This window comes from Sphaerisporangium sp. B11E5 (assembly GCF_039871875.1).
Lineage (GTDB): Bacteria > Actinomycetota > Actinomycetes > Streptosporangiales > Streptosporangiaceae > Sphaerisporangium.
The window spans coordinates 56,231-169,660 of the sequence record NZ_JBDPMD010000003.1 but is presented as its reverse complement, the minus strand read 5'-3'; the positions used below and the strand labels follow the sequence as shown (position 1 = coordinate 169,660).

Annotated in this window: 106 protein-coding genes (2 of these 106 only partly in view); 55 read left to right on the top strand and 51 right to left on the bottom strand. The window is 72.3% G+C overall.

Annotated features, from left to right (window positions below; genetic code table 11):
* Nucleotides 1-648: the 3' end of a cellulase family glycosylhydrolase gene (locus ABGB17_RS04750; protein WP_347626508.1), read on the top strand. 723 nt of this gene lie to the left of the window's left edge; 648 of the gene's 1,371 nt are visible here — the last part of the coding sequence; the start codon falls outside the window, past its left edge; it ends in the stop codon at nt 646-648.
* A gap of 60 nt (nt 649-708) precedes the next feature.
* On the opposite strand, the gene ABGB17_RS04745 is transcribed toward ABGB17_RS04750, so the two are convergent.
* The 3 genes from ABGB17_RS04745 to manD form a co-directional block, all read right to left on the bottom strand.
* Entirely contained in the window at nt 709-2,268 is a 1,560-nt protein-coding gene (locus ABGB17_RS04745; protein ID WP_347626507.1) for a hypothetical protein, read from the bottom strand.
* Between the two features lie 248 nt (nt 2,269-2,516).
* Complete coding sequence (locus ABGB17_RS04740; RefSeq protein ID WP_347626505.1) at nt 2,517-4,328, bottom strand: serine/threonine-protein kinase; 1,812 nt, start codon at nt 4,326-4,328, stop codon at nt 2,517-2,519.
* Between the two features lie 200 nt (nt 4,329-4,528).
* Nucleotides 4,529-5,767 carry a D-mannonate dehydratase ManD gene (gene manD, locus ABGB17_RS04735; protein ID WP_347626504.1) on the bottom strand — a complete coding sequence of 413 codons (1,239 nt, stop codon included), beginning with the start codon at nt 5,765-5,767 and terminating at the stop codon, nt 4,529-4,531.
* Between the two features lie 212 nt (nt 5,768-5,979).
* On the opposite strand from manD, the gene ABGB17_RS04730 reads away from it, so the two are divergent.
* From ABGB17_RS04730 to ABGB17_RS04710, 5 genes are all read left to right on the top strand, one after another.
* Nucleotides 5,980-6,840 (top strand): aldo/keto reductase, encoded by an 861-nt coding sequence (locus ABGB17_RS04730; protein ID WP_347626503.1) that lies wholly within the window; start codon nt 5,980-5,982, stop codon nt 6,838-6,840.
* Between the two features lie 131 nt (nt 6,841-6,971).
* Nucleotides 6,972-8,786 carry a fatty acyl-AMP ligase gene (locus tag ABGB17_RS04725; protein WP_347626502.1) on the top strand — a complete coding sequence of 605 codons (1,815 nt, stop codon included), beginning with the start codon at nt 6,972-6,974 and terminating at the stop codon, nt 8,784-8,786.
* Complete coding sequence (locus ABGB17_RS04720) at nt 8,786-11,794, top strand: FAD-dependent oxidoreductase (RefSeq protein ID WP_347626701.1); 3,009 nt, start codon at nt 8,786-8,788, stop codon at nt 11,792-11,794. The genes ABGB17_RS04725 and ABGB17_RS04720 overlap by 1 nt, the downstream gene beginning before the upstream one ends.
* Nucleotides 11,795-11,883: 89 nt before the next feature.
* Complete coding sequence (locus tag ABGB17_RS04715; RefSeq protein ID WP_347626501.1) at nt 11,884-12,243, top strand: YciI family protein; 360 nt, start codon at nt 11,884-11,886, stop codon at nt 12,241-12,243.
* Entirely contained in the window at nt 12,244-13,467 is a 1,224-nt protein-coding gene (locus ABGB17_RS04710) for a sigma-70 family RNA polymerase sigma factor (RefSeq protein ID WP_347626499.1), read from the top strand.
* Here the strand turns inward: ABGB17_RS04710 and ABGB17_RS04705 are convergent.
* From ABGB17_RS04705 to ABGB17_RS04680, 6 genes are all read right to left on the bottom strand, one after another.
* Nucleotides 13,454-14,428 carry a zinc-binding dehydrogenase gene (locus tag ABGB17_RS04705; protein ID WP_347626498.1) on the bottom strand — a complete coding sequence of 325 codons (975 nt, stop codon included), beginning with the start codon at nt 14,426-14,428 and terminating at the stop codon, nt 13,454-13,456. The genes ABGB17_RS04710 and ABGB17_RS04705 overlap by 14 nt on opposite strands.
* A gap of 10 nt (nt 14,429-14,438) precedes the next feature.
* Complete coding sequence (locus ABGB17_RS04700) at nt 14,439-14,801, bottom strand: hypothetical protein (RefSeq protein WP_347626497.1); 363 nt, start codon at nt 14,799-14,801, stop codon at nt 14,439-14,441.
* Nucleotides 14,798-15,661, bottom strand: coding sequence for an extradiol ring-cleavage dioxygenase (locus tag ABGB17_RS04695; RefSeq protein ID WP_347626496.1), 864 nt, complete (start codon nt 15,659-15,661; stop codon nt 14,798-14,800). The genes ABGB17_RS04700 and ABGB17_RS04695 overlap by 4 nt, the downstream gene beginning before the upstream one ends.
* A 38-nt stretch (nt 15,662-15,699) precedes the next feature.
* Nucleotides 15,700-16,554: a citryl-CoA lyase gene (locus ABGB17_RS04690; protein WP_347626495.1), complete on the bottom strand. Its 855-nt coding sequence runs from the start codon at nt 16,552-16,554 to the stop codon at nt 15,700-15,702.
* Complete coding sequence (locus ABGB17_RS04685) at nt 16,551-17,738, bottom strand: CoA transferase (RefSeq protein WP_347626494.1); 1,188 nt, start codon at nt 17,736-17,738, stop codon at nt 16,551-16,553. Before ABGB17_RS04685 ends, ABGB17_RS04690 begins: the two co-directional genes overlap by 4 nt.
* 89 nt (nt 17,739-17,827) lie before the next feature.
* Nucleotides 17,828-18,655, bottom strand: coding sequence for an IclR family transcriptional regulator C-terminal domain-containing protein (locus ABGB17_RS04680; protein WP_347626493.1), 828 nt, complete (start codon nt 18,653-18,655; stop codon nt 17,828-17,830).
* A 170-nt stretch (nt 18,656-18,825) separates the two neighbouring features.
* On the opposite strand from ABGB17_RS04680, the gene ABGB17_RS04675 reads away from it, so the two are divergent.
* Entirely contained in the window at nt 18,826-20,283 is a 1,458-nt protein-coding gene (locus ABGB17_RS04675; protein WP_347626492.1) for an amidohydrolase family protein, read from the top strand.
* A gap of 324 nt (nt 20,284-20,607) precedes the next feature.
* On the opposite strand, the gene ABGB17_RS04670 is transcribed toward ABGB17_RS04675, so the two are convergent.
* Entirely contained in the window at nt 20,608-21,123 is a 516-nt protein-coding gene (locus ABGB17_RS04670) for a GNAT family N-acetyltransferase (RefSeq protein ID WP_347626490.1), read from the bottom strand.
* Nucleotides 21,124-21,210: 87 nt separating this feature from the next.
* Between ABGB17_RS04670 and tsaA the strand changes: the two genes are divergently transcribed.
* Nucleotides 21,211-21,621 (top strand): tRNA (N6-threonylcarbamoyladenosine(37)-N6)-methyltransferase TrmO, encoded by a 411-nt coding sequence (gene tsaA / locus ABGB17_RS04665; RefSeq protein WP_347626489.1) that lies wholly within the window; start codon nt 21,211-21,213, stop codon nt 21,619-21,621.
* On the opposite strand, the gene ABGB17_RS04660 is transcribed toward tsaA, so the two are convergent.
* A complete protein-coding gene (locus ABGB17_RS04660) occupies nt 21,593-22,345 on the bottom strand; it encodes a CDP-alcohol phosphatidyltransferase family protein (RefSeq protein WP_347626487.1) in 753 nt (250 codons plus the stop codon). The two genes, tsaA and ABGB17_RS04660, sit on opposite strands and share 29 nt — an antisense overlap.
* 112 nt (nt 22,346-22,457) lie before the next feature.
* Here ABGB17_RS04660 and ABGB17_RS04655 point away from each other — a divergent pair, with 112 nt between their 5' ends.
* The 5 genes from ABGB17_RS04655 (at nt 22,458) to ABGB17_RS04635 (ending at nt 26,965) form a co-directional block, all read left to right on the top strand.
* A complete protein-coding gene (locus tag ABGB17_RS04655; RefSeq protein ID WP_347626486.1) occupies nt 22,458-23,438 on the top strand; it encodes a zinc-binding alcohol dehydrogenase in 981 nt (326 codons plus the stop codon).
* A 6-nt stretch (nt 23,439-23,444) separates the two neighbouring features.
* A complete protein-coding gene (locus ABGB17_RS04650; protein ID WP_347626485.1) occupies nt 23,445-23,843 on the top strand; it encodes a 6-carboxytetrahydropterin synthase in 399 nt (132 codons plus the stop codon).
* On the top strand, nt 23,840-24,913 hold the full coding sequence (locus ABGB17_RS04645) for a glycosyltransferase family 4 protein (RefSeq protein ID WP_347626484.1): 1,074 nt from the start codon (nt 23,840-23,842) through the stop codon (nt 24,911-24,913). The genes ABGB17_RS04650 and ABGB17_RS04645 overlap by 4 nt, the downstream gene beginning before the upstream one ends.
* A 166-nt stretch (nt 24,914-25,079) precedes the next feature.
* Nucleotides 25,080-25,895, top strand: a complete 816-nt coding sequence (locus tag ABGB17_RS04640) for a class I SAM-dependent methyltransferase (protein ID WP_347626483.1) — start codon at nt 25,080-25,082, stop codon at nt 25,893-25,895.
* Entirely contained in the window at nt 25,892-26,965 is a 1,074-nt protein-coding gene (locus tag ABGB17_RS04635) for a lysylphosphatidylglycerol synthase transmembrane domain-containing protein (RefSeq protein ID WP_347626482.1), read from the top strand. Before ABGB17_RS04640 ends, ABGB17_RS04635 begins: the two co-directional genes overlap by 4 nt.
* Here the strand turns inward: ABGB17_RS04635 and ABGB17_RS04630 are convergent.
* Complete coding sequence (locus ABGB17_RS04630; protein ID WP_347626481.1) at nt 26,941-27,669, bottom strand: creatininase family protein; 729 nt, start codon at nt 27,667-27,669, stop codon at nt 26,941-26,943. The genes ABGB17_RS04635 and ABGB17_RS04630 overlap by 25 nt on opposite strands.
* Nucleotides 27,670-27,770: 101 nt before the next feature.
* Between ABGB17_RS04630 and ribA the strand changes: the two genes are divergently transcribed.
* Both ribA and ABGB17_RS04620 read left to right on the top strand, forming a co-directional pair.
* Nucleotides 27,771-28,436 (top strand): GTP cyclohydrolase II, encoded by a 666-nt coding sequence (gene ribA / locus ABGB17_RS04625; RefSeq protein WP_347626700.1) that lies wholly within the window; start codon nt 27,771-27,773, stop codon nt 28,434-28,436.
* Nucleotides 28,429-29,226, top strand: coding sequence for an inositol monophosphatase family protein (locus ABGB17_RS04620; protein WP_347626480.1), 798 nt, complete (start codon nt 28,429-28,431; stop codon nt 29,224-29,226). Before ribA ends, ABGB17_RS04620 begins: the two co-directional genes overlap by 8 nt.
* On the opposite strand, the gene ABGB17_RS04615 is transcribed toward ABGB17_RS04620, so the two are convergent.
* The 3 genes from ABGB17_RS04615 to ABGB17_RS04605 form a co-directional block, all read right to left on the bottom strand.
* Nucleotides 29,223-31,910, bottom strand: coding sequence for an AAA family ATPase (locus ABGB17_RS04615; protein ID WP_347626479.1), 2,688 nt, complete (start codon nt 31,908-31,910; stop codon nt 29,223-29,225). The two genes, ABGB17_RS04620 and ABGB17_RS04615, sit on opposite strands and share 4 nt — an antisense overlap.
* 226 nt (nt 31,911-32,136) lie before the next feature.
* Nucleotides 32,137-32,577, bottom strand: a complete 441-nt coding sequence (locus tag ABGB17_RS04610; protein ID WP_347626477.1) for a hypothetical protein — start codon at nt 32,575-32,577, stop codon at nt 32,137-32,139.
* Between the two features lie 123 nt (nt 32,578-32,700).
* Nucleotides 32,701-34,110 (bottom strand): S8/S53 family peptidase, encoded by a 1,410-nt coding sequence (locus ABGB17_RS04605; RefSeq protein ID WP_347626475.1) that lies wholly within the window; start codon nt 34,108-34,110, stop codon nt 32,701-32,703.
* Nucleotides 34,111-34,235: 125 nt separating this feature from the next.
* Between ABGB17_RS04605 and ABGB17_RS04600 the strand changes: the two genes are divergently transcribed.
* Genes ABGB17_RS04600 through ABGB17_RS04590 form a run of 3 tightly spaced genes read left to right on the top strand, consistent with a single transcriptional unit; the run spans nt 34,236 to nt 38,080 of the window.
* On the top strand, nt 34,236-36,818 hold the full coding sequence (locus ABGB17_RS04600; protein WP_347626474.1) for a CHAT domain-containing protein: 2,583 nt from the start codon (nt 34,236-34,238) through the stop codon (nt 36,816-36,818).
* Between the two features lie 51 nt (nt 36,819-36,869).
* The gene (locus tag ABGB17_RS04595; protein ID WP_347626473.1) at nt 36,870-37,538 is read left to right on the top strand and encodes a sigma-70 family RNA polymerase sigma factor; all 669 of its coding nucleotides are present in this window, start codon (nt 36,870-36,872) and stop codon (nt 37,536-37,538) included.
* Nucleotides 37,535-38,080, top strand: a complete 546-nt coding sequence (locus ABGB17_RS04590; protein ID WP_347626472.1) for a hypothetical protein — start codon at nt 37,535-37,537, stop codon at nt 38,078-38,080. The genes ABGB17_RS04595 and ABGB17_RS04590 overlap by 4 nt, the downstream gene beginning before the upstream one ends.
* Before the next feature lie 11 nt (nt 38,081-38,091).
* On the opposite strand, the gene ABGB17_RS04585 is transcribed toward ABGB17_RS04590, so the two are convergent.
* A complete protein-coding gene (locus ABGB17_RS04585) occupies nt 38,092-38,829 on the bottom strand; it encodes a hypothetical protein (RefSeq protein ID WP_347626471.1) in 738 nt (245 codons plus the stop codon).
* A 144-nt stretch (nt 38,830-38,973) separates the two neighbouring features.
* On the opposite strand from ABGB17_RS04585, the gene ABGB17_RS04580 reads away from it, so the two are divergent.
* The 5 genes from ABGB17_RS04580 (at nt 38,974) to ABGB17_RS04560 (ending at nt 41,648) form a co-directional block, all read left to right on the top strand.
* Nucleotides 38,974-39,336, top strand: a complete 363-nt coding sequence (locus tag ABGB17_RS04580; protein WP_347626469.1) for a VOC family protein — start codon at nt 38,974-38,976, stop codon at nt 39,334-39,336.
* Nucleotides 39,337-39,403: 67 nt separating this feature from the next.
* Entirely contained in the window at nt 39,404-39,820 is a 417-nt protein-coding gene (locus ABGB17_RS04575; RefSeq protein WP_347626468.1) for a CBS domain-containing protein, read from the top strand.
* A gap of 92 nt (nt 39,821-39,912) precedes the next feature.
* Nucleotides 39,913-40,455, top strand: a complete 543-nt coding sequence (locus tag ABGB17_RS04570; protein ID WP_347626467.1) for an isochorismatase family cysteine hydrolase — start codon at nt 39,913-39,915, stop codon at nt 40,453-40,455.
* Between the two features lie 83 nt (nt 40,456-40,538).
* Nucleotides 40,539-40,976 carry a DUF4383 domain-containing protein gene (locus tag ABGB17_RS04565; protein WP_347626466.1) on the top strand — a complete coding sequence of 146 codons (438 nt, stop codon included), beginning with the start codon at nt 40,539-40,541 and terminating at the stop codon, nt 40,974-40,976.
* 87 nt (nt 40,977-41,063) lie between these two features.
* Nucleotides 41,064-41,648: a GNAT family N-acetyltransferase gene (locus ABGB17_RS04560; protein ID WP_347626465.1), complete on the top strand. Its 585-nt coding sequence runs from the start codon at nt 41,064-41,066 to the stop codon at nt 41,646-41,648.
* A 4-nt stretch (nt 41,649-41,652) separates the two neighbouring features.
* On the opposite strand, the gene ABGB17_RS04555 is transcribed toward ABGB17_RS04560, so the two are convergent.
* Nucleotides 41,653-44,214 carry a serine/threonine-protein kinase gene (locus ABGB17_RS04555; protein WP_347626464.1) on the bottom strand — a complete coding sequence of 854 codons (2,562 nt, stop codon included), beginning with the start codon at nt 44,212-44,214 and terminating at the stop codon, nt 41,653-41,655.
* Nucleotides 44,215-44,331: 117 nt separating this feature from the next.
* Between ABGB17_RS04555 and ABGB17_RS04550 the strand changes: the two genes are divergently transcribed.
* Both ABGB17_RS04550 and ABGB17_RS04545 read left to right on the top strand, forming a co-directional pair.
* Entirely contained in the window at nt 44,332-44,805 is a 474-nt protein-coding gene (locus tag ABGB17_RS04550; protein ID WP_347626463.1) for a low molecular weight protein-tyrosine-phosphatase, read from the top strand.
* Nucleotides 44,802-45,614, top strand: a complete 813-nt coding sequence (locus tag ABGB17_RS04545; RefSeq protein WP_347626462.1) for a fructosamine kinase family protein — start codon at nt 44,802-44,804, stop codon at nt 45,612-45,614. The genes ABGB17_RS04550 and ABGB17_RS04545 overlap by 4 nt, the downstream gene beginning before the upstream one ends.
* A gap of 9 nt (nt 45,615-45,623) precedes the next feature.
* Here ABGB17_RS04545 and ABGB17_RS04540 read toward each other — a convergent pair whose 3' ends face one another.
* From ABGB17_RS04540 to lanKC, 5 genes are all read right to left on the bottom strand, one after another.
* Nucleotides 45,624-47,690: a prolyl oligopeptidase family serine peptidase gene (locus tag ABGB17_RS04540; protein WP_347626461.1), complete on the bottom strand. Its 2,067-nt coding sequence runs from the start codon at nt 47,688-47,690 to the stop codon at nt 45,624-45,626.
* Nucleotides 47,687-48,994: an MFS transporter gene (locus tag ABGB17_RS04535; RefSeq protein ID WP_347626460.1), complete on the bottom strand. Its 1,308-nt coding sequence runs from the start codon at nt 48,992-48,994 to the stop codon at nt 47,687-47,689. The genes ABGB17_RS04540 and ABGB17_RS04535 overlap by 4 nt, the downstream gene beginning before the upstream one ends.
* 155 nt (nt 48,995-49,149) lie before the next feature.
* Entirely contained in the window at nt 49,150-49,245 is a 96-nt protein-coding gene (locus ABGB17_RS04530) for a class III lanthipeptide (RefSeq protein ID WP_347626458.1), read from the bottom strand.
* A gap of 38 nt (nt 49,246-49,283) precedes the next feature.
* Entirely contained in the window at nt 49,284-49,379 is a 96-nt protein-coding gene (locus ABGB17_RS04525) for a class III lanthipeptide (RefSeq protein WP_347626457.1), read from the bottom strand.
* A 63-nt stretch (nt 49,380-49,442) separates the two neighbouring features.
* The gene (gene lanKC, locus ABGB17_RS04520; RefSeq protein ID WP_347626455.1) at nt 49,443-51,977 is read right to left on the bottom strand and encodes a class III lanthionine synthetase LanKC; all 2,535 of its coding nucleotides are present in this window, start codon (nt 51,975-51,977) and stop codon (nt 49,443-49,445) included.
* Between the two features lie 314 nt (nt 51,978-52,291).
* On the opposite strand from lanKC, the gene ABGB17_RS04515 reads away from it, so the two are divergent.
* From ABGB17_RS04515 to ABGB17_RS04505, 3 genes are all read left to right on the top strand, one after another.
* Entirely contained in the window at nt 52,292-52,876 is a 585-nt protein-coding gene (locus tag ABGB17_RS04515) for a sigma-70 family RNA polymerase sigma factor (protein WP_347626454.1), read from the top strand.
* A 73-nt stretch (nt 52,877-52,949) separates the two neighbouring features.
* Nucleotides 52,950-53,159 (top strand): heavy metal-associated domain-containing protein, encoded by a 210-nt coding sequence (locus tag ABGB17_RS04510; RefSeq protein WP_347626453.1) that lies wholly within the window; start codon nt 52,950-52,952, stop codon nt 53,157-53,159.
* Between the two features lie 26 nt (nt 53,160-53,185).
* Nucleotides 53,186-55,417, top strand: coding sequence for a heavy metal translocating P-type ATPase (locus ABGB17_RS04505; protein ID WP_347626699.1), 2,232 nt, complete (start codon nt 53,186-53,188; stop codon nt 55,415-55,417).
* A gap of 315 nt (nt 55,418-55,732) precedes the next feature.
* Here ABGB17_RS04505 and metE read toward each other — a convergent pair whose 3' ends face one another.
* Nucleotides 55,733-58,003: a 5-methyltetrahydropteroyltriglutamate--homocysteine S-methyltransferase gene (gene metE, locus ABGB17_RS04500; RefSeq protein ID WP_347626452.1), complete on the bottom strand. Its 2,271-nt coding sequence runs from the start codon at nt 58,001-58,003 to the stop codon at nt 55,733-55,735.
* Between the two features lie 111 nt (nt 58,004-58,114).
* Between metE and ABGB17_RS04495 the strand changes: the two genes are divergently transcribed.
* From ABGB17_RS04495 to ABGB17_RS04485, 3 genes are all read left to right on the top strand, one after another.
* The gene (locus tag ABGB17_RS04495) at nt 58,115-59,008 is read left to right on the top strand and encodes a LysR family transcriptional regulator (RefSeq protein ID WP_347626451.1); all 894 of its coding nucleotides are present in this window, start codon (nt 58,115-58,117) and stop codon (nt 59,006-59,008) included.
* A gap of 136 nt (nt 59,009-59,144) precedes the next feature.
* On the top strand, nt 59,145-59,741 hold the full coding sequence (locus ABGB17_RS04490) for a hypothetical protein (protein ID WP_347626449.1): 597 nt from the start codon (nt 59,145-59,147) through the stop codon (nt 59,739-59,741).
* Between the two features lie 87 nt (nt 59,742-59,828).
* Nucleotides 59,829-60,374 carry a hypothetical protein gene (locus ABGB17_RS04485; RefSeq protein WP_347626448.1) on the top strand — a complete coding sequence of 182 codons (546 nt, stop codon included), beginning with the start codon at nt 59,829-59,831 and terminating at the stop codon, nt 60,372-60,374.
* Between the two features lie 10 nt (nt 60,375-60,384).
* Here ABGB17_RS04485 and ABGB17_RS04480 read toward each other — a convergent pair whose 3' ends face one another.
* Both ABGB17_RS04480 and ABGB17_RS04475 read right to left on the bottom strand, forming a co-directional pair.
* Nucleotides 60,385-61,581: an ATP-binding protein gene (locus ABGB17_RS04480; protein WP_347626447.1), complete on the bottom strand. Its 1,197-nt coding sequence runs from the start codon at nt 61,579-61,581 to the stop codon at nt 60,385-60,387.
* Nucleotides 61,578-62,243, bottom strand: coding sequence for a response regulator transcription factor (locus tag ABGB17_RS04475; protein ID WP_347626446.1), 666 nt, complete (start codon nt 62,241-62,243; stop codon nt 61,578-61,580). Before ABGB17_RS04475 ends, ABGB17_RS04480 begins: the two co-directional genes overlap by 4 nt.
* Nucleotides 62,244-62,412: 169 nt before the next feature.
* Here ABGB17_RS04475 and ABGB17_RS04470 point away from each other — a divergent pair, with 169 nt between their 5' ends.
* From ABGB17_RS04470 to ABGB17_RS04460, 3 genes are all read left to right on the top strand, one after another.
* Nucleotides 62,413-63,501 carry a peptidoglycan-binding protein gene (locus ABGB17_RS04470; RefSeq protein ID WP_347626444.1) on the top strand — a complete coding sequence of 363 codons (1,089 nt, stop codon included), beginning with the start codon at nt 62,413-62,415 and terminating at the stop codon, nt 63,499-63,501.
* Nucleotides 63,498-64,277, top strand: coding sequence for an ABC transporter ATP-binding protein (locus ABGB17_RS04465; protein WP_347626443.1), 780 nt, complete (start codon nt 63,498-63,500; stop codon nt 64,275-64,277). Before ABGB17_RS04470 ends, ABGB17_RS04465 begins: the two co-directional genes overlap by 4 nt.
* 95 nt (nt 64,278-64,372) lie before the next feature.
* Nucleotides 64,373-65,539 carry an ABC transporter permease gene (locus tag ABGB17_RS04460; RefSeq protein WP_347626698.1) on the top strand — a complete coding sequence of 389 codons (1,167 nt, stop codon included), beginning with the start codon at nt 64,373-64,375 and terminating at the stop codon, nt 65,537-65,539.
* Nucleotides 65,540-65,566: 27 nt separating this feature from the next.
* Here the strand turns inward: ABGB17_RS04460 and ABGB17_RS04455 are convergent, their stop codons facing one another.
* The 3 genes from ABGB17_RS04455 to ABGB17_RS04445 are packed head-to-tail and all read right to left on the bottom strand — an operon-like array spanning nt 65,567 to nt 67,810.
* On the bottom strand, nt 65,567-65,932 hold the full coding sequence (locus tag ABGB17_RS04455) for a cupin domain-containing protein (RefSeq protein ID WP_347626442.1): 366 nt from the start codon (nt 65,930-65,932) through the stop codon (nt 65,567-65,569).
* Between the two features lie 28 nt (nt 65,933-65,960).
* Nucleotides 65,961-67,067, bottom strand: a complete 1,107-nt coding sequence (locus tag ABGB17_RS04450) for a Gfo/Idh/MocA family oxidoreductase (protein WP_347626441.1) — start codon at nt 67,065-67,067, stop codon at nt 65,961-65,963.
* On the bottom strand, nt 67,064-67,810 hold the full coding sequence (locus ABGB17_RS04445) for a sugar phosphate isomerase/epimerase (RefSeq protein ID WP_347626440.1): 747 nt from the start codon (nt 67,808-67,810) through the stop codon (nt 67,064-67,066). Before ABGB17_RS04445 ends, ABGB17_RS04450 begins: the two co-directional genes overlap by 4 nt.
* 208 nt (nt 67,811-68,018) lie before the next feature.
* Here ABGB17_RS04445 and glpK point away from each other — a divergent pair, with 208 nt between their 5' ends.
* The 3 genes from glpK (at nt 68,019) to ABGB17_RS04430 (ending at nt 70,533) form a co-directional block, all read left to right on the top strand.
* The gene (glpK, locus tag ABGB17_RS04440) at nt 68,019-69,536 is read left to right on the top strand and encodes a glycerol kinase GlpK (protein WP_347626439.1); all 1,518 of its coding nucleotides are present in this window, start codon (nt 68,019-68,021) and stop codon (nt 69,534-69,536) included.
* Between the two features lie 116 nt (nt 69,537-69,652).
* Nucleotides 69,653-70,081 carry a nuclear transport factor 2 family protein gene (locus tag ABGB17_RS04435; RefSeq protein ID WP_347626438.1) on the top strand — a complete coding sequence of 143 codons (429 nt, stop codon included), beginning with the start codon at nt 69,653-69,655 and terminating at the stop codon, nt 70,079-70,081.
* 41 nt (nt 70,082-70,122) lie between these two features.
* Entirely contained in the window at nt 70,123-70,533 is a 411-nt protein-coding gene (locus tag ABGB17_RS04430) for an HIT family protein (RefSeq protein ID WP_347626437.1), read from the top strand.
* 58 nt (nt 70,534-70,591) lie between these two features.
* Here the strand turns inward: ABGB17_RS04430 and ABGB17_RS04425 are convergent, their stop codons facing one another.
* Nucleotides 70,592-71,167, bottom strand: coding sequence for a hemerythrin domain-containing protein (locus ABGB17_RS04425; protein ID WP_347626436.1), 576 nt, complete (start codon nt 71,165-71,167; stop codon nt 70,592-70,594).
* A 195-nt stretch (nt 71,168-71,362) separates the two neighbouring features.
* Between ABGB17_RS04425 and ABGB17_RS04420 the strand changes: the two genes are divergently transcribed.
* The 3 genes from ABGB17_RS04420 (at nt 71,363) to ABGB17_RS04410 (ending at nt 76,028) form a co-directional block, all read left to right on the top strand.
* Nucleotides 71,363-72,214: a DUF4253 domain-containing protein gene (locus ABGB17_RS04420; RefSeq protein ID WP_347626434.1), complete on the top strand. Its 852-nt coding sequence runs from the start codon at nt 71,363-71,365 to the stop codon at nt 72,212-72,214.
* Nucleotides 72,215-72,678: 464 nt separating this feature from the next.
* Nucleotides 72,679-75,567 (top strand): RICIN domain-containing protein, encoded by a 2,889-nt coding sequence (locus ABGB17_RS04415; RefSeq protein WP_347626433.1) that lies wholly within the window; start codon nt 72,679-72,681, stop codon nt 75,565-75,567.
* Between the two features lie 263 nt (nt 75,568-75,830).
* Nucleotides 75,831-76,028: a DUF5302 domain-containing protein gene (locus ABGB17_RS04410; protein WP_347626431.1), complete on the top strand. Its 198-nt coding sequence runs from the start codon at nt 75,831-75,833 to the stop codon at nt 76,026-76,028.
* A gap of 89 nt (nt 76,029-76,117) precedes the next feature.
* Here ABGB17_RS04410 and ABGB17_RS04405 read toward each other — a convergent pair whose 3' ends face one another.
* Entirely contained in the window at nt 76,118-77,155 is a 1,038-nt protein-coding gene (locus ABGB17_RS04405; protein WP_347626430.1) for a hypothetical protein, read from the bottom strand.
* A 1-nt stretch (nt 77,156) separates the two neighbouring features.
* Nucleotides 77,157-78,422: a hypothetical protein gene (locus ABGB17_RS04400; RefSeq protein ID WP_347626429.1), complete on the bottom strand. Its 1,266-nt coding sequence runs from the start codon at nt 78,420-78,422 to the stop codon at nt 77,157-77,159.
* A 358-nt stretch (nt 78,423-78,780) separates the two neighbouring features.
* Here ABGB17_RS04400 and ABGB17_RS04395 point away from each other — a divergent pair, with 358 nt between their 5' ends.
* Nucleotides 78,781-79,227 (top strand): ATP-binding protein, encoded by a 447-nt coding sequence (locus ABGB17_RS04395; protein ID WP_347626428.1) that lies wholly within the window; start codon nt 78,781-78,783, stop codon nt 79,225-79,227.
* A gap of 241 nt (nt 79,228-79,468) precedes the next feature.
* Here ABGB17_RS04395 and ABGB17_RS04390 read toward each other — a convergent pair whose 3' ends face one another.
* The 3 genes from ABGB17_RS04390 to ABGB17_RS04380 form a co-directional block, all read right to left on the bottom strand.
* Entirely contained in the window at nt 79,469-80,632 is a 1,164-nt protein-coding gene (locus tag ABGB17_RS04390) for an acyl-CoA dehydrogenase family protein (RefSeq protein ID WP_347626427.1), read from the bottom strand.
* Nucleotides 80,633-80,823: 191 nt separating this feature from the next.
* Nucleotides 80,824-83,067 (bottom strand): accessory Sec system translocase SecA2, encoded by a 2,244-nt coding sequence (secA2, locus tag ABGB17_RS04385; RefSeq protein ID WP_347626697.1) that lies wholly within the window; start codon nt 83,065-83,067, stop codon nt 80,824-80,826.
* 80 nt (nt 83,068-83,147) lie between these two features.
* Entirely contained in the window at nt 83,148-84,677 is a 1,530-nt protein-coding gene (locus ABGB17_RS04380; protein WP_347626426.1) for an MDR family MFS transporter, read from the bottom strand.
* A gap of 199 nt (nt 84,678-84,876) precedes the next feature.
* Here ABGB17_RS04380 and ABGB17_RS04375 point away from each other — a divergent pair, with 199 nt between their 5' ends.
* Both ABGB17_RS04375 and ABGB17_RS04370 read left to right on the top strand, forming a co-directional pair.
* Nucleotides 84,877-86,469, top strand: coding sequence for an NAD(P)/FAD-dependent oxidoreductase (locus ABGB17_RS04375; protein WP_347626425.1), 1,593 nt, complete (start codon nt 84,877-84,879; stop codon nt 86,467-86,469).
* 89 nt (nt 86,470-86,558) lie between these two features.
* Complete coding sequence (locus ABGB17_RS04370; protein ID WP_347626424.1) at nt 86,559-87,440, top strand: DMT family transporter; 882 nt, start codon at nt 86,559-86,561, stop codon at nt 87,438-87,440.
* Here the strand turns inward: ABGB17_RS04370 and ABGB17_RS04365 are convergent.
* A complete protein-coding gene (locus ABGB17_RS04365; RefSeq protein ID WP_347626422.1) occupies nt 87,437-88,576 on the bottom strand; it encodes an FAD-dependent oxidoreductase in 1,140 nt (379 codons plus the stop codon). The genes ABGB17_RS04370 and ABGB17_RS04365 overlap by 4 nt on opposite strands.
* Nucleotides 88,577-88,764: 188 nt before the next feature.
* Here ABGB17_RS04365 and ABGB17_RS04360 point away from each other — a divergent pair, with 188 nt between their 5' ends.
* The 4 genes from ABGB17_RS04360 to ABGB17_RS04345 are packed head-to-tail and all read left to right on the top strand — an operon-like array spanning nt 88,765 to nt 93,226.
* Nucleotides 88,765-89,742, top strand: coding sequence for a phosphotransferase family protein (locus ABGB17_RS04360; protein WP_347626421.1), 978 nt, complete (start codon nt 88,765-88,767; stop codon nt 89,740-89,742).
* Nucleotides 89,743-90,963 carry an acyl-CoA dehydrogenase family protein gene (locus tag ABGB17_RS04355; protein ID WP_347626420.1) on the top strand — a complete coding sequence of 407 codons (1,221 nt, stop codon included), beginning with the start codon at nt 89,743-89,745 and terminating at the stop codon, nt 90,961-90,963.
* Nucleotides 90,960-92,147 (top strand): acyl-CoA dehydrogenase family protein, encoded by a 1,188-nt coding sequence (locus ABGB17_RS04350; protein ID WP_347626419.1) that lies wholly within the window; start codon nt 90,960-90,962, stop codon nt 92,145-92,147. The genes ABGB17_RS04355 and ABGB17_RS04350 overlap by 4 nt, the downstream gene beginning before the upstream one ends.
* Complete coding sequence (locus ABGB17_RS04345; protein WP_347626418.1) at nt 92,144-93,226, top strand: acyl-CoA dehydrogenase family protein; 1,083 nt, start codon at nt 92,144-92,146, stop codon at nt 93,224-93,226. The genes ABGB17_RS04350 and ABGB17_RS04345 overlap by 4 nt, the downstream gene beginning before the upstream one ends.
* A 3-nt stretch (nt 93,227-93,229) precedes the next feature.
* Here ABGB17_RS04345 and ABGB17_RS04340 read toward each other — a convergent pair whose 3' ends face one another.
* On the bottom strand, nt 93,230-93,790 hold the full coding sequence (locus ABGB17_RS04340; RefSeq protein ID WP_347626696.1) for a TetR/AcrR family transcriptional regulator: 561 nt from the start codon (nt 93,788-93,790) through the stop codon (nt 93,230-93,232).
* Between the two features lie 325 nt (nt 93,791-94,115).
* On the opposite strand from ABGB17_RS04340, the gene ABGB17_RS04335 reads away from it, so the two are divergent.
* Nucleotides 94,116-94,883, top strand: a complete 768-nt coding sequence (locus ABGB17_RS04335; protein WP_347626417.1) for a nuclease-related domain-containing protein — start codon at nt 94,116-94,118, stop codon at nt 94,881-94,883.
* Between the two features lie 106 nt (nt 94,884-94,989).
* Here ABGB17_RS04335 and ABGB17_RS04330 read toward each other — a convergent pair whose 3' ends face one another.
* A complete protein-coding gene (locus ABGB17_RS04330; RefSeq protein WP_347626416.1) occupies nt 94,990-96,375 on the bottom strand; it encodes a VWA domain-containing protein in 1,386 nt (461 codons plus the stop codon).
* The gene (locus tag ABGB17_RS04325) at nt 96,372-97,241 is read right to left on the bottom strand and encodes a MoxR family ATPase (protein WP_347626415.1); all 870 of its coding nucleotides are present in this window, start codon (nt 97,239-97,241) and stop codon (nt 96,372-96,374) included. Before ABGB17_RS04325 ends, ABGB17_RS04330 begins: the two co-directional genes overlap by 4 nt.
* Before the next feature lie 322 nt (nt 97,242-97,563).
* Here ABGB17_RS04325 and ABGB17_RS04320 point away from each other — a divergent pair, with 322 nt between their 5' ends.
* From ABGB17_RS04320 to ABGB17_RS04310, 3 genes are all read left to right on the top strand, one after another.
* Entirely contained in the window at nt 97,564-98,211 is a 648-nt protein-coding gene (locus tag ABGB17_RS04320) for a Crp/Fnr family transcriptional regulator (protein ID WP_347626414.1), read from the top strand.
* Between the two features lie 26 nt (nt 98,212-98,237).
* The gene (locus ABGB17_RS04315; RefSeq protein WP_347626413.1) at nt 98,238-98,810 is read left to right on the top strand and encodes a hypothetical protein; all 573 of its coding nucleotides are present in this window, start codon (nt 98,238-98,240) and stop codon (nt 98,808-98,810) included.
* A gap of 120 nt (nt 98,811-98,930) precedes the next feature.
* The gene (locus ABGB17_RS04310; protein WP_347626412.1) at nt 98,931-99,965 is read left to right on the top strand and encodes a hypothetical protein; all 1,035 of its coding nucleotides are present in this window, start codon (nt 98,931-98,933) and stop codon (nt 99,963-99,965) included.
* 195 nt (nt 99,966-100,160) lie between these two features.
* Here ABGB17_RS04310 and ABGB17_RS04305 read toward each other — a convergent pair whose 3' ends face one another.
* The 13 genes from ABGB17_RS04305 to rpmG all read right to left on the bottom strand — a co-directional run bounded on the left by ABGB17_RS04305 (nt 100,161) and on the right by rpmG (nt 108,137).
* Nucleotides 100,161-100,739: a hypothetical protein gene (locus ABGB17_RS04305; RefSeq protein ID WP_347626411.1), complete on the bottom strand. Its 579-nt coding sequence runs from the start codon at nt 100,737-100,739 to the stop codon at nt 100,161-100,163.
* A 15-nt stretch (nt 100,740-100,754) separates the two neighbouring features.
* Nucleotides 100,755-101,918, bottom strand: a complete 1,164-nt coding sequence (locus ABGB17_RS04300; protein ID WP_347626409.1) for a DUF475 domain-containing protein — start codon at nt 101,916-101,918, stop codon at nt 100,755-100,757.
* Nucleotides 101,915-102,496, bottom strand: a complete 582-nt coding sequence (locus ABGB17_RS04295) for a TerD family protein (protein WP_347626408.1) — start codon at nt 102,494-102,496, stop codon at nt 101,915-101,917. Before ABGB17_RS04295 ends, ABGB17_RS04300 begins: the two co-directional genes overlap by 4 nt.
* A 10-nt stretch (nt 102,497-102,506) precedes the next feature.
* The gene (locus ABGB17_RS04290; protein ID WP_347626407.1) at nt 102,507-103,835 is read right to left on the bottom strand and encodes a hypothetical protein; all 1,329 of its coding nucleotides are present in this window, start codon (nt 103,833-103,835) and stop codon (nt 102,507-102,509) included.
* Nucleotides 103,832-104,587: a hypothetical protein gene (locus ABGB17_RS04285; protein ID WP_347626406.1), complete on the bottom strand. Its 756-nt coding sequence runs from the start codon at nt 104,585-104,587 to the stop codon at nt 103,832-103,834. Before ABGB17_RS04285 ends, ABGB17_RS04290 begins: the two co-directional genes overlap by 4 nt.
* 5 nt (nt 104,588-104,592) lie before the next feature.
* Nucleotides 104,593-105,345: a hypothetical protein gene (locus tag ABGB17_RS04280; RefSeq protein WP_347626405.1), complete on the bottom strand. Its 753-nt coding sequence runs from the start codon at nt 105,343-105,345 to the stop codon at nt 104,593-104,595.
* A 443-nt stretch (nt 105,346-105,788) separates the two neighbouring features.
* Nucleotides 105,789-106,589, bottom strand: coding sequence for a class I SAM-dependent methyltransferase (locus ABGB17_RS04275; RefSeq protein ID WP_347626404.1), 801 nt, complete (start codon nt 106,587-106,589; stop codon nt 105,789-105,791).
* A 30-nt stretch (nt 106,590-106,619) separates the two neighbouring features.
* Nucleotides 106,620-106,979, bottom strand: a complete 360-nt coding sequence (locus ABGB17_RS04270; protein ID WP_347626402.1) for a hypothetical protein — start codon at nt 106,977-106,979, stop codon at nt 106,620-106,622.
* A 49-nt stretch (nt 106,980-107,028) separates the two neighbouring features.
* Nucleotides 107,029-107,193, bottom strand: coding sequence for a 50S ribosomal protein L32 (rpmF, locus tag ABGB17_RS04265; RefSeq protein WP_347626695.1), 165 nt, complete (start codon nt 107,191-107,193; stop codon nt 107,029-107,031).
* A gap of 2 nt (nt 107,194-107,195) precedes the next feature.
* Nucleotides 107,196-107,495, bottom strand: a complete 300-nt coding sequence (gene rpsN, locus ABGB17_RS04260) for a 30S ribosomal protein S14 (RefSeq protein WP_347626400.1) — start codon at nt 107,493-107,495, stop codon at nt 107,196-107,198.
* Complete coding sequence (rpmB, locus tag ABGB17_RS04255) at nt 107,495-107,731, bottom strand: 50S ribosomal protein L28 (RefSeq protein ID WP_347626399.1); 237 nt, start codon at nt 107,729-107,731, stop codon at nt 107,495-107,497. The genes rpsN and rpmB overlap by 1 nt, the downstream gene beginning before the upstream one ends.
* On the bottom strand, nt 107,731-107,976 hold the full coding sequence (locus ABGB17_RS04250; protein WP_347626398.1) for a type B 50S ribosomal protein L31: 246 nt from the start codon (nt 107,974-107,976) through the stop codon (nt 107,731-107,733). Before ABGB17_RS04250 ends, rpmB begins: the two co-directional genes overlap by 1 nt.
* Nucleotides 107,973-108,137, bottom strand: a complete 165-nt coding sequence (rpmG, locus tag ABGB17_RS04245; RefSeq protein WP_347626397.1) for a 50S ribosomal protein L33 — start codon at nt 108,135-108,137, stop codon at nt 107,973-107,975. Before rpmG ends, ABGB17_RS04250 begins: the two co-directional genes overlap by 4 nt.
* Nucleotides 108,138-108,203: 66 nt before the next feature.
* Here rpmG and ABGB17_RS04240 point away from each other — a divergent pair, with 66 nt between their 5' ends.
* The 4 genes from ABGB17_RS04240 to ABGB17_RS04225 form a co-directional block, all read left to right on the top strand.
* Nucleotides 108,204-109,325: a GTP-binding protein gene (locus ABGB17_RS04240; protein WP_347626396.1), complete on the top strand. Its 1,122-nt coding sequence runs from the start codon at nt 108,204-108,206 to the stop codon at nt 109,323-109,325.
* 205 nt (nt 109,326-109,530) lie between these two features.
* Nucleotides 109,531-111,246 carry an ABC transporter ATP-binding protein gene (locus ABGB17_RS04235; protein WP_347626395.1) on the top strand — a complete coding sequence of 572 codons (1,716 nt, stop codon included), beginning with the start codon at nt 109,531-109,533 and terminating at the stop codon, nt 111,244-111,246.
* The gene (locus ABGB17_RS04230; RefSeq protein WP_347626394.1) at nt 111,243-112,982 is read left to right on the top strand and encodes an ABC transporter ATP-binding protein; all 1,740 of its coding nucleotides are present in this window, start codon (nt 111,243-111,245) and stop codon (nt 112,980-112,982) included. The genes ABGB17_RS04235 and ABGB17_RS04230 overlap by 4 nt, the downstream gene beginning before the upstream one ends.
* Nucleotides 112,979-113,430, top strand: partial view of an MptD family putative ECF transporter S component gene (locus ABGB17_RS04225; protein WP_347626393.1) — the 5' portion only. It continues 136 nt past the right edge of the window; 452 of the gene's 588 nt are visible here — the first part of the coding sequence; its start codon is at nt 112,979-112,981; its stop codon lies off the right edge, out of view. The genes ABGB17_RS04230 and ABGB17_RS04225 overlap by 4 nt, the downstream gene beginning before the upstream one ends.

Genomic DNA, 113,430 nt, shown 5'->3' with positions numbered 1-113,430 from the left:
TGCCACGACTACGCGGCCCCGGGCCTCGGCGGCGGCGGCGACTACCCCGGCGAGACCGCCGGCAGGTACTTCGACAAGGCCGCTCTGGAAGCCAAGTACGCCGAGCGCACCGAGTACTGCCGCCGCACCGGCACCCCCGTCTGGGTCGGCGAGTTCGGCCCCATCTACACCGGCGACGAGCGCGCCGACGCCATGCGCAGGCGGCTCCTTTCCGACCAGCTCGACATCTACCGCCGCGACGAGGCCGGCTGGTCCATCTGGATGTACAAGGACCTCGGCCGCCAGGGCCTCGTGTACGTCCGCCCCGACTCCCCGTACATGAAGCGCTTCGGCGCGTTCGTCGCCAAGAAGAACCGCCTCGGCGCCGACCAGTGGGGCAGCGACGGCTCCGGCGTCGCCGAGGTCACCAAGCCCTTCTACGAGATGATCGACAAGGAGTTCCCCACCTTCGACCCCTACCCGTGGGGCCGCTTCGACTGGGTCCGCACCCTCCTGCTCAACCTCACCGTCGCCCAGCCCCTCGCCTACGAGTACGCCGAACTCTTCCGCGGCCTCACCGACGACGACCTCATCGCCCTCGCGGACTCCTTCGCCCTGGAGAACTGCGACGTCCGCACCACCCTGCGCGACCAACTACGCGCCGGCTGACCCGGACAGTGCCGGCGCCCGCCCGGCCGCCGCGTTCCCGCGGCGGCCGGGCCGGGTCGCTCAGCCGATGAGCAGGTTGGCGTTGTCGCCCCACCAGTCGCGGATGGTCTTGCGGTCCGCGGCCTCGGCGATGACGGCGATGGCCTGGGCGTCGAAGGTCCAGATGGCGAGGTAGTTGTCGTCGTTGCCGGGCTTGCAGACGAGGGTGCCCTTGGCGGTGCCCTCGTGGTTCCACGACCGGGCCGAGTCGCCGCGGCTGCAGCCGATGCCCGGGAGGTCCTTGGACTGGTTGTCGAGCCAGGTCTTCAGGGAGGCCACGGAGGAGAACTGCATCACCAGGGGGCGTTTGGCGGGGCCGGTGCGGGTGGCGGTGCAGTTGACGGCGGCGATCACGCCGTCGTCCTCCTCGTCGGGCCGCGGGTCGCAGCTCTTGAGCACGCTGGTCTTCAGTTTGGCGACCAGGGACTGCTGGGCGGCGGTGAAGGCGGTGGGGGACGGGGTGGGTTCTGTGACGAGGTAGGCGTTCTTGGTCCACCAGTTCCAGATGGTCTTGCGGTTGGCGGCCTCGGCGATGACGCCGATGTTGTGGTCGGTGAAGGTCCACATGGCCAGGTAGTTGTCGTCGTTGCCCGGCTTGCAGGTGAGGATGCCGATGTCGACCTTGTCGTGCTGCCAGTCGCCGGTGGAGTCGCCGGTGCCGCAGCCGCGGTCGGGCAGGCCACGGGAGCGGGAGGAGAGCCACTCCTGCATGGCCTCCTTGGTGGCGAACTTCATCACCAGGGGGCGCTTGGACGGGCCGGTGCGGGCGGCGGTGCAGTTGACCGCAGCGACGATGTCCCCGGTCTCCTCGTCACGCGCCGGGTCGCAGTCGATCATCACGTTGGTGCTCAGCATCGCGACCAGGGCTCGCTCCTGGTCGGTGAAGCCGGTCCCCGAGGGAGACGGGGCCGGGGTCAGGGACGGTGACGGCGAGGGGGCCGGTGTCGCGGACGAGCCGAGCACGCCCGTGCCGATGATGTCGAGGCACGGCGCGAGCCCGAGCCGCCGCGCGCTGGCCTGCCACGACGGCAACGTGGTGGTGGTCAGCTTCTGCATCGCCGTCGTCGTCTTCTGCAGCTCCGGCGCGTTCACCTGCTGCCCGATCTGGTAGTTGACGAGCGTCGTGGCGATCAAGCTGAATGTGGACGCCACGTCCTGGTTCGCCGCCAGCAACGCGTCGACGTCGGCCTTCTTGTGGTCCTCCGGCAGCGGGATCTCCCGGATGTCGGCGCTCATGGACCGGAACGACGCCGCGATCTGGTCGATCGAGTTCAGCACCGCGGTGAGCGCCGGGCTCTGCTCCCCCACCGGGGGAGGCTTCTGCACCAGCGGCGCGACCTGCAGGAGCGCGGTGTGCAGGGAGGTCTGCGTCTTCCCGAAGTTCCTCTCGCACGCCGCCCCCGCCTTGGCTCTCCACTCGTCCGCGGTGGGCTTGGCCGGCCGGTCGATCATCGTGATGTAGAACGCCACCACCGTGATCGAGAACGTGACCGCTCCCGCCACGAACTTGCCCGCGAGGATGAGCTGCTCCCGCCGCCCCCGCCTGCCGGATAACCCGCCTGGCCCGTGTTCCGGATTCATACACCCCTCACCCGATCGAGATCACCCGACCTCCGTCGCCACCGCCCCCGTTGATGAACGAACGACACCGTGACCACGCGCCCAGCAGACGGCGAAGTAACTGTATCGTCACCATCGGTGAAATTTTACGCATTGAATGGACGTGATCGCGCACACCCATCTCCCTGCGTCACCTATTTTTCATAACTTCGCTTGCACATCGCTTGCATTGCTTTCGCGCGTCGCCGGTGAAGGAAAAACCGGCGCGGCTACTCGGCCGTGCCGCGCCCCTCGGCGCCGGCGATGCTCATGGTGCCGCGGGTGCCGCGCAGGCCGAAGCCGTAGCGGTACTGGCGGCGGTCCTCCGGCGTGGAGAGAAAGGGCGCGACGGAGGTGGTGCGGAGGCGGCGCCACGTGCCGCCGGTCTCGGCGTAGGAACTGAGGGTGTCGCCGGACAGGACCAGCGCCAGCCGGTCGCCCGGCTTGAGGGTCAGGGGGATGGCGCTCGGGGTGCCGAGGAAGCCGCCGTCCTGGCGGATGTCCATGCCCGTGTCCTTGCGGGTGTTGTTGTACCAGGCCGTGACGTAGCTGCCGCCGTTCTTCACCCAGCCCACGAAGACGCTGTCCTCGGGCCCGCCGGTGCCCGCGAACCGGCCCGCGGTGACGATGCTGACCACCTGGCCGGAGGACGGCATGCCGGGACCGGTGACCATGCTGAAGAACGGGACGGGTGCCGTCACGGCGTACTTCCCGCCGCCGACCTTGCGCTCGGGGAGGGTCTCGGCACGGTTCGGCTGGTGGCTGGTGTACTGCGTGGAGGTGTCCGCGGTGAAGCGGTCGGCGACGTCGAGCCTGGGGAAGTACCCGAGGTCCAGGGACGCCCCGGGGGGCGCGGCGCCGAACCACGAGGGGACGAGCAGCGCTCCCGTCACCACCAGGGCGGCGGCCACGGCCGCGGCGGCGTACAGCGGCCCCCGTCCGCGTCCGCCACGGCGGCGGCCCGGCCTGGCCAGTGAGGTCGTGCGGCCGTCAGGGACGGGGTCCCGCGTGGTGTGCGCCTGGCCGGGCGCCGGGGGGTTCGCGGAGGTGGGGTGCGCGGGGGCCGGGTGCGCGGGGGCCGGGTGCGCGGAGGTGGGGTGCGCGGAGGTGGGGTGCGGGTCCGGTGCCGGGGTCGCGGACGGGTCGACGAGCGTGCGGGCGGGACGCGGCGGGGCCGCCAGGTGGGAGGTCCGCCGGCGTTCGGCGGAGTGGCGGCCGGCCGGACGCAGGTTCACCGTGTCGCCGGAGGTGAGGTCGTGCAACAGGCGGTCGGCCCGCGGGCGCTCGGCGGGGTCCTTCACGAGGCAGGCGGCCACGAGCCGGCGCAGGGGCTCGGGCACGCCGGTCAGGTCGGGTTCGCCGTACAGGACCGCGGCCAGGATCGCCGGGATGAACGTGGCGGGGAAGGGGGCGCGCCCGGTCGCCGCGAAGACCATCGTGCCGGCCCACGAGAACATGTCGGAGGCCGGGGTCAGCGGGTGGTCGGTGAGCTGCTCGGGCGACATGTACGCGGGGGTGCCGACCAGATGGGTGTTGTGGCTCATGTGGTCGAGCGCGCGGGCGATGCCGAAGTCGATCACGACAGGGCCCTCGGGACCCAGGATGACGTTGGCCGGCTTGAAATCGCGGTGCACGATCCCGCCGCGGTGGATGGAGGACAGCGCGGTCAGCGTGGAGACGGCCAGCCGCTCGAGGCCGCTGCCGGTCCGCGGCCCGTCGGTCCGCACCAGTTGGTCGAGGGACGGCCCGGGGACGTACTCGCTGACGATGTACGGCTGGTCGCCCGCGATGCCGGTGCCGAGGACCCTGGCCGTGCAGAAGGCGGCGACGCTCGCCGCGACCTCCGCCTCGCGCAGGAACCGCCGCCGGGGCTCGGGGTCGTCGGCGAACCGCGGGTGCAGCACCTTGATGGCCACCCGCGCGCCGTCCGGCGACCGGCCGAGGTAGACGGCGCCCTGCCCGCCCTCGCCGAGCAGCGCCGAGATCTGGTAGTCGCCGATTCTTTCCGGCCCTCTGAACCCCAGGACCCGAGGAACCGTCAAGCTCCACCCCACAGAATCGGATGATCACTCAAGGTGCGCCAAGGGTAGCCCCTTGTCGCGACACTTCGCCGACGAACAGTACCATTCCGCCCAGTTCTATACCGGTTAAGGAGTGGTGCTCCATGGCGGGCGAATTCCCTGAGTAAACGTTAATTTCCGTCGTATCACCGCAGATCGCGACACTGACGGACAAATACCCGTTACCACTCGTGGAGCGTCCCGTCCCGCAGGCGATTGAAAGGAAGATACGCCGCCTGATACGGGAACCGGGCCGCCGCCTCAAGGTCCAGTGTCACCCCGAGCCCGGGGCGGTCGCCGGGGTGCAGGAGACCGTCGGTGAAGGTGAAGGACTGCTGGAAGACGGTGTCGGTGAGCGCTCCGTGTCTCATGTACTCCTGAATGCCGAAGTTGTGGATGGCGAGCCCCAGGTGGAGGGCCGCGGCCATGCCGACAGGGGAGATGTCGGTGGGGCCGTGGATGCCGGACTTGATCTGGTACTGGGCGGCGAACTCCAGCACGCGCTTCAGGTGGGTGACGCCGCCGGTGTGGGTGACGGCGGAGCGCACGTAGTCGATGAGCTGCTCGCGTATGACCTGCTGATAGTCCCAGACGGTGTTGAAGACCTCGCCGATGGCGAGGGGGGTCGTGGTGTGGTGGCGGACCAGACGCAGCGCCTCCTGGTTCTCTGCGGGGGTGCAGTCCTCCAGCCAGAACAGGTCGTAGGGCTCCAGCGACTTGCCCAGGCGGGCGGCCTCGATGGGGGTGAGGCGGTGGTGGGCGTCGTGCAGCAGCGGGAGGGCGGGGCCGAACTCGTTCCGCACGGCCTCGAAGACGGCGGGGATGTGGCGCAGGTAGGCGCGGGTGTCCCAGTCCTCCTCGGCGGGGAGGGCGGCACGCTGGGCGGGCTCGTGGTCGTAGCGTTTGCCGGTGTTGCCGGGGGCGGTGGTGTTGGCCGCGATGCCGTAGATCGCGTTCAGGCCGGGGACGCCGGCCTGCACGCGGATGGCGCGGTAGCCCTCGTCCAGGTGGCGGTGGATGGAGTCGAAGATCTCCGGGAGGTCCCGGCCGCTGGCGTGGCCGTAGGCGAGCAGCCCGGTGCGGCTGGCGCCGCCGAGGAGCTGGTACAGCGGCATGCCCGCGGCCTGGGCCTTCAGGTCCCACAGCGCCACGTCGACGGCGGCGATGGCGGCCATGGTGACCGGGCCCCTGCGCCAGTACGCCCCGCGGTAGAGGAACTGCCAGGTGTCCTCGATGGCGTGCGCGTCCCGGCCGATGAGCAGCGGGACCACGTGGTCGCGCAGGTAGGAGGCCACGGCGAGCTCGCGGCCGTTCAGGGTGGCGTCGCCGAGGCCGGCGAGTCCCTCGTCCGTGACGACGCGCAGGGTGACGAAGTTGCGGTCCGGGCTCGTCACCACGACGTCGGCGGACTTGATGATCACTGCCTGCCCCCTCCGGGCCGGGTCCCCGCTCGTGGGAGACGCGCTGGTGTCTTTCCTACACCTTTCCTGACCTTCGCCCTGGGCGGAGGGGGTCGTCGGGCCATGCCTGCCTCGGCCTAAGGTGAGAAAGCGAACAAACCCGGCGCTAGTGGCGTAATGGGCTGTCCGCTGGTTATGGGTGGCTTCTGATGATGGCTTTGAGGAGGTTCGTCATGCAGACACGCCGTATCGGTGACGTGCAGGTGGGGGCGATCGGGCTCGGCGGCATGCCGATGTCCATCGAGGGGCGGCCGGACGAAGGGCGCTCGATCCGGACGATCCACGCGGCGCTGGACGCCGGGATCACCCTGATCGACACCGCGGACGCCTACCACCTCTACGCCGACGACATCGGTCACAACGAGGTGCTGATCGCCCAGGCGCTGGCCAGCTACGGGGGCGACGCCTCGGGCGTGCTGGTGGCGACCAAGGGCGGCCACCTGCGCCCCGGCGACGGCTCCTGGTACGTCAACGGCTCGCCGGACTACATCAAGCAGGCCTGCGACGCCTCTCTCAAGCGCCTCGGCGGCGAGGCGATCGGCCTGTACCAGTTCCACCGCCCGGACCCCAAGGTGCCCTACGCCGACTCGGTGGGCGCGATCCGTGACCTGCTGGACGCCGGGAAGATCCGCTTCGCCGGCATCTCCAATGCGAATCCGGAGCAGATCCGCCTGGCGAACGAGATCCTCGGCGGCCGACTGGTGAGCGTGCAGAACCAGTTCTCGCCGGCCTTCCGCTCCAGCGAGCCCGAGCTGGAGCTGTGCGCCGAGATGGACATCGCCTTCCTGCCGTGGAGCCCGCTCGGCGGCATCGCCCGGGCCGGTGACCTCGGCGACCGCTTCACCGCGTTCACCGACGTCGCCCGCGACCACGGTGTCAGCCCGCAGCAGGTCTGCCTGGCCTGGATGCTGGCCAAGGCCCCCGTGGTGATCCCGATCCCCGGCTCCTCCCGCCCGGAGACCATCGAGGACTCGGCCAGGGCCGCGGACCTCCAGCTCTCCCCGGAGGAACTGGCCCGCCTCGACGCCGCGTGACCGTCCGCTCCGCGCCGGCCCCGATTTCCGGGTCCGGCGCGGAGCCGGTTTCTCAGAATGCACAATGCGAGGTATATGTAAGTATGTAGCTGCTTGTCCGGTTCATCAGGGGGCTGAGGGGGACGTAGCCGGTGACCGCTTCCGGGGGAGTGTCCGTACGGCAGGGGGCCGGGGTGGTACCGGGGTTGCCCGAAGGCGAGTGGACGCTGCTGGCCGCGGTGCGGGCGTTGTACGAGCGGGTGCCGCGGCGGGTGTTGCTGGTGTACGTGAACGAGGCGGGGCGGGACGTCGCGTCCCTCGACGTCACGGGGCTGGTGGCGGAGACCGAGCGGATCCGTGCGCTGCTGGTGGAGCACGGGCTGCGGCCGGGGGAGCGGGCCGTGCTGGTCTACCTGCCGTCGCTGGACTTCGTGAGCGCGTTCCTCGGGTGCCTGGCGGCCGGGGTGGTGCCCGTGCCGGTGGCGCCGCCCAACCCGTTCCGGCCCGGGTACGACGTGGAGGTGCTGTCCGCCGTGGTGGCGGGCGCCGGGGCGGCGGCCCTGCTCACCCACGACGACTACCGGCTGCTGGTGACCGAGGACGACGGGTGGCCCGCGGTGCCGTGGGTGTCCACGCATCCGGGGACCGCCCCAGGGGACGTCGCGGACGACGTGTTCGACGGGTGGTACGAGCCGGGCGATCTCGACGAGCCGGTGTTCCTGCAGTACACCTCCGGGTCCACCGGCACACCCAAAGGGGTGGTGGTGAGCCACCGCAACATCCACCACGAGCTGATCGCCATCGCGCGGGACCTCGGGCTGGGCGACGAGACCGTGGCGGTCACCTGGGTGCCGCACTTCCACGATCTCGGGCTGATCAGCTTCCTGCTCAACACCGTCGTCGGCCACTCGGCGCGCACGTACGTGCTGTCGCCGCTCAGCTTCCTGCGCAAGCCCTCGTTGTGGTTCGAGGTGATCTCGCGGGTGCGTGCCACCCACACCGCGGCACCCAACTTCGCGTTCGACCTGATCACCCGCAAGACCACCCCGGAGCAGCGCGCGGAGTGGGACCTCGGCTCGCTGCGCGTCGTCGGCTCCTCGGGCGAACTGATCCGCCCCGCCACCGTGCAGCGCTTCCTCGAAGCGTTCACCCCGGCCGGTTTCCCGCCGCACGCCTTCTACCCGACGTACGGCATGGCCGAGCACACCCTCAGCATCAGCATGGGCGGCAGCGGCCCGCTGCGCGTGGACGCCGCCGCCATCGAGCGGGGCAGGGCCGTGCCGCTGACCGGCGAGGCCGACGGGCGGCCGGCGGCGTCGTACTACGCCTGCGGATGGGTGACCAAGCCCGGCGCGCGGATGCGGATCGTGAACCCGTACACCGCGGCGCCCTGCGGCCCGGGGGAGGTCGGCGAGATCTGGGTGGACTCGGTGACCAAGGCCAGAGGGTACTGGGGCCTGCCCGAGGAGACCGAGGCGACGTTCGGCGCGGCGGTGGCGGACGGCGACCCGCGCCGTTACCTGCGCACCGGGGACCTCGGGTTCGTCCACGAGGGCGAGCTGTTCGTGACCGGCCGCTTCAAGGACCTCATCATCATCCGCGGCCACAACCACTACCCCCAGGACATCGAGGACGGCCTGCGCGGCGCCCACCCCGCGATCCGCCCCGGCGGTGTGGCCGCCTTCTCCGTGCCCGCCCCGCGTGACGAGGCCGCCGGGGAACGGCTGGTCGTCTTCGTCGAGACCAACGGCGACGCGCCCGGCCCCGGCGAGGCCGCCGAGATCGTCCGCGCGGTCCGCGGCACCGTGCGCCGGGACCACGGCATCGCCACCGAGGTCGTGCTCGGCCCCCGCGGCCTGGTGCTCAAGACCACCAGTGGGAAGGTCCGCCGCGCCGCCTGCCGCGAGGCGTACCTGAGGGGCGAGGCCACCGCCTGGCCGGTGAGCCCGCAGGAACGGGGTGTGTGATGGTGCACCGGATCGTCGTCCCCGGGGTGCGTGGATCGGCCGGCGCGGGCGATCCGGAGTTGCAGGCGGTCGACGAGGAGTTCCGGCAGCTGCTGAATCGATACCGTCCGGTGGTCAAGGGCACCCGGGCGACGGGACGGCGATTCATGTTCGCTGACTCGGTGGGCGTGCGGGGGGAGATCGAGGTCACCGAGGGCGCGTCCCCGCACCCGTTCTTCGCGGCGGGACTGCGGTACCCGGTCCTCGCGCGGTTCAGCAACTCGGTGTCCTCCGACGACGTCGCGCCCGACCTGCGCGGCTTGTCGCTGATGTTCCTCGACCCGGAGGACCCCGGCGACCCGGGCCTGTCGCCGTTCAACCTGACGATGACCACCGGGCGGCGCCTGTTCGTGCCGCACGCGGCGGCGTTCACGAAGTTCGTGTTCGGCGGCGACGAAGCGCACGAGGAACTGGCCCGCGAGTTCCCCGGCATGCGGGAGGCGCTGTGGGACGGCGTCCGCGAGGCCGTCTCGTTCGTCGCTTACCACTACTACTCCAAAGCGCCCCGCCTCCACGTGACGGACGAAGGTCCTGAGCTGATCAGATACCGGGTGCTCGCCACCGAGCACGCCCCGGACGCCGGGTTCCACGACCCCGGGGGCCGCCGCTTCCCGCCGGCCCCGCCGAAGTCCCTGGAACGCGACCCGGCGGACGACCGCCTGCCGTCGCTGCTGTGGAACGACGTGCGGTCCCGGATCGCCGAGGGCGGCTTCACGATGCTGCTCCAGGTGCAGCGCCACCCCCTCGGCGACGACCCGGACGCCAACCGGGCCCTGCTTGACGCGTCGAGGGAGTGGCCCGAGAACCGGTACCCGTACCGGACCCTGGCCACCGTGCGGTTCGACGGCCTGCTGGACGGCATCACCGGCGAGGAACTGGTGTTCCACCCGGTGGTGGCCCCCGACGGGCTCGGCATCGCCCTCGCCCGCACCCCGTACGAGACCGCCTCCATCAACCACCTGCGTGCCCTCGCCTACGGCCCGGCTCACGCGGCCCGCTCCCGCCTCGCCTCCGCCCCCAAGCGTCCCCGGCCGCGGAAGATCACCCTCACGGTGCGCGAGTCCCCGGCGGAGGCCGGCCCGGAACGGCGGACCGTCTGCGTGGTCGGCGCCGGGGCGAGCGGCCTCACCGTGGCCCGCGAACTGGAGCGCCTCGGCCACCGCGCCGTGGTCCTGGAGAGCGCCGGGGAGGTCGCGGGCAAGGCCGCCTCGGTGCGGGTGGACGGCCGGGCGTACGACCTCGGCGCGCACATCTGCACGACCCGGTACACCGAGCTGATGAGCCTGGCCTGTGAGCTCGGCGTCGAGACCGAGCCCGCGACCCCGGCCCTGGTGTACGACACCGCGCGGCGGCGCGCCGACCCGGTGCCGTTCCCGGCGCCCGAGGTGATCGGGCGCTACCGCCACCTGCGCGATGAGTACTTCCCGCACGCCGGCCGCACCGGCCTCGTCCACAGCGGCGCCGCGCTGGCCCGCCCGGCGACGCACCTGCTGCGCGAGCTCGGCCTCAACGGGCTGATCACAGCCCTCGGCACCGGCTACACCAGCGCGGGGTACGGCCCGCTCACCGGGGACATCCCGGCGCTGTATTTCGTCACGTACGCCGAGCACACCGGCCTGATCCCCGCGAACCACTCCCTGGACCGGCGCTCGGGCACCTTCACCATCAAGGGTGGCTTCGCGCGGCTGTGGCGGCAGGTGGCCGAGGAACTGACCGACGTGCGGGTCGGCGCGCGGATCGAGTCGATCGAACGCCGGCCGGACGGCGTCACCGTGCGCACCGGATCGGGCGTGGTCGAGGCGGACGACCTGGTGCTCACCGTGCCTCTCGACCGTGTGCTGCCCCTGCTGGCGACCCCCACCGACCTGGAGCGTCACGTCGCCTCCCGGATCCGCACCATCGACTACCGCACGGTGGTGTGCCGGGTCTCCGGGGTGCCCCGGCACGGCTTCTTCCTGTTCCCCGGCCCGGCCGAGGGGCTGGTCGCCTACCACAGCCGGTACGCCGACCAGGACGTGTGCACCTGCTACTGCTACGGCGCGGAGGGCCTGGACGAGGACGCCCTGGTGGCCCGGACGGCGGAGAGTCTGGAACGGATCGGCGGGCGCCTGGAGGAGGTGGACCGGGTGGTCCGCTGGCCGTTCATGCCGCACTTCGGCACCGCCGACGTGGCGTCCGGGATCCTGGACAGGATCGAGCGGTCCCAGGGGGTGGAGCGCACCTACCACGCGGGCAGCCTGCTCGCGTTCGAGCTGATCGAGGCGAACATCGCGTACGCCCGTGAGCTGGTGCGCCGCTTCTTCACCACACCTGCCGAGCGCCCCGTGATCCACCTGGTCACGGGCGGCGCCACCCAGCCGGGGGCCGTCCAGAGACAGACCGTCCCCCCACCGGCCGTCCCGCGCCCGCGCGAGCACGTCGCACCCCCGCGTGAGAAGGCCGTCCCGCGTGAGCACGTCGCACCCCGGCTTGAGAAGGTCGCACCCCCGCGTGAGCATGTCGCACCCCCGCCTGAGGAGGTCGCACCCCCGCCTGAGGAAGTCGTGCCCTCGCGTGAGGACGTCGCTCGCGAGCCCGTCCCCGCCGAAGCCGTCGTCACGGGCGACGGGGAAGCCGACGCCCCGGTGCAGGACATCGCGGACGAACTGGGTGTTGCCGAGGTGGTCCTGGCCCCGGAGACGCCCGCGCCGGGCCGTCCCCGCACCGTGGTGCCCGCGATGCCGTGCCACCGGGCCGCCGACGAGATCCGCACGTGGCTGGTGTGCCGCGTCGCCGGGCACCTCGGCCGTCCCGAGGGGGAGGTGGACCCGTGCCGCCCGATCGACGAACACGGGCTGGACTCCCTGGCCATGGCCGAGCTGCACACCGAACTGGCCGACTGGCTCGGCCGCCCCGTGCCGATGACCCTGCTCTACCGCCTCCCCACCCTCGACGCGCTGGCCCGCTACCTGGAAGGCGCGGCGAGGTAGCGGAAGAATCCACCGCGCGGACCGTCGATGTCGTGGCACGCCGTTCGTGTAGGAGGTGAGAACACACCTCGCACCCCTGTGGAGGGAACGTGGACACGCAGTACTACATGCTCACCATCTACCAGCCCGACGGCCCGGCCCCCGGTCCCGACGTGATGGACCCCATTCTGCGCCGGCTGGCCGCGCTGAACCGCGAGATGAAGGAGGCCGGCGCCTGGGTCTTCAACGGCGCCCTGCACGAGCCGAGCACCGCCACCGTGCTGCGGCCGAAGGACGGCGAGGTGCTGATGACCGACGGGCCCTACACCGAGGGCAAGGAGCACATCGGCGGCTTCACGATCATCCAGGCGCCTGACCTGGACGCGGCGCTCGCCTGGGGCCGCAAGCTGGCCGAGGCGATCGGTCTGCTCCCCATCGAGGTGCGGCCCTTCCACGGCGTCGGCGGCTGAGTGGAGGTCCCGTCCGCCGCGGAGATCGACCGCGTCTTCCGCGCCGAGTACGGGCGCGCGGTGGCCGTCCTGGTCCGCGTCTTCGGTGACATCCACCTCGCCGAGGAAGCGGTCCAGGACGCCTTCGCGACGGCCGTGCGCACCTGGCCGGCCACCGGCACGCCGCCGAGCCCGGCGGGCTGGATCATCACCACGGCCCGCAACCGGGCGATCGACCGGCTGCGCCGCGAGGCGTCCCGCGAGGACCGGCACGCCGAGGCCGCCCTGCTGCACGCCCGCGACGAACCGGCCGAGGAGGGCCCCGTGCGCGACGACCGGCTCCGGCTGATCTTCACCTGCTGCCACCCCGCGCTCGCCCCCGCCGCCCAGGTGGCGCTGACGCTCCGGCTGCTCGGCGGGCTCACCACCGCGCGCATCGCGCGGGCGTTCCTGGTGCCGGAGGCGACGATGGCGCAGCGCCTGGTCCGGGCCAAGGGCAAGATCCGCGACGCGCGCATCCCGTACCGCGTGCCCGCCGAGGCCGACCTGCCGGACCGGCTGCGTCCCGTGCTCGCGGTGATCTATCTGATCTTCAACGAGGGGTACGTGGCCGGCGGCGGCGAGGACCTCACCCGTGCCGAGCTGTGCGCGGAGGCCGTGCGCCTCGGCCGGGTGCTCGCGGAGCTGATGCCGGACGAGCCGGAGGTGCTCGGGCTGCTGGCGCTGATGCTGCTCATCGAGTCCCGCCGGGCCGCCCGCACCACGCCGGGCGGCGCCCTCGTGCCGATGGCCGAGCAGGACCGCGGCCTGTGGGACCGCGAGCTCGTCGCCGAGGGGCAGGACCTGGTGCGCCGCTGCCTGCGGCGCGACCGGCCGGGGCCGTACCAGGTGCAGGCGGCGATCAACGCGGTGCACGCCGACGCCCCGGTGGCCGCGGCCACGGACTGGGGGCAGATCCTGCGGCTGTACGACCTGCTGCTGTCCCTGACCCCCACCCCGGTCGTGGCGCTCAACCGCGCGGTCGCGGTGGCCGAGGTGGACGGGCCCGGCGCGGGTCTCGCCATCGTCGAGGGCCTCGGCCTTTCCGGCTACCACCTGTACCACGCCGTCCGCGCCGACCTGCTGCGCCGCCTCGGTCACGCGGACGAGGCGGCGCGGGCCTACGACGCCGCGATGGCCCGCACCGCCAACGCCGCGGAACGCGACTTCCTGCGCCGCAGGCGCGACGGGCTCACGGGACGATGACCAGCCGGTGCTCCGCCGTGCCGCCCGCCTGCCGGGACCACGCGCCGCCGATGTCGTCCAGCGGTACGGCCTCGTACGCCACACGGATGTGCCCGGCGGCGGCGTGGGTGAGCACCTCGCGCAGCACCTCGCCCTTGCGTCCGGCCGGCAGGTCGTTGTTGGTGTAGCCGAGGACGGCGGCGGACCGGCCGCGCAGCACCGCCGAGTCGAACGTGGCGCTCTCCCCGGCGGTGCCGCCGAGGTTGACCAGCCGGCCGTGCGGGGCGAGCAGCCGGGTGGCGGCCGTGGCGGGCACCCCGAACACCGGGTCGATCACCACGTCCACACCGCCGTCCACCGCGTGCGACAGCCGCCCGGCCAGCGCGGAGGCGTCCTCGCCGGGGACCAGGGTCACGACGGCGTCCGCCCCCGCCGCCCTGGCCCGCTCCTCGGCGGCCCCCGGACGGCACACGGCGACCACCCGCCGCGCCCCGAGCAGCCGCGCCGCCTGCGCCGCGACCTGCCCGACCACACCGCCCGCGCCGAGCACCACCACCTGCTCACCCGCCCGGAACCCGGCCCGCCAGGTCAGCGCCGCCCACGCCGCCACCGCGGACAGGCCGAGCGCGGCGGTCTGCAGGTCGTCCACCTCGTCCGGCAGCACCACGAGGTCGCTCTCCGGCACCACGCACCGGCGGGCCATGCTGCCGTCCCCGGGACGCATCCCGGCGTCCGTCGGGAACCACACCCGGGTGCCGGGCGCCAGGGCCGCCGCCTCCTCGACGACGCCCACCCCCTGCACACCCGGCACGTACGGCAGCACGGGGCGGCCGAAGTACGAGGTGCCGGTCGCGCACAGCACGTCCAGCGGGGTGATCGGCGCGGCCGTCACCGCGACGACGGCGTCACCGTCGCGGCGCACGGCCCGGTGCGCGGCGACCTCGGGCGGCCGACCGCATTCCCGGATGAACGCGGCGCGCATGTTCAGCCCCTCAGGTGGCGATGTCGGGGTAGGGCAGGTCGAAGTGGGCGAGCCGCGCGGCGTACGCGAGCTGGAATCCCAGCGGCTCGTCGTAGTCCCGCTCGAACATCGCGATGAACAGCGTGAGCGTGAGGAACGGATGCGCGCCGAGCTCGAACAGCTTGACGTGGTCGTGCGCGGCGAGGGCCTCCCGCTCGTCGTCCTCGAACTTCAGCCACGTGCCGGCCTCGCCGCTGTGGCAGTTGAGTATCGAGCCGGCCCGCTCGGCCTCCCACCAGGTGACGGTGCCGCGCGGGTCCTCGCGGTACCGCTCGACCAGCTCGGGGTCGCGGTCCACGGTGAACAGGAACTTGTCGATGAGGTACTTGCTCATTCGGGTGCACCGCCCGGGTACCAGGTGAAGTAAGCCTCCATGGTGTGGAACAGGTCGAGCGTGTCCACGTGGTCGGCCTTCGCCCCCGCGCCCGCGACGCCCATCATGAGCATGAAGTCCATGAAGCCGTGGGTGGCGTTGCCCGGCGTCCACAGGCTGTCCAGCGTCACCTCGGCGAGGCTGCCCTCGATGTCGCCGCTCGCGATCCACTCCACGGCCTTGCGGTCGAACTCCGGGTCCGGGCCGTGCGGGCCGAACTGGCGCGGCCCGCCGAGCTCCAGCGACAGGTGCCCGGTGCCGATCACGGCCACCCGCAGGTCGCTCGGCCAGGACTCCACCAGCTCGCGGATCATCTGGCCGAGCTGCACGAAACGCTTGGGCTGCGGCAGCGGCGGCGCGAAGATGTTGGTGTAGACCGGCACGATCGGCAGGTCCGCCTCCGGCCGCAGCGTGATGATCGGGCACGTGATGCTGTGGTCGATGCGCAGCTCGTTGCTGAACGCCAGGTCGAAGCCGGCGTCGATGCCGCCGCGCAGCATGTGGGACGACAGGTCCTCGTCCCCGCGCAGCAGCATGCGGGGCAGGCCGAACTCCCGCTCCTCGTTGTAGTAGCCGGCGTCGTAGAACGGCGCCTTGCCGATGAGGAACTGCGGCATGTTGTCCAGCCAGAGCTGGTGGAAGTGGTCGGAGCCGACCATCACCAGCACGTCGGGACGTGCCCGGGTGAGCGTCTCACGGAACGCCGTGATCTTGGCCACCCACTCGTCGGCGAAGGGCGGCCGTTCCTCGGGCGGCGCCGTGCTCGCCCGGTAGTAGAAGGGGTGATGCGTCGAAGCGATCACCGCGGCGAGTGTTGCCATGGGACCTCCGGGAAAGTGGCCGGGGACGGGCCGCGGGTCTAGGACGCGGCGGGCGGCGCGGGGTGGCCGTCGCCGGACTCCCCGCTCGGGTCGGGGGGTGCGCCGGCGCCGGTGTACACGGCGTTGCGGTCCACCGCGAGGTAGACGTCCATGCCGATCGGCCGGCGCCGCTCCTCGGCGATGTGGCCGAGCAGACCGGCCGCGCGGGCCAGCAGGGCGAAGCCGCGCAGCAGGTCGACCGGCAGTCCGAGGTCGGCGAGCGCCGCGCCGCACACCCCGGCGCCGTTCAGCGGGAGCGTGCGGCCGAGCACCGGCGGGTGCACCCGGCCGATCGCCTCGAACAGCCGCAGGTGGGGGCCGCGCAGGCCCTCCTGTTCCGCGATGTCCAGCAGCACGGGGGTGCGCGGGTCCTGCTCCTTGTGCACGGGGTGGCCGAGGCCGGGCACCAGCCTGCGCGCGGCGCGGGCCTCGGTGAGGGCCTTCAGCGCCAGCGCGTCGTAGCCGTCGTCGTCCGCCGGCGGGGGGCCGTCGTGGGCGGCGAGCACGTCGGCGAGGAACCGGCCGCAGTCCTCGGTGACGCCGAGGAACCGGGATCCGCCGCCGAGCAGGCCCGCGGCCAGGGCGCCCTGCACCGAGTCCGGCGCGCTGAGGTACGTCAGGCGGGCCGCGATGGCGGTCGGCGTGAAGCCGTGGTCGGCCAGCGCCACCAGAACGGTCTCGAACACCCGGGTCTCCTGCGGCGACGGCCGCCGCCCCGCCACCAGCCAGAACGCCAGCTCGCCGAACCCGACCCTGCCCATGAGGTCCGCGGCGAGGTCCTGGCCGAGCAGCCGGATGGTCGCCGGGTCGGACGTCCCGATGGACGTGGGGAAGCTCAGGCCGTTCTCGCTCATGGCGTCTCCTCGACCGGCTCGGCCAGCCATTCCCTGATCTCCGCGCCGTGCTCGCCGAGCCGCGGCGGCGGCAGGTCGTACCGCGCCGGGGTGGCGGAGAAGCGGATGGGGTTGCGGATCGACGGCACCATGCGGTCGCCCTCGCCGACCTCGACCACCGGGTCCAGGCCGATCTCCTCGCCGAACGCGACACCGGCGTCCACGGTGTTGATCGGCCCGCACGGCACGCCGGCCGCGATGAGCTCGCGGAACCACTCCATCTTGGGGCGGGTGCGCAGCCGCTCGACCAGCAGCGGACGCAGCTCCTCGCGGTTGGCGGTGCGGTCCTGGTTGCGCAGGAAACGGGGGTCGTCCACCAGCTCAGGCACGCCGAGTACCCCGCACAGCTTGCGGAACTGGCCGTCGTTGCCCGCGGTGATGATCAGGTCGCCGTCGGCGGTGGGCAGCGGCTCGTACGGGAACAGGCTGGGATGCGCGTTGCCCATGCGGAACGGCACCACGCCGCCCGCCGCCACCGCGCTGGTCTGGTTGACCAGGCCCGACAGCGCCGAGGAGTACAGGTTGACCTCGACGTGCTGGCCCTCGCCGGTCTCGGTGCGGTGGCGCAGCGCGGCGAGCACGCCGATGACCGCGTGCAGGCCGGTCATCACGTCGAACACCGAGATGCCCGCCCGGTACGGCGGCCCGCCGGGGTCGCCGGTGAGGCTCATCAGGCCGGACATCGCCTGCACGATGAGGTCGTACCCGGGGATGGACGCCCCGGCGCCGGAGCCGAAGCCGCTGATCGAGGCGTACACCACCGTGGGGTTGCCCTCGCGCACCGTGGCGTGGTCGAGGCCGTACTTGCGCAGGCCGCCGGGCTTGAAGTTCTCCAGCACGATGTCCGCGCGGCGGGCCAGTTCCCGCGCCACCTCGAGGTCGGCGGGGTCGGTCAGGTCGAGGGCGATGGAGCGCTTGTTGCGGTTGACGCCGAGGTAGTACGTCGAGACGCCGTCGCGGACCGGGGGCATCCAGGTGCGGGTGTCGTCGCCGCCGGGACTCTCCACCTTGACGACCTCGGCCCCGAGGTCGGCCAGCAGCATCGTGGCGTACGGCCCGGCGAGCACCCGGGAGAAGTCCGCCACGAGCAGTCCCGACAGAGGCCCGCGCGGGGGCGCGGCGTCGCTGTCGCCGAGGGAAGTCATCGTGGGTGCCGCATCCTCTCGTCCACCAGACGGACGATGGTCCGTTTCGGGCAGTCTCTTGCCGCCCTCACGCCGATGTCAAGCCGGGCTCAGGAGGCCGTGCCCATGGTGACCTGCGGCACCGACTGGTGGCGCGCCCAGTCGGCGCTGATCGCCCCCGCGGTCTGCAGCAGCAGCGGCAGGTGCTCATCGGCCAGCTTCTCGACGGCGGTCTCGGCCGCGTGCGCGTTGACGTTCAGCGCCGCGACGACCCGGCCGTCACCGTCACGCAGCGGCGCCGCCACCGACCTGATGCCGAGCGCGAGCTCCTGGTCGGTGATCGCCCACCCCCGGGCCCGCACCTCGCGCAGCACCGCGTCCCGCTCCTCGGGACCCGGACGCCACCGGGGGGTCACGCCCGAACGGCTCGGCTCGGCCAGCACACGCTCCACCTCGGCCGGCGGCAACCCGGCGAGCAGCACCTTGCCGAGCGAGGTCTGCAGGGCGGGGAAACGCGTGCCGATGCCCACCGCCAGCGTCACGATCTTCGGGACGGCGACCCTGGCCACGTACACGATGTCCGAGCCGTCGAGCTGGGCGATCGAGGACGACTCGCCGGTGCGCTCCACCAGGCGCTCCATGTGCGGCCGGGCCACCTCCCAGAGGCTCATCGAGCGCACGTACGCCACGCCGAGCTCCAGCACCCGGGGGGTCAGCGCGTAACCGCCGTGCTCGGGCCTGGCGTAGCCGAGCTCGTGGAGGGTCAGCAGGATGCGCCGGGCGGTGGGGCGGGCCAGGCCCGTGGCGGTCGCCACGTCGGTGAGCGACATGACCGGCCGCCCGGCCTCGAAGGCCTTGATCACGTCGAGCCCGCGGGCGAGCGCCTCGATGAAGTCGGGGCCGGTCTGCTGGCGCGCCATGGCGGTTCTCTCGTTCACTCGGGGACGGGACGCGTACGACTTTAATTCGGCGGCGGCGTGGTGTCCGCACAGCGGCCACAGCGGGTGAATGGCTCTTGACAGAGGAATTCCCTCACTTCATTGTTACATCACTATTTCTAGACCGCTGTACGGACATATGTCCGTTGAAGCAGGGAGTGTGGGGCGGCATGAGCGCTGCGACCCCAGGCACCGGTGACCTCGGCCCAGGCAGGCCGGTGCTGTTCCGCGACGGCACCGTGCTCACCATGGACGACCGGCATACCGTCCTGCGCGACGCCGACGTCCTCGTCGCCGGCGAACACGTCGAAGCCGTCGGGCACGGCCTGTCCGCCCCGGACGACGCCCTGGTGGTCGACGCGACCGGCGGCATCCTCATGCCCGGCATGATCGACACCCACCGCCACCTGTGGCAGACCGCGATGCGCGGCTACGGCGCCGACTGGACCCTCACCCAGTACTTCGTCTGGTACTACCTGGAATGGGGCAAGATCTTCCGCCCCGAGGACATCTACGCCGGCAACCTGCTCTCCGCCATCGAGGCCATCGACGCCGGAGTGACCACGCTCGTCGACTGGTCCCACGGCCTGCGGACCATCGACCACGCCGACGCCGCCGTGGACGCCCTGGAGAGCGTGCCCGGCCGGTACGTGCTCGCGTACGGCAACATCCAGGCCGCCCCCTGGGAATGGTCCGCCGCCCCCGAGTTCCGCGACTTCGTGAACCGCCGCCTGCACGGCCGCGGCGACATGCTGGGCTTCCAGATGGCCTTCGACGTCACCGGCGACCCCGCCTTCCCCGAACGCGCCGCCTTCGAGGTCGCCCGCGAACTCGGCGCCCCCGTCACCACCCACGCCGGCGTCTGGGGCGCCACCAACGACGACGGCATCCGCCTCATGCACGAGAACGGCTTCATGACGCCGTCCACCGTCTACGTGCACGCCGCCACCCTCACCCCCGACTCCTACAACCGCATCGCCGCCACCGGCGGCTCCGTCTCCATCTCCACCGAGAGCGAGCAGAGCGCCGGCCAGGGCTACCCCCCGAGCTGGCGGTTGCGCCGCCACGGCATCCCCGCGTCCCTCTCCATGGACACCAGCGTGTGGTGGAGCGGCGACCTGTTCTCCGCCATGCGCTCCACCCTGAGCGCCGACCGCTCCCGCGAACACCTGGAAGCCCACGCCCGCACCGAAACCGTCACCCACTGCGTCCTCAGAGCCGAGGACGTCGTCGACTGGGCCACCCGCGGCGGCGCCAAGGCCCTGGGCCTCGACTCGGTGGTAGGCAGCCTGGAACCAGGCAAGAAAGCCGACATCGTCTTGATCAAGAACGACACGAGCCCCGCCATGTTCCCCCTGCTCAACCCCTACGGCCACGTGGTCTTCCAAGCCCAGCGCGCCGACGTCCACACCGTCCTGATCAACGGCCGTATCGTCAAACACAACCACCACTTGGCAGGCATCGACCTCACCCCCGCCCGCCAAGCCGTGGCCAACACCGTCACCCACCTGACGACCACCCTCGGCGAAGAAGCCTGGAAAGCAGGCATGAACCCCGAAGTCCCCAAGGTAACGGTGCACGACAACCCCTACACCTACACCGACTGGTCCGCCGCCAACGCGAAGTAACCCCCCAAGCCACCCACCTCTCCCCGCCCCCGTCGGAGAGGTGGGCCCCCGCAGGGCCCCTCCTCTCCATCCCCGGGAAAGGAGGGGCCCTGCCACATCCCGCGGCAACCCGCGGTGCCGCCCGTCGACAAGTGCCGCCCGTCCTCGGAAATGGTGCCTTCGGCGCTGTTTCTTCTTGGTGCGACCCTGGCCGAACGGCTACACGGCCCGTCCCGCGACGCGATGCAGAACACCTCGACGTCGGCGGTGCCGCCATCGTCTCGTCAATGGTGCATTTTCTGACCACGACCATCACCGGCGCAGGGGGAAGCGCCATGCGTGGTGTCAGATGTCGCTGTCGAGTGCTGCGTGTGCGGTCGGCTCCAGGTGTCGTTCGTACTGGAGCCCCGGGCGGCCGTCCAACACGGTCTCGCCTACGGGGACGAAGCCCGTGCGGGTGAGGACGGCTTGCGAAGCGGCGTTGTCCAGTGTCGTGGCGGCCCTCAAGGTGGTGAGGCCGTACTCGGTTGAGGCCAGGGTGCAGACCTGATGAACCGCTTGGGTGGCCAGGCCTTGTCCGGCGGCTGAGTTCGCGATCCGGTATCCCAGATCGGCCGAGCGGTCCACCACGTCGATCAGGTTCACGCGTCCCACAACCCTGCCCCCGTTGTCCACGAGCACGTGGAAGTGGCACACCCCGGCGGCTTGTTCTGCGAGCAGGGCGGTGTGCCGTTCATCGAATCGGGCGAAATAGTCGTCACCGCGGTCGGGGATCGACGCGGCGAAATAAGCGCGGTTCTCTTTCTCGAACGCGAGCAGAGCAGGACCATGGTCGAGACGGAGACGCTGGAGCTCGGGCATTCGGCCAGGCTATCCCGCTCGGTGGCTCACCCCTTTCTCTGGTGCGGGAGCATGTTCCTGTTGGTGATGATCGATGGAGGAGGGGTCGTGGACGGTGCGGTGTACGAGGTGCGGCCGGTGGGGTGGGTCGAGTCGGAGCTGACGGATCGGGACAGTGCGCCCAGGCAGGGAGATGAGGGGGCACCGGACGCGTGGGTGGTGTTCGTGCCTGAGGTGGCTGAGGCGGCGGGGGATCTTCGGGTGGGGGACGAGGTGCTGGTGTTGACGTGGCTGGATCGGGGGCGGCGGGATGTGCTGGTGGTGCGGCCTCGGGGGGATGTGTCGCGGGCGCTTACGGGGGTGTTCAGTACGCGGTCGCCGGATCGGCCGAATCCGATCGGGTTGCATCGGGTGACCGTGTTGGCGGTGGAGGGGACGCGGGTGCGGGTGCGGGACCTGGAGGCGCTGGACGGGACGCCGGTGCTGGATGTCAAGCCGGTGCTTGGGGACGAGCGTTGAGCGGTCTGGTCGGGCGGTTGCGGTGCAGCCACAGGATGTCGCGGGTGAAGGACCACGTCAGGGTGGTCAGGGCGGTGGCCACCAGGAGGGTGGTGGGGTTCGGCGGGAGGGCTTGGGTGCTCGCCGTCACCAGGAGGATGCCTTGGACGGCGGCTACGGTCTTCCGCGCGAAGCTCGGTGGCAGGGGGGCCTTGAGCCAGGGGGCGAGCCAGGCGGCGGTGGCGAAGGCGTAGCGCATGAGGCCGATGGCGAGGACCCAGGGGCCTGTTGTGGCGGAGACGTGGACGCTGAGGACGAGGATGAGGAACGCGTCCACCTCCATGTCGAAGCGGGCGCCCAGCGGGGACTCGGTGTGGGTGCGGCGGGCTACCTGGCCGTCCACGGCGTCGAGGATCAGGGCTACGGTGGCCAGGGTCACCAGGAGGGCTGTGGGGGTGGGTTTGCCCAGGGTGGACATGGTGACCAGGGCCGTCACGGCGCCTACCAGCTCGGCGCGGGCCAGGGTGACGAGGCCGGCGGGGCCCAGGGAGCGGGCGCGGGAGCGGAGGAGGGCGTAGGTGAGGATGGCGGAGAGGATCACGGCGTAGGTGGTGCCGGCGACCCAGGCGGCGGGGCCGAGGCCCACCACGATCCACATCGCGGCGAGCAAGACGATCTGTGCGGCGATGCCCAGAACCGGTTCTCTGACGGTGATGCCGGTGCCTCGCCAATCGAGTGTCGCCACTCACGTACCTCCTGTCACACACGCCCCGGACCAGGCGTGGCCCATATCATTGCCGGAGACCTGCCCGAAATTGGGCGAATTCCGAGAAACTCACGATTGCCGAGGATTGCCGATGGAGCGCGAGGCGCGCGCTTTCTGGTTGCGCTCACCCGGCGCGGGGGAGATACGGACCGTCGCCGTGCCACCGCCATGCGACGGTGACGTCCAGGTCCGTGCGCTTTATTCCGGGGTGAGCCGGGGCACCGAGACGCTGGTGTTCCGCGGCGGCGTGCCGGGCAGCCAGCACGAGGTGATGCGGGCCCCGTTCCAGGAGGGCGGTTTCCCCGCCCCGGTCAAGTACGGCTACCTCAGTGTGGGTGTCGTCGAGGAGGGGCCGCCGGGCTGGCCGGGCCGCACCGTCTTCTGCCTCTACCCCCACCAGACCCGGTACGTGGTGCCGGTCGGCGCGGTGACCCCGGTGCCGCCGGAGGTGCCCGCCGCGCGGGCGATCCTGGCCGGCACGGTGGAGACGGCGGTGAACGCGTTGTGGGACGCGGCGCCGCTGGTGGGCGACCGGATCGCGGTGGTCGGCGCGGGCATGGTGGGCTGCTGCGTGGCGCGGCTGCTCGGCCGGATCCCGGGGGCGCGGGTGCAGATCGTGGACGTGGACCCGGCGCGGGCGGACGTCGCGCGGGCGCTCGGGGTCGGGTTCGCGACGCCGGACGTCGCCGACGGGGAGTGCGATCTGGTGGTGCACGCCAGCGCCACCGAGGCGGGCCTCGCGCGATCCCTGGAGCTGCTCGCCCCCGAGGGCACGGTGATCGAGCTGAGCTGGTACGGCGACCGCCGCCCGGCCGTCCCGCTCGGTGAGGCCTTCCACTCCCGCCGCCTGAGCATCCGCGCCAGCCAGGTGGGCACCGTCTCCCCGGCTCGCCGCCGCACGTACGCCGAGCGCATGGCCCTGGCGCTGCGCCTGCTCGCCGACCCCGCGTACGACGCGTTGATCACGAGCGAGTCTCCCTTCGATGAACTGCCCGAGGTTCTCGCGCGTATGACGAGTGGGGGCATACCTGGCCTGTGCCACCGCGTCGTGTACCACCCTGCTGGAGGTTGACCAGATTTGTTCGGCATCACCGTCCGCGATCACCTGATGGTGGCGCACAGCTTCCGCGGCGAAGTGTTCGGCCCCGCGCAGCGCCTGCACGGCGCGACGTTCGTCGTGGACGCCACGTTCCGCCGCCCCGAGCTGGACTCCGACGGCATCGTGGTCGACATCGGGCTGGCCACCCGGGAGTTGTCGACCGTCCTCGCCGCCCTGAACTACCGCAACCTGGACGACGAGCCGGACTTCGCGGGTGTCAACACCACCACCGAGTTCCTCGCCAAGGTCATCGCCGACCGTCTCGCCGCCCGTGTCGAGGCCGGCGACCTCGGTGAGCAGGCCCGCGGCCTGACCGGCCTCACGGTCACCCTGCACGAGTCGCACGTCGCCTGGGCGAGCTACGAGCGCGACCTGTGACGGCCGCCGCGGCGGTGCACGTCGTGCTGCCCGGCGACGTGGACGACACGCGGGTGCCGAGCGGAGGCAACCACTACGACAGGCGCGTCTGCCAGGGGCTCGGCGCTCTCGGCTGGACGGTACGGGAGATCCCGCTGCCCGGCGCCTGGCCGCTGCCCGGTGACCGGGAGGGGCTGGCGCGGGCGCTCGGCACGATCCCGGACGGCGGGGTGGTGCTGCTGGACGGGCTGATCGCGTGCGCGATGCCGCAGGTGGTGGCGCCTGAGGCGAAGCGGCTGCGGGTGGCCGTGCTGGTGCACCTGCCGCTGGCCGACGAGACCGGCCTGCCGCCCGAGGTGGCCGCCGCGCTGGACGCCGCGGAACGTGAGACCCTGCGCGCCGCCGCCGTGGTGATCGCCACCAGCGCGCACGCGGCCCGTGACCTGGCCGGACGGCACGGCCTTCCCGAGGTGCGCGCCGTCCCGCCGGGTGTCGATCCGGCGCCGGCCGCCCCCGGCACCGACGGCGTGTCCCGGCTGCTGTGCGTCGCCGCGGTGACCCCGCGCAAGGGCCACGACGTGCTGGTCCGGGCGCTCGGCACTCTCACGGACCTGCCCTGGACGTGTGAGTGTGTGGGGCCCCTCGACCGCGACCCCGGTCACGTCGCGAGCCTGCGCGGCCTGATCGCCGGGTTCGGGCTGACCGGCCGGGTCGTGCTCATCGGCCCGCGCACCGGCGCCGGTCTGGACGCCCGGTACGCCGCCGCCGACCTGCTGGTCCTGCCGTCCCGCCAGGAGACCTACGGCATGGTCGTCACCGAGGCCCTCGCCCGCGGCGTACCCGTGCTGACCACCACCGCGGGCGCACTGCCCGGCACCCTCGGCCGCGCACCCGGCGGCGGGACGCCCGGCCTGCTGGTCCCCCCGGAGGACCCGGTCGCGCTGGCCGGCGCGCTGCGCGACTGGCTGGGGGACCCCGACCTGCGCCGACGACTCCGGACATCGGCCGAAGAAAGGCGTGTCATGTTGAGCACGTGGGAGAGCACCTCCCGACTCCTCGCGGACGTTCTGCACGGGCTGGTACGGCGATGACCGGGGTCCGCGCACCGCGATCGCGACGGTCAGGTAGGGCCGTGGCCGGGGTCCGCGCACCGCGATCGCGACGGTCAGGTAGGGCCGTGGCCGGGGTCCGCGCACCGCGATCGCGACGGTCAGGTAGGGCCGTGGCCGGGGTCCGCGCACGCAGGCCGGTGCGGCGATGACCGCCGCCGCGGCCGAGACCCGCTACCCGCCCGAATGGCTGGCCCTGCGTGAGCCCGCCGACGCCGCCGCGCGTGCCGAGGACCTGCTGCCCCCGCTGCTCGCCGCCCTGCCCGAGGGCCCGCTGGTCGTCCGCGACCTCGGCTGCGGCACCGGCGCCATGGGCCGCTGGTTGTCCCCCCGCCTTCCCGCCCATCAGCACTGGGTGCTGCACGACCGTGACCCGCACCTGCTCACCCTTGCCACAGTGAGCCTGAGAGGGACCGGCGTCACCGTGACCCCCGAGCACGGCGACCTCACCGACCTGCGGGCGCACGACCTGGCCGGCACGTCCCTGGTCACCGGGTCCGCGCTGCTCGACCTGCTCACCGCCGAAGAGGTGGACGGCCTCGCCGCCGCCTGCGCCGGCGCGGGGTGCGCCGCGCTGCTGACCATCTCGGTGGCGGGACGTGTGGAGCTGGAGCCGCACGATCCCCTCGACCGGCACGTCATGGCCGCGTTCAACGCCCACCAGCGCCGCCGCGCCGGGGGCCGCCGCCTGCTCGGCCCGGACGCGGCCGCCGCGGCGGGACGAGCCTTCACCGTGCGCGGCGCCACCGTGCTCACCCGCCCGAGCCCGTGGCGGCTCGGCCCGGACCAGCGGGGACTGACCGCCGAGTGGCTGCGCGGCTGGGTCGCCGCCGCCGTCGAGCAGGACCCGGACCTCGCCCCGCACGCCGGCGACTACCTGCGCCGCAGACTCGCCACACCGGACGGCCCGCGCGTCACCGTCCACCACGTCGACCTGCTCGCACTCCCGGAGGCGCGCCCATGACCCGGCTCGCGGTCCTGCACAGGTGGGAGACCCCGACGGTTCCGGCGGTTCCGCCGGCCCCGGCGGCTTCGGTGGCCCCGGTGCTCCCGGCGGCCCCGGCGGTACGGACCACGGGGGCATGGCGGCGGGCCTGGCCCCTGCTGCGCCCGTGGGTGCGGGTCGCCGCGGGCGCCGCGATCCTCGGGGTGCTCGTGGCGCGCCTCGGCACCGGGGCGTTCGTGAACGCGTTCGCCGTGGTCGGCGCCCCGCAGGTGCTCGCCGCCCTCGGCATCGGCCTGCTGACCACCGTGCTCAGCGTCTGGCGCTGGTCCCTGGTGGCCCGGAGGCTCGGCCTCGCGCTGCCCCTGCCGACGGCCTTCGCGGACTACTACCGTGCCCTGTTCCTCAACGCGGTGCTGCCCGCGGGCGTGCTCGGCGACGCGCACCGCGCGGTCAAGCACGGCAGGACGGCGGGTGACGTCGGCCGCGCCGTGCGCGCGGTGGTGCTGGAACGTACCGGCGGCCAGGTGGTGCTCATCGCGGCGGGGTTCGTCATGCTGGCGGCCGAGCCGTCGCTGGCCGCCGCCGTGCTGAGCGGTCTGGCGCCCGGCGCCGCGCTCGTCGCCGCCGCCCTGGCGGTGGCCGTCGCCGCGGTCGCGCTCGCCGCCCACGCCGGTGGCCGTGCCGCCCGCGCGCTCGCCGCGTCCCTGGCCGACGTGCGCCGCGGCCTGCTCGCCCGCGACGCCTGGCCGGGCGTGCTCGCCCTGTCGGCGGCGGCGCTGGCCGGCCACCTCACGCTGTTCCTCGTCGCCGTGCGGGCCGCGGGCTCGGCCGCGCCGGTCGGTGAGTTGCTGCCGTTGATGCTGCTCGCGCTGCTCGTGATGGCCCTGCCGGTGAACGTCGGCGGCTGGGGCCCGCGCGAGGCGTTCTCCGCGGTGGCGTTCGGCGCGGTGGGCCTCGGCGCGCAGCAGGGCCTCACCGCCGCCGTGGTGTACGGCCTGCTCACCCTGATCGCGAGCCTGCCCGGCGCCGCGGTGCTGGTCCTGCGCCGTGGCACCGGTGGTGGTCAGGCGTCGAGGACGGCGAGGTGATTCTTGAAGGACTCCACCAGCGACGCGAGCACGTCCTTGCCCTTGTGCGCCGTGGCCAGTGACGGCCGCCCGATGACGCCGGACCCGGTGTACGCGGCCATGCCGAGGGTGAGCAGGTGACGCCGGTCGTCGGCTACGTGGTCGGCCGTCTCCTGGCCCGGCCGCACCAGCCCGGGGTGCGCGTGCAGCAGCAGGGACGTCTCCAGCTCGCCCGCGTGCATGTCGGTCCACGACGAGGTCTCCAGCCCGGCCGCGGCCCGCGCGGTGTCCCAGTCGGCGGGCCCGGGGAACAGCCCCATGCGCCGTCCCCGCCCGGCGGCCTCCTGGACGGCGTTGCCGAGCACATAGTTCCCACCGTGCCCATTGATGAGGAACAGGCGGTTAATTCCGGATCTGGCGAGAGAGTCCGCAATGTCATGAATAACGGCGTAAAGTGTCGTGGCAGAAATGCTGACCGTCCCCGGCCAGGCGTCGTGCTCGTGCTCGTGCGAACACGAGATGGTCACGGGCGGCAGCGGACGCAGCACCGGATACGCGGCGGCGAGCGCACCGGCGATCGTGCACGCGATCACGGTGTCGGTCGCCAAGGGGAGGAAGGGCCCGTGCTGCTCGAAGCTGCCGATCGGCAGCAGCGCCACGCGGGCGCCCCTCTCCCGCTCGTCGGCGGTCGTGGTCGGTGGCAGCGGATAGGCGGAGTCGTTCATAGTGCGCCAGCCTGCGGCGTCGCGCCCGAACGCGCAAATTCGGAAGCCGCAGGGAAGTGGGCGTGGACGTGAGAAGACGCGGTGGCGAGCACCTGGCGGACATGACGGGCGACAGCGGGAACGGGGCGGCGGGGGAGGGGCACGGTCTCGCCCCGGAGGACGTCGCGGAGGCCGACCTGGTGACCCGCCGCGGCACGTTCCGCACCGTCGCCTTCCGCGCGGACGGCAACGAACACCTCGCCCTCGTCCACGGCGACATCTCCCGGCGGCGCGACGTGCTGGTGCGTGTGCACTCCGAGTGCGTGACCGGCGACATCTTCGCCGCGATGCGCTGCGAGTGCGGCGACCAGCTCGACGCCGCGCTCACCGCCATCGTCCGCGAGGGCGCCGGGGTGCTCGTGTACCTGCGCGGGCACGAGGGCCGGGGCATCGGCCTGGTCGCCAAGGTGCGCACCCACGTGCTGCAGGACGACCACGGGCTCGACACCGTGGACTCGGCCACCGTGCTCGGCTTCCCGGTGGACGACCGCGACTTCGGCCCGGCGGCCCTGGTGCTGAAGTACCTCGGCGTCGCGTCGGTCCGCCTGATGTCCAACAACGCGGACAAGATCCGTTCCCTGGAGGCGCACGGCGTCGAGGTGAGCTCCCGGGTGCCGCTCCTGGTGCAGGCCACCGACCACAACATCCGCTACCTGACCGCCAAGCGCGACCGCCTCGGCCACGACCTGCCGCACCTTCCCGCCTCCCTGGGCACCGCCGGTGGCTGAGACGTACGCGGACCTGCTCCCGGTCGCGCGGGAGGCCGTGGCGATCGCCCGCCGCATCATCAGGAGCCGCGTGCCGGACACGGTCGTGGCCAAGGGCGACCGCGACATGGTGACCGACGTGGACCTGCGGGTCGAGGAGGCCGTGCGGGACTTCCTGGCCAGGGAGACCCCGGACGTCGGCATCCTCGGGGAGGAGCAGGGCCGCACCGGCGCCGGCGCGTTGTGGTGGGCACTCGACCCGGTGGACGGCACCGCCAACCTCGCCCACGGCAGCCCGCTGTGCGGGGTGTCCCTCGCCCTGGTGGACGGCGACCAGGGGGTGCTCGCCGCCCTCGACCTGCCGTTCCTCGGCACGTCGTACAGCGCGGCGGCCGGCTGCGGCGCCTACGCGGGGGAGGAGCGCATCGGCGTCTCCGGCGTCACGGAGCTGGCGGACGCCATGATCTCCGTCGGCGACTTCGCCGTCGGCCCCGGCGCCGAGCCCAACAACCGCCTGCGCCTCGCCCTGCTGGCCCGGCTCGGCGCCCGCGCCCAGCGGGTCCGCATGTTCGGCAGCGCCGCCATCGACCTGTCCTGGGTCGCGCACGGCAGACTGGAGGCGACCGTCATCCTCTCCAACCTGCCGTGGGACACCATGGCCGGCGCCCTGCTGGTCCGCGAGGCCGGCGGTGTCGTCCTCGACCTCGACGGCACCACGCACACCACCGCCTCCGCCGCCACCGTCGCCGTATGCCCCGGCCTGCGCGAGACACTCATGGACGTGCTGCGCGAGGCCGGGACGGCGGTCTAACGCTCCTCCCGCAGGCGGGCGGCGAGGGCCGTCCGTGAGGAGACGCCGAGCTTGGCGTAGATGTGGCCGAGGTGGTACTCGATGGTCTTCACGCTGAGCACCATCGTGCGGGCGATCTGCTTGTTCGCCATGCCGGCGAGCACGTACTGCGTGACGGTGCGCTCCTGGGGGGTGAGCGCGGCGCCGGGCCCCGGGGCGGGCGCGGGCGAGGGACGGCCGCACGCGGCGAGTTCCCGGTCGCAGCGTTCCAGGAACGGTGTGGCGCCGAGACGTTCCAGCGTGCCCCGCGCGGACGTCAGGTGGGCCGCCGCCTCGTTCCTGCCGTGTGTGCGACGCAGGAACTCCCCGTAGGACAGCTCGATCAAGGCCCGCTCGAACGGCATCGCGGTGCGGCCGGCGTGTTCCATCGCCTGCTCGAACGACGCGGCGGCGTCACCGGTGCGGCCCTGTGCGGCGAACCACCCGCCGCGTGCCCGGGCGGCACCCGCCAGCGCCGACGGCAGATCGCGTCCCCTGCCCACCTTCTCGTACGCGATCAGCACCGCGTCCGCCTCGTCGTACCGCCCGAGCGTGGTGAGGGCGTCGGCGAGCAGGCCGTGCCACGGGATCACGCCGGAGTCCATGAGTCCCGAGGCCGCGCCCGTCTCGGCGAGCGGGGCCAGCGCGGCGACCACCGCCTCGGGGTCGCCCGCCACCGTGGCGATCCAGCCCTCCGCGTGCGCGACGTACCCGGCACCCGCCGCCGTCAGGGGATGCCGCCGCGCCGGCTCCACCTCGGCCCGCGCCCGGCCGAGGTCTCCCCGCGCGGCGTACGGCAGCGCCTGCGTCGCGTGGACGTACGGCGTGAGCCAGACCTGCTCGCAGTCCTCCTCCACCGACAACACGGTGGCGCCGAGGGCGAGCGCCTCGTCCCAGCGGCCGAGACGCTGCTCGGTCATCGACAGCAGCGCCGTGGCGAGCAGCCGGTGCGGCACCGAGAGCCTGCGCGGCGCGGCGACCGTGCCGGCGAGGTCGCGCCGGGCGCCTGCGAGGTCGTCGCTCCACAGCCGCAGCGCGCCCCGGCCCGTCAGGGTGTCCAGCTCGCCGATGCCCGCCACGGCCGGGTCCGGCAGGTCCCCGGTCATCTCCCGCGCGCGTTCCGTGCGGCCCGCCAGGAACAGGCCCACCAGGTGGTGATAGCGCAGCAGGTCGGCGCCCGGCTGGTGCCCGGCGAGCCGCAGGGCGCGCTCGGACCAGCGCAGGCTCTCCTCGCCCTGGTCCTCGATGAGGTGCAGCAGCGCGAGGTGCTGCGCGGTGCGCCCGGCCAGCGTGCCGTCCCGCTCGGGGTCGCGGTGCCGCCACGCCTCCTCGAGCAGCCGCAGTGCGCCTTCGGTGTCCCCGGTGGCGTGGGCGAGCGCCCCCATGGCGAACGCCCGGGTGGCGGGGTCGCCGTACGCGCGGGGCGCGACGGCGGCGGCCCGCACGGTGCGCCCGGCCTGGAGCAGCGCGTGCACGGCCTCGGCGGCGAGACGCGACCGGTCCCGTTCGCCGGCCGCGAAGTCCGCGGCGTGGCCGAAGTACTCGGCGGCGTCCTCCCACGCGCCGTCGGCAGCCTGGTCGCGGGCGAAGCGCGCGAGGTCGGCGCCGAGCTCGGCGGCCGGGCCGGTGGCGGCCCGCAAGCGGTGCTGCAGCCGCCGCGCCGGGTCCGCGGTCAGCGTCGCCGCCAGCCCGTGCGCCCGCGCCCGGTCCCGGGGGCCGAGTGACTGGTACACCGAGGCCCGCACCAGCGGGTGCGGGAAGGCGACCCGTGCCTCGCCCCCCGCGTACCGGCAGGTCAGCAGGTGGCGGGTGACGGCGTCCTCCACGGCGTCCAGCGGGTCGGGCAGCCCGGCGAGCCGCGCGGCGTGCCGCAGTGGGCACGACTCACCGAGCACGCTCGCCGCGCGCACCAGCCGCCCGGCGTCCGGCGTGGCGGCGGCGAGCGCGGCCAGCACCTCACGGGCGTACCCGCCGGGCGGCGGCAGGTCCGCAACCGGGTCGGCGAGCACGTCGGCGGGGGTCTGCCGCAGCGTGGCGGTGGCGTACAGCGGGTTGCCCCCCGTCTGCAGGCGCAACCGGGCCAGTGCCGCGGCGTCCAGGTGGCCGTGCCCGAGCAGACCGGCAAGCACGCCGAGCTCCCGCGCCGTCAGCCCCGCCGGTCTGAGCTGCAGCGATGCCTCACGCGAGCACAGCCGCCGCAGCCCCTCGGGCAGGTCGGCCGCCTCGGGCACGATGACGACCGCGAGGATGCGGTCGGCGCGCAGGCGCCGCAGCGCGAAGGTCAAGGTCTGCGTGGACGAGGCGTCGGCCCACTGCGCGTCGTCCACGAGCACGGCCACCGGCCCGCGTTCCTGCGCCTCCCCGAGCGCGCCGAGCAGCGCCGCGCCCACCGCGAGCGGCCCCGCGCCGGTGGGGAGTGGCGTGTCCACGAGCTGCGACACGATGCCGTAGGGAAGTTCCTTCTCCATCTCCTCGCCGCCGGCACGCAGCGCGAGGAAGTCGGCGGCGCCTTCGAGCGCCTTCCGTACCAGAGCAGTCTTGCCGATGCCGGGCCGGCCCTCCACCAGCACCAGCCGGGGACGGCCTGCGCGCACCAGGTCCATCTCCCCCGTGAGGGCGGCGAGTTCAGGGCCGCGCCCCACGAATACCTGGGTCGTGATGTTCACACTCGATTACGAGGGGGCCAGGGCGCGTCCTGATACATCCCCGCGGGATTCATTCGGAGAAAGGACGGCCGCGGAGCCCGCGATCCGCGGTGAGCCTGTCCGCCGGACAGGACGCCGACCGGCTCCTGTGTCCGCGATCCGCGGGACGGGGGTCCGCCGCGGCGCCGGGAAGGAGAAGAGACGGGAGGCTGTGCGGGCCTCCCGTCTTCCTGGACGCGTGGTCACGTCACGGCTGGATGCCGAGCAGGCCACAGTTGACGCTCCCGCCCATGCCTCCCGGTGTGCCCGCGGCGTTCAGGTAGCTCAGCGACGCGATGATCTGGTACGAGCTGCCGCCCGGGCCGGCGGTCAGGCCGGCGGGGAAGTCGATGGTGGCGTCGTAGGCGCCGGTGGCCGGCGTGAGGGCCACCTGGAGCGGCTGCGCCGGCACGAAACCGTCGTTCAGCGTGCCGATCTCGTCGAACAACACCCGTAGCAGCCACTGCCCGGCGATCATGGGCACCGCGCTGCCGAGGAGCTCCCAGCGGTATTTCACGCCGAAGGCCTGGCCCGCCTTGATGATGTCCTGCGGCGGGTTGCCGTTGACGTCCACCACCTCGGCCTGGATGAGCCCGGACAGCGTGGTGGCGGCGAAGCCCGGTGGGATCTGGAAACTTCCGACTGCCATGACGTTCTCCTCTGTGTCGCGATCCAATGCCTCGAAGCTAGCCAGGCAGGTCGCCACCCCGGACCGGGGACGACCCCGGGGAAACCCCGGGGCCGCCACGTGAGACGCCCGGGCGTGGGCGGGTCAGGGAGAGCCCGCGGCAGGCCACCCGGGCGGGAGCAGCACGGGATCGCCTGTGGCGGTACGCCAGCCGGGGGCAGCGGCCTTGGCGAGGAGTTCGCCGGCGGCTTTGAGGGAGGACATGCCGGGGGTGCGGGACATCACCCCCGCGATGAGGCCTGCCACGATCGGGGTGGCGAAGCAGGTGCCGCTCCAGCGGGCCATGCCGTCGAAAGTGATGGAGGAGTACTGGGGCGGGGCGTCGACGCAGGTGCAGCCGGCGTAGGAGGGGACCGGGGGGCGCAGGTAGAGGCACTGGTCGCTGTGCGGCTCGTTGTACTGGTACTCGCCCCAGGCGAAGGCGTTCACGAGCCATTCCCCCGGGGCGAAAACCGTCACCCAGTCCCCGTAATTCGAGAAACATGCGCGTTCCTGCCGTCCGACCGCGTATCTTCGCAGCGCGCCCACCGATATCACTTGCGGATAATCAGCGGCATACGCGGCAGGCCAGAAGAGGTTGGTGCTGCCGTTGTTCCCCGCCGCGGCCACAACCACGGTATTGGGGTGTTTTTCTACTTCAATGATGAATCGTCCTAGTCCTTTGGGAGGCAGCGAGTATCGTGTCGTGGCGCCCGCGGAGACGTTGATGATGTCAGGCCACCCGCCGTTGTGCGCGGATGCCCACCCGCGGGCTCCCTTGAGCAACCGTGGCCCGAGCCGGTGCTCCTTGATCGCCCCCGCGCGGTTCAGTGCGTTGGACATCCCGAACGCGACCTGCGGCGCCACGCAACGCAGCACCCCCGCGATGAAGGTGCCGTGCCCCTCGTAATCCTGGATGCCCGGCTGGGGGGCGTCGATCGCCAGCCACGGATCCGGGCCGCCCTTCAGCCAGGGGTGCTCGCGGGCGTAGTGGTCCACCAGTCCGGTGTCGATGATCAGCACGCTCACGCCGTCGCCCGCGCGCCGGTCGCAGTTCCACTCCGGCAGCGGGTCCGGGCACCCGCAAACGACCTGGGGCTCGCCGGAGGGACACGCGGCGACCGGGGCGATCGAGAAGATGTGGTTCGGGGTCGCGACCCCGACGCCCAGCATGGCGTCCAGCCGCTTCAGCAGGTACAGCACATCGCCCTGGACGCGCACCCGCACGACGTCGCTGCGCTCCTCGGCCTCGTCGTCCTCCTCCGGCGGGACGACCTCGATCACGCGCTCCCGCCGGGACACGCCGTCGGATTCGTAGATCTCTCCCAGCGCCTCCTGGACCCGCCGCAGGTCGTCGCGCCGGGTGAGCAGATGCCCCGGCTCGTAGAGGAAGGACGGCCCGCCGGACCGGTCCACCGCGACGCCGACGCCGTCCTCCCCGAACGCCTCCCGGATCGAATTGAGCTGCGCCCAGAATCGTGCGTCAGAAAGATCCTCCGCCGCCGGGTGTGTCATGTGCGCCTCGCTCCGTGGGAAGGGGGCCGGGAAATTGTATGGACGCCCGGAATTTACAGTCATACCATGGCGTGGTGTCGGGGACAAATATAAATATTAGTGGGAGCGGTGGGACTGCGGGAGAATTGCTGGCACTCGCTTATTCTCGTCCGCAGGAGGCGCTGTCGGCCGCCCGATCGCTCCTCGCCACCCTTCCCGGCGCTTATGACGCGTCCATCGCGCACCAGTCCATCGGCATCGTGCTTCGCGAGTTCGGCGATTTGCGCGCGGCGATCAAAGAAATCCGACGCGCTTTAAGGCTGGCCCGCGCGTCGGGCTGCCGGGACCGGGAGGCCGACGTGCTCGCCACGCTCGGCGTCGCGCTCACCGCGCTCGGCGACACCTCCGGGGGCCTGGCCGCGCTCGACGCGGCCGTCGTCACCGGCGGCGGCGTCACGGCCGCGCGCGCCCTTTACCGCCGGGGCTACGTGTTGCGTGTGCTCGGACGGCACCATGAGGCGCTGGCCGACCTCAGCCGTGCCGCGGTCGCCCTGGAGGCGGCGGGGGACGGGCTGTGGACGGCCAGGGCGCTCACGGCCCGCGCGCTGATCCACCTCGCGCTCGGCGCCACCGGCCGCGCCGACGCCGACCTGCTGGCCGCCGACAGCCTGTTCGCCGCCACCGGGCAGGAACTGGAGGCGGCATTCGGCGTGCACAACCGGGGGCTGGTGGCGTTCCGCGCGGGGGACCTGCCCTCGGCGCTTGACCACCTGGACGCGGCCGGGCGCCGCTACCAGGCACTGGACGCCCCGATGCCGGACCTCGCCATCGACCGGTGCGCCGTCCTGCTGGCCGCGGGACTGGCCAGGGAGGCGGCCGAGTCCGCCGCCGAGGCCGTACGCCTGCTTGACCGCGGGAAGGGCCAGGCCACCAAACGCGCCGAGCTGCATCTCGCCGCCGCCCGCGCCGCGCTCGCCGCCGGGGACCCCGCCGCGGCGCTCCACCACACCACCGTCGCCGGCCGCCTGTTCACCCGCCAGCAACGCGAATGGTGGGCGCTGCACGCACGCCTGCTCGCCCGCCAGGCCGGCTTCGCGGCGGCGGACGGCGTCAGTGGCCGGACGGTGCGGGAGACGGCCGCGCTCGGTGAGCGGCTGGCCGCCGCCGGGTCGCCGGACGCGGTGCAGGCGTACCTGCTGGCAGGGCGCATGGCGCTCGCGCTCGGACGGCAGGACGAGGCGGACCGGTACCTGGCGACGGCCGCCAGGAGCCGGGCCGCCGGGCCGCCGCTGGCGCGAGCGGGCGGCTGGCTGGCCGAGGCGCTGCGGGCCGGGGGCGGCACCCGCCGGACACTGGCCGCGTGCCGCCGCGGGCTGGACCTGCTCGACGCGCACCGCCTCACCTTCGGCTCGGTCGAGCTGCGCGCGGGCGCCACCCTGCACGGCACCGAGCTGGCCGCCATCGCGCTGCGGGCGGCGGCGCGCTCCGGCCGTCCCCGCGCTTTGCTCGCCTGGAGCGAACGCTGGCGTGCCACCGCGCTCAGCACCCCCGCCGCGCGTCCCCCCGACGACCCCGAGCTGCGCGCCGACCTCGCGGCCTTCCGTGAGGTCGCGTGCCTGGTGGACGCCGCGCGGGCCGGTGGCGCGGCGGCGGCCGTGCTGGAACGGGAGCGGCGGCGCCTGCAGGAACGCATCCGCGCCCGCCTGCTGCGCCTGCGCGGCGACGCGCGCGACGGCCCGCGCCGCCTCGACCCCGGCGCTCTGCTGCGCGCCCTCGGCCCGGCGAGCCTCGTCGAGCTGGCCGAGATCGACGGCGTCCTGCACGTGCTGGTGTGCGGCGGCGGGCGGGTGCGCCACACCGTGGCGGGCGCCCTCGCCGAGGCGTGCCAGGAGCTCAGGTTCGCCCGCCTCGGCCTCACCCGCCTGGCGTACGACCGCGCCTCCCGCACCCGGCCCCACGAACTGCGCCTGCTCGACGGCGCCGCGAGCCGGTTGCAGGGTCTGCTGCTCGGCGGGGCCGTACGCCACCTCGGCGACGGGCCCGTGGTACTCGTGCCGCCGAGCAGCCTCGACGGCGTGCCGTGGGCCATGCTCCCCGCCCTGCGGGACCGCGTGGTCAGCGTCGCCCCCTCGGCGCCGGCGTGGATGCGGGCCCGGGGCACGCCGCCGCCCGCCAACCGGGACGTGGTGCTGGTGCGCGGCCCCGGCCTGTCCACCGGCGGGGCCGAGGTGGACCGCCTCGCCGCGGCGTACGGCCACGCGACCGTGCTCGGCGACGGCAAGGCCACCTCGGCGCTGGTGCTGCGGGCCATCGAAGGCACCTGGCTCACCCACATCGCCGCGCACGGGGACTTCCGCGCCGACAGCCCGCTGTTCTCGTCCCTGCGGCTGGACGACGGCCCGCTCATCGCGCACGACCTGGAACGCCTCGGCCAGGCCCCCTACCGGCTGGTGCTGCCCTGCTGCGACTCCGGCCGCCTCGCCCGCGCCGGCGCCGACGAGCTGCTCGGCCTGACCGCCGCGCTGCTGCCCCTCGGCACCGCCGGCATCATCTCCCCGGTGGTGCCGGTGAACGACGCGGCCACCGTGCCGCTGATGATCGCCCTGCACGACGCCCTGCGCGAGGGCCTGTCCATGCCCGAGGCCCTGCACGACGCCCGGCGGCGGACGTCCGGCGGGCCGCTGGAGAACGTCACCGCCTGGTCGTTCGCCGCGCTCGGCGCCGGGTGAGGTATCCCAGGGCCGTGGGCGGCCTCTTTCTCCATGACGAAGGAGCCGGCCGTGACGATCGTGGACACCGGGGCGGGCGTGACCCGTCCGTTATGCGGCAGGCGTATCGGTAGGGTGATGGACGGGACGCCCACCATGCCGGCCGACCGTGGCGCCGAGCGCCGCGTCCGCCTCGCGGACCTGCTCACCCAGGCGCGCGACGGGCACCGTGACGCCCTCGACCACATCGTCAGCGAGCTGACCCCGGTGTTGTGGCACACCGTCCGCGCGCAGGGCCTCGGGTACCAGGCGGCGCAGGACGCCGTGCAGCTCACCTGGCTCGCCCTGGTCCGCCACCTGCACACCATCAGGACCCCGGCCGCGCTCCTCGAATGGCTCGTCACCACCGCCCGCCGCGAGGCCTGGCACCTGCGCACCGCGGCCCGCGAAGCCGAACTGATGGGCGACACCGTCCTCGACGACATCCCCGACCCCGCCGACCCCCCCGACCACCGCCTCCTGCAGGATGAACGCGCACGCCTCCTGTGGTCCGCCGTCGCCCGCCTCCCCGCCCACTGCCGCGACCTCCTGCGCATCGTCGCCTTCGTCCACCGCCCCGACTACGACGCCGTCTCCGCCGCCCTGGGCATGCCGAGAGGCAGCATCGGCCCCACCCGAGGCCGCTGCCTGGCCAAACTCCGCACCCTCCTGGCCGAGGACCCCGGCTGGAGCCCGTCATGACCGACCCCCCCGGCGACACCGAGGACCCCCGCGACCTCCCCGGCACCGCCTCACCCGAGGACACCCCCGTCTTCCTCGAAAACGCCCCCCTCGACCTGGACGACGTCCTCCTGCTGGACGAGCTCCGCCGCCTCTACACCGCCGCCGACCCCGTGCCGCCCGGCCTCGCCGGCCTCAGCCGCTTCGCCGTCGACCCGCGCCCCGCCCACGCCGAACTCCTGCGCCCCCGTGAGGAACCCGCGCTCCCCGCCGCCGTGCGAGGAAGCGCCGACCTGCGCACCGTCACCTTCGAGACCGGGACCTTCACCGTCGTCCTCACCATCGCCGCCCTCGACGTCACCACCGCACGCCTGGACGGCTGGCTCGCCCCCGCGACCCCCCTCCGCCTGACCCTCCGCACCCCGCGGGACACCTTGACCACCGCTACCGACCCCCACGGCAGGTTCCTCTTCGAACACGCCCCCCGCGGCCCGGCCCAGCTCACCGTCCACGCCCCCGGCGAGGAGACCCCTGTGGCGGTGAGCCCGGCCCTCGTGCTGTGAGCCCCCGGCCCTCAGAGCAGCAACTTGGGAAGTTCGTCGCTCATGAAGCTGAGCCGCACGGCGGGGACGTTCTCCGGCTCGTCGATGAAGGCGGAGAAGTCGAAGTCCCAGAAGGGGTTGGCCGACGTGTCAACGGGGGTGATGTCCTTGACGGCGTTGGTGCCGGGGACGGTCCGCTGCTGGCGGGCGTACCAGATGTCGACGAAGAAGCAGTCCGGGCCGTGGCTCTTGGCGACCTTGACGTCGCCCGGGGCGCGGTTGACCATCACGTACGCGTGCCCCTCGCCACCTTTCCTGTCGACGAGGTTGACCAGCTCCACCTTGACGCCGGGGCCGAGGAGGTCGGGCTGGTCGGCGAGCATCCCGATGACACAGCAGGCGAAAAGGGTGCAGTTGCCGCTCGGCAGGTTCTTGTACTGCCGGCAACCTGCTCTGACGTACTTCTTCCTGAGAGCCGCCTTGGCCTCGGCGAAGTTCGCCTCGGTCAGCGGGCCGTCCAGACCGGCTTCCGCGCCGTAGTGGGACCGGAGCACGGGCTTGATCGACGCGAACGTGTCGCTGTCGTGGATGATGTCAGGGACGAGCCCGCGCACCGCGTTGGCCTGGAGCTCCGCCGTCGTGACCCCTGTCTCCATCACGTGGTCCCAGGGGTTCCACACCTTGGCCGTCACCATGCTCGTTTTCCCGACCGCCGCCGTCACGGCCGCCATCCGCTGCTGCTTCGCGGTGCCTATCGTCTGTTCGCTCATGAACGTCTCCCACTCTTTCCGCATGGAATCTCGATGGTTTCCGTGGACCGCTCCATCGGGCAACGAAGTGGCCTTTTGTGGCCATATCCATCTCGTGGGTAAACCTGACGGTGGCTGACAGGTACACCGGCCAGGATGGCTTCCATGACGACGAAAGCAACCCTCGTGGGGGTCACCCTCGACTGCGCCGACCCCAAGGCGCTGGCCGGCTTCTACGCCGCGATCACCGGTTTAGAGACCCAGTACGCCGACGAGAACTACGCCTACATCGGCGACGGCACGCAGGCCATCGGCTTCCAGCGGGTGGACGACCGCAAGCCCGCCACCTGGCCGGGCCCGGACAAGCAGTTCCATCTGGACTTTCGCGTCCCGGACGTCGAGCAGGCCGTCCGCGACTGCATCGATCTCGGCGCCACCCAACCGGAGTTCCAGCCGGGCGACGGCGCCTGGGTCGTCCTCGCCGACCCCGAGGGCCACCTCTTCTGTGTCTGTCCTCCACGGACGTGACCGGGGTGTTTCGGCCATGGGGGTAGGGGAAGCCGGGTGGTGTCCGCATCCCAGAGAAAGGAACGGCATGCCGACCGCACGTGAGATCATGACCCCCAACGCCGAGTGTGTGAACGCCGACGAGAGCATCCTGGACGCCGCGGAGAAGATGCGGCGGCTGGACGTCGGCTCGCTGCCCATCTGCGGCACCGACGACCGCCTGAAGGGCATGCTCACCGACCGCGACATCGTGGTGAAGGTCCTGGCGGCAGGCAAGGAGCCGAAGGCCACCCGCGCGGGCGACTTCGCCCAGGGCGAGGCGGTGACCATCGGGGCCGACGACGACGCCGCCGAGATCCTCCGCACCATGGCCTCCCACCAGGTTCGCAGGCTGCCCGTCATCGACGGCCACAGGCTCGTCGGCATCGTCGCCCTGGCCGACGTCGCCCGCGCCCTGCCCGACCGTCCGGTCGGAGACCTGGTGGACGCCCTCACCGGCGACTGACCCGGTGCCCGCGTTTCCGGCCGGGGCAGGCGGCCGGAGACCGGGCGGGGACGGGGGGTGGGATGCCGAGGTCATGGGGGAAGGGGAACGGCATGGGGGCGACCGCGCTGATCGTGGTGGACATGCTCAACCCGTACGATCACGAGGACGTGGACCTGCTCGTGAAGAGCGCCGAGCGGGTGGTGCCGCCGCTGGCGCGGCTGGTGGGGCGGGCGCACGCACGCGAGGACATCGAGCTGATCTACGTGAACGACAACCACGGGGACTTCACGGCGTCCCGCGAGGAGATCACGCAGCGGGCCCGCGCGGGGAAACGGCCCGACCTGGTGGAACCGCTGCTCCCGCCGCGCGACCGCCCGTTCCTGCCGAAGGTGCGGCACAGCGCCTTCTTCGGGACCTCGCTGGAGTACCTGCTGCACCACCGCGAGGTCGAGACCGTCATCCTGGCCGGGCAGGTCACCGAGCAGTGCGTCCTGTACACCGCCCTCGACGCCTACGTGCGGCACTACTCGATCAAGATTCCCCGCGACTGTGTGGCGCACATCCAGCCCGACCTCGCCGACGCGGCGCTGCGGATGATGGAGCGCAACATGCGTGCCGTCATCACCGTTTCCGGAGAGTGCCTGGACGGGTGACCTCACAAGGCGCTTAATCGGAGGGTGAGACCGTTCGCGCCGTGGGTAGCGGCGGGTCCTCAACACTCCGGCTAGGAGGCGTCATGGTCACCAGGCAACCCAGCGCTTTCACCCGCACGACGATGCAGCGGGCCTCGCTCATCGTGGGGGTGGTGTTCGTCGTGGTCGGCATCCTGGGCTTCGTCCCGGGGGTCACCACCAACTTCGGGGAACTCCAGGCCGCCGGCCACCAGTCGGACGCCATGCTTCTCGGCGTGTTCGAGGTCTCGGTCCTCCACAACATCGTCCACCTGCTGTTCGGCGCCGCCGGCGTCCTCCTCGCCCGCACCTGGTCCGGCGCCCGCAACTTCCTCATCGGCGGCGGCGCCATCTACCTCCTGCTGTGGCTGTACGGCATGCTCATCACCCACGACAGCCCGGCCAACTTCGTCCCGCTGAACGCCGCCGACAACTGGGCCCACCTCGTCCTCGGCCTCGGCATGGCGGCCCTCGGCCTCCTCCTCGGCCGCCGTCGCGCCTGACCCGCTTCCCGGCCCGGTGCGGCGGAACGCCGCACCGGGCCGGAAATCGTTTGCCGTCCTCCCGCGCTCGGTGATCCGATACGCGACGTGACCGTCCACCTGGAAACCCCGCGCCTGGCCCTGCGCCGTCTCACCGAGTCCGACGCCGACGCCCTCGCCGCCCTGCACGGCGACCCTCGCGTGATGCGGTACATCGACGACGGCCGCCCGGTGCCCCGAGAGGTGGTGCTGTCCGAGACCCTGCCCGCCCTGCTGCGCGAATACCGCGAGCACCCTGCCGGACTCGGTTGCCTGGCCGTCGTGGAGAAGACGACCGGCGATTTCCTCGGCTGGGTCTCCCTGCGTCCCGCCACAAGCCGCGGCCTGCGCGGCGGCACCGAATTGGGCTTCCGTTTCCGCCTCGCCACATGGGGCCGGGGTTTCGCCACCGAGGCCGCGCGCACTTTGGTCGGTGAGGCTTTCACCCGCCTGGGCGCCGACCGTGTCGTGGCCACCACCATGACGGTCAACCACGCCTCCCGCCGCGTGCTGGAGAAGAGCGGCCTGTCACTGGTGCGCACCTTCTTCGAGGAATGGCCGGAGTACATCGAGGGCGCCGAACACGGCGACGTGGAATACGCGGTCACGCGCGATGAGTGGCGGCAACGGGAAGCGCTGCCGTCGTCCCCGTAGGCGGTTATCCGGGTGGGGCCTGTCCGGGTGCCTTCGGAACCCGGACCTCCCTGGTCACCGAAAGGTCCTCTTCCTCGATGGCCGGATTCTCAGGAAGGGGTGGCGCGGCGGGTGTGGGAAGGCGAACGGTCAGCTGGGTGAGGGTGTCGTCGGCGTAGGCGTCCGGAATGCCGTACGGGTGCGAGGGCGGCGGCGGGACCGTGCCGGAGGGCCGGCCCCGCGGGGTGGGCCAGGCGAGGGGGAGGTGAGTGGCCTCTGGGGTCGCCAGGAGGTCGGCACGGAGTTCGGCGGGGGTGGAGCGAAGGGCCGGGTCGCGTCGCATGGCGCGAAGGATGGCCACGTGGAGGGAGCCGGAGATGTCGGCGTCGAGGTCGATCTTTCCTGCGGTGATGTTGTAGAAGACCATCTCCAGGGTGCCCTTGCCGAACGGCGGGCGGCCGGTGAGGGCGAAGCACAGGACAGCCCCGAGGGCATGCACGTCGGACTTGTAGTCGTCCACCAGGCCCTCGATGGTCTCTGGGGCCAGGTAGCCGGGGGTGCCGATGAACATACCGGTGTCGGTGAGGTGCTCGGAGCCCTCCTCGCGGGCCACTCCGAGGTCGATGATGACCGGGCCGCGGTCCGGGGACACGATGACATTGGACGGCTTCAGGTCCAGCCGCATGATCGACTGACTGGAGAGGTACTCCACCGCCTCGGCCAGCGCGACGCCCATCTGCACGACTGCTGACGGGGGGAGCGGGCCGATCTCCCGCACGAGATCGTCCAGAGCCGTCCCCTCCACCAGCTCCAGGACCAGCGCGGGCCCGATCCGGGGGTCGTCCACCGACTGGTAGCCGGCCACAAGCTGGGGGTGGCGGGTGCGGATGGTGATCTCGGCCTCCCGCCGGAAGCGGCTGCGGGCGGTGGGGCTGCTCGCCGCAGTGCTGTAGAGCACCTTGATGGCGACGTCCCGGCGCAGGTGCAGGTCGTAGCCACGGAACACCTCACCCATGCCGCCCGCCCCGATGCGCTCGCCGATGATGTACCGGTCGGCCACCAGGTTGTCCGCCGAGGTGCCGCCGGCCGGGGGCGGCGCCGCGAACGACCGTGCGCCGCGTTCACTCTCGTGGTGGCGGGCCAGGCCGAGCAGCATCTCCTTGACGTTGTCGACGAGCTTGTACGCCGTGACCTGCGCGGCGGCGACGTCGGGGATGATGGTGGCGGTCGCGTTGAGCTCACGGACCGACTCGATCACGCCGTGCAGAGCCAGGTGGTTCAGCAGGCGGTCCACCCGGCGCCGTGAGATGCCGAGCAGCGGGTCCAGTTCGCTCTGGTGGGTGCTGCCGAGGATGTCCAGGACGCTGAACGTGCGGCCGTCGGTGCGCAGGATCCAGTCGATCACGTAATAGGCGCTCAGCCGGCGACGGTCCTCGTCGATGGGGACGGGGAACAAGAACGTGCCGGTCTCCTGGTGCAGGTCGTCCAGGAGGCGTTCCAGCTTGGCGTAGAAGCCGACGCGGTCGTTCGCCGCCGCGTCCAGCCGGATGACGGGACGGCCGTCGTCCCAGGTCACGAGCTCGTTGAACTCCTGCAGCAGGCGCCGGGGCACGCCGCGGGCCTTGAAGCTCAGGTACTGCTCCAGCTCCTCGGTGCCCCGGACGTGCTCGGCGGTCACCGTCGCGAGCAGGCGCTTGGCGGCGTCCCAGGTGCACGGCACGTACAGCCGCCAGGCGAACACGCTCTCGTAGACGCTGTTGCCGCGGCCCACGTCCTTGATGGCGTGGTCGTACAGGTCGGGGCCGCCGACCACCAGGAAGTGCACCCCGCGCATGGTCAGCACGGTCTTGAGACTGGTCAGCAGCTCCTCGACCACAGTCAGGCCGGACGGGCCCGCGGTCATCTTGTCCACCTCGTCGAGCACCACGACCAGCCGCACCCGGGCCGGGCGCCTGCTCCACAGGCGGCGCCGGGGCCGGGCGAGCCGTGGCGCGGCCTGGCCGCCGAAGGAGCGCACGATTCGGGTCAGGTCGTACTCGGCGTCGTGTTCGGAGTAGGCCAGGTAGGACGCCTCGGTGGCCAGCGTGTGTCCGCGCCTGGCCGTGATGCCGCCGCCCGGCAGGGCCTTGTCGGCCGTCAGCGAGACGCCGGCCTCGGTGGTCGCGGAGTCGGACTGCTTCAGTGTGACCGAGGTGCGCCGGTAGGCCAGTATCAGCGAACGCCGCGTGTCCTCGGGCAGGTGACGCAGGCCGCCGAGCTCGTCGAGCTGCTCGTAGGTGCGGCGCAGTACGGTGTACAACAGCCGGTCGGGGGAGACGGGACGGGCCACACTGAGCACCACGGGTACCACGATCTCGTCGGGTTCGGCCTTTTCCGCGATGCGGTGCAGGGCATGCGTCACCAGCGTGGTCTTGCCGATCCCGCGGAACCCGGTGATGAGGAAGGTGCCGCCCCGCGAGTACCCGATACGGCTCGCGAGCTCCTCGACCAGCCTTGTGTCACCGAGGAAGGGAATGGCGGTGTCCCCTACCTGCAAAGGCTCGTGGACATAACGGAAGGACGGCCGTAACGGGATCGCGTGCTCCATGCGTCTCCCCGGGAAATGCACGAATTATTGCTGACAGTAGCCCATCTCTGTGATTCACCGGTGGTTTCCGGGACCCGCCTGGGGATGTGCCGTTTCCCGGTGCTGCATGCTTGGGGCATGAGTCATCACGTCTGCTTGGTGTGCATGGGGAACATCTGCCGGTCGCCCATGGCGGAGATCGTCGTGCGGCGGGTGCTGGAGGAGCACGGGCTCGGTGAGGTGGTCACTGTGGACAGTGCGGGGACCGGGGGGTGGCATGCGGGGCAGCCTATGGATCAGCGGGCCGCGGCGGTTCTGGCGCGGCATGGGTACGACGGGTCGGTACATCGTGCGCGGCGGTTCGAGGTGGACTGGTTCGGTCGTGCTGATCTGGTGCTGGCCATGGACAACGAGAATCTCCGGGCGCTTCGGCGGCTCGCCCCGGCCGGTACGGACATCCGGCTCTTTCGGTCCTTTGATCCTGCGGCTCCCAAGGACGCGGAGGTGCCTGATCCGTATTACGGCGGGGCGGAGGGCTTTCTCGATGTTCTCCACATGGTGGAGGCGGCGGCCAAGGGGCTGGCGGAGCATCTGGCCCGCGTTGTGCGATGAAAATGGTGCGGGCGCTGGGGAGTTCCCACAACTGGGGCCGTCAGCAGGCTGAGTTGCCGGACGGGCGGCTGGTCTTCGTGAAGTCGAGTGCTTCACCGTCCGCGGCAGGGGTCTTCGCGTCCGAGGCGGCGGGGTTGCGGTGGCTGGCTGAGGCGGGTGCGGTGGGGGTGGCCGAGGTGGTGGAGGTCACTGAGCGGCGGTTGGTGCTGGGGTGGGTGGAGGCGGGGGTGGTGTCCTCCCGGGAGGCGGAGCGGTTCGGGCGGGGGCTGGCGCGGATGCACACGGCGGGGGCGGAGGGGTTCGGGGCGCCGTGGGCGGGGTTCATCGCGTGTCTGGCGATGGACAACAGGGGGGCGGGGACGTGGGCGGAGTTCTACGGGGCGCGGCGGCTGGGGCCGTTCGTGCGGGCGGCGCGTAACGAGGGGCGGTTGTCGGCGGGGGACACCGTCGTGATGGACCGGGTGGTGGAGCGGCTGCCCGTGGTCGCGGGGGCGGAGGAGCCGCCGGCGCGGATTCACGGGGACCTGTGGAGCGGGAACGTGATGTGGGGTGAGGGCGGGGTGGTGCTGGTCGATCCGGCGGCGCACGGGGGGCATCGGGAGACCGATCTCGCGATGCTCGCGTTGTTCGGGTTGCCGCATCTTGAGGTCGTGCTGGCCGCGTACGAGGAGGAGGTGCCGCTGGCGGACGGGTGGCGGGAGCGGGTGCCTCTGCATCAGCTTCATCCGCTGCTGGTGCACGTCCGGCTGTTCGGGGGGGCGTACCGGGACGACCTGCTTGACGCCGCCGCGCGGGTGCTGGCGCTCTGACCTCGGGGGTCAGGGCAGGCCGAGTTCGTGGGCGAGGAAGGACAGGGTGTCGGCGCCCACGGTGGTGGCGGCGGACGTGGGGCGGGGGCCGTGGCCCAGGTGGTCGTGGGTCTGGAGGAGGACGGGGTGCCCGGTGGTGGCGTGCTGGAGGGCGGCGGTGAGTTTGCGGGCGTGCAGGGGGTCCACCCGGGTGTCGCCGGTGAAGGCGACGATCAGGCAGGCGGGGTACGCGGTGCCGGGGCGGACGTTGTGGTACGGGGAGTAGCTGAGGAGAACGTCGAGGTCCGCCGGGTCGTCGGCGGTGCCGTACTCGGCGCGCCAGCCCCGGCCCATGCCGGACAGTTCGTAGCGGGCCATGTCGGTCAGGGGGGACATCAGGACGGCGGCGCGGTACAGGTCGGGGCGCTGGGTGATGGCGACGGCGGCGAGGAGGCCGGCGTTGCTGGCGCCGACGAGGCCCAGGTGAGTCCGGGTGGTACGGCCGGTGGTGATGAGGTGGGTGGCCGCGGCGTGGAGGTCGTCGAAGGTGGTGGGCTTGTTGTGCCGCATGCCGGCCCGGTGCCAGTGTTCGCCTTCGTCGCCGCCGCCGCGGACGCATGCCACGGCGAAGACCCCTCCGCGTTCGACCCAGGCGTGGACGTTCGGGTCGTAGGTCGGGGTCATGGAGATGCCGAAGCCGCCGTAGGCGGTGAGGAGGGTGGGGCGGGGGCCTTTGGGCCCGGCTCGGGCCAGGAGGAACATGCGGATCAGGGTGCCGTCCTTCGAGGTATAGGTCTCCTGCCATGAGGAGATGTCGTGGGGGCGATGTCTTGGAGGGCTTTCTGTGGAGTCGTGGCGCAGGATCGTGGGTGGGGTGAGGTGATCGGTGTAGGTGAACCACGCGGTGGAGGGGGCGTCGGGGGAGGTGGTGAGGTTTCGCACGGTGCCGGCGCCGGGGAGGGGGACGGTGCTGAGCTTGCGGCCTGTGGTGGCGTCTCTCACGGTCAGTTCGGCTGTCGAGTGGCGGGTGTGTGCGGTGAGCAGGCGGGGCGGTCGGGTGCCGTCGTCGTCCAGCAGGGCTATCGCCGTCAGGACCGCGCCGGTGGGGTCCTCGGGGAGGACTTCTGTCTTGGGCGCGCCGGGGGTGCCCGCGGGGAGGGTCAGGACGCGGCCCCTCGGGGCGCCGGCGGTGGTGTGCAGGTAGAGGGTGCCCTGTCGGCTGACGTGGGCCTGGGTGCGGGTGCCCGGCGGCAGGGGGATCTTGGTGAAGGTGGGGGTCCTGGTGAGGTCGGCCAGGTGGATGTGGTTGGCGGGGGTGGTGCCGGTGCGGGTGGAGACCACCAGCCAGCGGTTGTGGTCGAGGCGGATCCTGTGGGTGGTGGTGGGGTCGTTCGCCGGGGTGAACACCGGGGTGTCCTCGCCGGCGCCCAGGGTGTGCAGCCTTACGTGGGGGCCTTTTGTGTAGTAGAAGGCGGAGTCGTCGGGGAGCCAGGCGATGGTGGGGTGACGGACGCCTTGGATCGGTGGGGTGATCTGTGTGCCGGTGGTCAGGTCCACTATGTGGAGGACGCCGGTCTCGGTGCCGTCCAGGGAGGTCTGGAGAGCGAGGAGGCGGGCGGTCGGGGAGATCGTCCAGGCGTCCACGGAGAGGCGGCCTTCGGGGCCCAGGGGTGCGGGGTCGTAGACGAGGTGTTCGGTGCCGGAGGGGGCCCGGGTGTGGAGGGCCGGGCCGTTGCCGGTCTGGGCGAGGTAGAACTCCTGGTCGCCGCGGTGTACCGGGATCGATCGGGTTTTCGTCCGGCCGAGTTCCGTGAGTCTTTTGGCCCACGTGGCCCGGGAGGGGAGTGAGTCCATGTGCATGGTGGTCAGGGCCCGCTGCCGCCGTGACCACTCCGTGGTCTCCGGAGCGGTGGCGTCCTCCAGCCAGCGGTACGGGTCGGCGACCCGCCGGCCGTGCCGCACCTCGGCCGTTCCGGCGCGACGGGCGGGCGGGTGGCCGTCCACCCGGGTCGCGTCCACTGGGGTCGGTGGGTGGGCGTCCACTGGGGTCGGTGGGTGGGGGTGCTCGTGGGCTGGGGGGTGGGTGTGCTTGTTCATGGGGTTGTGGGGGGTGTGCGGGTCAGGCGGAGGACGGGGGTGAGGAGGGGGAGGGTCAGGACGGACAGGGCGGACGCCGTCCACAGGGCGGGGCGGACGCCGAGGGTGGTGCCGAGGAGGCCGCCGAGGAGCGCGCCGGTGGTGGTGCCCGCGGCGGTCAGGAGCTGGACGCTGACCGAGACGCGGCCGAGGATCTCGTCGGGCACGCGGAGGGTGACGAACGTGACGAGGCCGATGTTGGACATGGCGGCGAACAGGTGGGGCATGCCGAGGCCCAGCGCCGCGACGGCCGCGGCGGCGTGGAGCGGGCCACCGGCGAGGGGGAGCGCCACGGTGGCCACGGCGGCGCCCAGCAGGCCGAGGAGGGTCAGGCGTTCGGGGGTGAGGCGGCCGGCCAGCAGCTCGCTGAGTACGGTGCCCGCGACGCCGGAGACACCGAGCAGGACGAACAGCAGGCCGTACCACGTGGGCGGGACACCGAGGACGTTCAGCAGGAAGGGGGCGGCGAGGGCCAGGGTCATGCCGGCCACGACCTGCTGGCCGGCGAGGAACGGGACGAGGCCGCGCAGGAAGGGCTGCGTGGTGAGCAGCCGGAACCCGGCGCCGAGTTCACGGAGCAGGCGGCGGTTCCGGGGATCGGACGGGGCGGAGGTCTGAGGTGCGGGTGAGGTGGGGGCCGGGGTCTCGGGGGAGCGGAGGAGAAGGAGGGTGGTGGCGCTGGTGAGCCGGGCCAGGAGGTCCACCGCGAAGGGGACGGCGGTGGCCAGTGCGGCGGCGGGGCCGGCCAGGGCGCGGCCCAGGGTGGCGCCGGTGTATTCGCCGCGGTTGAGGCGGGCGCGGGCCGTGACGAGGTGGTCCGGGGGGACGATGCTCTTCAGGTGCACCATGTACACCGTCTCGACCATCACGCCGGCAGTGGCGATGAGGAACACGGTGGCGGCGAGGGTCCACACGCTGAGGACGCCGGCGGCGATGGCCAGCAGGGTGGCGGCGAGGGCGGCCGCGATGCCGAGGTCGCAGGCGATGAGGACGCGGCGGCGGGTGCGCAGGCGGTCGGCCCAGGCGCTGACGAACAGGCCGAACAGCGGGAGCGGCAGGCTCGCGGCGGCGGCCAGCAGGCCGGTCTCGGCGGGGGTGGCCCCGAGGGTGTCGACGGCGACCAGCGGGACGGCGATCACGGTGAACACCGAGCCGAACGCGGTGGCCGTCTGCCCGCCCCAGTAGAGGCGCAGGTCCCGGTCGGCCGGATCCCTCCTCGCCCACCGGCCGGGGCGGTGGCGGAGGCGTGTGGCGGAGGTCGTCATCGGAAGGTTCCTGCCTGGTGTGGATGTGCGGAGGTCGGTGCGGCCGGCCGCCGGGTGGTCCGGGGGCCGGCCGCGCTCGTCATTTCGTGCCGGGAGTCCGAGCCGGGTACGGCGCCGCTGAGGACGCCCGCCGTGCCCGTCCGGCCACGTGTGGGTCAGTTGGTGACGCCGCAGTGCCAGCTCAGGGTGCTGAGCGGAGCGTCCTGCTCCACCTCGGCGCCGAGCTCCTGGAGGGCCAGGATCGAGATCATGTCGGTTCACCCCCTTCCAGGGATCGAGGCGGGACAGGTCAGTTGGTGACGCCGCAGTGCCAGCTCAGGGTGCTCAGGGGAGCGTCCTGCTCCACCTCGGCGCCCATCTCCTGGAGGGAGAGGATGGTGGTCATGTCGATGTCACCTCCTTCGGAAGGCTTGGTGGCGGACCCGGCCGGTGACGGCGGCCGGGAGTCTCAGGCGTCGAGCAGGAAGTGGCCCGACGCGCCGTGGAGGACGCGGTGGAGTGCGAGCAGGATTCCCGCGTTGCCGCTCCACAGTTCGGCGCTGAAGCGCAGGGAGCCGTCGCCGAGGAAGCGGACGCCGTCGCCGTGCGGGACGGCGTACTTCACCAGGCCGCGGGCGGCGTTCAGCGCCGCGGCGGCGCTGGTGGCGTCGCCGGTGAGCTCGGCGTGGTCGGACAGGGCGAAGGCCAGCCCGGCGAGGCCCGGGTACAGGCCCGGCACGCCGGCGTAGGTCTTGGTGACGTCGGCGAGCACCCGCGGGAGCGCGGACGCGAGCCGGGCGCCGGGGTAGCGGGTCAGCGCCAGGGCGACGCCGGCCGAGCCGGTGCCGAGGTACGGCAGGGCGCGCCGGGTGGTGTCGTCGTCGGAGAAGGACAACGCGCCGCCGGGCAGCTCCAGGGCCAGGTCCAGCTCGCCGTGCAGCAGCCGCAGGCCGTGCGCCGGCCAGCGTTCGTCCCGGGTGCGCGTGCCGAGCCGGTGCAGGAACAGGGCGATGCCCGCACGGCCGTGCAGCAGGCCCCGCGCGTTCCTGGCGCCGAGCGCGGCCCGAGGGTCGCCGAGGGACGTGACGTCCTCGGCCGCCCGTACCGCGAGGTCCAGGAACCGCTGCTCGCCGGTCTCCCGGTGCAGCCGCAGCGCCGCCATGCCGGCCCCGGCCCGTCCTTCGCCCAGCGTCGCCGTGCCCGTCCCCGACGAGCCGAGGACGGGATGCCGGGCCGCCAGTTCGAGCACGTCGCAGGCCTCGTCCACGAGCCCGAGGTCCGCCAGCACCCAGCTCACCCCGGCGGCTCCGACGTGCAGGCCGGGCGGCAGCCGGTCGGCCTCGGTGACCGCACGCTTGCGGAACCGTTCCACCAGCCACGGCGGCACGTCCCCGGTGACCTGCAGCGCGTGCAGCACCCCGGCCAGCCCGTAGGCGACGCACAGCGTGTTGGTCTCGAAGCCCTGCGGGACGGTCGGCGTGCGGTCCGGGCGGACCATGCCGAGCAGCCCCTCCCTGACGTGCCCCGTGAACCGCGCGAGGCTCGCCCGCGGCCGTTCCGCGAGGTCGTCAGGCGAGGGCAGTGTCTTGTCCGGCGCCGGGTCGTGCTCGTCGTGGAAGCGCGTGGCGCGCCACCACAACCGCGCGGGCACCGGCCCCGCCTCCCGCCGCACCCAGCGCAGGTTGCCCGGACTGCGGCCGACGACGTCGTGCATCGGCATGACGAGCGCCAGCGCGATCGCGGACAGGCCGTAGTCGTCCCAGGTGAACGGGTCGGTCAGCGGCAGGCCGTCCGGCGGGGCGAACCCCTGCGCGCCCATGCGCACCAGCGGCTGCGCCACCGGGGCGCACGACTCGAAGTCCACGAGCCGGGGCCCGGCGGGCGTCACCATCACGTTGCGCGGATTGAGATCGCCGTAGCGGTACCCCGCCCGGTGGATGCGGCCGAGCAGCCCGCCCAGCCGGTCCACGATCGCCAGGCACTCGTCGTAGTAGGCGGCGAAGTCCGCGGGACCACGACCGGCCTGGACGAGCGGCGCGCGGCGCGCCATCCAGGCGTGCAGCGAGTCGCCCTCGACGAACTCGGTGACCATGAAGTCGTGTTCCCACTCGGTGAAGTGGTCCAGCGGCTCGGGACACACGCCCGGCGCCAGCCGGTGCAGGGCGCGCAGGGTGTCGTACTCGCGGCGCAGCCGTTCGGCGGCCGTCGTGCGGTCCCAGTACAGCCCGTTGTGCGCGCGTGCCTCCTTGACGAAGACGACGCGCCCGGTACGGGTGTCCCTGGCCTTGTACGACCCGCCGGCGTTGCTCGGCTGCACCGCCTGGAGGATCTCGTACCCGTTGAGCACCACCGGCCCGGGCGGCGCGGCGGCCGGCTCGCCGGTGGGGGTGAACGGGTCGGTGATCCCGGCGGGCAGGGTGAACGACACGCCCCGGGTGTCCGGCACGTCCCGGCCGTGGCCGTCGCGCACCAGGGACTCACGGGTGCCGTCCGGTCTCGTGCCGCTGCGGCGCCGGAACGCCCCGTAGCGGTAGTGGACGACCCCCGAGCCGGGGAACCGCCGGTCGCTGAGGACGTACGGCCCCCGCTCGCCGGCCAGTTCGCGGGTGAGGCGCTCCATCAGCCGGCGGGCGGTCGCCTCGTCCGGCGGGTAGAGCGCGCAGAACTTGCCCGCCTGCGGCCGCGGCCCGTGCTTGTGGTGCAGGACCAGGAAGAACGTCTCGGCGGCGATGTGCTTGAACGCCACTCGCTCGGCGAAGCAGGCGCGGGCCACGATGTCCAGCACCGCGTCCGCCCGTTCGAGCCGCGCCGACACGTGCACCTTCCAGCCCTGGTCCGGCGTCTCGACGCCCTCGGCGGTCCATCGGGTCCAGATGTCCTGTTCCGCCGAGGTCCATCCCCCGGGGACGTCGCGCGGCCGGAACCTGCGCCCGGCCTTGGTGAGTGTGCCCGGCGGCGCGTAGTACTCGGGATCGGCCTGCGCGTAGCCGTGAAAACCGATCATCGTTACTCCGGCCCCTCGCTCGATCGTGGATCTGCGTGTCCCCCGCGGCGCCTTCCGGCCCGGCGGGGCTGACTCTCACCCGGCATTACCGCGAGCCGACCGAACATCGTTCCAGTCCGTGCATTAGTACACACTCGGCGCGGCGCGCACTCCGGGACGCACGGCGGGAGGGGGGTATGTGAGCTGCGCGAACATCAGCCCAACCGGGTTCTCGATCTTCGATAGACCCAGGAAAACCCTGTGGACAAAAGCGGTACCGGCGCTGATTCTCAGGGCGGCGCACAGAACTGCCGGACTTATGGAGGCGTACGGTCATGACGGAATGTAACGGTGATCTCGCGGAGCGTTTCAGCAAGGGGGCGCCGGACGCGCTCGCGGAGATGCACGACCGGTACGCGGTGCCGTTGTTCGCGGTCGCGCTGCGCGTGCTCGGCAACCGGGAGTGGGCGGCGGACGCGGTCCAGCTCGCGTTCGTGCGTGCCTGGCGCGCGGCACCCGGTTTCGACGTCTCGCGGCCCCTGCTTCCCTGGCTGTACGCGATCGTGCGGCGCACCGCGCTCGACGTGCGCCGCGCCGAGGGCTCCTCCGCCACCGCCGTGCCGTCCGACGTGCTGGCGGACCTGGCCGACCGGGGGGCCGGGGGCGCAGGCGAGGACGACTCCTGGCTCGGCGCGCAGGTGCGCGGCGCCCTCGCCGAGCTGAACCCGCACGAGCGGGTGGTGCTGCGGATGACGTACTACGAGTCGCTGACCCAGCCGGAGATCGCCGAGGCCCTCGGCATCCCGGTCGGCACGGTGAAGAGCCGCGCCGCCCGGGCCCGCACGCGTCTGGCCGGCCTGCTGGAGGCCCGCTTACGGCGGGCCGGCCGCCCACCGGACCGGCTCGCGGAGTGCGCCTGACCCACGGAGCCTTATACCTAAGGGGGGTATGGTGTATGGTGGTGTTGACAGCCTACGGAAAGGAACGATCCCCATGACCGCCACGTACACCGTCCAGGGAATGACCTGCGGCCACTGTGTCAGCTCGGTGCAGGAGGAGGTCGGGGCGGTCCCCGGTGTGACCGGCGTCCGGGTTGATCTCGCGACCGGCGTGCTGACCGTGGAGGGTGACGCGGCGGACGACCGCGCCGCCATCGCCACCGCCGTCGAGGAGGCCGGCTACCAGGTGGTAGACCGGTCATGAGGGGCGCGGCGCGGGAGGGGAACGCGATGCACGGGAACGGCGGGCGGCCGGCCGGTGAGTCGGTCGAGCTGACGATCGGCGGCATGACCTGCGCGTCGTGCGCCAACCGCATCGAGCGCAAGCTCAACAAGCTGGACGGCGTCACCGCGACGGTCAACTACGCCACCGAGAAGGCCAGGGTCGAGTTCCCCGGCGGCCTGGACCCGCGCGACCTGATCGCCGAGGTCGAGAAGGCCGGGTACACCGCCACCCTTCCCGCGCCGCCCGAGAAGCCCGAGGACGAGACCCCTGAGGACGGGCTGCGGCCACTGCGGCAGCGCCTGGTCATCTCGCTGGTCCTGTCGGTCCCGGTGATCGCCATGGCGATGGTCCCGCCGCTGCAGTTCACCTACTGGCAGTGGCTCTCCCTCACGCTGGCCGCGCCCGTGGTCGTGTACGGCGGCTGGCCGTTCCACCGCGCGGCGTGGACCAACCTGCGGCACGGCGCCGCCACCATGGACACGCTGGTGTCGCTCGGCACGCTCGCCGCGTTCGGCTGGTCGTTGTGGGCGCTGTTCCTCGGCGACGCGGGCATGCCGGGCATGACCCACGGCTTCGAGTTCACCGCCGAGCGCGTGTCGGGCGCGTCCAACATCTACCTGGAGGCGGCGGCGGGGGTCACCGCGTTCATCCTGGCCGGGCGCTACTTCGAGGCCCGCGCCAAGCGCCGCGCCGGGTCCGCGCTGCGGGCCCTGCTCGACCTCGGCGCCAAGGACGTCGCGGTGCTGCGCGGCGGCACCGAGACCCGCGTGCCGAGCGACCGGCTCGCGGTCGGCGACCGGTTCGTGGTGCGCCCCGGCGAGAAGATCGCCACGGACGGCGTGGTCGAGGAGGGGTCCTCCGCGGTGGACGCCTCGATGCTGACCGGGGAGCCGGTCCCCGTCGAGGTGGGGCCCGGCGACGCGGTCACCGGCGCCACCGTCAACGCCGGGGGCCGCCTGGTGGTGCGGGCCACCCGGGTCGGGGCGGACACCCGGCTGGCCCAGATGGCCAAGCTGGTGGAGGAGGCCCAGTCCGGCAAGGCCCAGGTGCAGCGCCTCGCCGACCGCGTGTCCGGCGTGTTCGTGCCCGTCGTGATCGCGCTGGCCGTCGGCACGCTCGGCTACTGGCTCGGCACGGGCGCCGGCACCGCCGCCGCGTTCACCGCGGCCGTCGCCGTCCTCATCATCGCCTGCCCCTGCGCCCTCGGCCTCGCCACCCCGACCGCCCTGCTGGTCGGCACCGGCCGCGGCGCCGCCCTCGGCATCCTGATCAAGGGCCCGGAGGTCCTGGAGTCGACCCGCCGTGCCGACACCGTGGTGCTCGACAAGACCGGCACCGTCACCGAGGGCCGGATGACCCTGGTCGAGACGATCCCCGCCTCCGGCGAGGACCCCGCAGAGATCCTCCGCCTGGCCGGCGCCCTGGAACACGCCTCCGAGCACCCCATCGCCCAGGCCGTCGCCCGCGCCGCCGCCGCGGCCGGAGAGCTGCCCGCCCCCGAGGACTTCGCCAACGTCCAGGGCCTCGGCGTCCAGGGCGTCGTGGACGGCCACGCCGTCCTGGTCGGCCGCCCCCGCCTGCTCGCCGACTGGTCCCAGCACCTCACGCCCGAGCTTGAGCGCGCCGTGGAGCAGGCCCACGCCACCGCACGCACCGCCGTCGCCGTCGGCTGGGACGGCAGGGCCCGCGGCGTCCTGGTCGTCGCCGACACCGTGAAGCCCACCTCCGCCCAGGCCGTGGCCGACCTGCGCGCCCTCGGCCTCACCCCGTACCTCCTCACCGGCGACAACGAGACCGCCGCCCGCACCGTCGCCGCGGAGGTCGGCATCGAGCACGTCATCGCCGAAGTCCTCCCCGCCGACAAGGTGGACGTGGTGAAACGCCTCCAGTCGGAAGGCCGCACGGTCGCCATGGTCGGCGACGGCGTCAACGACGCCGCCGCCCTGGCCCAGGCGGACCTCGGCCTGGCCATGGGCACCGGCACCGACGTGGCCATCGAGGCCTCCGACCTCACCCTCGTCCGCGGCGACCTGAGAGTGGCCGCCGACGCCATCCGCCTCTCCCGCCGCACCCTCACCACCATCAAGGGCAACCTCTTCTGGGCCTTCGCCTACAACGTCGCCGCCCTCCCCCTCGCCGCCGCCGGCCTGCTCACCCCCATGATCGCCGGCGCCGCCATGGCCTTCTCCTCAGTCTTCGTCGTCACCAACAGCCTCCGCCTCCGCCGCTTCCGCTGACGCCCGCCCTGGAGCGATTCAGGAGCCGACGACGTGGATCGCGCACCGCGGCCCGATCGCCCGGCTGAGCCGTACGTCCATGGTCACAAAAGGACACCCCAGCGCTTCGGCGGCGGCGGTCGCCGTGGCGGCGTGGAGCAACACGCGGGGCGAGCCGCTGCCGGGCCCCGCCGCGGAGGGTGCGCCGCCTCGGCGGTGCGTCGGGTCGCGGGAGGGGCGTTTCTTGGGTCACCTGACCGGTCCTTTCGTGAGGGACGGGAATCCGTACCTTCAGTAGAGGAGGACCGGTCAGGCGGGGCTTGAGTAGTGAAGTACTCAGGTTCGGGGCATCTCCGCACCGCCGTTCGGCGGCGTCCTGTCAGGTTCCGTGGCGGTGCCCAGGGTGTCGCGGAGGCGGCGCGCGGCGGTGACCAGGTTGGTGAGGGCGGCCTCCACCTGGGGGTAGGTGCGGGTCTTCAGGCCGCAGTCGGGGTTGACCCACACGCGGCCGGCGGGCAGGACCTCCAGCGCGGCGCGCAGCGACTTCTCCATCTCGGCCACGCCGGGCACACGGGGGGAGTGGATGTCGTAGACGCCGGGGCCGAGGGCGCGGGGGAAGTCGCCGAGGGCGGGCTCGGCGAGGAGCCTGCCGTGGGAGCGGGCCGACTCGACGGTGGTGACGTCGGCGTCCAGTGCCTCGACGGCGGCCAGGATCTGGTCGGCCTCGGAGTAGCACAGGTGCGTGTGGATCTGCGTGCGGTCCGCGGCCCCGGAGGTGGCCCGCCGGTACGCCTCCACCGCCCAGCCCAGGTACTCCTCGCGGGCCTCGGCCCGCAGCGGCAGCAGCTCGCGCAGCGCGGGCTCGTCCACCTGGATGATGGAGATCCCGGCCGCCTCCAGGTCGCGCACCTCCTCGCGAACGGCGTCCGCGACCTGCAGCACGACGTCCCGCAGCGGCACGTCGCGCCGCACGAACGACCACGCCACGATGGTGACCGGGCCGGTGAGCATGCCCTTGACCGGTCTGTCGGTGAGCGACCGCGCGTGCGAGGCCCAGCGGACGGTGATCGGCGCGGGCCGCCGCACGTCGCCGTGCAGGATGGGCGGCCGGGTGCACCGCGAGCCGTACGACTGCACCCACCCGCTCCGGGTGACCGCGAAGCCGTCCAGGTGCTCGGCGAAGTACTGCACCATGTCGTTGCGCTCGGGCTCCCCGTGCACCAGCACGTCGAGACCGAGGCGCTCCTGCAGCCGGATCACCCGCTCGATCTCGTCGCGCACCCGCCGGTCGTACCCGGCCTCGTCCAGCCGCCCGGCGGCCAGCTCGGCCCGCGCGGCCCGCAGTTCCCCGGTCTGCGGGAACGACCCGATCGTGGTGGTGGGCAGCGGCGGCAGCCGCAGGTGCCGTGCCTGCGCCGCCGCCCGCGCCTCGTACGGGCCGCGCCCGGCGGGCGCGCAGGACCGCGGCGCGGCGACCGGCGCGGCGGGCGGGGGAAGGGAGGGCCCGCCGGCCGGCAGATCGGCGAGGCGCGCCGCCAGTTCCACCACCTCGGCCACCTTCTGGTCGGCGAACGCCAGCCGCCGCGCCAGCCCGGGGTCCAGCGCGTTCTCCGCCTCCAGGTCGTACGGCACGTGCAGCAGCGAGCAGGAGGTGCTCACCGTCACCCGACCGGCGCGCTCGCGCAGCCCGGCGAGCGCGGCGAGCGCGGTGCCCGGGTCGGTGCGCCACACGTCCCGCCCGGACACCACGCCCGCGACGACGGTCTTGCCCGCCAGCGCCTCCGGCCAGGCGCCGAGGTGGTCGTCGCCGCGCACCAGGTCCAGCCCGATCGCCTCCACGGGCGTGTCCGCCAGCACGGGCAACGCCGCTCCGATGCCTCCGAAGTACGTCGCCACGAACAGTCCCGGGCGGTCCGGCAGCGCTCCGAGCCGCCGGTACGCGGCCCGCACCGCCTCGAGCTCCGCCTCGGTGCGGTCGGCCGCCAGCGCGGGCTCGTCCAGTTGGACCCAGTCCACCCCCTCGGCGGCGAGCGCCCGGAGCACGTCCTCGTACGCGCCGAGCAGGTCGTCCAGCCGGTGCTGCGGCGCCCCCTCGGCCAGCAGCAGGAACGTCACCGGCCCGACCAGCACCGGCCGGGTGGCGATGCCGAGTTCCCGCGCCTCCCGCACCTCGGCCACCGGCTTGCCCGGGTCGGCGGAGAACACGGCGCCAGGCCCGATCTCCGGCACGATGTAGTGGTAGTTGGTGTCGAACCACTTGGTCATCCGCAGCGGCGCCACGCCGCCGTCGCCCCGCGCCATCGAGAAGTACACGTCCTCGGGGGACGCCCCCCGGTACCGCTCGGGCACCGCGCCGACCAGCATCGCGGTGTCCAGCACGTGGTCGTAGAAGGAGAACGTGTTGGACGGCGGCCGGTCGAGACCCAGCTCCGCGAGCCGCGTCCAGCCGTCGCGCCGCAGCTCCCGCCCGGTACGCCGCAACTCCGCGGTCGTCGAGCGGCCGTCCCAGTACGCCTCCAGCGCACGCTTCAGCTCACGGCGGCGGCCGATCCTCGGATAGCCGAGCACCGTGGCGGCCGGGAACGGCGAGATGCGTGGCGTGGTCATGCGGGCTCCCTGCGTCGGGTCGGATCTGACCCCGGCATCGTGCCCGGCGGTGATCAGCCGATGACGCCGGTCATTGACGATGCTTATGGGTTCCCGTGGCCATACTGGAGCGTGGCCCCGCCTCTGCGTGACATCGAGTGCTTCGCCCGCGTCGCACGGCACCTCGGGTTCTCCCGCGCCGCGGCGGAGCTCGGCATGTCCCAGCCCGCGGTGAGCCAGGCTGTCGCGCGCCTGGAGCGGCAGCTCGGGGTGGTTCTGTTCGAGCGCACCAGCCGCGCGGTGCGGCTCACCCCCGCGGGGGCCGCGCTGCTGCCGTACGCCGACACACTGCTGGAGACGGCCGCCGCGTTCGCCGGCGAGGCCGCCCGGCTGGCCGCACCGCCCCGGCCATCCATTCGGCTGGCTTATGCACCACTGGTCGGCGGGCTGGCCGCCCGGGCGGCGCGGCGGCTGGCCGAGCGGGAGCCCCCCATCGACGTCGAGTTGCGCCCGCTCGGCCGGCGCGCCGCCGCCGAGGGGCTGGCGCGTGGCGAGGTGCCCGCCGCGCTGCTGAGCGCGCCGTTCCCTCTCGGCTGCGCCACCGCCGCCCGCTTCCACGTGACGGTCGCGCACCTGGCCGTGCCCGCCGGGGACCCGCTCGCCGCGCTGCCGCGCCTGACGCCCGCCCTGCTCGGCCGGCACAAGATCCTGCTGCCCCGGGTGCGGCCGCCCGGCGGCATGTGGGCGCGGCTCGCCGGCACGCTGCGCGGCGCGTACCAGCACCACGAGGTGGGTGACGACGTCGACGACTTCGCCGCCCTGCTCGACCTCGTGGCCGCCGGGATCGGGCTGCTGCCCGCGCCGCTCCTGCTCACCGCCTCCATCAGGCGGCCCGATGTCCGGTACGTCCCGTTCGACGCCGGGGACCTGCGGCTGACGTACGCCCTCGCGTGGCCCGCCGGCAGTGCCTCGGCAGAGGTGACCACCTTGGCGCACGCCGTCCAGGAGACGTTGTGGACGAGATAGTCCTGATTCGCGCAGGGGCGTGTCGGGCGCGCCGGAACTGGACACGGAGGTGAGGTCGCCGTTTCGGCGTGGCAAGGCCGCCGATCGGGGAAGGGGACAGGCTGACGCGCAAGACCGCTGGTAGGAGGTGGTCCCGATGCGGGACGTGGGCCGATGGGTGATGCGCCGTGTGCGGCTGTACCGGCCGGACGGCAACGCCCTTCGCCGGCGCACCGACCGTGTCGAGGCCCTCGTCGTGCTCGTCTGCGTCCTGCTGTTCGCCGGGGGCCTGGTGCTCGCCTTCGCCACCGGCGGCGCGCTGTACCGTGACGGCCTCGCCGCCGAGCGGTCCGGCCGCTGGGTGGCGGCGCGCGTGCTGCGCGACCCGCCGGTGCCGCGCACCTCCACCGACACCATGCGAGCCGAGCTGCGCACCCCCGTCACCTGGGTCGACGCCCGCGGCCGCACGATGATCGCCGAGGCGCCGGTGTTCCTCGGCACCAAGGCCGGCACGACGGTGCGGGTGTGGCTGGACGCCAAGGGACGGCCCGGCGGCACGCGTCCCGACCGCGCGATGACGGTGGCCCGCGCCCTGGCCGGCGCGACCGGCACGGTCACCGTGATCGGCGGCCTGCTGCTCGGCTGCTACGCGCTGGTCCGCCGTTCGCTGGACCGCCGCAGGTACGCCGCCTGGGACGTCGCCTGGCTCGCCGTCATGGGCAAGGCGCGCGGCGCCAACCCCGAGACCTCCTGAGTTCCGCGCTTACTCCTCGCTAATCCGTGCCTCCGTAGACATGGTGCCTGTCACCGGGTGTGCGACCCGGGGCAGGAGGAGGACGAGATGAAGGTCCGGCGTCTGGTACTGGCCGCTGGAGTGCTCCCGGTGCTCGCGCTGACCGCGTGCGGCGGGGGAGCGAACACCCCGAGCGTGGCGTCGGCGGGCACGCCGTCCGCCGCGCCGTCGGGGTCACCGAGCCCGAGCGGGTCGAGCGACCCGCTGAAGTTCGCCCAGTGCATGCGTGAACACGGCATCGACATGAAGGACCCCGAGCCCGGTGGCGGGCCGGTCGCCATCAGGCGCCGCGCGGGTGACGACGCCAAGTGGAAGAAGGCGGAGAAGGAGTGCGGCAAGTACATGGTGCTGGGCGGCCCCGGCAAGGGCCCGGACGACCCCGCCGTGCGCGACGCCATGCTGAAGTTCGCCCGCTGCATGCGTGAGCACGGCGTCAACGTGCCCGACCCCAAGCCGGGCGGCGGCATCATGATCAAGAAGGATGAGAACGTCGACCGCGACGCCATGGAGCGGGCGCGCAAGGCGTGCGAGAAGCTGCTGCCCGGCGCCGGCCCCGGCCGGGGGCCCGGCGGCGAGTCCGGCGGCGGGAACTGACGGGACGCGGCTAGGGGACGGGAAGCCGCATGGTGACCACGAGGCCGCCCTCGGCGCGCGCGGCGGCCTCCACCTCGCCCTGGTGCGCGGTCACGATCGCACGGACGATCGACAGCCCGAGGCCCGAGCCGTGGGCGCCTCCCACCCGGTCCTGCAGCCTGCGGAACGGCTCGAACAGCTCGCCGACCTCGTACCCCGGGATCGGCGGGCCGGTGTTCTCCACCCGCACCACGACCGCGTCCGGCTCCGCCGTCACGTCGAGCTTCACGGTGCCGCCCTTCACGTTGTACTTGAGCGCGTTCTCCAGCAGGTTGAACACGCACCGCTCGATCAGCACCGGGTCGCCCGCCGCGACCGCCGGGTCCAGCCGCCGCGTCACCTGGACGCGGCGGCGCCGCGCCATCGCCTCCAGCTCCTCGGCCACCGACTCCACCAGCTCGTCCACCTCGACCGGCTTGCGGGTGATGACCTCCTGCTCGGACCGGGCGAGCAGCAGCAGGCCCTCGATCAGCCGTTCGTGCCGGGCGTTGGTGCTGAGCAGCGCCTTGCCGAGCCGCACCAGGTCCTCCGACGGCTCGGGCTCCTCCAGCGCGACCTCCAGCAACGTCCGGTTGATGGCCAGCGGGGTGCGCAGCTCGTGCGACGCGTTCAGGGTGAAGCGCCGCTGGGTGTCGAAGGCCCGCTGGAGCCGGTCCAGCATCCCGTCGAAGGTGTCGGCGAGGCGTTTGACGTCGTCGTTCGGGCCGGACAGCGCGATGCGCTCGTGCAGGGTGCTCTCGGAGAGGCGCTGCGCGGTCGCGGTGACCCGGTGCAGGGGGCGCAGCGCGCGGTTCGCCACCATGTGCCCGAGCACGATGGCGAGCACGCCGACGGCCACCATGATGAGCACCGAGTTGTTCAGCAGGTCGTCGAGCACCTGCTGCTTGGCGCTGTCGATCCGCTCCACCATGTTCCTGGCGAGCACGGCCACCCGCGGCCCCGGTTCTCCCGGGGGGACCGGGTGTATCAGCTCCTCCGGCACGGGCAGCTTCACGTAGAACTCGCGGTTCAGCGCGTTGGCCGTCAGCAGGTACGTCGCCCACAGCAGCACCGAGCCGGCGCCGAAGAACAGGCCGCTGTAGATGATGGTGAGCCGGGCCCGCAGCCCCGGGCCGCGTCGCGCCTGCGCCGCGAGGTTCCGCAGCACCTGCCGCGCCGCCGGGGTCACGGCTGCTCCCCGGCGATGCGGTACCCGGCCCCGGGGACGGTCTCGATGACGTCCGGCGGGCCGAGCTTCTTGCGCAGCGTGTTGATGGTGACCCGCAGCGCGCCGGTGCCCGACTCGACGTTCTCGTCCCACGCCCGCGCGACCAGCTCGCGCGCCGACGCCACGCTGTCCGTGCGCATCAGCTCGGCCAGCACGGCGAACTCCTTGCGGGTCAGCGTGACCGTCCTGCCCTGCCGCGTCACCAGGCGGGCGGCCAGGTCCAGCCGCACCCCCTCGCGTTCCAGCACGGCCGGGCGGGACGGCCCGGTGCGCCGCGCCAGGGTGCGGACGCGCGCGACCAGCTCGGTGAAGGCGAACGGTTTGGTGAGGTAGTCGTCGGCACCCAGTGACAACCCGTCCACGCGGTCGTGCACCGTGCCGGCGGCGGTCAGCATCAGCACCCGGCTGACCGAACCGGCCGCCGCGAGCCTGCGGCACACCTCGTCCCCGTGCAGCTCGGGCAGGTCGCGATCCAGCACGATCACGTCGTACTCGACGTAGGCGACCCGCTCCAAGGCCTCGGCGCCGTCGTAGACCACGTCCACCGCGATGGCCCGGCGGCGCAGGCCCTGCGCGATGGCGTCGGCGAGCCGGTCCTCATCCTCCACGACTAGCACGCGCATCTCCAGTTCCCTTCCGGCCCTGACCTCGGGGCCGTCTTCCCCGTCCAGCCTGGTCCATCAGGTGTTAGTCACCGGTAAGCCGCCGCCGTTTATCCGCCGCTAACCGGGTCCTGACTACAAATCAAGCCCTGCCGGGGGCGTCCGTCCCGCGGCACGGAGGTGAACGGTGATGCGGATACGGCGGCGGGTGCTGCCGGCGGCCGGGATCGCGGTGACGGCGATCCTGGCGGGGACCGCGGCGGTGACGATGACGGGCGGCGGCCGGGCCGGGCCGCCCGGGCCCACGGCCACGGCGCCGGCCGCCAACACGGCGGCCATCGAACGCGGCGACCTGACCGACACCGTGTCGGTCGACGGCACGCTGACGTACGTCGGTGAGCGCAAGGTCTACGGGGGCGCGGCCGGCACGGTGACATGGATCGCCCCCGAGGGCACTGTCGTCACCCGGGGCCGGCCGCTGATCAAGGTCGATCGCGAGCCGCAGGTGCTGATGTACGGGTGGCTGCCGTTGTACCGGACGCTCCAGCTCGGGGTCTCCGACGGCACCGACGTCGAGCAACTGGAGCGCAACCTCAGGAAGCTCGGGTACGGCGACGACATGACGGTGGACACCGATTTCACCTACGCGACGTACCAGGCCGTCCTGGAGTGGCAGGAGGACCGCGGCCTGCCGGAGACCGGATCGGTGGACGCGAGCCAGGTCGTGTTCCTGCCCGGCCCCGTGCGGGTGGCCGACGCGCGGGTCGAGGTGGGGGACCGCGCGGCGCCCGGGCAGCAGGTGCTCACCGTCACCTCGACCCGCCGCACGGTGCATGTCGACCTGGAGGCCGACATGCAGGCGCTCGCCCGCAAGGGGGCGACGGTGACCGTGGAACTGCCCGACGGGACCGAGCTCAAGGGGAAGATCAGCGAGATCGGCACGGTCGTGGAGGGCGGGAGCGGCGAGGACACGGCGCCGGGGGACGAGGAGGAGCCGACCGTCGGCGTGGAGATCACGCTGGCGTCGCCGAAGAAGGCGGGGCGGCTGGACCAGGCGCCGGTCAGCGTGACCCTGATCAGCGAACGGGCCGAGGGCGTGCTGTCGGTGCCGATCGAGGCGCTGCTGGCGCTGCGCGAGGGCGGCTTCGGCGTCGAGCTCGTCGAAGGCGGCACCACGAAGATCGTGGCGGTGGAGACCGGCGCGTACGGCCAGGGGCGGGTCGAGATCTCCGGCGCCGGGCTGGCCGAGGGGATGAAGGTCGGGGTGCCGCAACGGTGAGCGCCATCGTCGAGATCACGGACGTGCGCAAGATCTACGCCGGGCAGGTCGAGGCGCTGCGCGGGGTGAGCATGGCCGTCGAACCGGGGGAACTGCTGGCCATCGTGGGGCCGTCGGGGTCCGGCAAGTCCACCCTGCTGCACATGATCGGCACGCTGGACCGGCCCACGTCCGGCGGGGTGCGCATCGCGGGGTACGAGGTCGGTTCGCTGAGCGACCGCGAACTGTCCGCCCTGCGCTCCCGTCACCTGGGCTTCGTGTTCCAGCAGTTCCACCTGGCGCCGGGCACCACCGCCCTGGACAACGTGGCCGACGGCCTGCTGTACAGCGGCCGCCCCGCCCGCGAGCGCCGCGAACGCGCCGCCGCGGCCCTGGAACGGGTGGGCCTCGGCCACCGCCTCGGCCACCGCCCCCACCAGTTGTCCGGCGGCGAACAGCAACGCGTGGCCGTCGCCCGCGCCGTGGTCGGCGACCCCGACCTGCTCATGGCCGACGAGCCCACCGGCAACCTGGACTCCGCCGCGGGCGCGGAGGTCCTGGCCGTCCTGTCCGACCTGAACGCCTCAGGCACCACCGTCACGATCATCACCCACGACATGGAGATCGCGTCCTGGACGCCCCGCCGGGTCCGCATGCGTGACGGCCTGATCGCCACCGACGACGGCCCCGGCCGCGGCTACCGCTCCGCGAGCACCCTGAACCGCCTGGCCCGCGGCGCCGACGACCTCACCGGCCCACCGCCGGACCGGCTGGTCGGCGAGGGGAGCGACCGGTGAGCGAGGCAACACGCCCGGCCCCCACGCGGCAGGCGACGCCGCGCCGCCGGCGGCAGGACGGCGCGGGTGGCGCGCCGCGACTGGTTCCCGCGCGGCTGCGGCCGCCGGACGTGCTGCGGGTCGGGGCCGCGGGGCTCCGCAGCCGGCCGACCAGGGTCGTGCTGTCGGCGCTCGGCATCGCGATCGGCATCGCCACGATGGTCGCCGTCATCGGGATCTCGTCGTCCTCGCGGGCCGCCCTGCTCAGCCGCCTGGACGCGCTCGGCACCAACATGCTGACCGTGCAGCCCGGCCAGACCATGTTCGGCGAGGACGCCAAGCTGCCGCTGAAGTCACTGGAGATGGTCCGCCGCGTCGCCCCTGTGACCGCGGCAAGCGCGACCGGCTCCGTCGACGCGACGGTGCGCCGTACCGACAAGATCTCCGAAGCGGAGACCGGCGGCATCGCCGTCCAGGCCGCCCACGAGGACCTGCTCGCCACCCTGCGCGGCACCGTGCGCACCGGCACCTGGCTCAACGCCGCCACCGCCCGCGCCCCTGCCGTGGTCCTCGGCGCCGTCGCCGCCGAACGCCTCGGCATCGTCCGCACCGGCATCCAGGTCTGGCTCGGCGACCGCTGGTTCACCGTGATCGGCATCCTCGACGCCATGCCGCTGGCCCCCGAGATCGAACGCTCCGCCCTGGTCGGCTGGTCGGCCGCCGAACGTTACCTGGACTTCGACGGCCACCCCACGATGATCTACGAACGCTCCGCCGACGAAGCCGTGACGGAAGTGGCCGCCGTCCTGGCCCGCACCGTCAACCCCGAACAACCCGACGAGGTGGAGGTGAGCCGCCCCTCGGACGCCCTGGAGGCCAAGGCCGCCGCCGCCGGCGCCTTCACCAACCTCCTGCTGGGCCTGGGTGCCGTAGCCCTGCTGGTGGGCGGCGTGGGAGTGGCCAACACCATGGTCATCTCCGTACTGGAACGCCGCAGGGAGATAGGCCTGCGCCGTTCCCTGGGCGCCACCAGAGCCCAGATCCGCCTGCAGTTCCTGACCGAGTCCCTGCTGCTCTCCTGCCTGGGCGGCATCACCGGCTCCCTGCTGGGTGCCGCCGTGACGACGGCTTACGCCTTCTCCCGGGGCTGGCCCCCCGTGACGCCCACCTGGTCCATAGGAGCCGCCCTGACCGCCACCTTGCTCATCGGCACCCTCGCCGGTCTCTACCCCGCCATGCGCGCCGCCCGTCTCTCCCCGACCGTCGCCCTGGCCACCACCTGAGCGCGGACGTGCCGCGGCCGATGGGGGTCAGCGGGGCAGTGCCACCGTGAGGAGGATGGTGGAGTCCTCCACCGCCTCCACGCGGTGGCGTTCCGGGGGGACGATCACCAGGTCGCCGGCGAGGGCGTCCCAGGACACCTCGCCGGCCACCACGCGGACGCGGCCGGAGAGCACGTAGACGGTGGCTTCACCGTTGGCCTGGTGTTCGGTCTGTGAGGAGCCGGCGGTCAGGGCGATCACCGTCTGCCGCAGGACCCGCTCATGCCCTCCGACGACCGTGTCGGCCGCCAGCCCGCCGGTGGACTCCGCCGCCCGGGCGAGCTGCTGCCGGGACACGGCCACCAAAGAGAACTTGTGCATGGTGCGGCTCTCCTCTGCCTCAGAAGGTTCCACCTCCTCATGCCTACCCGCCTGAAAGCTCTCACACCTGCAACGTCGCCTCGTACGGATCCCAGTCCACCGGCAGCGGCTCAGGCACCGGTGCGGCGCTCTCGATCCGCCGGAACTCGCCGCGCTCGGCGGACTCGGCGATGGCCGTCATGGCTTCGAGCACGTGCAGGCCGAGGAGGCCGGTCGCCCGGTGCGGCAGGTCCGCGCGCAGGGCCCGCGCCATGTCGAGGACGCCGAGCCCCCGCCCCGCCGAAGCGCCTTCCACCGGCAGGTCGCGCCAGTCGTCGTCCTTCGCCGACCGCACCCGCAGAGGGCCGCCGAAGGTGTTGGGGTCCGGCAGGGACAACGTCCCCTCCGTCCCCGTGATCTGGATCATCGTGACCCGCGCCGACGAGTCGAAACTGAACGTCGAGGACGCGCTGGGCCCGGCGGTGAAGTCGATCAGCGCCATCACGTGCGTCGGCACCTCGACCGTGAACTCGGTGCCGCCCTTGGGGCCCGACCCGATCACCCGCCGCGCCTTCGCCTGCCGCGCCGTGGCCGCCACCTTGGACACCGGGCCCAGCATCGCCGTCAGCGCCGTCAGGTAGTAGGGGCCGATGTCGAACAACGGGCCCGCGCCCCGCTGGTACAGGAACTCGGGGTTGGGGTGCCACGACTCGGGGCCCGGGTTCTGCATCACCGCCGTCGCGGCCACCGGCGTCCCGATCACCCCGTCCGCCAGGGCACGGGCCGCCGACTGCAGTCCCGCCCCGAGGAACGTGTCCGGCGCGCTGCCGACCCGCAGGCCGCGCATCCCGGCCTCGCCGAGCACCTCCCGGCCTTCGTCGGGGGTCAGCGCCAGCGGCTTCTCGCCGTACACGTGCTTGCCGGCCCGCAGTGCCGTGATCGCCACGTCGGCGTGCGCGGCGGGGATGGTCAGGTTGACGACGATCTCGACCTCGGGCAGCGCCAGCACCGTCTCGACGTCCCCGCCGATCGGCACGTCCCATTCCCGCGCGACCTCCGCGGCCCGCGCGGTGTCGAGGTCGGCCACGCCGAGCACCCGTACGTCGGGGAACGCGCTCAGGTTGCGCAGGTACTCCCCGCTGATCTTCCCCGCGCCGACGAGGGCGACGCCGACCGGCCCGGTCGTCACACCCGCTCCAGCCGCGACAGGTAGGCGTACCCGGCGGCCAGCGCCTCCAGCATGTCGGTCGCGCAGTCGTCCAGCTCGACGATGCGCCACGCCTCGGGACCGGCCGCCGCGAGGATGTCCGGCACCGGCATGGTGCCCGCCCCGACCGCCGTGTGCGGCTCGCCCTTGACCCCCGGCCCGTCCTTGACGTGCAGCGCGGTCACCCGGTCGCCGAGCCGCCCGAGCAGCTCCGGCACGTCGGCGCCGCCCACGGCCGCCCAGTAGGTGTCGATCTCCAGGAACACCCCGGGGGACAGGTCGCCGGCGAGCACCTCGATGGCGTGCCGGCCGTCCAGGCGCGGCTCGATCTCCCACCAGTGGTTGTGGTAGCCGAGCCGCAGGCCGTACGGCGCCGCCTTCTCGGCGAGCCCGTTCAGCAGGTCGGCGGCCCGCCGTACGCCGTCCCGCGTGGTGAAGTCCTCCGCCGGGATCCCGGCCGGGACGATCACCGAGTCGGTGCCGAGGGCGGCCACCGCGTCCAGCACGGCGCCGGTGTCCTTGCTCAGCAGGTCGATCGCGTGTGTGCCGGAGACCACCAGCCCGAGGTCGTCGACCACCCGGCGGAAGCCCTGCGGGTCGTCCAGAGGGTCGTACGCCTCCACGGCGCCGTATCCGATGTCCGCTATCCGGGTCAGCACCTCGTCGCGGTCGCTCTTCATCCGGTCGCGGACCGTGTAGAGCTGCACGCCCAGCGGTTTCGCCATCGGGTCGCGTCCTCCCTGCGGGTGGCGGCTCGGCGGCCGCGGTTCACTAGTTCCGAAATCGACTGGTTAAACGCTAGATCGCCGCATTTGGATTGACAACGGGGTGGTTGCTTGGGGAAACGGAGACGTCGCGCCGTCGCCCCGGCGGGCCTGCGGAGAGGTACCGTGCTACGCGGGCACGCGGGCCGTTCGAGGAGGCGACACGTCCATGGCCGACTTCGTGGGAGCCGTCGATCAGGGAACCACGAGCACCAGGTTCATGATCTTCGACCATGGTGGCAACGAGGTCGCGCGCCACCAGCTCGAACACGAGCAGATCCTGCCGCACGCCGGGTGGGTGGAACACGACCCCATGGAGATCTGGGAGCGGACCCGCACGGTGATCGAGGTCACGCTGCGGGACGCGCGGCTGACACCCGCCGACCTCGCCGCCGTCGGCGTCACCAACCAGCGGGAGACCGCCGTGGTGTGGAACCGGCGCACCGGACGGCCGTACCACAACGCGATCGTCTGGCAGGACACCCGCACCGACCGCATCGCCGCGGCCCTGGAACGGGAGGGCAAGGGCGAGGTGATCCGGCGCAAGGCGGGCCTGCCGCCGGCCACGTACTTCTCCGGGGGCAAGATCCAGTGGATCCTGGAGAACGTCGACGGGGTGCGCGCCGCGGCCGAGGCGGGGGAGGCGGTGTTCGGCACCACCGACAGTTGGCTCCTGTGGCACCTCACCGGCGGAACCGACGGCGGCGTGCACGTCACCGACCCCACCAACGCCAGCCGCACCATGCTGATGGACCTCTCCACGCTCGACTGGGACGACGAGCTGCTGTCCTTCTTCGGCGTCCCCCGCGCCATGCTGCCCGCCGTCCTGCCGTCCTCCCACCCCGGCCTGTACGGCGTGACCCGCGCCGACGGCCCCCTCGGCGGCGAGGTCGGGCTGGCGGGGAACCTCGGCGACCAGCAGGCCGCCACCGTGGGCCAGGTCTGCTTCACCCCCGGCCAGGCCAAGAACACCTACGGCACCGGCAACTTCCTCCTCCTCAACACCGGCACCACCCCCGTACGCTCGCGGCACGGCCTGCTCACCACCGTCTGCTACCAGTTCGCCGGCAGTCCGCCCGTGTACGCCCTGGAAGGCTCGATAGCCGTCACCGGCAGCGCCATCCAATGGCTGCGCGACCAGCTCGGCGTCATCGACACCGCCGCCGACAGCGAAGCCCTCGCCGCCTCCGTCCAGGACAACGGCGGCGTCTACTTCGTCCCCGCCTTCTCCGGCCTGTTCGCCCCGTACTGGCGCTCCGACGCCCGCGGCGCCATCGTCGGCCTCTCCCGCTACAACACCAGCGCCCACATAGCCCGCGCCACCTTGGAGGCCATCTGCTACCAGACCCGCGACGTCGTGGACGCCATGCGGGCCGACTCCGGCGTGGAACTGGACGTCCTCCGCGTGGACGGCGGCGTCACCGCCAACGACCTGTGCATGCAGATCCAGGCCGACATCCTGGGTGTCCCCGTCTCCCGCCCCGTGGTGGCAGAGACCACCGCCCTCGGCGCCGCCTACGCCGCCGGCCTCGCCGTGGGCTTCTGGAAGTCCCCCGAGGACCTGGTCCAGAACTGGCAGGAGTCCAAACGCTGGCACCCCACCTGGGAGGAACCCCGCCGCACCGAGTCCTACGAGACCTGGAAGAAGGCCGTGACCCGCACCCTGGACTGGCTGGACCCCGCCTAGCCCGCCACGCCATGCCCCCGGCGGGGACGTGGACGGTTGACAAGTGGAGTCGTCGCTCCGCATGATTAAACGGAGTAGTAACTCCGTCTAGTTCCATGCCTCCGAGAGGACGACCCATGCCCGACACCACGGCCACCCCCCGCGAGGTCTTCACCCGCCTTCTTGAGGGCATCACCTCCGGGAACTGGGCCGATCTCGCCGACCTTTACGCCGACGACGTCGAGGTGGAGATCCCCTTCGCCATCCCCGCGCCGACGCGGATCAAGGGGAGGGACCAGATCCGGGCCCACTTCACCGGCGCCGCGGGCCGCATGATCGACATGCGGGCCCGTGACGTCACCGTCCACGAGACCACCGACCCCGAGGTGATCGTCGCCGAGTTCGCCTACGACGGCCGCTTCGCCGGCGGCAGGGCCTTCAGCCTGGACAACATCCAGGTCCTCCGCGTCCGCGACGGCCTGATCCGGTCCACCCGCGACTACCACAACCACTTCGCCCTCGGCGTCGCCTCCGGGGCCCTCCCCGCCCCGTCCCCCACCGGCTGAACCGGCGTCGAGGTCAAGGTCAGCCGGGGGATCATCGAACGGTGAGCGACTGCGCCTTCTGTGAGATCGTGGCCGGCCGGTTGCCGTCCTATCGTGTTCTCGAGGACGAGCACACCCTGGCGTTCCTGGACATCAGGCCCGCCTCTCCCGGGCACACGCTGGTGGTTCCGCGGGTCCATGCCCGCGACCTGTGGGAGATCTCCGAGGTCTCTCACGGCAAGGTCGCCGACATGGTGCGCCGAGTCGCCGCCCTGCTGAGGACGACCCTCGCCCCCGACGGTGTCAACGTGAAGCACAGCACGGGAGAGGCCGCCGGCCAGGACGTCTTCCACTTCCACACGCACGTGATCCCGCGCCGGCACGGCGACGGCCTGCGCCTCACGTGGAACTCGGCGCCGGCTCCGCCCGGGGAACTGGAACAGGTCCTGGCGCGCGTCACCGCGGGCCGATGAGACGCACCCACATCCGGATGCCGCGACCGCACCGGGCGGATCGGCCGCCGGTCGCGCTCTAGTGGCGGGCGCGGCCTGTCACCAGGTCGCGTAGGCGGTCGGCGGCGCCGACCAGCGGGCCGGTGGCCTTCAGCAGGCGAGGGTCGGGTGGGGTGTGCGGGTGCGGGCGGGTCGGGGCCATGCGCTTGGCGCGTTCCAGCTTGGCGCCCAGTTCCGTGGAGCGTTCGGGGCTGATCACGAGGCGGAGCTCGGGCCAGACCCGTTCCTCCTCGAACGCTATGTGCTCCCTGGCCTCGTGGATGAAATCGTTCAGCATCTGTTCGTAGCGCAGTTCGCCGGGCTGGTAGCCGATCAGGTCTTCCAGGGTGAACTTCGCCTTCTGTTCCTGCCGGATGGCTTCGTCGGCCAGTTCGTCGCCGTTCGGGACCAGCTCGCGGACCACGGGCCAGAAGTGCTGTTCCTCCACGGCCTCGTGTTTGGATTCCTCGGTGATGAGCTGCTCCACCAGGTGTTTGCGGCCGGGTGTGCTCTGCCGTTCCCCCTCACGTGCCGATGGTGCGCCGGTCTCCAGCGCGGTCATCATGTCCTTGACCTCTTCGTGATCCTTTTCCAGGACCTCGAACACGTTCGCCATGGTTGCCTCCGTTACCGATGGCGGCGTCCCCCTTCTTGGGCGTTGCCAGCATCGGCGCAGGTAAACATGCCGTCCGGAGCGGGCCTAGTAGAGATCATGGTAGGAGTGCGGACAGAACGGGTGGTTGTGCGGTACGACGGAGACGTGGTGGATCCTCCTCGCAGTACCATCTCGGCGGTCCGAGATCCTATAGGTGTGATCGGCACCGGATCGGTGGAGATGGCGCAAAGGCAGCCGCGGCGGCTCCCCCCTGAACTGCGGGGGCTCTTCGACGACGGCGGACGCGACAGAGTGCTGTCCGTGGACCTGCCGCCGGGGGAGGTGGTGTGGCCGGACCCCACCTATGTCCGCTGGCCCTCCAACCGCCGTGCGGCCTTCTGGCTGAGCGACGACCCGGTCACCGCCGAGCTGTGGACCGCGTTGCGCCGCGAGCATCCCCGTTCCGGCCTGTGGCCGGTGCTGATGGAGGACTCCGTCCAGCCCTGGTCGGTCGGCCAGGTCGCACCGGACGCCGCCACCGAGATCGACCACTTCCAGGTCGGCGCCTTCATGGAGGAGGTCTGGTCCGACTGGATCGAACGCGCCACCGAGGACCAGATGGAGATGCTCGACCCCTACGGCCCCCACTGCCCCGGCCCCGCCGACCCGGCCCCCGTCCGCTGCGACCCCGACGACCTCGCCGACCGCTACGCCGCCGTACTGGCCGAACGCGGCATGCCCTTGGGCCTGGCCGCCGTGACCCGGGGCGCCGACGCCCTGGCCGTCATGGGCTGGCAGGGCGCCATCCACCACAACGAGTGGAACGTCCCTCTGGCCGCCGTGGTGAGAAGCTGGGAGGACCGCTACGCCGCCCGCCTGGTGGGCATGGGCTTCAACACCCTGGAACTGACGGTGGCCGCCCCGCCCGCCACCCTCCAGCACGCCCTCCACATCGCCGCGGAACACTGGACCTTCTGCCCGGACGCCATCATCCAGGGCGCGGGATCGTTGATCGACTACGCCCACCAGATCATCGACAAGCCCACGTGGTCCTTCTGGTGGGACTAGACGCCGCCCCGACACAGATGAGACCACCTACTCCGTGTCCTGAAGAGATGGGATGTCTTCCCCTGGCCGCCGGGTGCGTCCGCGGACGACGGCGGAAGTGGTCCGCGAGGCGCATATTTCGCGGCGACTGCCCTGCCACGTCGCCTTTCCCGCTGTAAATTTCACAAGCGGTCGGGAGAATCGCCGGACATCCCGCAATCCGGGGGCCGGATCGCGCGGGCATCGCAAGGGGTCCTTGACGCCATACATGGGACGTCATACGTTGCGGCGAAGCCGATCCCCTTATCGGAATGCTTTCTCTCGTTGACGAACCATCTCGTTCTTCTCGCGTCCGGAGGCGACGTCTTACCCGCGTGCGCGGCATCAGGTGCTTCGTTGTACAGCGGCTGGTACCAATGAACCCGCCTTGGCGGCACAGGTGACATCAGGCCGCACTCATCACTTCTCGCCATCAGGTAGTTTCGATGAACATGCCGATGAACCGCCGGAACTTCATCGCCACCACCGTGGCCACCGTCGGCGCCGCCGCGCTGCCTTCGACGATCTTCACCGGCCGGGCGGCCGCCGCCGTGCCGCCGCAGGTGACGCTGCCGCAACGCGGCATCTACGACACGGTCGCGGCCGCGAGTTGGACCGATGCCTTCCTGACCGGCAACGGTGAGTACGGGGCCATGCTCTACGGTGCGCCCACCCTGGAGAAGGTGATCTACACGCATCACCGGTTCGTGATGCCCAACGGCACCCGTAACGTGACTCCGCCGGTGCTGTCGGGCCGGTTGGCGGGGGTCAGGGACAAGGCGCTCGCCGGCGACTTCAACGGCGCCACCGGCGACTTCACCTCCGGCTGGTCGCTGCGCTGGACGCAGACCTTCCACCCGGGCTATGAGCTGCAGATCAGCACCCCAGGGATGACGACGGCCGACAACTACGCCCGGGTCACCGACTTCAGGACAGGAGAGGTCACCTCGACGTGGACCGACGGTTTCGGTACGTGGACGCGCCGGGCTTTCGCCTCCCGAGCCGACCGGGTCATCGTCCACGAACTCATTCCCGCGCCGGGCCGGACGATCGACACCACGCTGAGTGTCAACGCGGCGCTGAGCGGCGTGCCGGGCTCCGTCGGATTCACCACCCTGGCCACGGTCGGCAACGGTGACGGCTACCTGAACCTGCGGGGCAGGTACCCCGCCGGGCAGGGGGCGTTCGGCTATGAGGGCGTCACCCGAGTGGTCGTGTCCGGCGGTTCGGTACGGGTGAGCGGGTCCTCCGTCGTCGTGGCCGCGGCGACCAAACTCGTGCTGCTGACCAAGCTCGACCGCTACGAGTCGTCCACCGCGTGGGACGCGAAACCGATGCACACGACGCTGGCCGCGCTGAACCCCGACTACGTGGCATTGCTCACACGGCATACCGCCCTGCACACCGCACTGTATGACCGTTCCCGCCTCGACCTGAGCATCAGCGCCGCCGACCGGCAATTGTCGACCAGTGAACTGATCGCGCGGCAGAATTCCAATCGCAATGTCATCGACCTCGCGTTGCTGGAGCGGATGTACGACTCCGGCCGTTACTTCTTCCTCAGTTCCAGCGGCGTCCTGCCACCGCGCCTGACCGGCCTGTGGACGGGCGCCTGGGACGCGGCGTGGGCCGGCGACTTCACCACCGACGCCAACGTCAACTTCCAGGTCGCCGGCGGCAACATCCTGTCCCTCACCGAAGCCATGGACGGCTATTTCAACCTGATCCTCGGCCAGATCAACGACTGGCGCACCAACGCCAGAAACCTTTACGGCACTCGCGGCCTGCTCGCTCCCTCCAGGACCGACGGCGAGTACGGCAAGATGCTGCACTTCGACGGCGGATTCCCCGGGCACACCTGGATCGGCGGCGCGGACTGGCTGCTCTATCCGCTGCTCGAGTACTACCAGGTCACCGGTGACGCCACCTTCTATCGCACCAGGCTCGCTCCGGTCCTGATCGAACTGGCGTTGTTCTACGAGGACTTCCTCACGCGCACCGACGCCAACGGCAAGGTCGTCTTCGTGCCGTGCTTCTCCATGGAGAACAGCCCCGGCAACACGGGCAGGCAACTGTCGATCAACGCGACCGGCGAGATCGCCGCAGGCAAGCATGCGTTGCGGGCCGCCATCGAGGCCGCCGGCTTCCTCGGCACCGAGCAGGGCCCGGGCCAAGGCGTGCAACGCTGGACCGCCCTGCTGACCAAGATGCCCGATTACCGGATCAACGGCGACGGGGCGCTGGCGGAATGGTCGTGGCCCAGTCTGACCGACCGGTACAACCACCGTCACGCACAGCACATGTACCCGGTCTGGCCGCTGCACGAGATCAACCCCGAGGACAAGCCCGACCTGGTCCGCTACGCGAGCCGCGCCCTGGATCTGCGAGGGGACGAGGCGGGGGAGGCCCACGGCGCCATCCACCGCAGCCTCGCCCGAGCCCGGCTCAAGGACGGCGCCGGCATGTACGGCAATCTGCGGAAGATCCTGGGCAACAACATGATCTACCGGTCGTTGATGACCTCGCACAACCCCAACCTGGCGATCTACAACGCCGACGCCGCCAACTCGCTGCCCGCGATCCTCGCCGAGGCGTTGATCTACACCAGGCCCGGCATCCTGGAGTTGCTGCCCGCGCTGCCCGATCAGTTCGCCAAGGGCACGATCACCGGCGTGCGCGGCCGCAACCGCATCCGGATCGAGTCACTCACCTGGGACATCAGTGCGCGGACCGTCACCGCCACCGTCATCTCCGACATCACCCAGACCGTGACGCTCATCTGCCGGCGCGGGATCACTTCCATCACCACCAGCGCAGGCGTCGCCACCTCGCCGTTGGGCGGCCACGCCCGGCAGGTGTCACTCACCGCGGGTACGACGACCCAGATCACCGTCGAGCTGGGCACCGGCGGCCCATCGACCGGCGTCGTCCGCCTGGTCAACCGCAACAGCAGCAAGGTGCTGGACGTCTACGGCGGCTCCACCGCCGACGGTGCCGCCATCGTCCAGTGGCCCTGGACCGGCGGGATCAACCAGCAATGGCGGATGTCGCAGAACTCCGACGGCTCGTTCCGGCTGTCCAGTGCCGGCAGCGGCAAGGTCCTCACCAGCCCGAACGCCAACCAGGGCGCCGCCCTCGTCCAGGCCACCGACAACAACGGCGCGAACCAGCGGTGGAGGCTCGTCCCCGTGACCAACGGCTACTCCCGGCTCGTCAACGTCGGCAACGGATTGTGCGCGGACGTCGAAGGGGGCTCCACAGCCGACGGCGCTCGAATCATCCAATGGCCCGGCAACGGCGGCGCCAACCAGGAATGGCAGGTCGTCACCGTGTGACACGGGCACCACGGGACCCAGGGCACCTACCTCGGGGCGGTCGAGCGATGGGACTCCGGCTGAGCCGGAGTCGCACCGTGTTCACTCTGGGCGTGTCAGGGGGGATGCGGGGGCAGTGGCCCGGCGTGAGATGATGGGCGCGCTTCGCCGGATCCGGGGGCGTGGGGATCGATCGGTGGCGGAGGTCCGGGGCTGCCGCCCGGGAGGCTGTCGCACGCGCCCGAGAGGCTTAGTGGTCACCCGTCCACACGCAGGAGGTTCGTATGACTGCCGAGGAAGCGGAGCCGGAGGCCGAAGCCCCGGACGATGATCTGAAGCGGAAGTTCCGTGAGGCGCTGGAGCGTAAGCGTCAGGCTCAGGCGGAGGGCAATGCCGCCGGGCGTGGGAAGAGCGATTCCAAGATCCACGGGGCTCATGGTCCCGTGGCGGGCAAGCGCTCCTTCCGCCGGAAGAGCGGCTGACGCCGGTCAGGAGCGCTTGATGGTCGTCGGCTGGGAGTGCCCGCCGGTCGAGGTGTCCGGTCAGGGCGGCTGACGGGCGTATCGCTCGATCATTGTTGAGGTTTGTCCTTCTTGTCCTTTGTGGCGCAGTCCGCCGAGGTCGCACCGCTCCCTTGGGCCTTCGGGTCCGGGGGAGCGGTTTCCTGTTCCAGGGATGTCGGCGGGGTGGGGGAGAAGCGCTGGACGGTGGTGTCCGGGAGCGGTTCCGGGCACTCGGGGGGTGCCGGGCGGGACCAGACGAACAGGTAGAGGGCCAGGGCGAGGGTGCCGAGTACGGCGGCGATCGCGTACAGGGCGAGCACATGGCGGCGGGTGGGGATCTCGCGGCGGTCGGCCGGAGCGCCGGCGAGCGAGGAGCCCCCGGTGAACTCCCAGCCGCCCGGGTCCCAGTCGGGGTGGCCGCCCGGACCGGCGGGTACGGCGCCAGGGCGGTCGCCGTACCCGCGTCCCTGGCGGTCGCCGTATCCGCGTCCCTGGCGGTCGCCGTACACCCGTCCCAGGCGGTCGCCGTACTCGGGTGCGGGGCCGGAGTGGTCGCCGGGTCGCGTGGGCAGGGGGGCGGGGTGGCCGCCGGGTGGGTCGCTCCGGGGAGCGGGGGTGCGGGACGGGACGGGGAAGGCGGGGGCGGGTTCGGGGGAGAAGGTCTCCTCGTCGGCGAGGAAGCGGCGGTAGGTGTCCAGGGAGGATTCCCGGGCGTGGGTCAGGTCCTCGTCGCGGAGTTCGGGGGTGACGCGGCCGGTGCAGACGTAGCCGTACAGCAGTTGGAGGGGCCGGCTGTGCTGGTCGCGGGGCGCGCGGGACGAAGGGGACGTTCCGGGTGGCGCCAGGTCGGCGGCGGTGACGACGTGGGTGGCGTGGACGACGGTGAGGGGGCGGCCGGAGCGGGTGGTGACGTGGATGACGGACGGGTGGTCCTCCTGCTTGCTCGGGACCACGGTGTCGTCCAGCACGCCGTATTCCTGGCCGTCGAGCAGCACGTCGGGGGCGAGGACCACCCGGTAGCCGCGGTACCGGCCCCGGGCCACCAGGAACGGCCAGGCGGGCATGGGTGCGGTCGTGTTCATGGCCCGGCCCTCGTCAGGGGTCATCTCAGTGCTCCGAGGAGAGCCGGGTGTGCGGGAGCCGGCCTTCCAGCATGTTGACCTTGCGGCGCATGTCGTGCAGGACACGGCGGCGGGCGGTGGCCAGTTCGTCCAGGCGGCGTTCGGCGGCGTTCAGTTCCTCGGTGACGGGGTCGTGCCGTTGCGGGCCGCCGCGTGAGTCGAGGAAGAGGCCGAGCAGGGTGTCGCCGAGCGCCACGGCGGCCACGGGCCCGAAGGCCGCCAGCAGCGCGCGGCCCGCGATCTGGCCGCCGAACGCGGTGAGCGAGGCCAGCGCCTCCAGCGGCCCCTGGTGGCGCCGCCTGCGGGCCTCGGCGTCGAGGGCCGCGAGGTTCTCCCGGGTCAGGCGGGCCTCCACCTGGTCGAACAGGTCCGGCACGACGGCCGAAAGGGGGACGTCCACGTTGGCGGGCTGGACGGCGGCGGTGGCCGTCTTCACGATGTCGCCCTCGGTGTCCACGGTCGCGAAGCCGTGCCCGACGGCGCTCACCGGCACCAGCCGCATGATCCGTGTGGACCCGTGCATGTGCACCAGCGACCGGAAGTGGGCGTTGGACATCAGCAGGTCGTGCACGACGCTCAGCCGCCGCCCCTCGTCGGGGTAGCGGTCCGCCAGCAGGTCCCACTTGGTGATGACGAAGCTGATCGGGCAGGACGCCTCGATCATCGCGGGCAGCAGGGCGTTGAGCGTGCGCTCCAGGTGCACGGCCCCCGCCGGGTGCCCGTCGAGGTGCTGCCGGATCCGGTACCCGTCGATCACCCCGAGCAGCGCGTCCGCCTCCTTGATGTGCGCGAACAGCTCGTCCTGCCGCCCCGACCCCTCGTCCTGCGGTTCGGTGAGCAACTCACCCGCGTACTCCAGGTACTTCAGGTGGAACATCGGGTGCGGAGTCCCGCCGACCCCCGTCTTGACCGTGAAGACGAAGTGCCGCGTCTCCCCCTTGGCCGTCCCCCGCGGCCACAGGTGCGAGGACCCGGTGTCCGCCATCTCCGCGTACCACTGGTTGAGCTGCAACACGTCCCGGTACGGCGCGTGCAGGAAATACGACTGCCCCGCCGGCACCCGGAGGCAGTGGTACATGCTGGCCAGCAACAACGTCTTCCCCGACCCCTGCAACCCCAGCGCCACCACCTGGAACGCCGGCACCTTCTCCTCAACCGAGACAGGCGCCCGCGCCCTCTTCTCGCCCATCCGCCGTGCCAGGACGGCGAACACGATCGCCCCCACCGTGATCACCAATGCGACGACAAGCATGGCCTCTCCCTCCCGGACGCCTACCGGCGCGGCGAACGGGCACTCCCGGCGCCCCTCCCTCGGATCGTCTCGGGACGGACCCCGGCCGCACATGAGTACCGCCCTACTCAAGTGCTGTTGCGGAGGGCTCCAGCGGGGCTCAGTGAGGCGCTGTTGGGAGCGCTCCCAATAGGTGCGGTGAGTGATCACAGGGGTGCGGACCGAAACGGAAGGCTGTGAACTGCGGAAATGGATTGTCCTGGGTTTTGGCGGGACGTTCTTGCTTGCCGGAGGGGCAAACAATCATGTTTCAAGTGATTCACATGGCCGACGTATTGCCGTAATCTATGTGGGAGCGCTCCCACATGGAGGAGGAGCAGTGTGCCTGACCTTCCGCGCGAACCGCTCGTCCGGCGGCTTTCTCGGCGCGCTGCCGGTACGGACGGCCGAGTGGGTGCTGTCCGCCGATACCCAGAGCGTCTGTGCCGCGCGCACCTTGGTGCGTGAGGAGCTCGGCCGGTGGGGCACCGGCGGGTTGGTCGACGACTGCTGTCTCATCGTGAGCGAACTGGTGACGAACGCGATCCGGCATGGCGGCACGGCGTTCGCGCTCCGCCTCGGCAGCGATGGGCGCTGGGTGTACGGAGAGGTGTTCGACGCCGGCGACGGGCTGCCGTGCGAGGTGCCGGACGACCTCGACGCCACCGGCGGGCGAGGGCTCGTCATCGTGGGTGCGCTGTCGGACGACTGGGGGGTCGTGCCGGCCGACGGCGGCGGGAAGACCGTCTGGTTCGTCGCGGGCCTGGAGGCCGCGCGGGCGAGCTGAAAGAAGCCGACCTTGCGGCTCGGGGGTCTGTGAGGTCTCGCCGGGGCACGGTGATCACCGGGCGGTGCGTGCTCCGGCGACCAGGTACGGCTCGCGCCGGGCGCGCGCGGAGCCCGCCCGAGGAGTGCGAGTCCGGGCGCGAGCCGTACCTATCATCCGTACGTCGGTCACGGCGACGGATGATGCGACGGGGAAGTCGCAGAACCAGGACCATACGCCCCGCGAGAACACGGCCGCAACGTCAGCGGAAGGCGTCCAGCCCGGTGGCCGCGCGCCCCAGCGTCAGGGCGTGGACCTCCTCGGTGCCCTCGTACGTCGCCACCGTCTCCAGGTTGAGCATGTGCCGCATCACCGGGTACTCCAGCGTGATCCCGTTGGCCCCGTGCACACTGCGGGACGCGGCCGCGACGCGCTGTGCGGCCCGGACGTTGGCCAGCTTGCCGAAGCTGATGTGCGCGTGCTGGGCGAGCCCCGCGTCCTTGAGGCGGCCGATGTGCAGCGCGGTGAGCATCGCCTGGTTGACGTCCACCAGCATGTCCGCGATCTTGCGCTGGGTGAGCTGGAAGGCCGCGATGGGCCGGTCGAACTGCACCCGCTCCTTGGCGTAGTCGATGGCCGCAAGCAGGCAGGCCCGCGCCGCCCCCGCGACGCCCCACACGATGCCGTACCGTGCCTCCGACAGGCACGACAGCGGCGCCTTGAGCCCCTGCGCCCCCGGCAGCAGCGCGCCGGCGGGCAGCCGCACGCCGTCCAGCACCAGCTCGGACGTGATGGACGCGCGCAGCGACAACTTCTTGTGGATGACGTTGGCGGTGAACCCGGGCGCCGAGGTGGGCACGACGAAGCCGCGGATGCCCTCGTCGGTCCCGGCCCACACGACCGCGCAGTCGGACACCGACCCGTTGGTGATCCACATCTTGGTGCCGTCCAGCACCCAGTCGTCCCCGTCGCGCCGCGCCCGGGTGCGCATGGAGCCCGGGTCGCTGCCCGAGTCTGGCTCGGTGAGCCCGAAGCAGCCGAGCGCCTCCCCTGCGGCCATGCGCGGCAGCCACTCCTGCTTCTGCTCCTCGGTGCCGTACCGGTGGATGGCGGTCATGGCCAGCGACCCCTGCACCGACACGAAGCTGCGCAGCCCGCTGTCCACCGCCTCCAGCTCTCGGCACGCGAGGCCGTAACTCACCGCGTTGGTGCCCGCGCAGCCGTAGCCCGACAGGTGCATGCCGAACACCCCGAGCTCGCCGAGGCCCTTGGCGAGCCCCCGCGGGTCGGGGATGGTGCCGGCCTCGTACCAGTCGGCGACGTGCGGCAGCAGTTCGGCGGCCGAGTACTCCCGGACGGTGTCGCGGATCGCGCGTTCCTCGTCCGACAGGTCCCGGTCCACGTCGAGAAAGTCATGCGGGTTCATGGCTCCACCGTCTCACCCATCAGCGGTCGGTCGTCACCAGCACCCAATCACAACCTCCGCCCGCCGCCGCGGGCCGCCCTCCTAGTCCCGTTTTCCGCACATCGCCCTCGACGACCTGCACGGATCACTCACCGCACCGAATATCACAGAACACCTGACCAGGGACATCCGGGCTCGTGCGGAAAACAGGCCTAGTCCAGATCGTCGCGGCCCTTGCGCCCCGACATGCGCCGGAGCATGCGGTCCAGGGCGTTGCCGAACGGGTTGTCCTGCACGAGGTACGTCCAGGTGGCCGTGGGACGCTTCAGGCCGCCGTCCAGCGGGTCGAAGCCGTCCGCGGTGATCGGCATGGTCTCCAGCGTCTCCACCGAGCGTGACCGCACCTCGTCCATCAGCCGCTTGTACGCCTCGACGCCCTCGCGCTGGAACTCGTCGATCGGCACCAGCCGGTGCCCGAGCGCCCGCAGGTGGATGCCCTCGCGCACGTCCGCCATGAACGCCAGGTGCTCGGTCCAGCACCGGTCCAGGTGGTACAGCACGATCTGCCGCGCCGCCTCACGCAGGACCTTCTCGCCGGCGGTCTCGAGCAGCTCGGCCCACCGCTCGGGCGCGGCCCGCTCCAGCGCCTCGGACGCCGCGTCGCCCTCCAGCACCTTGGCGCGCTGGTCGAGCACGAGGTCGCGCTGGTGCTCGAGCAGCCGGGTGTACCGCCAGGTGTTGCGGTGGATCTCCATGTTGGCGCCCTCGGCTACCCGCTGGGCGTGCCCGACGACGTACACGGCGCGCTTGTGCCGCACCCGCCCGTCGTGGTCGGCCGGCGGCAGCCACTCGTCGGGCGCGAACCGCTGGATGAGGTCGTCCTCCAGGCTCACCAGGAACACCGACCCGCCGGGGTCGCCCTGCCGCCCGGCCCGGCCGCGCAACTGGTCGTCCAGGCGGCTGCTGGCGTGGCGCCCCGAGCCGATGACGTACAACCCGCCGAGCTCGGCGACGCCGTCACCGAGCCGGATGTCGGTGCCGCGTCCCGCCATCTGGGTGGACACGGTGATCGCGCCGTGCGCACCGGCCTCCGAGATGATCGCGGCTTCCTCGGCGTCGTTCTTGGCGTTCAGCACGACGCACTCCAGGCCCTCCTTGCGGAGCTCCTTGGCGAGGCGCTCGGACTCCGACACGTCCAGCGTGCCCACCAGGATGGGACGGCCGGTGGCGTGCACGGAGGCGATCTCGTCGACCAGGGCCTGCTCCTTGTCGGCGGCCGAGCCGTACAGGCGGTCCGGCTCGTCCTCGCGGATGCAGGCCTTGTTCGGCGGGATGACCGCGACCTTCAGGTCGTAGAACTCGCGGAAGTGCTCCTCGACGGCCACCGCCGTGCCGGTCATGCCGCACAGCGTGGGGTAGCGCCGGATCAGGCCCTGGATGGTGATCGAGTCGAGCACCTCGCCCGACTCGGTGGCGGGCAGCGCCTCCTTGGCCTCCACCGCCGCCTGCAGGCCGTCGGGCCAGCGCTGCAGGGTGGCGACCCGGCCGCGCGACTGGTTGACGAGCTGGATGCGGCCGTCGCGCACGAGGTAGTCGACGTCCCGGACGAGCAGCGCGTGGGCGTGCAGCGCCAGGTTGATCTGGGTCAGCACCTCGGGCGACTCGTACAGGTTGATGCCGCCGAGGGCCTTCTCGACGGCGTCGGTGCCCTTGGCGGTGAGGTGGACGTTGCGCCGCTGGTCGTCCAGCTCGTAGTGGTAGCCGCGCGACAGCCGCCGCACCAGCTCCGCGGTCTCCGGGGCCCCGGTGCCGGTGTCGGCCGCGCCGGCCAGCACCAGCGGCACGCGGGCCTCGTCCACCAGCACCGAGTCGGCCTCGTCGACCAGCGCGACCTCGGGCTCGGGCACGATCATGTCGGCCGGGTCGGTCGCGACACGGTCGCGCAGCACGTCGAAGCCGAGCTCGCTGACCGGCCCGTAGGTGACGTCCTTGCCGTACGCCTCGCGGCGCTCCTCGGGCGTGGAGTCCTGGCCGATCCAGCCGACCGTCACGCCGAGGGCCGTGTACAGCGGCTCCATCCACTCGGCGTCGCGGCGGGCGAGGTAGTCGTTCACCGAGATGACGTGGACCCGTTTTCCGCGCAGGGCGTAACCGGCGGCGGCGATGGCACCGGAGAGCGTTTTGCCCTCACCTGTCGCCATTTCCGCGACATATCCGGACAAAAGTGCCAGCGCGCCGGTGAGCTGCACATCGAACGGACGCATGCCGAGCGTACGGTCGGCCGCCTCGCGCGCGATGGCGCAGAACTCCGCGAGATCCTCGATCCGCGGCGGCGGCAGCTCCTCAAGAGCCTTGATCCGGTCTTCCTGGGCACCGGCCGCCGCGGTGATGCGCTGAAAAGGGGAGATATTCGCGCTTCCCGGGCGATCCAGGAGATTTCTCACTAACTGCGATATCGACGCCACATCGCCTCCAACGCCTTCCACTGTAGCGGCGTTCCCGCACAGATCCCGTCAGCGACTGTGCGCGGCGTCGGTCAGCGCGTGTGCGCGGGCACGTCGGCCGGCGGCGCGGCGAGGCGGTCGGACAGGGGGATCTCCTTGACGAAGAAGGCGAGCACGAACCCCACCGCGACGATCGGCGCCAGGTACAGGAAGATCGGCGGAAGTGCGGCGGCGTACCCCTGCACGATCGTTGAGCGCACCCCCGGCGGGACCTGGTCCATGATCTGCGGCGTGATCCGATTGACCGCCCGCATCGACAACAGAGGGTCTCTCGCCGCCAGCTCGCCGGTGAGGCGATGGATGAAAATTGCACCCACGAGCGAGGTGCCGAGGGACGCGCCGGTCTGCCGGAAGTAGTTCACCGCCGAGGTGGCGGCGCCGACATCGCGGTACTCCACCGAGTTCTGCACGATCAGCACCAGCGTCTGCAACATCATGCCGAGCCCGAGCCCGGTGACGAACATGAAGAGGCCGTTGAGCGCCATCGAGCTGTCCGCGGTCATCCGCGACAGCAGCACCATCCCGATCGTGAGCAGCCCCATGCCCGCGATCGGGAAGACCCGGTACCGCCCGGTGGAGGCGATGATCCGGCCCGAGCCGATCGAGGTCAGGGTGATCCCGGCGACCATCGGCAGCATCAGCAGGCCGGACTCCGTGGGAGTCGCACCGTTCACTATCTGCAGGAACGTCGGCAGGTACGCGACGGCGGCGAACATGCCGACGCCGACGAACACCGAGATGGCCGCGGGCACCACGAACAGGTTCTGCCGGAACAGGTGCAGCGGGATGATCGGCTCGGGTGCCCTCCGCTCGGCGAACACGAACGCCACCGCGAGCACCACCGCGAGCGCCGCCAGCGAGACGATCGGCGGCGACCCCCAGGGGTACTCGGTGCCGCCCCAGCTCGTGACCAGCACCACGCAGGTGGAGGCACCCGCGATCAGCACGGTGCCGAGGACGTCCAGCCGCGGGCGCAGGTCCGGCTTCGGCAGCCTGAGCACGACGGACGTCAGCACGAACGCGACCAGGCCGAGGGGCAGGTTCACGTAGAAGCACCAGCGCCAGCTCGCGTGGTCGGTGAGGAACCCGCCGATCAGCGGGCCGGCCACCGAGGACAACCCCCAGACGGCCCCGATGATCCCGGTGTACCGGCCGCGTTCGCGCGGGGACACGAGGTCCGCCACGATGGCCTGCACGCCGATCATGAGGCCGCCGCCGCCGAGCCCCTGCAGGGCGCGGAAGCCGATCAGCTCGGGCATGTTCCGCGCGAGCCCGCAGAGCACCGAGCCCACCAGGAAGATCACGATGGCGGACTGGAAGACCACCTTGCGGCCGATCAGGTCGCCGAGCTTGCCGTAGATCGGCAGGCCGATGGTGGACGCCAGCAGGTACGCCGTCACGACCCAGCCGATGTGCTCCACTCCGTGCAGGTCGCCGACGATGGTCGGCAGCGCCGTGGACACGATCGTCTGGTCCAGGGCGGCCAGGAGAAGAGCCACCATGAGCCCGAAGAACACCAGGTGGACCTGCCTGCGGCCCAGCCGTGGCGGTTCGATGTCCATTGGTGTCACCTTTCTCCCAGCTCTGGGGTTTCCCGCAGGTGCACGGTGAAACATTCGTGAGTGCCCCTCGGGCCACGGCCGTCACACCGCGCACCGCGTGGCGGTGAGCGGCGTGGGCGTCCGGCGGATCGCCGGCGGCCCCTTGCGCACTGACTGGTTATCCAGTCAGGCTAGGCCGGGGAGCGCGAAGGAGCTGTGCATGAACGACATCGCCGACCGGCTGGGCATGGTGGGGCTGCCGGAGCCGGTACCGGACCTGGCGGCGCGCCGCTGGGACGTCATCGTGGTCGGCGGGGGGCACAACGGCCTCACCTGCGCGGCCTACCTGGCGAGGGCCGGCCGTTCGGTGCTGGTGCTCGAGGCGCGCGACCGGCTCGGCGGCGCCTGCACGCTGGACCGGCCGTTCCCCGACCCCGGCTACGTGATCAGCCCGTGCGCGTACGTGATCGGGCTGCTGGACGAGACCGTGATCCGCGACCTGGACCTGCACCGGCGCGGCCTGGAGGTGTACCTCGCCGACCCCCAACTGTGGGTGCCCTTCGACGACGGCACGGCCTTCGGGCAATGGCTCGACCACGGGCGCACGCTGGAGAGCCTGCGCGGGCTGGGGCTCGGCCAGGGCGACATCGACGGATACTTCGCCTACGAGGACCTGTTCGACCAGATCAGGATCCGCCTCCGCAAGGGCGCCAGGGACACCTGGGCCGGCGACTCGCCGTCCCGCGCCGAGCTGGAGGATCTGCTGGCCGGCGAGGACCTGATGAAGGACGTGCTTTTCCACGCCTCCATCGCCGACGTGCTCGACGAGTTCGTCACCGACCAGCGGCTCAAGGACGCCCTGTTCGGGCAGGGCGTCATCGGCACCTACGCCGGGCCGTACGACCCGGGCACCGCCGCGGTGAAACTCATGCACTTCGCCGGGGAGATCGACGGCGAGGGCGCCGTGTGGGGGTACGTGCGCGGCGGCATGGGCATGGTGAGCTTCGCCATCGCCGACGCCGCCCGCGAGGCCGGGGCGGTGCTCGCCACCGGCGTGCCGGTCGGCGAGGTGCTGCCGGGGGAGGGCGTGCGGCTGGAGGACGGCACGTTCGTCGCCGCCGGCACGATCGTCAGCAACGCCGACCCCAAGCGCCTCATGACGATGCTCCCGGCGGGCGCCGCGCCTGAGGACTACCGGCGGCGCATCGAGGAGTGGGACATCCGCAGCCCCGTCGTGAAGTTCAACGCGGCGCTGCGCAGACTGCCCGCCTGGACGGCCGCCCCCGGTGAAACGTTCATGGCCAAGGGGGTCGTGAACGCCACCACGGGCCTCGCGGACGCGCAGAAGGCGTTCGAGCGGTGCGACGCGGGGGAGCCGGCCGTCGGCTTCGGCGAGATCTACGTGCAGACCGGCCACGACCCCTCGCCCGCGCCCGAGGGCCGCCATCTGATGAGCGTCTTCGGGCAGTACGCCCCGTACGCCATGAACGGCGGCTGGGAGGCGCGGCGCGAGGAGGTCGCGCGGCAGTTCATCGACCTGATCGGCCGGTTCGCGCCGGACTTCGGCGACTGCCTGGAGAGCTACGAGGTGCTCGGGCCGCCGGACATCGAGAAGCGGGTGGGGCTCACCGGGGGGCACATCTTCCAGGGCGAGGTGCGGCCGGACCAGATGTGGGAGAACCGGCTGACGCCGCGCACCCCGATGCCCGGGGTGTACCTGTGCGGGGCGGCCACCCATCCCGGCGGCAGCGTGATCGCTCTCAACGGCAAGAACGCCGCCGCGGCCGTCCTCGCGGACGATCTGCCCACATAACGGGTAAACCTCTCTTAAGCTGTCGGGGTGCCTCCGCTCACATCGCGCCCGTCTCACCATGCCCGCACGCACGTGACCGGTGATCGCCCATGATATGGGCCGGGATCACGGTCGCGCTGATCGGCGCGCTGGGTTATGCCGTAGGGGCGGCCCTCCAGCAGTACGAAGTGGTGCGCGGCGGCGCCTCGCTCAAACTGGTCCGGCGCCCCCGGTGGTTCATCGGCGGCGTCGTCGGCCTCGCGGGCGCGGGCCTGCACGCCCTGGCGCTGGCCCTCGCCCCGCTGGTGATCGTGCAGCCCGTGAGCGTGACCACCCTGGTCTTCGCCGTACCGCTCGCCGCGGTGCTGCACGGCAGGCGGCCGAGCAAGGCGGAGGTCATCGGCTCCGTCGCGGTGGCCGGCGGCCTGCTCGGCCTGATGATGCTCATCCCGCACGACGACAGCCGCCCCGAGCTGTCCACCCCCGCCGCGTTGTGGTTCCTGGCCTGCGTGGGCACGGTGACCGCCGTCTGCGAGCTCGTCGCCCGCCGCCTGCGCGGCCCCGCCAAGGCCCTGGTCCTCTCCGTCGGCGCGGGCGCCGTGACCGCCGCGGTCTCCACCTTCGTCCGCGTGGTGGGCGGCGGCCTGGGCGGCGACCTCACCCGCCTGGTCCACTGGTTCTCCCTGGCGATCCCGGTCCTGCTGCTGCTCGCGATCGTGCTGCTCCAGCGTTCCTACGCCGTGGGCTGCTTCGGCATCGCCTACGCCGGCGTGCAGGTGGTGGACCCCATCACGTCGATCATCGCCGGCGTGACCCTGCTGGGCGAGCCGCTCCCCATGTCGGCCCACGCCGCCCCGGCCCTGCTGTTCGGCGCCGTCCTCATCGCCGGCACCGTCACCCTCGGCCGTCTGGCGCCCGACACCACGCACACGCCGCTGCCCTCCGCGCCCCCCGGTCCCGTGCCCGTGGGGGCCACCCGCGCCTCCGGCTAGGCCCGCGGCGGACGCCAGGTGAAGACCTCGTCGAACGAGCGCAGGGTGACGTCCGGGGACAGGCGGCCGGACAGCGCCATGGCCGTGTCGCGGGCGCGGACGGCCAGCGGGTTGGACCAGCGGGTCAGGCGGCAGATCGACCGGGACCGGCGCATGAGGGCCGACGTGCGGGCGAGGCGCGCCTCGGTGTAGCCCGCCGGTCCGGCCCGGTCCGCCACGGCGGCCAGCACGACCGCGTCCTCGATGGCCTGGCAGGCCCCCTGGCCGAGGTTCGGGGTCATGGCGTGGGCGGCGTCCCCCAGCAGGACGACGCGGCCGGCGTGCAGGGCGGGCAGCGGCCGGGCCAGGGCGTGGATGTCGAGGCGCAGGAGGCGATCCAGCGGGGCCGCCGCCACGAGCTCGGGGATGGGGGCGTGCCAGCCGCCGAACAGGCGCAGCAGCTCCGCTTTCTCGGCCGCCTTGTCCGCGCCGCCGCCGGGCGGCACGGGGGCGGTCGCGTAGCAGTACACCTGGTCGCCCGCCAGCGGCATGACGCCGAAGACGGTGCCGCGTCCCCACGACTCGCCGCCGCTCAGGGTGTGGGCGCCGGCGTAGGGACTGACGATGCGCCAGCTCGTGACGCCGGAGTAGGTGACGCCCGGGTGATCGGGGAACAGCGCCTCGCGGATCTTCGAGTGGATGCCGTCGGCGGCCACCACGAGGTCGGCGGTGAGGTCGCCGCCGGAGGTGGAGACGCGGCCGGTGGCCGGGTCCACCGCCTCGACGGTCGTACCGAGCCGCAGTGCGCCCTCGGGGACGCGGCTCGCGATGATGTCCACCAGGGTGGTGCGCAGCATGAGGACCGTGGGGTCGCCGAAGCGGGCGCGGGCCACCTCCGCGCTGGTGCGGACGAGCCAGCGGCCGTCGGAGCGGCGCAGGCCTGCCTCGCCCTGCATCACCGACAGCCTGCGGACGTCGTCCCCGGCGCCGATGGTGTCCAGCGCGGCCAGGGCGTTGGGCGCGACGGCGATGCCGGAGCCCACCGGTTCCAGGGACGGTGCCCGCTCGCACACCGTCACCGACCACCCGGCCTTGGACAGCGCCGCCGCGGCGGTCAGACCTCCGATACCGCCACCGATCACCACCGCATCGGGCATGGGGCCTCCTCCACCGCTCCCCACCGGTCCGCCGCGTGGGGACGTCAAGGCCGCCGTCCTCGACGGTGACCGCTTCCTGGCCGCAGACCATGTCACCCGGGGTGGCCGGTCCCCGATCCGGAGGGTGTGTCGACAGACATACCGGCCGGTCGGTACGCTCCAACTCACCGGGAGCAGCAGGGGGAGCGATGGCCGTACGTCCGGAGACGAGTCCGCCGGGGCTGGACCTGGCGCGGCTGGAGGAACACCTGGTGGCGCGGGGTGTGGCCGAGGGCACGCTCACCGCCGAGGTCGTCCACGGCGGGATGTCCAACCTCACCTACCTCGTGCGGGACGGCGAGCGGCCGTTCGTGGTGCGCAGGCCGCCGCTCGGCCACGTGCTGGCCACCGCGCACGACATGGGCCGCGAGTACCGGGTCATGACCGCGCTGCGGGACACCGGGGTGCCGGTGCCGCGCACCTACCTGCTGTGCGAGGACCCCGAGGTCATCGGGGCCCCGTTCTACGTCATGGAGTACGTCGAGGGCGGGCAGCCCCCGGCGAGCCGGGAGATCGACGCCAAGCTGACCGACGTCCTCGCCCGGTTGCACGCGGTGGACCCCGCCGCGGTGGGCCTCGCGGACTTCGGCCGGCCGGAAGGCTTCCTGGAACGCCAGGTGCGCCGCTGGAAGCGGCAGCTCGACGCGTCCCGCAGCAGGGAGGTGCCGGGCATCGACACCCTGCACGACCGCCTGGCCGCGTCGGTGCCCCGCACCCAGCGGGACACGATCGTGCACGGCGACTTCAAGCTCGGCAACACCCTCATCGCGGACGGCGAGGTGCGTGCCGTGCTCGACTGGGAGATGTCCACCCTCGGCGACCCCCTCACCGACCTCGCGCTGTTCCTGCTGTACGCCGAGTACGCCCCCCTGGACGGCTCGGGCGAGGTCGGCCCCGGCGGCCGCACCCCCGCCGGCGAGCTGGCCGCGCGGTACGCCGAGGGCGCGGGCCTCGACATCTCCCGGCTCGGCTGGTACCTCGGCCTCGCCTGCTTCAAGCTCGCGGTGATCTCCGAGGGCATCCACTTCCGCTACACCAAGGGCCTCACCGTCGGACAGGGCTTCGCCGCCATCGGCGACAACGTCGCGCCGCTGGTCGCCCACGGCCTCAGCGCACTGGAGGACTAGATGGACTTCGGCTACGACGCCGCCACCGAGGAACTGCGTAAACGTCTGACCGAGTTCATGGACGAGTGCGTCTACCCGGCGGAGGAGGAGTTCGAGCGCCAGGTCGCGGAAAGCGGCTGGCGCATGCCCCCGATGATGGAGGACCTCAAGCGCGAGGCCCGCGGCCGGGGGCTGTGGAACCTGTTCCTGCCCGGCGAGCACGGCGCGGGCCTGACCAACCTGCGGTATGCCCCGCTCGCCGAGATCATGGGCCGCAGCCCCCGCATCGCCCCCACCGCCACCAACTGCGCGGCCCCGGACACCGGCAACATGGAGGTGCTGGCCATGTTCGGCACCGAGGCCCAGCGCCGCGCGTGGCTGGAGCCGCTGCTGGACGGCCGCATCAGGTCGGCGTTCGCCATGACCGAGCCGGACGTCGCGTCCTCCGACGCCACCAACATCGCCACCTCGATCGTGCGCGACGGCGGCGAGTACGTGATCAACGGCCGCAAGTGGTTCGCGTCCGGCGCCATGAACCCCGACTGCGCGGTCTTCATCGTGATGGGCCGCACCTCGCAGGACGGCTCCCCGCACCGCAGGCAGAGCATGATCCTCGTGCCGCGCGACACCCCCGGCCTGACGGTCGTGCGCGGCATGCACGTGTTCGGCTACACCGACGGCGACCACGGCGGCCACGCGGAGGTGCTGTTCGAGGACGTCCGGGTGCCGGCGGACAACCTGATCGGCGAGGAGGGCGGCGGGTTCGCCATCGCGCAGGCCCGGCTCGGCCCCGGCCGCATCCACCACTGCATGCGGCTGATCGGCATGGCCGAGCGCGCCGTCGAGCTCATGTGCGTCCGGGCGCTGTCGCGCACGGCGTTCGGCAGGACCGTGGCCGAGCAGGGCGTCGTACAGGACTGGATCGCCGAGTCGCGGGTGCGGATCGAGCAACTGCGCCTGCTGGTGCTGAAGACCGCGTGGCTGATGGACACCGTGGGCAACCGGGGCGCGCACACCGAGATCCAGGCCATCAAGATCGCCACCCCGGTCACCGTGGAGTGGATCCTCGACAAGGCCATCCAGGTGCATGGCGCCGGCGGCGTCAGCCAGGACTTCCCGCTCGCGGGCCTGTGGGCGGCGGCGCGCGCGCTGCGCCTCGCCGACGGCCCGGACGAGGTGCACAAACGCTCGCTCGCCTACCGGGAGCTGAAGAAGCACATGCCCGCGGAACCGAAGGGATGACTGCCGTGACAGTGGACGAGGCGGCGCTCAAGGAGCGGGCCCGCGAGTTCCTCGCCGGGCACGACCCGGCGGCCATGGAACGGCTGGAGTTCCTGCGGGCCCGGTACGACGCGGGCCTGGCCTGGGTGCACTTCCCGCCCGGTCTCGGCGGCCTCGGCGCGCCGCGCGGGCTGCAGGTCGTCGTGGAGCGGGAGTTCGACGGCACGCCGCAGCTCGACGTGGGCAAGCAGGGCATCGGGCTCGGCATGGCCGCCCCCACCGTGCTGACGTTCGGCACCGAGGAGCAGAAGCACCGCTTCCTGCGCCCGCTGTGGACCGGCGAGGAGATCTGGTGCCAGCTCTTCAGCGAGCCGGGCGCCGGGTCGGACCTCGCGACCCTCGCCACCCGGGCGGTGCGCGACGGTGACGAATGGGTGGTGGACGGGCAGAAGGTGTGGACGTCCGGTGCGCACCTGGCCCGCTGGGCGATCCTGGTGGCCCGCACCGACCCGGACGTGCCGAAGCACCGCGGCCTGACGTACTTCGTGTGCGACATGCACGCCCCCGGCGTCGAGGTGCGCCCGCTGCGGCAGGTCACCGGCGAGGCCGAGTTCAACGAGGTGTTCCTGACCGGTGTGCGGCTGCCCGACACGCTGCGGCTCGGCGCGGTGGGCGACGGCTGGCGGGTGGCGCAGACCACGCTGATGAACGAGCGGGTCGCGATCGGCGGCACCCCGGGGCGGCGCGGCGGCGGCATGACGGCGCTGGTCGCCGAGGCCTGGCGTGCCCGGCCTGAGCTGCGCACCCACGACCTGCACCGCCGCCTGCTGGAGTTGTGGGTGGAGGCCGAGGTCACCCGCCTCGCCGCGGTGCGCCTGCGCGAGCAGCTCGCCGCCGGCGCCCCCGGGCCGGAGGGCTCGGGCATGAAGCTCGCGTTCGCCCGCCTCAACCAGGCGCTGTCCGGCGTCGAGGTGGAGCTGCTGCGCGAGGAGGGCCTGGAGTACGACGACTGGACGTTCCGCCGCTCCGACACGGTCGACTTCGTCGGCCGCGGCCCCGGCTACCGCTACCTGCGGGCCAAGGGCAACTCCATCGAGGGCGGCACCTCGGAGATCCTGCGCACCATCATCGCCGAGCGGGTGCTCGGCCTGCCCGCCGAGCCCCGCGTCGACAAGGACGTCCCCTGGAAGGACCTGCCGCGATGACCCTGCTGTACTCCGAGGTGGAGGAGGAGCTGCGGGCGGCGGTCCGCGCGCTGCTCGCCGACCGGTGCCCGCCGTCCGCCGTGCTGGCCAGGGCGGGGGAGGGGCCCGCGCACGACCCCGGGTTGTGGAAGGCCCTGGCCGGGGACATCGGGGTGGCCGGGCTGCTGGTCCCCGAGGAGCTCGGCGGGGCGGGGGCGACGCCGCGGGAGGCGGCGGTCGTGCTTGAGGAGCTCGGCCGGGGGGTCGCCCCGGTGCCGTACCTCACCAGTTCCGTCATGGCCACGAAGGCGCTCCTCGGCGCGGGCACCGGCGCCGCCGCCGCGCTGCTCGGCCCGATCGCCGAGGGCGAGACGACGGCCGCGCTCGCGGTGTCCCTCGCCACCTCGCCGTACGCCGCCCCGCCGGACGCCGTACGGGCCGCGGACGGCGTGCTGACCGGCCGGGTGACCGCCGTGGCGGGGGCCGACGTCGCCGACGTGCTCGTCGTGCCGGCGTCCGGCGCCCTGTACGCGGTCGAGACCGGGGACGCCGACGTGCGCCCCGTGGTGTCCCTGGACGTGACGCGCCCGGTCGCGGTGGTGACGTTCGACGCCGCGCCCGCCACCCTGGTCGCACCCGATCTGGCGTCGCTGCGCGGGGCCCTGGAGCTCGGCGCGGGCCTGCTCGCCTCCGAGCAGCTCGGTGTGGCCGAGTGGTGCCTGACCAGCACCGTCGCCTATGTCAAGGAGCGCCGCCAGTTCGCCCGCCCCGTGGGGTCCTTCCAGGCGATCAAGCACCGGCTGGCGGACCTGTGGCTGGCGGTGGTGCAGGCCAGGGCCGCCGCGAGGAACGCCGCCGAGGCGCTCACCACCGGCGTGGACACCTCGACCGCCGTCCCGGTGGCCCAGGCCTGGTGCGGCTCGGTGGCCGTGCGCGCCGCCGAGGAGTGCCTCCAGCTCCACGGCGGCATCGGCATGACGTGGGAGCACCCCCTGCACCTGTTCCTCAAGCGCGCCAAGGCCGCCGAGATCGCCCTCGGCACCCCGGGCGACCACCGCGAGGCCCTGGCGGGGCCGGCGGGCCTGCCCGCGCCGGCCTGAGGCTCAGGGACGCAGGGACGCGAGCAGGAGGTCGGCGAAGTGGTCGCCGATCTCCTTCGCCGACAGCGCGCCGTCGGCGCGGTACCAGGAGCCGAGGTGGTGGACGGAGCCGAAGAAGTAGTCCACCACCAGGTCGGCGGGGATGTCGTCGCGGAAGACCCCCGAGCGCTGGCCCTCGCCGAGCAGGTCGCGGAACCGCTCGTGGTAGCGGCGACGCTCGGCGCGCACGGACTTCTGCGTCTCGGGCGCGAGCTGGTGCATCGACCGGAAGAAGATCTTGAAGTCGTCCAGGTTGTCGATGGTCGTCATGATCACGTCGGCCGCCGCGGCGTGCACCCGGCCGGCCACCGGCCCCGGCGCGTCCGCGAACCGGTCCAGCCGGTCGGTCTGCAGCCGCAGCACCCGCGCGTAGACCTCGCGGAGCAGGTCGTCCTTGGAGCCGAAGTAGTGGTACATCGCCCCCTTGGTCACCCCGGCCGCCGACACGATCTCCTGCACCGAGGTGTTCTCGAACCCCTTGGCGGCGAACAGCCGTGTCGCCTCGGCGAGCAGCCGCCGCCGCACCGGCTCCTCGCGCCCCGCGCCGGGCCGTACGCCGGCGTCCGCCGCCTCGCCCGTGCTCACGGCGCCGCGGCCGTCGTTCCCCCTGGTCCGTTCCCGGACGTCGCCGCGCGCCATCGCACGCCTCCCCTGAAGTCAAGTGGTCCCAGCATACCGACTGGTCGGTAACCGGGGGTGGCTTCTTCCCGCCACAGTTAGGCGCGCTCCCCGGCACGCCGGATGTGTATCGCCGGTGTGCTATTTCCGTCACCTTTGTAAAGTTGGAGCTCCCAATCGGGTATCCCTCTGCGTAAGTCGACTGAGCTACCCGAAATCGTGGGGGTTTCCGGTGCCCAACGGATCTATCTACGTGCCGCCTGACGACAAGTTCAAGTGGGGTTCACCATCGGTGATGTACGAACTCCGCTGGCGCGAGACCAGATCGGAACGGCGCCGCAGACGCCACATCATGGCCGGTGCGGGCTTCGTCCTCATCACCGCGCTCGCCATCTACCGCGGCTTCCCCCTGCCCCTGCTCATCGGCGTCCTCGGCGGCGCCGCGGTCTGGGGCGTCGACGGGTTCGTCTCGTGGCGCATGTTCGAGGCCACGGCGGTCTGGCGCGGCAAGCGCAGCGGCGCCACCCGCATGGGCCGGCTGTTACGGCGCTCCCTCGGCAAGCACGGCTACAACGTGCTCGACGGCCGCGCCGTGCCCGGCAAGGCGTCCATCGACCACCTGGTGATCGGCCCCGGCGGCGTCTGGATCGTCGACAACGAGGCCTGGCCGCCGGACTGCCACATCGCCGCGTACGGCGGTCGCCTGTTCCTCGGCGAGCGGACCGGCGCCAACCACGCCAAGGAACTCGGCGAGGCCGCCGCCGCCATGCACGAGGTCCTGTCCCGCGAGGCCGGCGCGCCCATCGAGGTCGTCCCCCTGCTCGCCGTGCACGGCGGCCGGGTCAAGGACGGCGTGGTGACCGCCGAGGGGCTGACGTTGTTCACCCCCCGCCGCGCCGCCAAGTGGATCCTCGCCAACACCCACGCCTCCCACAGCCCGGAGGAGGTCGAGTACCTCTCCCGGACGGCGGCGCGCATCCTGCGCCGCATGACCGTCTAGGCCTGTTGTCCGCACGAGCCCGAATGTCCCTGGTCAGGTGTTCTGTGATATTCGGTGCGGTGAGTGATCCGTGCAGGTCGTCGAGGGCGATGTGCGGAAAATGGGTCTAGGCGATGTCCTCGATGAACCCGGCGAGCTGCGCGACGTTGCGGCACTCGTGCATCGGGACGGCGGTGCCGTAGGCCGAGGCGGCCGAGTCGCCGGTGTCCCACTGGGAGCGCGGTTCGGGGTTCAGCCAGTACGCGTGCCGTGCGGCGCCCGCGAGGCGCCGCACCGTGTCGAGGCGCGGCGGCTGGTAGTTGGTGCGGGCGTCGCCGAGGATCAGCAGGGACGTCTTCGGGCCGACGGCATCGGCGTAGCGCTCGGCGAACCGCTCGAACGAGTGGCCGTAGTCGCTGCGGCCGAAGCGTGAGATGTCGGCTTCCTTCGTCATGCGCGTGATCGCGTCGAGCACGTCGGCGCCGGGGGCGAAGTACTTGGTGATCTCGTCGATGGTGTCGACGAACGCGAACGCCCGCACCTTGGTGAACTGCTCGCGAAGCGCGTACGTCAGCAGCAGCGTGAAGTGCGAGAACGCCGACACCGAGTCGCTGGCGTCGCACAGCACCACGAGCTCGGGCTTGTGGGGGCGCCGCGGCCGGGCGTGCGTGACGAGCGGCACGCCGCCGGTGCCGAGCGAGGCCCGCACGGTGCGCCGGAAGTCCAGGCGGCCGCGCCTGCCGAGGCGGTGCCTGGCCGCGAGACGGCTCGCGAGCCGCCGCGCCAGCGGGTACACCTCACGCCGCAGCGCGGCGAGGTCGGCGTTGGTGACACGCAGGAAGTCGACCCGGTCCACCGGCGGACGCACCGACGACCGGGCGATCCTCTCGACGCCGGACTCCTCGGCGATGCGCCGCCGCACCTCCGCCGCCACGGCGTCCTCGAACCCGGCGATGCCGTCCGTCAGCCGCCGCCGCGCGACCTTCTCGGCCAGCCCGCCCCGCTCCTGCCCGCCGAGCTCCAGGGCCAGCATGCCGGCCATCAGCGTGCCGGGGGACAGGGCACGCAGCACCGAGTAGGAGAACCAGCTCTGCCGCCCCGGCCCGGCGGGCATGTGCCCGAACCGCGCCACCATGGCCCGCACGAACTCACCGAACGCCGGGTCCCCGGACGGCCCGGCGCCCTCACGCAGCAGCCGTGCCAGATGTTCCCGCAGTGCGGGCACCTCGGCGTTCTCCAGGTCCGGCCCCCGGCCGGGCTCGTGGCGCGGCCCGCCGTCGCCGGTCACCGGCGGGAACCACAGGTCGAACAGCGTGTCGAACCCCGGCCGGTGCGCGGCCCTCTTCACCAGCGTCGCCGCGTACGCCTCCCGCAGCGTCTCCCGGCGCGTGAGGTCGATCACCGCGAGCATGCGCGCCGCGTCCAGCCCCTCCGCGGGCGACACCGGCACCCCCGCCGCGCGCAGCGCCTGGACGAAACCGACATGCCGGTCCAGCAGCGACACCTTGCTCACCGGGCCGGCAGGCCGAGCTCCTTCTCGGCCCTCGTCTGGTCGGAGGCGTGTTTCAGCACCACGCCGAGCGTGCGGGCGGTGACCGCGGCGTCCAGCTCGGTGTGGCCGAGGGCCAGCAAGGTGTGCGCCCAGTCGATGGTCTCGGCTATGGACGGCGACTTCTTCAGCTCAAGGGCGCGCAGCGTGGCCGCCGTGCGGGCGAGCTGCTCGGCCAGCGCGGCGCCGATGCCGGGCACGCGGGCCAGCACGATGTCGCGCTCGCGCTCCGGCGTCGGGTAGCCGAGGTGCAGGTACAGGCAGCGACGCTTCAGCGCCTCGGACAACTCGCGGGTGGCGTTGGAGGTGAGCACGACGTACGGCCGGCGCGAGGCGGTGATGGTGCCGAGCTCGGGGATGGTGACCTGGTAGTCGGAGAGGATCTCCAGCAGCAGGCCCTCGACCTCGACGTCCGCCTTGTCGATCTCGTCGATGAGGAGCACGGCGGGGCCGGTGCGCCGGATGGCCCGCAGCAGCGGCCGTTCCAGCAGGAACTCCTCGCTGAAGATGTCGTCGTGGGTCTGCTCCCAGGCCTGCTCGCCGGACGCCTGGATGCGCAGCAACTGCTTCTTGTAGTTCCACTCGTACAGCGCCCTGGCCTCGTCCAGCCCCTCGTAGCACTGCAACCGGATCAGCTCCGCGCCCGCCGCCGCGGCGACGGCCTTGGCGAGCTCGGTCTTGCCCACCCCGGCGGGCCCCTCGGCGAGCAGCGGCTTGCCGAGCGCGGCGCCGAGGAACGCCGAGGTCGCGATGCCGTCGTCGGTGAGGTAACCGGCGGCGGCCAGCCGTTCCCCGGCGTCCTCCGGCGACCCGAACCACCCTGTCATCATGCTCCCGTCCTGGACCGAACCTTATTCTAATCTACCCGGCGGGCGGGATACCGCGAGGTGGACGCATTCCCGGGGACACAAGACGTGAATGGCGCTCGGCTATAGCGCCGGGAACGATCCAAAACCTCCCCCATTTGCTCCGTATATACGCTATAAACAGGGGCACGGCCCGACAGGAAAGGCGGGAGCGGGAATGACCTCGTCCACGCCCGGCCCCCCCGAGGGGCCACGGAGAATGGGTTCATGGCCCCCCGCGACCCTGCTGGGTTCCCTCAAAGACCCCACGCGCGAGGAAATGCTCAAGCTGGGCACATTCTCGCAGGTGGCGAGCGGGGAAACGCTGCTGATGGAAGGTGATCGGAAAACCCGGCACCTTTTCCTGATCGTCCAGGGATACGTGAAGGCGGTCAGCAACAGCGCGGACGGCAAAGTCGTGCTGCTCGCCGTCAGATCGAGCGGCGACCTGATCGGGGAGTTCGCCACTCTGGACAATCGCCCCCGCGTCGCCACCGTCTCCACGGTCGGCCCGTGCTTCCTCAGGAAGATCAGCCAGCGCGATTTCCTGGAGTTCCTGGAAAGGCATCCCGACGCGGGCCGCGCGGTGTACGCGAGCATCGTGGCCAAACTGCGCCACGCCACCTGGCACCGCATCGAGTTCGGCACCTCCCCGATGCCCGTCCGCGTGGCCCGCGTGCTGCTCTACCTCGCCTCCCGGTACGGCGAGCCCACCCCCGACGGCGTGCTGATCGGGTCCCTCACCCAGCCGGAGCTCGCCGCGATGATCGGCGCCCGCGAGCACAGCGTGCACAAGATCCTGCGCTACATGCGCGAGCGAGACGTGATCGCCACCCGGTACGGCCGCATCCTCGTCAAGGACGGCGCCGCGTTGTCGTCCGACGCCGGAATCAGCGAAATCCCGCCTGAATACGGGGTGTGGCCGAGTCCACCGGGCGACAGTGGAGGGAACTGAACACCGACCACGGCGGCGGAGGCCCCATGGACCTGCTTGACCCGTTACCGGACCCGGTGCGGCGGCTCTGCGTGGCGGTGGAGGGCGACGGCGCGTCGCGCGGCGACCCGCGTCCCCCGCTGGTCGAGGTGGTGGAGCGAGCCGGCATGGCGGCTGGGCTCGACCAGGCCACCCTGCAGATCCAGCCCACCGGGGTGCTGCTGGTGCTGACCTCAGGGGTGAACGAGGCCCGGGTGGTGGCGGGCCTGACCCGGGAGCTCGGCAACACCCTGTGGCGCCGCAACCGCCGATCCCCCGGCGGCCACCGCCTGCGCTGCCGCCTGTCGTTCCACCAGGGACTGGTCCGGCTCACCGACGACGGCTTCACCGGGCAGGCGGTGAGCGCCGTCGCCGAGATGTGCGCCAGTGCCGACCTGCGCGCCGAGCTGGCCGGCAGCCCGTCCAGCGACCTGGCGATGATCATCTCCGGCCAGCTCCTGGACGACCTGGCCTACCCCGAGTCGCCCGACCTGCACAAAACCCAGTTCCGCCCCGTCGTGGTCACCACACCCACCCGCTCCATCTCCGCGTACGTCTACGCCCTCGGGCCCCCCGCGTGACCGGCCGGCCCCCAGGCCCGCCCGTCACCGCCCCGCTGACCTGGCGCCCGCTGTACGGCCCTGAGCCCCTGCTCGGCCACGGCGCGCGACCGGGGGCCCGGCCGGGACCGGGAGGGCGGCGTGGGGATCGCGCCGCCGTGCGCCGGCGCGGTGCCCGCCGGGCGGCTCACCCCGGGGCTGCGCGACCGTGCCGCGACGGCCGGGGTGCGGCACCGGGAGGTGGTGTTCGAGTTCCACCTGGACCGGTTGCCGCCCGACCGGCACTACGCCCGGGTCCGTTTCGAGGTGCGCCTGGCCGGCGGCGTGATCGCGCTGCGGCTCGGGGCGGCGCCCGTGGCCTGCCTGCCTCTGGCGGAGACACCACGGGGCCGGTACCACCGGGCCGCGAGCCGGATCCGTGGCACCGGGCCCGCGCCCCGGGTCTTCGGCGTGCTGCGTCCCGCGTTCGGCTTCACGGTCGGCGAGGACACGGACCGGCCCCTGCCGGGACGGTCGTACCGGCTGCGTGCGCTGCTTGAGCTGCCGCCCGGCGTCCCGGATGTCGTAGGGGCGATGACCGTCGGCGCGGCGGTGGCCCGCGGGGGCGCCCTGCTCGGCGTGGCCCCGGCGACGGCCGAGCCGTTCCGCGCCGGTGACTCCGCTCCGGCCGGTGACCCGCCGGTGCGGCTGTGCGTCGCCGCGTGCGCGGACCCGTACGGGAACGACCACCGGGCGGTGGAACTGCTGACCGCGGCCTGCGGGGACACCGGCCTGCGCCCGAGCGCCGTGGAGGTGCGCGACGGGGGCGGCGGGTGGTTCGCGGTCCTTCCCGCGGGCACCGCCGAGGCCCCCGCGGGGCACGGCCTGGTGGGCGCGCTGCTGCGGGAGCTGCGCCGCCGCAACACCGCCGGGCCCGCCCTGCGGCTGCGGCTCGCCGTCTGCCGCGGTGTGGTGCCGCAATGCGACGTCTCCGCCGCGGCCGCCGCGCTGCACCGGGAGCTGGACTCCCCGCCGGTGCGCTCCGCGCTGGCCGACGAGCCGGACGCCTGCCTGGCCGTCGCCCTCTCCGCCTCCCTGTACGCCGGCCTCGCGCCGTACGCCACGACGTTCCGCCCCACGGCCGCGACACTCCCGGAGAAGGGCTTCGAGGAGACCGCCTGGCTCATGCTCGCGTGAGGACGGCGTTCCGTGAGATGTCCGGGGCGTCCGTGCTCGCGTGAGGACGGCGTTCCGTGAGCACGGGATGTCCAGCGCGTCCGTGTTCGCGTGAGGCCGGGACCCCCGGGCGGGCTGCCCCGGCCCGCCGCGGGGACCCCGGCCGGGCCGCCCCGGCGCCGCCGGGGGTGCGGGGCCGGGGCGGGGATCAGGAGGTCAGGGCTTCTGGCCGGAACGCCAGGTGAGGCCCCACTTGTAGGTGGCGTCCATCTGGCGGTGCCCCCGGGTGAAGTAGCGGATCTCCCGGCGGATCGCCAGGTTGCCGTCGGAGTTGCGGAGCATGAAGACGGCGCACACCCGCGCGCGGGGGTCCGCGCCGTCCAGCAGCACCTCGATGGGCGGGCCGCTGACCGGGTGGACCGTGGCGACCCCCTCGGCGGCGGCCCAGTTCGGCACGCCGTCGTAGATGTAGGCGAACACCAGGACACGGCTGATCAGGTGGGCCTGCGCCATGTCGATCGTCATGTTCTCGCCCTCAGGACCGCCGGCGCGTTCGTCACGGTCCAGGGCGATGACCGGGTTGTCGCTGTTCCTGGGCACCCGGAACTTGCCGCCGAGGGCCTGCACGCACCCGCGGGAGCCGTCGGTCAGCTCCCACAGGCAGCACAGGTCCAGGTCGATGGGGGAGGAGCCGGTCGAGTTCCAGGTGAGGTTGATCCTCATCCGGCCGCTCTCCCGGGGGAGTGCCATCCTGGGGGCGTCCTTGGTGAGGACCACCCGGTACTGCTCCGCCACGATCCGGCCTTTCCGTCAGTTCCGCGTCTCGGCGGGCTCGGGGAGGACCTTCTCCGCCTCGGCGAGCGCGAGGACCCGGGCCGCGCTCCGGTTGCGGAGGGTCGAGGAGATCATCGCGGTGACGATGAAGCCGAGGCCGATGAGCCCGGTCACGATCTCCGGCACCTCGCGGCCGAGACTGATCAACATGATCGCGGCCAGCACGCCGATCGCCCAGTGCGCGCCGTGCTCCAGGTACACGTACTCGTTCAGCGTGCCCCTGCGCACCAGGAAGATCGTCAGCGACCGCACGTACATCGCCCCGATGCCGAGCCCGAGCGCGATGATCAGCAGCTCGTCGCTGATCGCGAACGCGCCCACCACGCCGTCGAACGAGAAGGACGCGTCCAGCACCTCCAGGTAGAGGAACAGGAAGAACCCGGCCCGGCCCGTCGCCCCCACCACGGCGGACGGGCGGCGTCCGCGCGGCGGGGCGGGCACGGGCAGCGGCTCCTCGTCCCTGACCAGGGCCGGCAGGCCGGTGCCGATGCCCTCGTCCGCGGCACCCGCGACCCGCTGCCCCGCCTCGAACAGCTCGCCGAGGCTGTTGACCAGCAAATACGTGACGATGCCGAGCACCCCGGCGGTCAGCACGCTGCCGGTGTCCACGTCCGCGAGCGCGGTGGCGCCGACCAGCACGGACAGCGCCACCACGACCGACAACTGGTCGAGCTTGCCGATCTTGGCCAGTGGGCGCTCCAGCCACGCCAGCCACGCGAACTCCCGGTCCTCGAAGATGAAGTCCAGGAAGATCATCAGCAGGAACATGCCGCCGAACGCCGCGATCAGCGGATGCGCCTCGTGCAGCCTCCTGCCGTACTCGGCGGCGTCGTTCACCGCCAGGACGATGGCCTCGGCCGGGCTCAGCTTGGCGGTGATCCCCACGATGAGCAGCGGGAACGCCAGCCGCATGCCGAACACCGCGATGACGATGCCCACGGTCAGGAACATCCGCTGCCAGAACGGGCTCATCCGCTCGATCACCTTGGCGTTGACCACCGCGTTGTCGAACGACAGGGAGATCTCCAGGACCGCGAGGATCGCCACAAGCACCAGGGCACGCGGGCCGCCCATCACGAGCGCGGCCAGCAGGCCCACCCCCGTCAGGGTGAACGACCAGCCGAAGATTCGCCGGATCATGAGGTGACGTTCACCCCGTACCCGACGGCGATGCCCCGCAGACCCGAGGCGTAGCCCTCGCCGAGGGCGCGGAACCGCCACTCCTGGCCGTAGCGGTACAGCTCACCGAAGATCGCGGCCGACTCCTTGGAGAAGTCCTCGCTCAGGTCGTAGCGCACCAGCTCCACCGAGGTGGCCTCGTCCACCACCCTGATGTACGCGTCGCGCACCTGCCCGAACGTCTGCCCGGTCGCCTCGCCCTCGTAGATGGACACCGGGAACACGATGCGCACGCACCGCGGCGGCACCGCCGCGAGGTCGATCAGGATGCTCTCGCAGTCCTGCTCGGCGGTCCCGGCGCCGACGCGGTCGTCCCCCTTGTGCTCGACCGACGCGTCCGGGCTCTTCAGGTTGTTGTAGAAGACGAAGTGCTCGTCGGACAGCACCCGGCCGCTGCGGCCGACCATCAGCGCCGAGGTGTCCAGGTCGACGTCCCGGCCGCTGGTGTCCAGCGACCGCCAGCCGAGCGCCACCAGGACCTTGCTCAGATGGCGTCCGGGAAGCGGCGCGTCGCCGCCCTTGGTCAGGCTCACGCCCATGTCGGTCTCCTCAGGTGTCGGACTGGTTGTGGTCGTGCCGGCGGCGCTGGTGCCGGTCCAGGACGGAGGGCCCGAAGAGCGACGCCTTGGGATCCTCGATCCCGCCGATCAGGGCGTCCATGTAGATGGTCTCCACGTGGTCGTAGCCCCCCTCGATCTGCGTGGTGTACCGCTCGCGGGTCTGCTCGATGGTGGACAGGTAGTGGTCCAGCTCCATGGCGTACGCGTCGCACCCCTCCTGGCGGCCCTGCGCGGCGGCCAGCGCCTGGGCGGTGCGCCGCAGGTGGGCACGCTGCTCCTTGAGCGCGCGGTCGTTGGGGTTGCCCATGCGGCGGCCGAGCTCCGTCGCGATCAGCGCGGTGAAGATCATCAGCGCGGTGACCAGGATGACCGTGGGCACCAGCCCCCAGCCGTCGATCGCGCTCGGCATCCGCTGCTCGTTGCCGTCCGCGTCGATGTAGACGACGTCGCCGATGAGCAGCAGCCGCAGCGACGCGACCGCGCCGATGGCGAGCAGCCAGATCACCGGGATGAGGAACAGGATCACCGGACGGCCCGCCAGCCCCCGCCGCCGCGGCGCCGCCTCGCCCTTCTCCTGGCTGTGCCTGCGCCGCCCCCGGAACTCCTCCCACTCGCGGAACTTGCGCCCGTACATGTGCGGCCCGAAGACGAACACGAAGATCGCGCCGATGGCCAGCGCGTACGTCATGAGCGTCGTCTCGCCCCAGTTCAGGAACGTCGCGTAGTAGATGGGCACCTCGACGGTGAGCAGCGCCAGCAGCAGGAGCAGCGGCACCCCCCACGAGCGCAGCGCCTCCCGCCGGCCGCCGCCGAGCGCGATCGAGCTGGGCTTGCCGTCGCCGGGCCACTGCGACGGCCCGATCTCCAGGCTCTCCACCCGCCCCCGGGCCACCTCGTGCACGGCCCGGGTGCGGACGTAGTCCTCCGACACCGCCTCCGCGCGCTTGCCGTGCGCCGCCCGCGCGGCCCGGGCGTCGTGCTCCTGCCGGGCGAGCCGCGCCAGCAGGTCGTCGATCGCCCGCTGCCGCTGGGCGTCCAGCACCAGCAGATGGGGCGGCTCGTACCCTTGCGTCTTCAACGTGATCGAGTCGAAGCCCGGGCTCCTGGCGTCCGTGGCGCCTTTCGCCATGGCCCTGGCCTCCAGGTCCGCCCAGTCGGGCAGGTCAAGGGGCTCCGGGCGCCACCGGGTGGGCTGCTCCGGGCCGGCCTGCGGCGGGCCGGAGGGGAGTGCTTCGTGCTTCGTCCGCTTGGGCGGTCTGACCAGCTTGACGGCCACGGAATCGTTCCGATCTCCGGTGAGGTCGTGGGATGGGCTCACTGCTGGATGTTCACGCCGCCGTCCGGCACGCCCGCCGCGGCGAAGATCGCCGTCCACAGGAGCTTCAGCGGCGGGACGCAGTCAGGGCGGCGCTCGGAGAGCAGGTTGAACCCGTAGATGTCGACGGACGCGTCGTCCAGCCGGGGAAGGAGGTTCTTCTCCTTCAGCTCCTCGACCTTGGCGGTGCGGGCCGCCTCGTCGTTGTAGTCGCACTTCTCCAGGTCGAGGGAGCCGACGTTGCTCATCATGTCGCTGAACACCACGACCCGGCGCTCACCGTCCGGCGCGGGCGACCCGTCGAACTGCCCGCTGATCACCCGCAGCCCGCCGAGCACGTCCGAGCCCCGCGCGTCGTCCTTGGTGCAGGCGAGCAGGCTCTTGGTGCGGGAGACGGCCTCCGACAGGTGGGCGTTGCGCACCGTCTTCTCGATGACCGAGTTGTCGTTGGGGTTCTCCTCGGGCAGCACGAACAACGGCACCGGGGCGCTGCCGCACGGCGAGCCCTCGGAGGCGCCGGTGATCGCGGCGTACCCCAGCCAGTCACATCCCTTGAGGAAGTTGCGCAGCCGCTGATTGACGTACTGCTCGGCCTCCGGGTACCGCCGGAACCCCGTGATGTCGATCACCACGCCGCACATGGCCTTGGTGGGCACCGTCGCCGGTTTCCCGCACCCGGTGGTGCAGGGAAGCAGGAGAAGAAGAGTGGTCAGGATCCACAGGGCGGCCCTGACCCGCGCCCGGGTCGCGGTCACGCCCCTCACCGCCCCTCGATGGGCCGGGGCAAGGTGTCCGCCCGCCAGAGATCGAGCCACTGCTCCCACGCCTGGGTGGCGCTGTCCCGCACCCCCCGCGGAATCGCGTCCTGCAACCGCACCGTCGGATCCTGGAACCACTCCTCCCGCAACCGGAACTCCGGCGGCCGCCACCGCCGCGCGATCTCCTCCGCGTGCTGGTGAGTGTCCAGCAACCCTTCCTTGTACGAGGCCCCCAAAGTGTTCGCCCGCTCGAGCGCGAGCTGAGCCTGCTCCTGATAGGACGCCCAGCACTGCAGCCAGTTACTGCTCACCGACGTCAGGGACGTGACATGCGCCTCGATCTGCGCGTTGTTCCGCCGCAGATCCCTCTCCAGCCGCTCCTGATCCGCCTCCTCGTGCGTGAGCGGCCGCGGCTCCCCCCACGCGTCCCCCCCATTGCCGACCGGCCTCCCGAGCGCCACCCTCTCCGGCCCGAACGCCGCGGTGATCGCCTGCAACTCGTTGACCCGCCGCGTGAGCGAGACCGACGACTCATGCGCCTGCGTCTCGATCGCCCCGAGCGCCTTCCCCCGATCGATCAGCAGCCGGCTCTGCACCGCATGGAAATTCGAGTCGATCCGCTCGAAGAACACCGGCCGATAAGAAGGATCAATAATAAAAATAGGACAGAGCGCCTGATTTCTCCCGTCGGCCGCCCCCGCCCGCCGAGCATCTTCATAAGTGACGGCCTCATCCGCCCCTGTGTCGTACTCCACCTGGCGCAACCCCCTCCACCCATGCGCCTACTCCGACACTCCACAGGGTCAATCAGAAGAGATCGCACGACCCCCGATAAATACGGGTTTCCCCTCCCTGCCACCGCCACCGCCGGAAATGGCCCCCGCCTCCGGCGCCGGGCGGGGGGTCACGGTCGCGGGGGCGCGTACCGTCCACACGGCTCCCGGAAACGGGCCCCGCCTTCGGCGTCGGACTGTTCTTCCGGGAGCCTGGCGGCCTGATCGCTCACCTGCCGATCGCTCAGCCAACGGCACGAAGACGCCTGCCGGGCGGCGCTGACGACGGGCCGGATGTCGCCATCGAGGACAACGTACGGCTCGGCGCCCCGCACGCCGACGCGGTCCCCGCGGCGCTCACCACGGACCCGGCCGGCGTGCTGTCCAGGCTGCTGGGCTTGGACCAGCGTCCCTGGCTGTTCCCTTCAGCGACGCCCCACGCCGACCAGCGTGGTGGCGTCCAGGGTGCTGATCCCCCGCTCACGCAGGGTGACGAGCAGGTTGTCGCGGACGCGTGACACCGCGGCGGGCTCCAAGCCGTCGAGCATGCCGCGGAAGCCGCTGCCGGTGACCAGCAGCCAGGCCAGGTCGTCGGTGACGGTCAGTGTCAGCGGCACCCTGCTGACGGTCACCCCGGTCAGCCCGAGGCCGGTCAGCCAGTCGCCCAGCTTCCGCTCGGTAGCGATCTTCGTGACGGAGTCGCGACTGGCCGGCGAGCCGGGTTCTGTGCCGCGTTCGTGGTGGATCGTGTCCGACAGCGCGACACCGAAGTTCTCCAGGGCTCCGGCGGCCCAGGTGGTGACGGCGAACGTGCCGCCTGGCCGTACCAGCCGGGTCAGCCGGCCGACGGAGGCGTCCATGTCCGGCAGCATGAAGACGCCGAGCACGCACATCGCCACGTCGTAGGGATCGGCTTCCCAGGCGGTGGCATCGGCGCGGATGAAGCGCAGGTGCGTCAGGCCTTCGACCGCGGCGTGTTCGCGGCCCACGGCCAGCAGGGAGCCGGCGAGGTCGATCGCGTCCACGCGTCCGTCGGCGCCGGTCGCGGCGGCGGCGGGTAGGGCCGAGCCCCCCGCGCCGCAGCACACGTCGAGCACCCGGTCGCCGGGCTTGACGGCGACGATGTCGACCGTCGCCCGGCCGATCGGGTCCCACAGGTGGGGTGCGAGCCGGGCGAAGTCGGCGCCGGTCCGGTCGAACACCGCTCCGATGGCGGAAAGGTCCATGGTCTGCTCCTTGACGTAGGGCGGTGAGGATCAGGTCTGCGAGACGGTGCCGATCCGGGCGAAGCCGGCTGCGCGCAGGGCTGACACGTGGCCGGCCACGGCCGGCCGGTGGTCGCCACCCGTGATCATGCTGCTGTTCGGCGGCCGGGGCCGCGAGGGCGGGATCGTCGCGGACGGCGTGCCACCAGGCGTTCCAGTCCTCGCCGTCGCCCACCCTGTCCCGGCGCGGGGCCGCCGCCAGGCCGGCGATGCCGGCTGGGGGTCGAAGAGGTTGCCGGCGTTGACGATCGCGGCGAACCGCGCCTCGCGCTGGGCGACGCGGTGTTCCTGCCGGGCATCCCAGTGGCGCGGCCAGGTCCGCGCGAGCCGTGATCGAGGGTGGCCGTACAACCTCTCGAATCGGAAGGCAGGCCCGCGAGCTGCGGGCCTGCCCCGTGCGTCAAGGAGCGATCAAGCCGCGCTGGTAGGCGCGGACGAGGCGGCGCGGGACCCGTAGCTCCTTGCCCGCCACGACGATGGTCACCAGGTCGGGCGCGGCGGCCTTCCACTGCGCGCGGCGGTGCCGGGTGTTGCTGCGCGACATCTTGCGCTTGGGCACGGCCATGGTCACCAGCTCGCCTTCGTGATGCCGGGCAGCTCGCCCCGGTGGGCCATCTCGCGGAAGCGCACCCGCGACAGGCCGAACTTGGTCAGATGTCCGCGGGGCCGGCCGTCGACGGAGTCGCGGTTGCGGACGCGGGTGGCGCTGGCGTCTCGCGGCTGCCGGTTGAGTTCCTTCACGGCTGCCGCCCGCTCGTCGGGCGTGCCGGTTCGGATGAGCTCCTTCAGCTCCGCCCGCCGTACGGCATGGCGAGCGACGATCGCCTTCCTGCGCTCATTGGCTGCGATCTTGCTCTTCTTGGCCATCAGACTTTCTCTCCTCGTGCGCGGATCCGGGCGACGGCCGCCTCGATTCCGATCTTGTCCACTGTCTTGATCGCTCGGGTGCTGAGCGTCAGCCGTACGTGCCGGTTCTCGCTGGGCAGCCAGTAGCGGCGGTGCTGGAGGTTGGGGTTCCAGCGGCGGCGGGTGCGCCGGTGGGAGTGGGAGATGCGGTTGCCGAAGATCGGCTTGACGCCGGTGAGCTGGCAGTGCGCCGACATCACGTTCTCCCGTAGCGCTGGTTGAAGCGCTCGACCCGGCCGGCGGTGTCGAGTACGCGGCTGCGGCCGGTGTAGAAGGGGTGGCTGGCCGAGGAGACGTCGACGTCGACCACCGGGTAGGTGTTGCCGTCCGTCCACACGATGGTCTTATCGCTGGTCATCGTGGATCTGGTGAGAAAGGCGAAGGCGGCGCCCGGGTCGCGGAAGACGACGGGGCGGTAGTCGGGATGGATGCCCTTCTTCATCGTTCCTCCCGGAACGTCACGTGCTGGCGGATGATCGGGTCGTATTTGCGCAGGGTGAGCCGGTCGGGGTCGTTGCGGCGGTTCTTGCGGGTCACGTAGGTGTAGCCGGTCCCCGCGGTGGATCTCATCTTGATCACGGGGCGTAGTTCGTTTCTGGCCATCTCAGCTCCTTTCCCAAGTGTGCCATGATAATGACAACGGTTTTCATTGTGACAACTGGAGGTCCCGTGTCCACTCCCGTCGTCCTGGTCGCCGGGCTGCACGCCACAGCCCGCACCGCCGTTGTGGATCAGCTGCTGCGCGAGCACCCCGGCGCGCTCGCCGTCCACCACGACCTGAAAGCGATCACGCAGGGGCGGATCGAGCGGGTGGTGCGCGACGGCGACCGGATCGTGGACCTGGCGGAAATGCGGCCGGCGCACGGCTGCGTCACCTGTACCGTCCGCGAGGACCTGCTGCCCTGGCTGGTCCAGCACGCCGGGCAGGCTCCGCTGCTCGTGACCGAGCTGTGGGACTCGGTGGAGCCCCGGTCCGTCGCCGAGGCGCTCGACTGCGAGGAGGCCCATGACCTGCTGCGGCTGACCGGCGTACTGACCGCGCTCGATGCCGAGCACCTGCCGGTCGACATCGTGCGCGGCGACGACCTGGCCGACAGCGGCCACCAGGCGGCGGCCGGCGACCGGCGCTACCTGGCCGAGGTGCTGGCCAGGCAGCTCGAATTCGCCACCGCCCTGATCTTGCGCGGCGGCGACGAGGAGGACCATGACCTGACCCGGGCCATCCTCACCCACCTGGCTCCCTGCACTCCTGTCGTCGCCGGGACCCTGCCCGAGGTGACCGGCGCCGCGTTGTGCGTCCGGGAGCTGGCCGAGCGGGTCGACCCGCCGACCGCACAACTGCCCTGCGACACCCGGACCGGCGAGATCACCACCGTGGTCTGGCGCCGCCTGCGGCCCCTGCACCCCGGACGCTTCTTCGCCGCCGTGGACGAGCTGGTCACCGGGTCGGTGCGCTCCCGCGGCCGGTTCTGGCTGCCCACCCAGCCCGACCGCGTCCTCGCCTGGGACGCCGTCGCCGGGGTCGTCTCGGTGGAGGACTGCGGGCCCTGGCTGATCTCGCTGCCCGAGGCCGCCTGGGAGCTGATGTCCCCGGCACGCCGGACGGTCGCCTCGCTCGACTGGAACCCGATCATCGGCGACCGGGTCCAGCACCTGGTCTTCATGGGTCCCGACCTCGACCGCGAGCGCCTGCTCGGCCTGCTCGACTCCTGCCTCCTGGCCCCGGACGAGGCCGAGGCCCGGTTGGAAGACCCGTTCACCTCCCTCATCACTCTCAAAGAGAACGCATGAAGCCCTGCCGTCCCCCGCGCGTCGCCGTCCAGCGGCACCGGCAGGTGGCCAGGGTCCGCTGGTCGTGTGCGGTGACCGGGCGCGGTCGCTGACGGGTGTGATGGCCCTGCTCCCGCAAGTGGTGGCGACATGTCATGATAATGACAACGGTTTCCATTTTGTCTGGAGAGTGCATGAAGTCCCGCCATACCCCCCGGCCCACCTGATGACCACGCCTTCGGTGCTGGCCCCGGCCCGCGCCACCCTGATCGGCTGCGCCCTCCTGACGGGCGTCAGCGCGCTGGCGGGCATGGCGCCGCTGATCGCGGTCGTGGAGATCTGCCGCCGCCTGCCGGCCGGCGACACGGACGTGTGGCCGATCATCGTGATCGCGCTGGTGGCCCTGGCCGTCAAACAGTTCGGCACGTTCGGCGCCGGGGTGCTGACGCATCTGGCCGACATCCGGGTGTCGTTCGGCATCCGCCGCGAGCTGCTGCGCAAGCTGCGCAGGCTGCCGCTCGGCTGGTTCACCGACCGTAACTCCGGCACGGTGAAGAAGACCGTCGAGGACGACGTCGCCGCCTTGCACCAGCTCATCGCCCACTCGGTGGTGGAGGTCACGGCGGCGGCGGTGCCGCCGGTCGTCGCGATCGTCTATCTGTTCGCCGTCGACTGGCGGATGGCGCTGATCAGCCTGGCCCCGGTGGTCGCCGGGCTGGTCATGTACCAGCGCGCGATGGCCGGAGCCGGGACGAAGTACCCGGAGTTCATGCAGTGGCTGACCCGCCTGAGCGGCGCCGCGGTCGAGTTCGTCAACGGCATCGGCGTGGTCAAGGCGTTCGGCACGCCGGGGATCGCCGGCCGCCGCTTCCAGGAGGTCTCGCGGAGCTTCGCCCGCTTCTTCCTGGACTGGGCGAGGTCCACGACCAGGGCCTCGGTGATCGCGGAGATCCTCTTCTCGCCGCCGAGCGTGCTGGTCGCGGTCGCGGCGGCGGGCGGTGCGCTGGCCGTCGCGGGTGAGCTGCCGCTGGTGAGCTTCATCGCGTTCCTCGTGTTCGCGACCGTGACCACGACCGGGCTGATGACGGTCATGATGTCGGTGCACCCGCTGGTCACGGCGCTGGCCGTGGCCCGTGGCATCAGTGAGGTGCTCGGCACGGCGGAGCTGCCCGTCCCCGAGCACCCGGTCGTCCCGGATCCGCGGACCCGGGGTCCGGTGGTACGGCTGAGCGGAGTGCGCTTCTCCTACGGCGAGACGGTGGCGCTCGACGGGATCGACCTGGAGGTCGACCGTGGCACGGTCACCGCGCTGGTCGGCCCCTCCGGGTCGGGCAAGTCCACTCTGGCCAAGCTGCTGCCCCGCTTCGAGGACCCGCAGCAGGGCTCGGTCGAGCTCCACGGCGTCGACCTGCGCGAGATCGACCAGGCGGAGCTCTACAGGCACGTGGCCTTCGTCTTCCAGGACCCGGCCCTGCTGCGCATGAGCATCCGCGACAACATCCGCCTGGCCCGGCCGGACGCCGACGATGCGGACGTCCGGGCGGCGGCGGACAAGGCGCAGATCCTCGCCCGGCTCGACGAGCTGCCACGCGGGCTGGACTCGGTGGTCGGCGAGGACGCCGAGTTGTCGGGCGGCGAGCGGCAGCGGGTGTGCATCGCCCGCGCGATCCTGGCCGACCGGCCGGTGCTCGTGCTGGACGAGGCCACCGCGAGCGCCGACCCCGAGAACGAGGCCCGCATTCAGGACGCGCTCAGCGAGGTCGCCCGCGACCGCACCGTGCTGGTCATCGCGCACCGGCTCAGCACCATCCGGGGAGCCGACCAGATCGTCGTGCTCGATGGTGGCCGGATCGTCGAGCGGGGGCGGCACGAGGAGCTGCTCGCTCGCGAGGGCCTGTACGCGCGGCTGTGGGAGCACGACCAGGTGGGGGTCCAGTCGTGATCAAGTATCTCTTCGAGCTGCTCGACGAGCGTGGCCGCCGCCACCTGCGGGTCATGCTGGCCGCCCAGGCCGGTCAGGGAGTGCTGCAGGGCCTGGCGTTCCTGTTCGTGGTGCCGCTGGTGGCCGCGCTGATCGAGCAGCCGGGCACGTTCTGGCTGTGGCTGGCGGCGATCGTCGCCGCCGTGGCCGCCCATCATCTGCTGCTGGCGTGGAGCACCTCGCTCGGCTACCTGGTCGGCACGGACGTGCTCACCAGCTTCCACGAGCGCATCGGCAACCACCTGGCCACGCTGCCCATCGGCTGGTTCCGCGCCGACCGCACCGGCCCGATCGGGCGCCTGCTGGGCAAGGGCACGATGGACGTCGCCAACCTCCCGGCGCACCTGCTGCGTCACGTCGTCGTCGGGGTGACCACACCCGCCACGATCATCGTCGGCAGCTACGTGCTCGACTGGCGGATCGGCCTGGCCTTCACCGCCGGAGCGGTGCTGTGCGCGCTGGCGCTGCGCCTGCTCATGACGGTGGTGCGGCGCAACGACGACGACTACGAGCACGACATCGGGGCCGGCGCCTCGCGGATCGTCGAGTACGCTCGCCAGCAGCCGACCCTGCGTGCGTACGGCGTGCTCGACCGGCCCGAGCTGGGCACCCTGGAGGAGTCGCTGGTCCGCCAGCAGGGCTCGCAGTCGCGGCTGACCATCCGCGGGGCCTGGGCGCTCATCGTCTTCTTCGGCACGCTGCAGCTCGTCGTCACCGGTGTCATCGCGCTGACCGTCGCCTTGACCCTGGACGGCACCGTCGCGCTCGCGGTCATGGCCGGGGTGCTCATCGTCACCCTGCGCATGCTGGAGCCGATCTCGCAGCTGGGCGAGCTGGCCGGGCACGTGCAGATCAACGCCGACGCCATCCGCAGGGTTCGCGAGCTGCTCGCCGTACCCCCTCTGCCCGAACCCGCACACCCGGCCGAGCCCTCCGGGACCGGCATCGAGCTGTCGAAGGTGCGCTTCGGCTACGACGAGGGCAGGACCGTCCTCGACGGCCTCGACGTGACGATCCCGGCGGGGAGCTTCACCGCGATCGTGGGGCCGTCGGGCTCGGGCAAGAGCACGCTGCTCAAGCTCATCGGCCGCTTCTTCGACGTCGACGAAGGCGCCGTCCGCATCGGCGGGTGCGACGTGCGCGAGCTCGGCACCGCGGGGGTCTCGCGGCTGACCGCGCAGGTCTTCCAGGACGTCTACCTGTTCGAGGGCACGATCGCCGACAACGTGCGAATGGCCGCCCCCGACGGCGATCTCGCCTGGGCGGCCCGCGTCGCCCGCCTGGACGAGGTGGTCGAACGCCTCCCGGACGGCTGGGACACGCGGGTCGGCGAGGCGGGCTCGACCCTGTCGGGTGGTGAGAAGCAGCGCGTCTCCATCGCCCGCGCCCTGCTCAAGAACGCTCCCATCGTGCTGCTCGACGAGGCCACCGCCGCCCTGGACCCCGCCAACGAGGCGGCGGTCGCCGACGCCCTGCACGAGCTCGCCCGTGACCGCACCGTCATCGTCGTCGCCCACCGACTGTCCACGGTCGTCGCGGCCGACCGCATCCTCGTCCTCGACGGCGGACGCATCACCGAGGACGGCGACCACGACACCCTGCTCGCCGCCGGCGGCACCTACGCCCGCTTCTGGCACGAACGCAGCCGCGCCCGTGGCTGGCAGCTCATCCCCCCGCACGCAAAGGAACACCCGTGACCGTCCGCATGAGCCCCAAGGACCTGATCACCATCGGGATCTTCGGTGCCCTCTACCTCGTCACCATCTACGCGATCAGCATGTTCGGCTTCATCAACCCCATGGTCATGCTCGCCGCACTCGTCGCGAGCATCGTCGCGGGCGGGATCCCGTTCATGCTCTTCCTCACGCGCGTGCGCCACGCCGGCATGGTCACCGTATTCGCGATCATCACCGCCGGGATCCTCATGCTCACCGGCCACCCGCCGATCAGCTTCGCGCTCACCATCGTCCTCGCGCTCATCGCCGAGGCGATCCTCTGGGCGGGCCGCTACCAGTCCCGCCGAATGTACGTCATCGCCTACGCCGTCTACTCGGCCTGGTTCGCCGGACCGCTGCTGCCGCTCTTCTACGCCCGCGACGACTACTTCTCCAGCCCGTCCATGCGCATGATGGGCGCCGACTACTC

Coding starts and splice junctions, on each gene's coding strand:
- ABGB17_RS04630 (WP_347626481.1), bottom strand. CDS start 27,669: ATGAACGACTCCGCCTATCCGCTGCCACCGACCACGACCGCCGACGAG.
- ABGB17_RS04370 (WP_347626424.1), top strand. CDS start 86,559: ATGATATGGGCCGGGATCACGGTCGCGCTGATCGGCGCGCTGGGTTAT.
- ribA (WP_347626700.1), top strand. CDS start 27,771: ATGACGGGCGACAGCGGGAACGGGGCGGCGGGGGAGGGGCACGGTCTC.
- ABGB17_RS04540 (WP_347626461.1), bottom strand. CDS start 47,690: ATGAACAAGCACACCCACCCCCCAGCCCACGAGCACCCCCACCCACCG.
- ABGB17_RS04375 (WP_347626425.1), top strand. CDS start 84,877: ATGAACGACATCGCCGACCGGCTGGGCATGGTGGGGCTGCCGGAGCCG.
- glpK (WP_347626439.1), top strand. CDS start 68,019: ATGGCCGACTTCGTGGGAGCCGTCGATCAGGGAACCACGAGCACCAGG.
- ABGB17_RS04445 (WP_347626440.1), bottom strand. CDS start 67,810: ATGGCGAAACCGCTGGGCGTGCAGCTCTACACGGTCCGCGACCGGATG.
- ABGB17_RS04695 (WP_347626496.1), bottom strand. CDS start 15,661: ATGGCAACACTCGCCGCGGTGATCGCTTCGACGCATCACCCCTTCTAC.
- ABGB17_RS04355 (WP_347626420.1), top strand. CDS start 89,743: ATGGACTTCGGCTACGACGCCGCCACCGAGGAACTGCGTAAACGTCTG.
- ABGB17_RS04670 (WP_347626490.1), bottom strand. CDS start 21,123: ATGCCCGAGCTCCAGCGTCTCCGTCTCGACCATGGTCCTGCTCTGCTC.
- ABGB17_RS04325 (WP_347626415.1), bottom strand. CDS start 97,241: ATGATGACAGGGTGGTTCGGGTCGCCGGAGGACGCCGGGGAACGGCTG.
- ABGB17_RS04510 (WP_347626453.1), top strand. CDS start 52,950: ATGACCGCCACGTACACCGTCCAGGGAATGACCTGCGGCCACTGTGTC.
- ABGB17_RS04300 (WP_347626409.1), bottom strand. CDS start 101,918: ATGATCCGGCGAATCTTCGGCTGGTCGTTCACCCTGACGGGGGTGGGC.
- ABGB17_RS04745 (WP_347626507.1), bottom strand. CDS start 2,268: ATGAATCCGGAACACGGGCCAGGCGGGTTATCCGGCAGGCGGGGGCGG.
- ABGB17_RS04555 (WP_347626464.1), bottom strand. CDS start 44,214: ATGGAGCACGCGATCCCGTTACGGCCGTCCTTCCGTTATGTCCACGAG.
- ABGB17_RS04730 (WP_347626503.1), top strand. CDS start 5,980: ATGCAGACACGCCGTATCGGTGACGTGCAGGTGGGGGCGATCGGGCTC.
- ABGB17_RS04610 (WP_347626477.1), bottom strand. CDS start 32,577: ATGGCAGTCGGAAGTTTCCAGATCCCACCGGGCTTCGCCGCCACCACG.
- ABGB17_RS04345 (WP_347626418.1), top strand. CDS start 92,144: ATGACCCTGCTGTACTCCGAGGTGGAGGAGGAGCTGCGGGCGGCGGTC.
- ABGB17_RS04425 (WP_347626436.1), bottom strand. CDS start 71,167: ATGGCGAACGTGTTCGAGGTCCTGGAAAAGGATCACGAAGAGGTCAAG.
- metE (WP_347626452.1), bottom strand. CDS start 58,003: ATGACCACGCCACGCATCTCGCCGTTCCCGGCCGCCACGGTGCTCGGC.
- ABGB17_RS04700 (WP_347626497.1), bottom strand. CDS start 14,801: ATGAGCAAGTACCTCATCGACAAGTTCCTGTTCACCGTGGACCGCGAC.
- ABGB17_RS04410 (WP_347626431.1), top strand. CDS start 75,831: ATGACTGCCGAGGAAGCGGAGCCGGAGGCCGAAGCCCCGGACGATGAT.
- ABGB17_RS04655 (WP_347626486.1), top strand. CDS start 22,458: ATGGAGCGCGAGGCGCGCGCTTTCTGGTTGCGCTCACCCGGCGCGGGG.
- ABGB17_RS04565 (WP_347626466.1), top strand. CDS start 40,539: ATGGTCACCAGGCAACCCAGCGCTTTCACCCGCACGACGATGCAGCGG.
- ABGB17_RS04575 (WP_347626468.1), top strand. CDS start 39,404: ATGCCGACCGCACGTGAGATCATGACCCCCAACGCCGAGTGTGTGAAC.
- ABGB17_RS04690 (WP_347626495.1), bottom strand. CDS start 16,554: ATGAGCGAGAACGGCCTGAGCTTCCCCACGTCCATCGGGACGTCCGAC.
- ABGB17_RS04585 (WP_347626471.1), bottom strand. CDS start 38,829: ATGAGCGAACAGACGATAGGCACCGCGAAGCAGCAGCGGATGGCGGCC.
- rpmG (WP_347626397.1), bottom strand. CDS start 108,137: ATGGCCAGAAACGAACTACGCCCCGTGATCAAGATGAGATCCACCGCG.
- ABGB17_RS04470 (WP_347626444.1), top strand. CDS start 62,413: ATGCGGATACGGCGGCGGGTGCTGCCGGCGGCCGGGATCGCGGTGACG.
- ABGB17_RS04505 (WP_347626699.1), top strand. CDS start 53,186: ATGCACGGGAACGGCGGGCGGCCGGCCGGTGAGTCGGTCGAGCTGACG.
- ABGB17_RS04545 (WP_347626462.1), top strand. CDS start 44,802: ATGAAAATGGTGCGGGCGCTGGGGAGTTCCCACAACTGGGGCCGTCAG.
- ABGB17_RS04635 (WP_347626482.1), top strand. CDS start 25,892: ATGACCCGGCTCGCGGTCCTGCACAGGTGGGAGACCCCGACGGTTCCG.
- ABGB17_RS04250 (WP_347626398.1), bottom strand. CDS start 107,976: ATGAAGAAGGGCATCCATCCCGACTACCGCCCCGTCGTCTTCCGCGAC.
- ABGB17_RS04490 (WP_347626449.1), top strand. CDS start 59,145: ATGCGGGACGTGGGCCGATGGGTGATGCGCCGTGTGCGGCTGTACCGG.
- ABGB17_RS04525 (WP_347626457.1), bottom strand. CDS start 49,379: ATGACCACCATCCTCTCCCTCCAGGAGATGGGCGCCGAGGTGGAGCAG.
- ABGB17_RS04275 (WP_347626404.1), bottom strand. CDS start 106,589: ATGGACCTTTCCGCCATCGGAGCGGTGTTCGACCGGACCGGCGCCGAC.
- ABGB17_RS04365 (WP_347626422.1), bottom strand. CDS start 88,576: ATGCCCGATGCGGTGGTGATCGGTGGCGGTATCGGAGGTCTGACCGCC.
- lanKC (WP_347626455.1), bottom strand. CDS start 51,977: ATGATCGGTTTTCACGGCTACGCGCAGGCCGATCCCGAGTACTACGCG.
- ABGB17_RS04235 (WP_347626395.1), top strand. CDS start 109,531: ATGACCACGCCTTCGGTGCTGGCCCCGGCCCGCGCCACCCTGATCGGC.
- ABGB17_RS04570 (WP_347626467.1), top strand. CDS start 39,913: ATGGGGGCGACCGCGCTGATCGTGGTGGACATGCTCAACCCGTACGAT.
- ABGB17_RS04720 (WP_347626701.1), top strand. CDS start 8,786: ATGGTGCACCGGATCGTCGTCCCCGGGGTGCGTGGATCGGCCGGCGCG.
- ABGB17_RS04380 (WP_347626426.1), bottom strand. CDS start 84,677: ATGGACATCGAACCGCCACGGCTGGGCCGCAGGCAGGTCCACCTGGTG.
- ABGB17_RS04675 (WP_347626492.1), top strand. CDS start 18,826: ATGAGCGCTGCGACCCCAGGCACCGGTGACCTCGGCCCAGGCAGGCCG.
- ABGB17_RS04580 (WP_347626469.1), top strand. CDS start 38,974: ATGACGACGAAAGCAACCCTCGTGGGGGTCACCCTCGACTGCGCCGAC.
- ABGB17_RS04360 (WP_347626421.1), top strand. CDS start 88,765: ATGGCCGTACGTCCGGAGACGAGTCCGCCGGGGCTGGACCTGGCGCGG.
- ABGB17_RS04515 (WP_347626454.1), top strand. CDS start 52,292: ATGACGGAATGTAACGGTGATCTCGCGGAGCGTTTCAGCAAGGGGGCG.
- rpsN (WP_347626400.1), bottom strand. CDS start 107,495: ATGGCCAAGAAGAGCAAGATCGCAGCCAATGAGCGCAGGAAGGCGATC.
- rpmB (WP_347626399.1), bottom strand. CDS start 107,731: ATGTCGGCGCACTGCCAGCTCACCGGCGTCAAGCCGATCTTCGGCAAC.
- ABGB17_RS04605 (WP_347626475.1), bottom strand. CDS start 34,110: ATGACACACCCGGCGGCGGAGGATCTTTCTGACGCACGATTCTGGGCG.
- ABGB17_RS04530 (WP_347626458.1), bottom strand. CDS start 49,245: ATGATCTCGATCCTGGCCCTCCAGGAGCTCGGCGCCGAGGTGGAGCAG.
- ABGB17_RS04475 (WP_347626446.1), bottom strand. CDS start 62,243: ATGCGCGTGCTAGTCGTGGAGGATGAGGACCGGCTCGCCGACGCCATC.
- ABGB17_RS04685 (WP_347626494.1), bottom strand. CDS start 17,738: ATGACTTCCCTCGGCGACAGCGACGCCGCGCCCCCGCGCGGGCCTCTG.
- ABGB17_RS04435 (WP_347626438.1), top strand. CDS start 69,653: ATGCCCGACACCACGGCCACCCCCCGCGAGGTCTTCACCCGCCTTCTT.
- rpmF (WP_347626695.1), bottom strand. CDS start 107,193: ATGGCCGTGCCCAAGCGCAAGATGTCGCGCAGCAACACCCGGCACCGC.
- ABGB17_RS04350 (WP_347626419.1), top strand. CDS start 90,960: ATGACTGCCGTGACAGTGGACGAGGCGGCGCTCAAGGAGCGGGCCCGC.
- ABGB17_RS04485 (WP_347626448.1), top strand. CDS start 59,829: ATGAAGGTCCGGCGTCTGGTACTGGCCGCTGGAGTGCTCCCGGTGCTC.
- ABGB17_RS04550 (WP_347626463.1), top strand. CDS start 44,332: ATGAGTCATCACGTCTGCTTGGTGTGCATGGGGAACATCTGCCGGTCG.
- ABGB17_RS04400 (WP_347626429.1), bottom strand. CDS start 78,422: ATGCTTGTCGTCGCATTGGTGATCACGGTGGGGGCGATCGTGTTCGCC.
- ABGB17_RS04405 (WP_347626430.1), bottom strand. CDS start 77,155: ATGACCCCTGACGAGGGCCGGGCCATGAACACGACCGCACCCATGCCC.
- ABGB17_RS04315 (WP_347626413.1), top strand. CDS start 98,238: ATGGACCTGCTTGACCCGTTACCGGACCCGGTGCGGCGGCTCTGCGTG.
- ABGB17_RS04640 (WP_347626483.1), top strand. CDS start 25,080: ATGACCGCCGCCGCGGCCGAGACCCGCTACCCGCCCGAATGGCTGGCC.
- ABGB17_RS04590 (WP_347626472.1), top strand. CDS start 37,535: ATGACCGACCCCCCCGGCGACACCGAGGACCCCCGCGACCTCCCCGGC.
- ABGB17_RS04295 (WP_347626408.1), bottom strand. CDS start 102,496: ATGGGCGTGAGCCTGACCAAGGGCGGCGACGCGCCGCTTCCCGGACGC.
- ABGB17_RS04415 (WP_347626433.1), top strand. CDS start 72,679: ATGAACATGCCGATGAACCGCCGGAACTTCATCGCCACCACCGTGGCC.
- ABGB17_RS04535 (WP_347626460.1), bottom strand. CDS start 48,994: ATGACGACCTCCGCCACACGCCTCCGCCACCGCCCCGGCCGGTGGGCG.
- ABGB17_RS04390 (WP_347626427.1), bottom strand. CDS start 80,632: ATGAACCCGCATGACTTTCTCGACGTGGACCGGGACCTGTCGGACGAG.
- ABGB17_RS04705 (WP_347626498.1), bottom strand. CDS start 14,428: ATGCGCGCCGCGTTCATCCGGGAATGCGGTCGGCCGCCCGAGGTCGCC.